The 110331-nt window shown below is 44.7% G+C and carries 154 protein-coding genes, 1 tRNA gene, 1 rRNA gene and 1 riboswitch (1 of these 157 only partly in view); of the genes, 132 read left to right on the top strand and 24 right to left on the bottom strand.

The genetic code is table 11. From position 1 onward, the window contains the following. Nucleotides 1-660, top strand: partial view of a methyl-accepting chemotaxis protein gene (locus C6W18_RS20575; RefSeq protein ID WP_411266072.1) — the 3' portion only. Its footprint begins 294 nt before the window's first position; 660 of the gene's 954 nt are visible here — the last part of the coding sequence; its start codon lies off the left edge, out of view; its stop codon occupies nt 658-660. 90 nt (nt 661-750) lie between these two features. Next, entirely contained in the window at nt 751-1290 is a 540-nt protein-coding gene (locus C6W18_RS05850) for a type 1 glutamine amidotransferase domain-containing protein (protein ID WP_105926639.1), read from the top strand. A gap of 62 nt (nt 1291-1352) precedes the next feature. Here the strand turns inward: C6W18_RS05850 and C6W18_RS05845 are convergent, their stop codons facing one another. After that, on the bottom strand, nt 1353-2342 hold the full coding sequence (locus C6W18_RS05845; RefSeq protein ID WP_105926637.1) for a Gfo/Idh/MocA family protein: 990 nt from the start codon (nt 2340-2342) through the stop codon (nt 1353-1355). A 201-nt stretch (nt 2343-2543) separates the two neighbouring features. Between C6W18_RS05845 and C6W18_RS05835 the strand changes: the two genes are divergently transcribed. The 4 genes from C6W18_RS05835 (at nt 2544) to C6W18_RS05820 (ending at nt 5748) form a co-directional block, all read left to right on the top strand. Next, nucleotides 2544-2933, top strand: a complete 390-nt coding sequence (locus C6W18_RS05835) for a DoxX family protein (RefSeq protein WP_034317285.1) — start codon at nt 2544-2546, stop codon at nt 2931-2933. A gap of 67 nt (nt 2934-3000) precedes the next feature. Then, nucleotides 3001-4143: an AI-2E family transporter gene (locus C6W18_RS05830; protein WP_034317287.1), complete on the top strand. Its 1143-nt coding sequence runs from the start codon at nt 3001-3003 to the stop codon at nt 4141-4143. 126 nt (nt 4144-4269) lie between these two features. Further along, nucleotides 4270-5103 (top strand): undecaprenyl-diphosphate phosphatase, encoded by an 834-nt coding sequence (locus C6W18_RS05825; RefSeq protein WP_034317471.1) that lies wholly within the window; start codon nt 4270-4272, stop codon nt 5101-5103. Nucleotides 5104-5274: 171 nt separating this feature from the next. Next, on the top strand, nt 5275-5748 hold the full coding sequence (locus tag C6W18_RS05820) for a stress protein (RefSeq protein WP_105926635.1): 474 nt from the start codon (nt 5275-5277) through the stop codon (nt 5746-5748). A gap of 41 nt (nt 5749-5789) precedes the next feature. Here C6W18_RS05820 and bioB read toward each other — a convergent pair whose 3' ends face one another. The 3 genes from bioB to C6W18_RS05805 all read right to left on the bottom strand — a co-directional run bounded on the left by bioB (nt 5790) and on the right by C6W18_RS05805 (nt 7918). Then, complete coding sequence (bioB, locus tag C6W18_RS05815) at nt 5790-6785, bottom strand: biotin synthase BioB (protein WP_105926633.1); 996 nt, start codon at nt 6783-6785, stop codon at nt 5790-5792. 162 nt (nt 6786-6947) lie between these two features. Beyond that, nucleotides 6948-7298, bottom strand: a complete 351-nt coding sequence (locus C6W18_RS05810; protein WP_105926632.1) for a hypothetical protein — start codon at nt 7296-7298, stop codon at nt 6948-6950. A gap of 242 nt (nt 7299-7540) precedes the next feature. Further along, nucleotides 7541-7918: a helix-turn-helix domain-containing protein gene (locus C6W18_RS05805; protein ID WP_034317299.1), complete on the bottom strand. Its 378-nt coding sequence runs from the start codon at nt 7916-7918 to the stop codon at nt 7541-7543. 159 nt (nt 7919-8077) lie between these two features. Between C6W18_RS05805 and C6W18_RS05800 the strand changes: the two genes are divergently transcribed. The 18 genes from C6W18_RS05800 to C6W18_RS05720 all read left to right on the top strand — a co-directional run bounded on the left by C6W18_RS05800 (nt 8078) and on the right by C6W18_RS05720 (nt 19343). Next, complete coding sequence (locus C6W18_RS05800; RefSeq protein WP_105926631.1) at nt 8078-8317, top strand: helix-turn-helix transcriptional regulator; 240 nt, start codon at nt 8078-8080, stop codon at nt 8315-8317. Between the two features lie 19 nt (nt 8318-8336). Continuing rightward, nucleotides 8337-8489 (top strand): hypothetical protein, encoded by a 153-nt coding sequence (locus C6W18_RS20005; RefSeq protein ID WP_180275504.1) that lies wholly within the window; start codon nt 8337-8339, stop codon nt 8487-8489. Then, nucleotides 8464-8649, top strand: coding sequence for a hypothetical protein (locus C6W18_RS05795; RefSeq protein ID WP_105926630.1), 186 nt, complete (start codon nt 8464-8466; stop codon nt 8647-8649). The genes C6W18_RS20005 and C6W18_RS05795 overlap by 26 nt, the downstream gene beginning before the upstream one ends. 93 nt (nt 8650-8742) lie before the next feature. Continuing rightward, on the top strand, nt 8743-9210 hold the full coding sequence (locus C6W18_RS05790; RefSeq protein ID WP_223251646.1) for a holliday junction resolvase: 468 nt from the start codon (nt 8743-8745) through the stop codon (nt 9208-9210). A gap of 1 nt (nt 9211) precedes the next feature. After that, a complete protein-coding gene (locus C6W18_RS05785) occupies nt 9212-9364 on the top strand; it encodes an XtrA/YqaO family protein (protein ID WP_373465696.1) in 153 nt (50 codons plus the stop codon). A gap of 129 nt (nt 9365-9493) precedes the next feature. Next, on the top strand, nt 9494-10012 hold the full coding sequence (locus tag C6W18_RS05780) for a sigma-70 family RNA polymerase sigma factor (RefSeq protein WP_105926629.1): 519 nt from the start codon (nt 9494-9496) through the stop codon (nt 10010-10012). A gap of 151 nt (nt 10013-10163) precedes the next feature. Further along, nucleotides 10164-10808: a phage terminase small subunit gene (gene terS / locus C6W18_RS05775; protein ID WP_105926627.1), complete on the top strand. Its 645-nt coding sequence runs from the start codon at nt 10164-10166 to the stop codon at nt 10806-10808. Then, nucleotides 10805-12118, top strand: a complete 1314-nt coding sequence (locus tag C6W18_RS05770; protein ID WP_105926625.1) for a PBSX family phage terminase large subunit — start codon at nt 10805-10807, stop codon at nt 12116-12118. Before terS ends, C6W18_RS05770 begins: the two co-directional genes overlap by 4 nt. Beyond that, on the top strand, nt 12115-13572 hold the full coding sequence (locus C6W18_RS05765) for a phage portal protein (RefSeq protein WP_105926623.1): 1458 nt from the start codon (nt 12115-12117) through the stop codon (nt 13570-13572). The genes C6W18_RS05770 and C6W18_RS05765 overlap by 4 nt, the downstream gene beginning before the upstream one ends. Before the next feature lie 38 nt (nt 13573-13610). Beyond that, nucleotides 13611-14699 carry an XkdF-like putative serine protease domain-containing protein gene (locus C6W18_RS05760; RefSeq protein ID WP_105926621.1) on the top strand — a complete coding sequence of 363 codons (1089 nt, stop codon included), beginning with the start codon at nt 13611-13613 and terminating at the stop codon, nt 14697-14699. A 22-nt stretch (nt 14700-14721) separates the two neighbouring features. Beyond that, nucleotides 14722-15645 (top strand): phage major capsid protein, encoded by a 924-nt coding sequence (locus C6W18_RS05755; protein ID WP_105926619.1) that lies wholly within the window; start codon nt 14722-14724, stop codon nt 15643-15645. A gap of 13 nt (nt 15646-15658) precedes the next feature. Further along, nucleotides 15659-16042, top strand: a complete 384-nt coding sequence (yqbG, locus tag C6W18_RS05750) for a protein YqbG (protein WP_034317322.1) — start codon at nt 15659-15661, stop codon at nt 16040-16042. Continuing rightward, nucleotides 16039-16395, top strand: a complete 357-nt coding sequence (locus C6W18_RS05745; RefSeq protein WP_105926617.1) for a YqbH/XkdH family protein — start codon at nt 16039-16041, stop codon at nt 16393-16395. Before yqbG ends, C6W18_RS05745 begins: the two co-directional genes overlap by 4 nt. Beyond that, entirely contained in the window at nt 16392-16889 is a 498-nt protein-coding gene (locus C6W18_RS05740) for an HK97 gp10 family phage protein (protein WP_105926615.1), read from the top strand. Before C6W18_RS05745 ends, C6W18_RS05740 begins: the two co-directional genes overlap by 4 nt. 4 nt (nt 16890-16893) lie before the next feature. After that, nucleotides 16894-17349: a phage tail terminator family protein gene (locus C6W18_RS05735; protein WP_034317330.1), complete on the top strand. Its 456-nt coding sequence runs from the start codon at nt 16894-16896 to the stop codon at nt 17347-17349. Beyond that, complete coding sequence (locus C6W18_RS05730; protein WP_034317333.1) at nt 17336-17548, top strand: YqzN/YkzM domain-containing protein; 213 nt, start codon at nt 17336-17338, stop codon at nt 17546-17548. The genes C6W18_RS05735 and C6W18_RS05730 overlap by 14 nt, the downstream gene beginning before the upstream one ends. A 3-nt stretch (nt 17549-17551) precedes the next feature. Next, nucleotides 17552-18898 carry a phage tail sheath family protein gene (locus C6W18_RS05725; RefSeq protein ID WP_105926613.1) on the top strand — a complete coding sequence of 449 codons (1347 nt, stop codon included), beginning with the start codon at nt 17552-17554 and terminating at the stop codon, nt 18896-18898. Between the two features lies 1 nt (nt 18899). Continuing rightward, nucleotides 18900-19343: a phage tail tube protein gene (locus C6W18_RS05720; RefSeq protein ID WP_034317337.1), complete on the top strand. Its 444-nt coding sequence runs from the start codon at nt 18900-18902 to the stop codon at nt 19341-19343. Between the two features lie 253 nt (nt 19344-19596). Here the strand turns inward: C6W18_RS05720 and C6W18_RS05715 are convergent, their stop codons facing one another. Continuing rightward, nucleotides 19597-19686: a putative holin-like toxin gene (locus C6W18_RS05715; protein WP_072368332.1), complete on the bottom strand. Its 90-nt coding sequence runs from the start codon at nt 19684-19686 to the stop codon at nt 19597-19599. A 152-nt stretch (nt 19687-19838) separates the two neighbouring features. Here C6W18_RS05715 and C6W18_RS05710 point away from each other — a divergent pair, with 152 nt between their 5' ends. The 35 genes from C6W18_RS05710 to C6W18_RS05535 all read left to right on the top strand — a co-directional run bounded on the left by C6W18_RS05710 (nt 19839) and on the right by C6W18_RS05535 (nt 45238). After that, a complete protein-coding gene (locus tag C6W18_RS05710) occupies nt 19839-20279 on the top strand; it encodes a phage tail assembly chaperone (RefSeq protein WP_008344099.1) in 441 nt (146 codons plus the stop codon). A gap of 41 nt (nt 20280-20320) precedes the next feature. Further along, a complete protein-coding gene (locus tag C6W18_RS05705; protein WP_008344097.1) occupies nt 20321-20458 on the top strand; it encodes a hypothetical protein in 138 nt (45 codons plus the stop codon). Next, a complete protein-coding gene (locus C6W18_RS05700) occupies nt 20459-24610 on the top strand; it encodes a transglycosylase SLT domain-containing protein (protein WP_223251645.1) in 4152 nt (1383 codons plus the stop codon). It begins immediately after the preceding gene. Further along, nucleotides 24603-25271, top strand: a complete 669-nt coding sequence (locus tag C6W18_RS05695) for a LysM peptidoglycan-binding domain-containing protein (protein ID WP_105926610.1) — start codon at nt 24603-24605, stop codon at nt 25269-25271. The genes C6W18_RS05700 and C6W18_RS05695 overlap by 8 nt, the downstream gene beginning before the upstream one ends. 11 nt (nt 25272-25282) lie before the next feature. Next, nucleotides 25283-26293: an XkdQ/YqbQ family protein gene (locus tag C6W18_RS05690; protein WP_105926608.1), complete on the top strand. Its 1011-nt coding sequence runs from the start codon at nt 25283-25285 to the stop codon at nt 26291-26293. Then, nucleotides 26290-26556, top strand: a complete 267-nt coding sequence (locus C6W18_RS05685; protein WP_008361642.1) for a DUF2577 family protein — start codon at nt 26290-26292, stop codon at nt 26554-26556. The genes C6W18_RS05690 and C6W18_RS05685 overlap by 4 nt, the downstream gene beginning before the upstream one ends. A 14-nt stretch (nt 26557-26570) precedes the next feature. After that, nucleotides 26571-26993, top strand: a complete 423-nt coding sequence (locus tag C6W18_RS05680; protein WP_105926606.1) for a DUF2634 domain-containing protein — start codon at nt 26571-26573, stop codon at nt 26991-26993. Continuing rightward, nucleotides 26986-28035 carry a baseplate J/gp47 family protein gene (locus C6W18_RS05675; protein ID WP_105926604.1) on the top strand — a complete coding sequence of 350 codons (1050 nt, stop codon included), beginning with the start codon at nt 26986-26988 and terminating at the stop codon, nt 28033-28035. Before C6W18_RS05680 ends, C6W18_RS05675 begins: the two co-directional genes overlap by 8 nt. Then, nucleotides 28019-28942: a YmfQ family protein gene (locus tag C6W18_RS05670; RefSeq protein WP_105926602.1), complete on the top strand. Its 924-nt coding sequence runs from the start codon at nt 28019-28021 to the stop codon at nt 28940-28942. Before C6W18_RS05675 ends, C6W18_RS05670 begins: the two co-directional genes overlap by 17 nt. Nucleotides 28943-28953: 11 nt before the next feature. Continuing rightward, complete coding sequence (locus tag C6W18_RS05665) at nt 28954-29337, top strand: phage tail-collar fiber domain-containing protein (protein ID WP_105926600.1); 384 nt, start codon at nt 28954-28956, stop codon at nt 29335-29337. A gap of 15 nt (nt 29338-29352) precedes the next feature. Beyond that, nucleotides 29353-30231 (top strand): hypothetical protein, encoded by an 879-nt coding sequence (locus tag C6W18_RS05660; RefSeq protein ID WP_105926599.1) that lies wholly within the window; start codon nt 29353-29355, stop codon nt 30229-30231. A gap of 10 nt (nt 30232-30241) precedes the next feature. Further along, nucleotides 30242-30571: an XkdW family protein gene (locus C6W18_RS05655; protein WP_105926597.1), complete on the top strand. Its 330-nt coding sequence runs from the start codon at nt 30242-30244 to the stop codon at nt 30569-30571. After that, nucleotides 30568-30741: an XkdX family protein gene (locus C6W18_RS05650; RefSeq protein WP_105926595.1), complete on the top strand. Its 174-nt coding sequence runs from the start codon at nt 30568-30570 to the stop codon at nt 30739-30741. The genes C6W18_RS05655 and C6W18_RS05650 overlap by 4 nt, the downstream gene beginning before the upstream one ends. An 8-nt stretch (nt 30742-30749) precedes the next feature. After that, nucleotides 30750-31961, top strand: a complete 1212-nt coding sequence (locus C6W18_RS05645) for a hypothetical protein (protein WP_105926593.1) — start codon at nt 30750-30752, stop codon at nt 31959-31961. Nucleotides 31962-31983: 22 nt separating this feature from the next. Then, entirely contained in the window at nt 31984-32112 is a 129-nt protein-coding gene (locus tag C6W18_RS05640; protein ID WP_373465691.1) for a BhlA/UviB family holin-like peptide, read from the top strand. 371 nt (nt 32113-32483) lie between these two features. Beyond that, nucleotides 32484-33800, top strand: coding sequence for a hypothetical protein (locus C6W18_RS05635; protein ID WP_223251644.1), 1317 nt, complete (start codon nt 32484-32486; stop codon nt 33798-33800). Between the two features lie 12 nt (nt 33801-33812). Further along, nucleotides 33813-34133: a hypothetical protein gene (locus C6W18_RS05630; protein ID WP_105926589.1), complete on the top strand. Its 321-nt coding sequence runs from the start codon at nt 33813-33815 to the stop codon at nt 34131-34133. After that, on the top strand, nt 34130-34273 hold the full coding sequence (locus tag C6W18_RS05625) for an XkdX family protein (RefSeq protein ID WP_189318056.1): 144 nt from the start codon (nt 34130-34132) through the stop codon (nt 34271-34273). Before C6W18_RS05630 ends, C6W18_RS05625 begins: the two co-directional genes overlap by 4 nt. A 36-nt stretch (nt 34274-34309) precedes the next feature. Then, nucleotides 34310-34522 (top strand): BhlA/UviB family holin-like peptide, encoded by a 213-nt coding sequence (locus tag C6W18_RS05620; RefSeq protein WP_105926587.1) that lies wholly within the window; start codon nt 34310-34312, stop codon nt 34520-34522. 11 nt (nt 34523-34533) lie between these two features. Continuing rightward, on the top strand, nt 34534-34797 hold the full coding sequence (locus C6W18_RS05615; protein WP_105926585.1) for a phage holin: 264 nt from the start codon (nt 34534-34536) through the stop codon (nt 34795-34797). 19 nt (nt 34798-34816) lie between these two features. Continuing rightward, nucleotides 34817-35638, top strand: a complete 822-nt coding sequence (locus C6W18_RS05610) for a peptidoglycan recognition protein family protein (RefSeq protein WP_105926583.1) — start codon at nt 34817-34819, stop codon at nt 35636-35638. Nucleotides 35639-35760: 122 nt separating this feature from the next. Continuing rightward, entirely contained in the window at nt 35761-36207 is a 447-nt protein-coding gene (locus C6W18_RS05605; RefSeq protein ID WP_105926581.1) for a biofilm-forming protein, read from the top strand. A gap of 421 nt (nt 36208-36628) precedes the next feature. Next, nucleotides 36629-37498, top strand: coding sequence for a hypothetical protein (locus C6W18_RS05600; RefSeq protein WP_105926579.1), 870 nt, complete (start codon nt 36629-36631; stop codon nt 37496-37498). Between the two features lie 12 nt (nt 37499-37510). After that, complete coding sequence (locus C6W18_RS05595) at nt 37511-37999, top strand: hypothetical protein (RefSeq protein WP_105926577.1); 489 nt, start codon at nt 37511-37513, stop codon at nt 37997-37999. An 802-nt stretch (nt 38000-38801) separates the two neighbouring features. Continuing rightward, the gene (locus tag C6W18_RS05585) at nt 38802-39137 is read left to right on the top strand and encodes a hypothetical protein (protein WP_105926573.1); all 336 of its coding nucleotides are present in this window, start codon (nt 38802-38804) and stop codon (nt 39135-39137) included. 23 nt (nt 39138-39160) lie between these two features. Then, the gene (locus C6W18_RS05580) at nt 39161-39388 is read left to right on the top strand and encodes a hypothetical protein (RefSeq protein WP_105926571.1); all 228 of its coding nucleotides are present in this window, start codon (nt 39161-39163) and stop codon (nt 39386-39388) included. Continuing rightward, entirely contained in the window at nt 39385-39783 is a 399-nt protein-coding gene (locus C6W18_RS05575; protein ID WP_105926569.1) for a hypothetical protein, read from the top strand. The genes C6W18_RS05580 and C6W18_RS05575 overlap by 4 nt, the downstream gene beginning before the upstream one ends. Next, nucleotides 39767-40135, top strand: coding sequence for a hypothetical protein (locus tag C6W18_RS05570; RefSeq protein ID WP_105926567.1), 369 nt, complete (start codon nt 39767-39769; stop codon nt 40133-40135). The genes C6W18_RS05575 and C6W18_RS05570 overlap by 17 nt, the downstream gene beginning before the upstream one ends. Nucleotide 40136: 1 nt before the next feature. Beyond that, nucleotides 40137-40934 carry a hypothetical protein gene (locus tag C6W18_RS05565; RefSeq protein WP_105926565.1) on the top strand — a complete coding sequence of 266 codons (798 nt, stop codon included), beginning with the start codon at nt 40137-40139 and terminating at the stop codon, nt 40932-40934. Then, nucleotides 40935-41117, top strand: a complete 183-nt coding sequence (locus C6W18_RS05560; RefSeq protein ID WP_105926563.1) for a hypothetical protein — start codon at nt 40935-40937, stop codon at nt 41115-41117. It begins immediately after the preceding gene. Continuing rightward, entirely contained in the window at nt 41107-41868 is a 762-nt protein-coding gene (locus C6W18_RS05555; protein WP_105926561.1) for an ATP-binding protein, read from the top strand. The genes C6W18_RS05560 and C6W18_RS05555 overlap by 11 nt, the downstream gene beginning before the upstream one ends. Continuing rightward, on the top strand, nt 41869-42513 hold the full coding sequence (locus C6W18_RS05550; protein WP_105926559.1) for a hypothetical protein: 645 nt from the start codon (nt 41869-41871) through the stop codon (nt 42511-42513). A 41-nt stretch (nt 42514-42554) separates the two neighbouring features. Beyond that, complete coding sequence (locus C6W18_RS05545; RefSeq protein WP_189318055.1) at nt 42555-42704, top strand: hypothetical protein; 150 nt, start codon at nt 42555-42557, stop codon at nt 42702-42704. A gap of 17 nt (nt 42705-42721) precedes the next feature. Beyond that, nucleotides 42722-44113, top strand: a complete 1392-nt coding sequence (locus tag C6W18_RS05540; RefSeq protein WP_105926554.1) for a DnaB-like helicase C-terminal domain-containing protein — start codon at nt 42722-42724, stop codon at nt 44111-44113. 123 nt (nt 44114-44236) lie between these two features. Then, nucleotides 44237-45238: a toprim domain-containing protein gene (locus C6W18_RS05535; protein ID WP_105926552.1), complete on the top strand. Its 1002-nt coding sequence runs from the start codon at nt 44237-44239 to the stop codon at nt 45236-45238. Here the strand turns inward: C6W18_RS05535 and C6W18_RS20570 are convergent. Both C6W18_RS20570 and C6W18_RS05525 read right to left on the bottom strand, forming a co-directional pair. Next, nucleotides 45235-45525 carry a helix-turn-helix domain-containing protein gene (locus C6W18_RS20570; protein ID WP_105926550.1) on the bottom strand — a complete coding sequence of 97 codons (291 nt, stop codon included), beginning with the start codon at nt 45523-45525 and terminating at the stop codon, nt 45235-45237. The genes C6W18_RS05535 and C6W18_RS20570 overlap by 4 nt on opposite strands. Nucleotides 45526-45544: 19 nt before the next feature. Beyond that, on the bottom strand, nt 45545-45763 hold the full coding sequence (locus C6W18_RS05525; protein WP_074041833.1) for a hypothetical protein: 219 nt from the start codon (nt 45761-45763) through the stop codon (nt 45545-45547). A gap of 129 nt (nt 45764-45892) precedes the next feature. Between C6W18_RS05525 and C6W18_RS05520 the strand changes: the two genes are divergently transcribed. The 32 genes from C6W18_RS05520 to C6W18_RS05380 all read left to right on the top strand — a co-directional run bounded on the left by C6W18_RS05520 (nt 45893) and on the right by C6W18_RS05380 (nt 66220). Continuing rightward, nucleotides 45893-47080, top strand: coding sequence for an AimR family lysis-lysogeny pheromone receptor (locus C6W18_RS05520; protein WP_105926548.1), 1188 nt, complete (start codon nt 45893-45895; stop codon nt 47078-47080). Between the two features lie 281 nt (nt 47081-47361). Continuing rightward, the gene (locus tag C6W18_RS05515; RefSeq protein ID WP_105926546.1) at nt 47362-47892 is read left to right on the top strand and encodes a hypothetical protein; all 531 of its coding nucleotides are present in this window, start codon (nt 47362-47364) and stop codon (nt 47890-47892) included. 134 nt (nt 47893-48026) lie between these two features. Beyond that, on the top strand, nt 48027-48170 hold the full coding sequence (locus C6W18_RS20000) for a hypothetical protein (protein WP_189318054.1): 144 nt from the start codon (nt 48027-48029) through the stop codon (nt 48168-48170). Then, entirely contained in the window at nt 48167-48691 is a 525-nt protein-coding gene (locus C6W18_RS05510; protein ID WP_105926544.1) for a hypothetical protein, read from the top strand. Before C6W18_RS20000 ends, C6W18_RS05510 begins: the two co-directional genes overlap by 4 nt. A 249-nt stretch (nt 48692-48940) precedes the next feature. Further along, entirely contained in the window at nt 48941-49693 is a 753-nt protein-coding gene (locus tag C6W18_RS05505) for a single-stranded DNA-binding protein (protein ID WP_105926542.1), read from the top strand. Between the two features lie 13 nt (nt 49694-49706). Then, nucleotides 49707-50141: a group I intron-associated PD-(D/E)XK endonuclease gene (locus C6W18_RS05500; protein WP_105926539.1), complete on the top strand. Its 435-nt coding sequence runs from the start codon at nt 49707-49709 to the stop codon at nt 50139-50141. Next, entirely contained in the window at nt 50142-50846 is a 705-nt protein-coding gene (locus C6W18_RS05495) for a hypothetical protein (protein WP_105926537.1), read from the top strand. A gap of 177 nt (nt 50847-51023) precedes the next feature. Beyond that, nucleotides 51024-53261 (top strand): DNA polymerase, encoded by a 2238-nt coding sequence (locus C6W18_RS05490; protein WP_105926534.1) that lies wholly within the window; start codon nt 51024-51026, stop codon nt 53259-53261. Next, nucleotides 53261-53983 (top strand): 3'-5' exonuclease, encoded by a 723-nt coding sequence (locus C6W18_RS05485; protein ID WP_105926532.1) that lies wholly within the window; start codon nt 53261-53263, stop codon nt 53981-53983. The genes C6W18_RS05490 and C6W18_RS05485 overlap by 1 nt, the downstream gene beginning before the upstream one ends. After that, on the top strand, nt 53984-55051 hold the full coding sequence (locus tag C6W18_RS05480; RefSeq protein WP_105926530.1) for a hypothetical protein: 1068 nt from the start codon (nt 53984-53986) through the stop codon (nt 55049-55051). It begins immediately after the preceding gene. Beyond that, nucleotides 55051-55248 carry a hypothetical protein gene (locus C6W18_RS05475; RefSeq protein WP_105926528.1) on the top strand — a complete coding sequence of 66 codons (198 nt, stop codon included), beginning with the start codon at nt 55051-55053 and terminating at the stop codon, nt 55246-55248. The genes C6W18_RS05480 and C6W18_RS05475 overlap by 1 nt, the downstream gene beginning before the upstream one ends. Then, the gene (locus tag C6W18_RS05470) at nt 55245-55805 is read left to right on the top strand and encodes a RuvC family protein (RefSeq protein ID WP_105926526.1); all 561 of its coding nucleotides are present in this window, start codon (nt 55245-55247) and stop codon (nt 55803-55805) included. The genes C6W18_RS05475 and C6W18_RS05470 overlap by 4 nt, the downstream gene beginning before the upstream one ends. Continuing rightward, nucleotides 55806-56105 (top strand): hypothetical protein, encoded by a 300-nt coding sequence (locus tag C6W18_RS05465; protein WP_105926524.1) that lies wholly within the window; start codon nt 55806-55808, stop codon nt 56103-56105. It abuts the gene before it with no gap. Nucleotides 56106-56117: 12 nt separating this feature from the next. Beyond that, nucleotides 56118-56372 (top strand): hypothetical protein, encoded by a 255-nt coding sequence (locus C6W18_RS05460; RefSeq protein WP_105926523.1) that lies wholly within the window; start codon nt 56118-56120, stop codon nt 56370-56372. Continuing rightward, nucleotides 56373-56567: a hypothetical protein gene (locus C6W18_RS05455; protein ID WP_105926521.1), complete on the top strand. Its 195-nt coding sequence runs from the start codon at nt 56373-56375 to the stop codon at nt 56565-56567. Beyond that, nucleotides 56567-56791, top strand: a complete 225-nt coding sequence (locus tag C6W18_RS05450) for a hypothetical protein (protein ID WP_105926519.1) — start codon at nt 56567-56569, stop codon at nt 56789-56791. Before C6W18_RS05455 ends, C6W18_RS05450 begins: the two co-directional genes overlap by 1 nt. Further along, nucleotides 56784-57149, top strand: a complete 366-nt coding sequence (locus C6W18_RS05445) for a hypothetical protein (RefSeq protein WP_105926517.1) — start codon at nt 56784-56786, stop codon at nt 57147-57149. Before C6W18_RS05450 ends, C6W18_RS05445 begins: the two co-directional genes overlap by 8 nt. 2 nt (nt 57150-57151) lie before the next feature. Then, nucleotides 57152-57592 (top strand): hypothetical protein, encoded by a 441-nt coding sequence (locus C6W18_RS05440; RefSeq protein WP_105926515.1) that lies wholly within the window; start codon nt 57152-57154, stop codon nt 57590-57592. Next, complete coding sequence (locus C6W18_RS19995; protein ID WP_189318053.1) at nt 57589-57762, top strand: hypothetical protein; 174 nt, start codon at nt 57589-57591, stop codon at nt 57760-57762. Before C6W18_RS05440 ends, C6W18_RS19995 begins: the two co-directional genes overlap by 4 nt. Then, nucleotides 57759-57923 carry a hypothetical protein gene (locus tag C6W18_RS19990; protein ID WP_189318052.1) on the top strand — a complete coding sequence of 55 codons (165 nt, stop codon included), beginning with the start codon at nt 57759-57761 and terminating at the stop codon, nt 57921-57923. Before C6W18_RS19995 ends, C6W18_RS19990 begins: the two co-directional genes overlap by 4 nt. After that, nucleotides 57920-58276 carry a class Ib ribonucleoside-diphosphate reductase assembly flavoprotein NrdI gene (gene nrdI, locus C6W18_RS05435; protein WP_105926513.1) on the top strand — a complete coding sequence of 119 codons (357 nt, stop codon included), beginning with the start codon at nt 57920-57922 and terminating at the stop codon, nt 58274-58276. Before C6W18_RS19990 ends, nrdI begins: the two co-directional genes overlap by 4 nt. Next, nucleotides 58249-60360 (top strand): class 1b ribonucleoside-diphosphate reductase subunit alpha, encoded by a 2112-nt coding sequence (gene nrdE / locus C6W18_RS05430; protein WP_411266071.1) that lies wholly within the window; start codon nt 58249-58251, stop codon nt 60358-60360. The genes nrdI and nrdE overlap by 28 nt, the downstream gene beginning before the upstream one ends. Then, the gene (locus C6W18_RS05425; RefSeq protein ID WP_105926509.1) at nt 60348-60590 is read left to right on the top strand and encodes a hypothetical protein; all 243 of its coding nucleotides are present in this window, start codon (nt 60348-60350) and stop codon (nt 60588-60590) included. The genes nrdE and C6W18_RS05425 overlap by 13 nt, the downstream gene beginning before the upstream one ends. Next, a complete protein-coding gene (gene nrdF, locus C6W18_RS05420) occupies nt 60591-61565 on the top strand; it encodes a class 1b ribonucleoside-diphosphate reductase subunit beta (protein ID WP_105926508.1) in 975 nt (324 codons plus the stop codon). It begins immediately after the preceding gene. Between the two features lie 235 nt (nt 61566-61800). After that, nucleotides 61801-61950 carry a hypothetical protein gene (locus tag C6W18_RS19985; RefSeq protein WP_180310248.1) on the top strand — a complete coding sequence of 50 codons (150 nt, stop codon included), beginning with the start codon at nt 61801-61803 and terminating at the stop codon, nt 61948-61950. 206 nt (nt 61951-62156) lie between these two features. Continuing rightward, nucleotides 62157-62672 (top strand): dUTP diphosphatase, encoded by a 516-nt coding sequence (locus C6W18_RS05410; protein ID WP_105926504.1) that lies wholly within the window; start codon nt 62157-62159, stop codon nt 62670-62672. Between the two features lie 166 nt (nt 62673-62838). Next, nucleotides 62839-63015: a hypothetical protein gene (locus C6W18_RS19980; protein ID WP_189318051.1), complete on the top strand. Its 177-nt coding sequence runs from the start codon at nt 62839-62841 to the stop codon at nt 63013-63015. 3 nt (nt 63016-63018) lie between these two features. Next, a complete protein-coding gene (locus tag C6W18_RS05405; protein ID WP_105926502.1) occupies nt 63019-63231 on the top strand; it encodes a hypothetical protein in 213 nt (70 codons plus the stop codon). A 207-nt stretch (nt 63232-63438) separates the two neighbouring features. After that, nucleotides 63439-64263 (top strand): FAD-dependent thymidylate synthase, encoded by an 825-nt coding sequence (gene thyX / locus C6W18_RS05395; RefSeq protein WP_223251643.1) that lies wholly within the window; start codon nt 63439-63441, stop codon nt 64261-64263. Continuing rightward, a complete protein-coding gene (locus tag C6W18_RS05390) occupies nt 64263-64772 on the top strand; it encodes a 3D domain-containing protein (protein ID WP_105926498.1) in 510 nt (169 codons plus the stop codon). The genes thyX and C6W18_RS05390 overlap by 1 nt, the downstream gene beginning before the upstream one ends. A 12-nt stretch (nt 64773-64784) precedes the next feature. Then, nucleotides 64785-65663 (top strand): BAR domain-containing protein, encoded by an 879-nt coding sequence (locus tag C6W18_RS05385; RefSeq protein WP_189318050.1) that lies wholly within the window; start codon nt 64785-64787, stop codon nt 65661-65663. Next, nucleotides 65660-66220, top strand: coding sequence for a nucleoside/nucleotide kinase family protein (locus C6W18_RS05380; protein ID WP_105926494.1), 561 nt, complete (start codon nt 65660-65662; stop codon nt 66218-66220). Before C6W18_RS05385 ends, C6W18_RS05380 begins: the two co-directional genes overlap by 4 nt. On the opposite strand, the gene C6W18_RS05375 is transcribed toward C6W18_RS05380, so the two are convergent. Further along, nucleotides 66199-66573: a hypothetical protein gene (locus C6W18_RS05375; RefSeq protein WP_105926492.1), complete on the bottom strand. Its 375-nt coding sequence runs from the start codon at nt 66571-66573 to the stop codon at nt 66199-66201. The two genes, C6W18_RS05380 and C6W18_RS05375, sit on opposite strands and share 22 nt — an antisense overlap. A gap of 77 nt (nt 66574-66650) precedes the next feature. Between C6W18_RS05375 and C6W18_RS05370 the strand changes: the two genes are divergently transcribed. The 5 genes from C6W18_RS05370 to C6W18_RS20270 all read left to right on the top strand — a co-directional run bounded on the left by C6W18_RS05370 (nt 66651) and on the right by C6W18_RS20270 (nt 69472). Next, the gene (locus tag C6W18_RS05370) at nt 66651-67400 is read left to right on the top strand and encodes an N-6 DNA methylase (protein WP_105926490.1); all 750 of its coding nucleotides are present in this window, start codon (nt 66651-66653) and stop codon (nt 67398-67400) included. Beyond that, complete coding sequence (locus C6W18_RS05365; protein ID WP_105926488.1) at nt 67400-67783, top strand: sigma factor-like helix-turn-helix DNA-binding protein; 384 nt, start codon at nt 67400-67402, stop codon at nt 67781-67783. Before C6W18_RS05370 ends, C6W18_RS05365 begins: the two co-directional genes overlap by 1 nt. Nucleotides 67784-67923: 140 nt before the next feature. Beyond that, entirely contained in the window at nt 67924-68430 is a 507-nt protein-coding gene (locus tag C6W18_RS05360) for a hypothetical protein (RefSeq protein WP_105926486.1), read from the top strand. A 15-nt stretch (nt 68431-68445) separates the two neighbouring features. Beyond that, nucleotides 68446-68592, top strand: coding sequence for a hypothetical protein (locus tag C6W18_RS19975; protein ID WP_189318049.1), 147 nt, complete (start codon nt 68446-68448; stop codon nt 68590-68592). A 355-nt stretch (nt 68593-68947) separates the two neighbouring features. After that, nucleotides 68948-69472: a hypothetical protein gene (locus C6W18_RS20270; protein ID WP_223251642.1), complete on the top strand. Its 525-nt coding sequence runs from the start codon at nt 68948-68950 to the stop codon at nt 69470-69472. Between the two features lie 133 nt (nt 69473-69605). Here C6W18_RS20270 and C6W18_RS20265 read toward each other — a convergent pair whose 3' ends face one another. The 5 genes from C6W18_RS20265 to C6W18_RS19965 all read right to left on the bottom strand — a co-directional run bounded on the left by C6W18_RS20265 (nt 69606) and on the right by C6W18_RS19965 (nt 71087). Further along, nucleotides 69606-69734, bottom strand: coding sequence for a DUF8096 family protein (locus C6W18_RS20265; RefSeq protein ID WP_223251665.1), 129 nt, complete (start codon nt 69732-69734; stop codon nt 69606-69608). A 236-nt stretch (nt 69735-69970) separates the two neighbouring features. After that, nucleotides 69971-70318 (bottom strand): hypothetical protein, encoded by a 348-nt coding sequence (locus C6W18_RS05350; protein ID WP_142392786.1) that lies wholly within the window; start codon nt 70316-70318, stop codon nt 69971-69973. A 35-nt stretch (nt 70319-70353) separates the two neighbouring features. Continuing rightward, nucleotides 70354-70542 (bottom strand): hypothetical protein, encoded by a 189-nt coding sequence (locus C6W18_RS05345; protein ID WP_105926480.1) that lies wholly within the window; start codon nt 70540-70542, stop codon nt 70354-70356. Between the two features lie 202 nt (nt 70543-70744). Further along, a complete protein-coding gene (locus tag C6W18_RS19970) occupies nt 70745-70903 on the bottom strand; it encodes a hypothetical protein (protein ID WP_189318048.1) in 159 nt (52 codons plus the stop codon). A gap of 43 nt (nt 70904-70946) precedes the next feature. Continuing rightward, a complete protein-coding gene (locus tag C6W18_RS19965) occupies nt 70947-71087 on the bottom strand; it encodes a hypothetical protein (protein WP_186320273.1) in 141 nt (46 codons plus the stop codon). A 118-nt stretch (nt 71088-71205) separates the two neighbouring features. Here C6W18_RS19965 and C6W18_RS05340 point away from each other — a divergent pair, with 118 nt between their 5' ends. The 4 genes from C6W18_RS05340 to C6W18_RS05320 all read left to right on the top strand — a co-directional run bounded on the left by C6W18_RS05340 (nt 71206) and on the right by C6W18_RS05320 (nt 73805). Beyond that, nucleotides 71206-71430 (top strand): helix-turn-helix domain-containing protein, encoded by a 225-nt coding sequence (locus C6W18_RS05340; protein WP_105926478.1) that lies wholly within the window; start codon nt 71206-71208, stop codon nt 71428-71430. Between the two features lie 1305 nt (nt 71431-72735). After that, entirely contained in the window at nt 72736-73050 is a 315-nt protein-coding gene (locus C6W18_RS05330) for a hypothetical protein (RefSeq protein WP_105926474.1), read from the top strand. Continuing rightward, a complete protein-coding gene (locus tag C6W18_RS05325) occupies nt 73034-73321 on the top strand; it encodes a hypothetical protein (RefSeq protein WP_105926473.1) in 288 nt (95 codons plus the stop codon). The genes C6W18_RS05330 and C6W18_RS05325 overlap by 17 nt, the downstream gene beginning before the upstream one ends. Before the next feature lie 196 nt (nt 73322-73517). Beyond that, the gene (locus tag C6W18_RS05320; RefSeq protein WP_105926471.1) at nt 73518-73805 is read left to right on the top strand and encodes a hypothetical protein; all 288 of its coding nucleotides are present in this window, start codon (nt 73518-73520) and stop codon (nt 73803-73805) included. Here C6W18_RS05320 and C6W18_RS05315 read toward each other — a convergent pair. Beyond that, entirely contained in the window at nt 73802-74347 is a 546-nt protein-coding gene (locus tag C6W18_RS05315; protein WP_105926469.1) for a tyrosine-type recombinase/integrase, read from the bottom strand. The two genes, C6W18_RS05320 and C6W18_RS05315, sit on opposite strands and share 4 nt — an antisense overlap. A 101-nt stretch (nt 74348-74448) precedes the next feature. Here C6W18_RS05315 and terL point away from each other — a divergent pair, with 101 nt between their 5' ends. The 25 genes from terL (at nt 74449) to C6W18_RS05190 (ending at nt 95700) form a co-directional block, all read left to right on the top strand. Beyond that, a complete protein-coding gene (gene terL / locus C6W18_RS05310) occupies nt 74449-76215 on the top strand; it encodes a phage terminase large subunit (protein WP_105926467.1) in 1767 nt (588 codons plus the stop codon). A gap of 17 nt (nt 76216-76232) precedes the next feature. Then, nucleotides 76233-76658: a phBC6A51 family helix-turn-helix protein gene (locus C6W18_RS05305; protein WP_105926465.1), complete on the top strand. Its 426-nt coding sequence runs from the start codon at nt 76233-76235 to the stop codon at nt 76656-76658. Between the two features lie 3 nt (nt 76659-76661). Further along, nucleotides 76662-78263, top strand: coding sequence for a phage portal protein (locus C6W18_RS05300; RefSeq protein WP_105926463.1), 1602 nt, complete (start codon nt 76662-76664; stop codon nt 78261-78263). After that, on the top strand, nt 78263-79093 hold the full coding sequence (locus C6W18_RS05295; RefSeq protein WP_105926461.1) for a phage minor capsid protein: 831 nt from the start codon (nt 78263-78265) through the stop codon (nt 79091-79093). Before C6W18_RS05300 ends, C6W18_RS05295 begins: the two co-directional genes overlap by 1 nt. Nucleotides 79094-79156: 63 nt before the next feature. Continuing rightward, the gene (locus C6W18_RS05290) at nt 79157-79840 is read left to right on the top strand and encodes a phage scaffolding protein (RefSeq protein ID WP_189318047.1); all 684 of its coding nucleotides are present in this window, start codon (nt 79157-79159) and stop codon (nt 79838-79840) included. Nucleotides 79841-79897: 57 nt separating this feature from the next. Beyond that, the gene (locus C6W18_RS05285) at nt 79898-80989 is read left to right on the top strand and encodes an SU10 major capsid protein (RefSeq protein ID WP_105926458.1); all 1092 of its coding nucleotides are present in this window, start codon (nt 79898-79900) and stop codon (nt 80987-80989) included. 56 nt (nt 80990-81045) lie between these two features. Continuing rightward, the gene (locus C6W18_RS05280; RefSeq protein ID WP_105926456.1) at nt 81046-81267 is read left to right on the top strand and encodes a hypothetical protein; all 222 of its coding nucleotides are present in this window, start codon (nt 81046-81048) and stop codon (nt 81265-81267) included. 15 nt (nt 81268-81282) lie between these two features. Then, nucleotides 81283-81669 carry a hypothetical protein gene (locus C6W18_RS05275; protein WP_105926454.1) on the top strand — a complete coding sequence of 129 codons (387 nt, stop codon included), beginning with the start codon at nt 81283-81285 and terminating at the stop codon, nt 81667-81669. After that, a complete protein-coding gene (locus C6W18_RS05270; protein ID WP_105926451.1) occupies nt 81670-82008 on the top strand; it encodes a hypothetical protein in 339 nt (112 codons plus the stop codon). After that, entirely contained in the window at nt 82005-82415 is a 411-nt protein-coding gene (locus tag C6W18_RS05265) for an HK97 gp10 family phage protein (protein WP_047204055.1), read from the top strand. The genes C6W18_RS05270 and C6W18_RS05265 overlap by 4 nt, the downstream gene beginning before the upstream one ends. Next, on the top strand, nt 82415-82789 hold the full coding sequence (locus C6W18_RS20260; protein WP_105926449.1) for a minor capsid protein: 375 nt from the start codon (nt 82415-82417) through the stop codon (nt 82787-82789). The genes C6W18_RS05265 and C6W18_RS20260 overlap by 1 nt, the downstream gene beginning before the upstream one ends. A 42-nt stretch (nt 82790-82831) precedes the next feature. Beyond that, complete coding sequence (locus tag C6W18_RS05255) at nt 82832-83374, top strand: hypothetical protein (RefSeq protein WP_105926448.1); 543 nt, start codon at nt 82832-82834, stop codon at nt 83372-83374. Between the two features lie 57 nt (nt 83375-83431). Continuing rightward, nucleotides 83432-83815: a hypothetical protein gene (locus tag C6W18_RS05250; protein ID WP_105926445.1), complete on the top strand. Its 384-nt coding sequence runs from the start codon at nt 83432-83434 to the stop codon at nt 83813-83815. Between the two features lie 98 nt (nt 83816-83913). Then, nucleotides 83914-84129: a hypothetical protein gene (locus tag C6W18_RS05245; RefSeq protein WP_105926443.1), complete on the top strand. Its 216-nt coding sequence runs from the start codon at nt 83914-83916 to the stop codon at nt 84127-84129. Nucleotides 84130-84150: 21 nt separating this feature from the next. Then, nucleotides 84151-86955, top strand: a complete 2805-nt coding sequence (locus C6W18_RS05240; protein WP_105926441.1) for a phage tail tape measure protein — start codon at nt 84151-84153, stop codon at nt 86953-86955. A gap of 15 nt (nt 86956-86970) precedes the next feature. Beyond that, a complete protein-coding gene (locus tag C6W18_RS05235; protein ID WP_105926439.1) occupies nt 86971-88398 on the top strand; it encodes a glucosaminidase domain-containing protein in 1428 nt (475 codons plus the stop codon). An 11-nt stretch (nt 88399-88409) separates the two neighbouring features. Next, complete coding sequence (locus tag C6W18_RS05230) at nt 88410-89801, top strand: phage tail protein (protein WP_105926437.1); 1392 nt, start codon at nt 88410-88412, stop codon at nt 89799-89801. Between the two features lie 12 nt (nt 89802-89813). Next, the gene (locus C6W18_RS05225) at nt 89814-91694 is read left to right on the top strand and encodes a right-handed parallel beta-helix repeat-containing protein (RefSeq protein WP_105926435.1); all 1881 of its coding nucleotides are present in this window, start codon (nt 89814-89816) and stop codon (nt 91692-91694) included. A gap of 14 nt (nt 91695-91708) precedes the next feature. Next, nucleotides 91709-93148: a BppU family phage baseplate upper protein gene (locus tag C6W18_RS05220; RefSeq protein ID WP_105926433.1), complete on the top strand. Its 1440-nt coding sequence runs from the start codon at nt 91709-91711 to the stop codon at nt 93146-93148. Between the two features lie 14 nt (nt 93149-93162). Beyond that, nucleotides 93163-93453: a hypothetical protein gene (locus C6W18_RS05215; protein ID WP_105926431.1), complete on the top strand. Its 291-nt coding sequence runs from the start codon at nt 93163-93165 to the stop codon at nt 93451-93453. Between the two features lies 1 nt (nt 93454). Further along, nucleotides 93455-93622 carry an XkdX family protein gene (locus C6W18_RS05210; RefSeq protein WP_105926430.1) on the top strand — a complete coding sequence of 56 codons (168 nt, stop codon included), beginning with the start codon at nt 93455-93457 and terminating at the stop codon, nt 93620-93622. A 32-nt stretch (nt 93623-93654) separates the two neighbouring features. Next, nucleotides 93655-93966: a hypothetical protein gene (locus C6W18_RS05205; protein ID WP_105926428.1), complete on the top strand. Its 312-nt coding sequence runs from the start codon at nt 93655-93657 to the stop codon at nt 93964-93966. Nucleotides 93967-93991: 25 nt separating this feature from the next. Further along, nucleotides 93992-94819: a peptidoglycan recognition protein family protein gene (locus C6W18_RS05200; RefSeq protein ID WP_105926426.1), complete on the top strand. Its 828-nt coding sequence runs from the start codon at nt 93992-93994 to the stop codon at nt 94817-94819. Next, nucleotides 94816-95055, top strand: coding sequence for a phage holin (locus tag C6W18_RS05195; protein WP_024426114.1), 240 nt, complete (start codon nt 94816-94818; stop codon nt 95053-95055). The genes C6W18_RS05200 and C6W18_RS05195 overlap by 4 nt, the downstream gene beginning before the upstream one ends. Before the next feature lie 66 nt (nt 95056-95121). Then, nucleotides 95122-95700, top strand: a complete 579-nt coding sequence (locus tag C6W18_RS05190) for a hypothetical protein (protein ID WP_105926424.1) — start codon at nt 95122-95124, stop codon at nt 95698-95700. Between the two features lie 16 nt (nt 95701-95716). Here the strand turns inward: C6W18_RS05190 and C6W18_RS05185 are convergent, their stop codons facing one another. Both C6W18_RS05185 and C6W18_RS05180 read right to left on the bottom strand, forming a co-directional pair. Beyond that, the gene (locus tag C6W18_RS05185) at nt 95717-96061 is read right to left on the bottom strand and encodes a YolD-like family protein (RefSeq protein WP_105926422.1); all 345 of its coding nucleotides are present in this window, start codon (nt 96059-96061) and stop codon (nt 95717-95719) included. Between the two features lie 45 nt (nt 96062-96106). Further along, the gene (locus C6W18_RS05180; RefSeq protein WP_105926420.1) at nt 96107-96310 is read right to left on the bottom strand and encodes a helix-turn-helix domain-containing protein; all 204 of its coding nucleotides are present in this window, start codon (nt 96308-96310) and stop codon (nt 96107-96109) included. A 130-nt stretch (nt 96311-96440) separates the two neighbouring features. Here C6W18_RS05180 and C6W18_RS05175 point away from each other — a divergent pair, with 130 nt between their 5' ends. Then, nucleotides 96441-97229, top strand: coding sequence for a helix-turn-helix domain-containing protein (locus C6W18_RS05175; RefSeq protein ID WP_105926418.1), 789 nt, complete (start codon nt 96441-96443; stop codon nt 97227-97229). Between the two features lie 50 nt (nt 97230-97279). On the opposite strand, the gene C6W18_RS05170 is transcribed toward C6W18_RS05175, so the two are convergent. The 3 genes from C6W18_RS05170 to gbsR all read right to left on the bottom strand — a co-directional run bounded on the left by C6W18_RS05170 (nt 97280) and on the right by gbsR (nt 99187). Further along, nucleotides 97280-98341: a tyrosine-type recombinase/integrase gene (locus tag C6W18_RS05170; protein ID WP_189318045.1), complete on the bottom strand. Its 1062-nt coding sequence runs from the start codon at nt 98339-98341 to the stop codon at nt 97280-97282. 143 nt (nt 98342-98484) lie between these two features. After that, nucleotides 98485-98557, bottom strand: a tRNA-Ala gene (locus C6W18_RS05165). 72 nt (nt 98558-98629) lie between these two features. Next, entirely contained in the window at nt 98630-99187 is a 558-nt protein-coding gene (gene gbsR, locus C6W18_RS05160) for a transcriptional regulator GbsR (protein WP_105926414.1), read from the bottom strand. Between the two features lie 206 nt (nt 99188-99393). Between gbsR and betB the strand changes: the two genes are divergently transcribed. Both betB and gbsB read left to right on the top strand, forming a co-directional pair. Further along, nucleotides 99394-100863, top strand: a complete 1470-nt coding sequence (gene betB / locus C6W18_RS05155; RefSeq protein WP_105926412.1) for a betaine-aldehyde dehydrogenase — start codon at nt 99394-99396, stop codon at nt 100861-100863. 27 nt (nt 100864-100890) lie between these two features. After that, a complete protein-coding gene (gene gbsB, locus C6W18_RS05150) occupies nt 100891-102099 on the top strand; it encodes a choline dehydrogenase (RefSeq protein WP_105926410.1) in 1209 nt (402 codons plus the stop codon). Between the two features lie 40 nt (nt 102100-102139). Here the strand turns inward: gbsB and C6W18_RS05145 are convergent, their stop codons facing one another. Next, the gene (locus C6W18_RS05145) at nt 102140-102619 is read right to left on the bottom strand and encodes a DinB family protein (RefSeq protein WP_034317384.1); all 480 of its coding nucleotides are present in this window, start codon (nt 102617-102619) and stop codon (nt 102140-102142) included. A 204-nt stretch (nt 102620-102823) separates the two neighbouring features. Between C6W18_RS05145 and C6W18_RS05140 the strand changes: the two genes are divergently transcribed. Both C6W18_RS05140 and floT read left to right on the top strand, forming a co-directional pair. Next, complete coding sequence (locus C6W18_RS05140; RefSeq protein WP_034317386.1) at nt 102824-103354, top strand: NfeD family membrane protein; 531 nt, start codon at nt 102824-102826, stop codon at nt 103352-103354. Between the two features lie 11 nt (nt 103355-103365). Beyond that, entirely contained in the window at nt 103366-104913 is a 1548-nt protein-coding gene (gene floT, locus C6W18_RS05135; RefSeq protein WP_034317389.1) for a flotillin lipid rafts scaffold protein FloT, read from the top strand. Between the two features lie 229 nt (nt 104914-105142). On the opposite strand, the gene ftsW is transcribed toward floT, so the two are convergent. The 3 genes from ftsW to C6W18_RS05120 are packed head-to-tail and all read right to left on the bottom strand — an operon-like array spanning nt 105143 to nt 108089. Next, the gene (ftsW, locus tag C6W18_RS05130) at nt 105143-106276 is read right to left on the bottom strand and encodes a putative lipid II flippase FtsW (protein WP_411266070.1); all 1134 of its coding nucleotides are present in this window, start codon (nt 106274-106276) and stop codon (nt 105143-105145) included. Nucleotides 106277-106281: 5 nt separating this feature from the next. Next, nucleotides 106282-107436: a rod shape-determining protein RodA gene (gene rodA, locus C6W18_RS05125; protein WP_105926408.1), complete on the bottom strand. Its 1155-nt coding sequence runs from the start codon at nt 107434-107436 to the stop codon at nt 106282-106284. Nucleotides 107437-107450: 14 nt separating this feature from the next. Next, nucleotides 107451-108089, bottom strand: coding sequence for a DUF1232 domain-containing protein (locus tag C6W18_RS05120; RefSeq protein WP_105926406.1), 639 nt, complete (start codon nt 108087-108089; stop codon nt 107451-107453). 171 nt (nt 108090-108260) lie between these two features. Between C6W18_RS05120 and C6W18_RS05115 the strand changes: the two genes are divergently transcribed. After that, nucleotides 108261-108815, top strand: coding sequence for a GNAT family N-acetyltransferase (locus C6W18_RS05115; protein WP_105926404.1), 555 nt, complete (start codon nt 108261-108263; stop codon nt 108813-108815). 240 nt (nt 108816-109055) lie between these two features. On the opposite strand, the gene thiT is transcribed toward C6W18_RS05115, so the two are convergent. Next, nucleotides 109056-109631 (bottom strand): energy-coupled thiamine transporter ThiT, encoded by a 576-nt coding sequence (thiT, locus tag C6W18_RS05105; RefSeq protein WP_105926400.1) that lies wholly within the window; start codon nt 109629-109631, stop codon nt 109056-109058. 97 nt (nt 109632-109728) lie between these two features. Next, nucleotides 109729-109831: riboswitch (TPP riboswitch) on the bottom strand. Between the two features lie 391 nt (nt 109832-110222). On the opposite strand from thiT, the gene C6W18_RS05100 reads away from it, so the two are divergent. After that, nucleotides 110223-110331: ribosomal RNA gene (locus C6W18_RS05100) — 16S ribosomal RNA — on the top strand; the annotation flags it as partial.

The following is a 110331-nucleotide window of genomic DNA, read 5'->3' as shown; positions in this document are numbered from 1 at the left end:
CTAGTTGAGCAAACAGTTGGTCAAATGAAAACAATCGATCATTCAGTGAAAGAGGCTGAAGGTGTGATCAACGGCCTAGAGCATAAATCAAAAGATATCACAAATATCCTAGGTGTGATTAACGGCATTGCAGATCAAACGAATTTACTCGCACTTAATGCAGCTATTGAAGCAGCACGTGCAGGCGAGTCAGGCAGAGGCTTCTCCGTTGTCGCAGAAGAAGTACGTAAACTAGCGGTTCAATCATCAGATTCAGCAAAAGAGATTGAAAATCTCGTGAAAGAAATTGTATCTGAAATTGAAACATCTCAAAATATGTTCAAATCGGTGAATGAAGAAGTGAAAAATGGTCTTTCTATTACAGATCAAACAAAAGAAAGCTTCTCACAAATTAACCAGCAAACAGCGGAAATCGCAACAAGAATGAATGAAATGAATACAACGGTACGCGAACTTTCAAAAGGATCTGAGCAAATTTCTCGAGCAGTCAATGACATTGCAGATGTATCGAGAGAGAGTTCAGCAAGCATCCAAGATATCGCAGCATCTGCTGAAGAGCAGCTTGCTTCTATGGAAGAGATTAGTTCTTCTTCTACGACTCTTTCCCAAATGGCGGAAGAACTGCGTGATTTAATTAAAAAATTCAAGATCAATGAATAATTGAAAGTGGTTCTCCTCAAGGGGAACCGCTTTTCTTTTTAAGAGATGATCTCGTACAATAGAGGAAGTCGAAAGAAAAGGAGAGATGTTATGCGTTTATCAGATAAGAAGGTCATTGCGTTTGTCAGTGATGATTTTGAAGATTTAGAGCTATGGTATCCGGTTCTACGTTTAAGAGAGGAGGGCGCAACTGTCCATCTCGTAGGAGAAAAAGCAGATCATGAGTACATCGGCAAGTATGGTGTGCCTGCCGTATCCGATGCAGATTTTTATTCCATTCAAGCTGACGATTATGATGCTGTGCTCGTCCCAGGTGGATGGGCGCCTGATAAACTGCGCCGATATCCAGAAGTATTAGACATCGTCCGTATGTTTGATGCAAAAGGTAAACCAATCGGACAAATTTGTCATGCCGGCTGGGTGCTCATCTCAGCAGGCATCCTGCAAGGCAAAAAAGTAACGAGCACACCTGGTATTAAAGATGATATGACGAATGCTGGAGCGGATTGGTTTGATGAAGCAGTTGTCACAGATGGTCATCTCGTTTCAAGCAGACGTCCACCGGACCTTCCGCCATATGTGAAAACATTTGCGGATGTATTAGCAGCAAAATCATTTGATTCACACTGAAAAGAAGACAAAGGGCGAAAATGATTTTCATTTTCGCCCTTTGTTCATCATCTCATGCCCCATTAAGTGTGCCTGTCGGCAGGATACGTAATGCCCATTTGCCTTCTCGCCTCGTCCATGACGGACATGGTTTGAACAGATAAGGCAAATGTATTGACTGGAGACTGTCCCTTTTCTTGCTGAATACACTCAATAAAATGATTGATTTCATAATACATGGCTGGCTGATCATCTTTGAGAGAGATGTCGGTTTGATGTCCTTGACGATCATGGATCGTGATACGAGAAGGACGGTGGAATTGATCAATGACCATCGTGGCATCTTCTCCTTGAATTTCAGCAGATAAATGGGACGTTGAGATTTTAGAATGAAAAAGAAGTGCTTGATGCCCGTCATACTGTAAAAGTAATGAGCCGCTCCCATCCACGCCAGAAGAAAGCTTATAACCTCTCGCTGTGATTTGATTGGGCAGGCCAAATAAATAAATGGCTGGAAAGACGAGATACACACCGATATCCATTAAAGAGCCATTAGATAATTCCGGCTTAAAGGCGTTTGGAATCTCACCGTCTCGGTAGGCGTCGTATCTTGAGGAATATTTGCAGTAATGGGCGATCACTTGCCGAATAGGACCTAGTTGATTAAGGTGTTGTTTGATTTGAAGAAAGTTTGGTAGAAATGTTGTTTTCATTGCTTCCATTAAACAAACTTGATGTTTTTTCGCTGTGGCAATCATCTGTTCAGCTTCTTTTCGATGGGAGGCTAATGGCTTTTCGCATAAAACATGCTTTTGATGCTCCATCATCAACATGGCTTGCTCTTTGTGAAGGGCGTTTGGGCTTGCAATATATACAGCATCAAATGTATCACTTGCCGCCATTTGCTGTAAGTTGGTAAAGACCGTATCAATACCGTATTTTTCGGCAAATGCCTGTCCTTTTTCAGCGGACCGTGAATAGACGGCCGTGCATGTAAAATCCGCAATTCCTTCACCGGCCTGTAAGAACCGATCTGTAATCCAGTTCGTTCCGATGACAGCAAATCGAATCATGTCATTCCCTCCTCCTGCTTTTCTCTGATTATACATGCTTTGAAAGCGTTTGTATGAAAGAATATTCTTTTTATTGAAAAGCGGATGAAACCTTTATCTAGGCTAATGCGTCTTACATAAAGGATATAAATGTACGAAAAGTGGGTAGTTTCTTCCTTCATTCGGGTAATACTCAGAAAGAAGGGAGAGGAGGAAACGAACATGAAGCGCATCCTGCATATAGGAAGTACATACGTCTTTGCGCTTTTATTCATAGCAGCTGGTGTTTTTCATGTGATAGAGCCGGGCGGCTTTGCTCGCATGATGACTGGCTGGCCATTTCCTTATGTGATGGTCTATGCTACTGCATGCTTGGAATGGCTGCTGGCAGTTCTACTGCTTCTGCCAAGTGTCAGGATCGCAGCAGCAAAAGGGATCGCTGTCTATCTGGTGCTTATTTTCCCAGCAAACCTCTTTGCGGCGCGAGAGGGGATTCCATTTCCAGGTCAAGAGAGCACAGAACGAGCCGTGCTATGGATGAGGCTCATTGGACAACCGATTCTGATTTTATGGGCAATGTCCATTGCGAAATTGGAAAAAAAGCTAAAATAATGATGACCATATCATGATCAAGTAGTGTACAATTTACTAATAAATAGCCCGTGTTTGGAGGAACAATATGAATTCTATGCAAATGTGGAGCAGTCGATTTAGAAAATTTTTTCTTGATAACAAGTTTGTTCTCTTTTTACTCATCCTGCTATTAATAGGATTAAATATCCTTGTTTTCATGAAAACATCTTTTATTTTCACACCGCTCATTGTACTCGTCAAAACCATTGCCTTACCGATTATTTTAACGGGGGTTGTGTATTATTTATTAAATCCGGTTGTCAACTTGTTAGAAAGGTTTAAAGTCAAGCGGATCTATTCGATTTTGCTTTTATATCTTGTCATTATTGGCGTGATTACAGTGACCATTGTGTCCATTATTCCTTTTTTACAAGCACAAACCATGAGTCTGTTTCATAACCTTCCGAAATACGTCGATACGGTAGAAGATCAAATTAGACAATTAACAGGCAGTAACTTCATTAATCAAGTGCAAAAGACGATGAACTTTAATGTGTCTGAATTAGCCAGTAAAGCGTCAAGCCAAGCGACAAGTCTTTTGGAAAGCACCTTCACTGGTGTAGGGACATTTTTAGGTGCGCTGACTGAAATCATCATCTCGATTGTCACAGTCCCATTCATTCTATTTTACCTATTAAAAGACGGCAAAAAATTGCCTGATTATTTCCTTAAATTTATTCCGAATAATCTAAGAGAGCATACACATATCGTGCTGCATGAAATGAATCATCGCCTTAGCTCATATATTCTCGGACAGATCATTGTCAGCTTCTGTATCGGTATTCTTCTCTTAATTGGATACATGATCATCGGGTTAGACTATGCCTTACTGCTGGCCCTCATTGCCTCATGTACAAGTGTCGTTCCTTATTTGGGCCCAACGATTGCCATTACACCAGCGATTGTGATTGCCCTTGTCACGTCACCAATTATGCTGTTGAAATTGATCATTGTTTGGACGGTTGTCCAGCTGATTGAAGGGAAATTCATTTCTCCGCAGGTTATGGGGAAAAACCTTCATATCCATCCGGTTACCATCATTTTTGTTCTTTTAACAGCCGGTAAACTGTTCAGCGTGATCGGCATCATTGTCGCTATTCCGACGTACGCCGTTCTGAAAGTTATCACGACCCACTTATTTGATTGGTTCAAAATGCGATCCAATCTGTATAAAGAAGAAAAGGTTTGATGTCATAATCTTTTTTGAAAAAAATATAGTATCATAAAGACGAGCTTTCGAAATAGAAAGCTTGTCTTTATGTGGACATAGATGTTTGGCCTGTTCAAAAGATCAGAATTGAAAGGAAAGAAAATCATGAATGTATGGGATTTATTCGTGGCACTGGTTTTAGGAATTGTCGAAGGATTAACAGAGTATGCACCTGTCTCTTCGACAGGACACATGATCATTGTCGATGATCTTTGGTTAAAGTCAAAGGACATCATTACGCCAGAGGCGGCAAACACATTTAAAGTCGTGATTCAGTTAGGCTCTATTTTAGCTGTCATGATCGTGTTCAAAGATCGTATTTTGAACTTGTTAGGCTTAAAGAAAAATATCACAGAAGAACAAAAGCGCAGCGGACATAAGCTGACCATTGCTCAAATTGCTGTTGGACTCGTCCCAGCCGTCATTTTAGGATTCTTATTTGAAGATTATATTGATAAATATTTGTTTGACGTCAGAACGGTCGCTGTCGGTTTGATTTTAGGGGCAGTGCTGATGCTTGTCGCTGACTGGATCAATAAACGTAAAACAGAAACAAGCTCTGTCGATAACATGACGTACAGACAGGCACTTTATATCGGGCTGTTTCAATGTTTGGCATTATGGCCAGGCTTCTCGCGCTCAGGTTCGACGATCGCAGGCGGGGTTATTCTTGGTTTGAATCACCGTGCTGCGGCAGACTTTACATTTATTATGGCGATGCCGATTATGGCGGGAGCAAGCTTGTTAACCCTTGTGAAAAATGCCGAATATTTAACAACAGACATGCTGCCATTCTTTATCGTCGGCTTTGTGAGTGCGTTTATTGTGGCTCTCTTTGTTGTTCGATTCTTCTTAAAACTGATCAATAAAATCAAACTTGTGCCTTTTGCGATATACCGAATTATCCTAGGTCTGATTTTATTTATCCTGTTTATGTAATGATGTAAACTACTCTTTTAAAAGAGTAGTTTTTTTGTTATTCCACCCCTTTTAAACAGTAAATACCCCCTCTTAATTGGTAGAAAATGAAGTTTTTTCTTAAATTAGTGTTTAAGAGACAAATGAAGGGGTAGTACATAAACATACCAATTAAAGGAGGAGTTAGAAATAATGAAAAAAACAAGCAAATTTTTTGTCAGTTCTGTGATTGCCACTTCAATGGTTGCTGTCCCTCTATCTCTTACGACTTTTGGTCAAAAAGCTGAAGCAGCTACGACAACAGGTGTTGATGGAAGTGTCTCTATTGATCCAGTAGCCATTGCTGATAAAATTGAACAAGCAGTAAAATCATCGCAAAATCGTGATGGGTTTGTAAAAAATGCAGCTTACAGTGCATTCTATGAAGCAGGTCAAAACTATAATGTGGTTGTTCAAAACTTAAGCCAAGACCATGACTTTAGCGGACTGAACAATGTTGTCTACTATGATAGTGTTGAATATGACGGTATTACGTTTGGTATTTGGGTATTTGAAGATGGCACGTTCGTCAACAATGGTGACGGCGGCTATATTAACTGGACCTTTGTTGGCAGCTTTGACCGTGAAGAAGGAAGCGGTACTGTCAATTTCCATAAAAGATTCTAATCTCATCGTCAAAAGTCTGCCGATCCATCGGCAGACTTTTTTTATAATGCACATTCTTCTATCTCAAAACCTAAATCCTCAATGATGTGATGATCGGTTTGGACTTGCTGGCCTTTTGTTGTTAAATAATCGCCTACAAAAATGGAATTCGCCGCATAAAGTGCGAGTGGCTGGAGCGTCCGTAAATTAAACTCCCTGCCTCCAGATACTCGAATTTCCTTTGTTGGATTGATGAATCTCATCAGTGCCAAAACCTTCAACGCTTTGATCGGGTGTGTCCGTTCTTGATGTTCAAGTGGCGTTCCCTCGATGGCATGAAGAAAGTTGACGGGGATTGAATCTGCATCAAGTGCTCTGAGCGCAAAAGCCATTTCAACAATTTGCTGATTGGTTTCGCCCATTCCAATAATGACACCTGAACAAGGTGACATACCTGACTGTTTGACCTGCTCAATGGTCGACACGCGGTCATCATATGTATGAGTCGTCGTAATTCGAGTGTGATGATCATGATGTGTATTTATATTGTGATTATACCGATGAACACCCGCTTCCTTCAGCCGCTTCGCTTTGTCTTCATTTAATAACCCAAGACAGGCACACACCTTCAAAGGCATGGTCTCAGTGATCTCCTTTACTGCTGCAGTCACCTCATCTAATTCCCGGTGAGAAGGTGCTCTTCCGCTTGCCACAATACAATAAGTCCCCGCTTTTCTCTTGAGCGCCTCACGCGCGCCAGCCACAATCGTTTTTTGATCAAGCATTGTATATCTTTCAACCGGTGCTGTTGAAATGATCGACTGTGAACAATAACCACAGTTTTCAGGACAATATCCGCTTTTTGCATTTAAAATCATATTCAACTTCACCTTTTTTTGAAAAAAATGAAATCGCACTTGATAGGCTGCATGCATAATAGATAACAATTCTCCATCATCTGCTTCAAGTATGTTTAGACCCTCTTGCATGGTGATCGGTTCATTTTTCATCGCCTGCTCCGCTATTGCTTCCCAAGACAAAGACGTTTGTTTTCCCATCATAAGCCCCTCTCAATATGTAAACTTATTTTTATTAAAAGTTAACATATTGAATGGGCATTGGCAAGCTGTGGATAAATGACATAAGAGAATCTACATTCAAAAACACCAAAAGGCGATGTACAGGAAGTCATCGCCTTTTGGTATGTAAAGATAAATTGCTTATCGAACAGTAATATAGTTAATCACAAGCTCACCTTGGGAATTATAGTAGGAAACTGTCACAGAACCGCGTTGTACGGCACGAATCCAAGTGAAATTCGGAGCAGTTTGATCTAATTGAATCGCATACGTTGCGCCTGACACAGAAATTTGGCTTGCTGGAAGAGAGACAGCAATCGAAGAACCTACAGTAAGCGTACGGTTCACAGTAATCACTTTATTCATAATAGGAGCTTTTGCTATGACTGGTTCTTTAGGTTGTGCAGCTGCATGAGCACCTTCAGTTTGGAAGAACGTAAGAGCACCTAAAGCAGCTAAAGACAATGTACAAGCTTTCATTAATTTTTTCATCGGTAACACTCCTTTTTTTGGTATATACATATATTAATAATAATAGAATTATATGTCAATAAAAATATGTGAAAAAAAGAGTATTTATGGTGAAAATTGTCACATATTATGTGAAGAAAGACGAGAAAGCAAAAAAATGCATGATGTTTTATTCATATGTCATTTTCTTTTTTAGGGGAAAAAGAGGCATAAAAAAAGCTGGGCGCATACCCAGCAACGTAAAGCTTTATGAAAAGAGATCATCAATCGTCGTCTCGCTGTTTTGGCTGACGGCCTTTTAGCTTCTCTTTTTCTCTAATGTAGTTAATAAAATCGATGGTTTGTCTTCGTGCTTCTTCGGAAAAATCGGAGGCAGCTTTAAACGCAATTTGCAAATCAGGATCGTCTGCAAGGTCGTCATCAGTTCCGCTTTTGTCTTTACCTGTGAGGAGATAATCCGTTGAGACTCCGTATAGCTCGGCGATTTTCACAATCATTTCACCGTCGGGTTTTCTCAATCCATATTCCCAGTTTGCATAGGTAGACATCGCCTTCAATCCGAGCTTTTTAGCAACGGTTGACTTACTCCATCCATGCTTCTCTCTTAATTCAGTTAAAATCTTTCCAGTCAAATTATCCATTGGAAACACCTTTTTTCATATTATGTGTAAATTTTATCATGAATTACACGGAAAAGATAAAAAAATACACAAAAAGAATAAAAATATGATTGACTTACTCGTTTCGTGTATATTATCATAATGAATATAACTTACACATAATGAGTAAGAGGTGGAAATATGAAACTTGAAAAATTACGAGAAGAACGAATATTGCAAGGAAAAACACAAACTTATATGGCGAAGAAACTTGGATATAAGTACACGAGTGGCTATGCGAATATAGAAATGGGCCGAACGAAGCCTAGCTTAGAAATGGCAAAGCATATTGCAGATCTGTTAAATATCGGTGTCCAAGAGCTTTTTTTTGCTCAAAAGTTACACAAAAAGAGTAACTCTCTAGAGAGAGAGCGTGTTTAGAAAAGGGGAGACGAACAGAATGAATATTGAGCATCCGATGGTGACTCAGATGAATGACTTTGGATACCCAAAAAGTTACTGGTCATATGAGATGAAACGATGTGGCTATCAAGCAGAGGCAGAAGAAAGTCAGGAGGGACATGACGATGATCAGACATCAGTTGACGTTTGATGCCCGCAAAGAAGCGCAGCTTTGTTTAGTACAAGCTGGCGGCTGGATCACCTTTCATCATAAGGAACCAATCTTTGTTTTCTCCACGGCAGAAGAGAAGCAGACATACATGACCCTTATGGCAGACAAAGCCACTGATGCAAATAAGGAGGGGGTCTGAGCGACATGAATCGATTGAAGCAAATCATGACATTCATGAAATGCTTGCTCAAAGCGAGTAAAAACGAACAAGACATCCGCCAGTGGGCAAAGGATGACGGAAGAGCGTAACATGGTCATTCATTTTATCATTGAGACAGAGCACTTGTTAACAAAAGAGACGTTCATGAAAAGAATCCGAGCTGCGGCAAAAGCACAATGCCCGCAAAAAATAAAAGGCGCACTTTCACTTGAGATACGTTTATTTCACCACATGCCGCTTGACATAGCTGATTGCCAAACCAATCGTTCATACGCAGAAAAAGGTTTAATACGCCCGGTGCACGTCAGCATCTTTCAGCCAAGTCTACAACATATTCAAGAAGCACTTCGCTCCATTGCCGACGAAGTCCCTCTACAGATTGTGGATTTAAGAGTTTCTCAGTTTTATAGTATGCGCCCAAGAGTTGAAATCATTTTAAATACTGTAGATGACGGCATGAGGTCATCACTAAAAAGGAGACAAGCATATGAACGAACCAAAACAACTATTGATTCAAGAAAATCAGACATTTGTTGGTGAAATGGAGAAAGGAAAGATTCAAGTCATTGTGTTAGATGGAAATGTAGGAACGGCCTATATGATGGATGTACCTGAGCATGGAAAAACCATTATTCAAACGGCAAAAGGGCATTTTGCAAGAGTAGATCACGAAATTGGTTTTAAAATCAGCTAGCTTATTAAACAAATCAAAAAACACAATACGTCCAAGACGGAAAGCCTGCGGACACTGATCACGACCCTGCTAAAAGGGGACTGATTGGTGTCCGTTTTTTATTTTCATAAAAAAAGGGAGAGAGCAAATATGCAAGATTTACTTATCGAATACAAACGAGCGTTAAAGGATGCTAGAAAAAGATATGAACCATATAGAGAAAAAGAAGACAAACAGCTGTCAGTTCAAGACAAGCATGATAAAAAAATGATTGCCAGTATGGTCAGCGATCTAGAATACGTGGTGGAATGGCTTCAAATCGGAAGAGAGCCAGGCGCGCGCAGAGGATTAGACAGACGTTCTGTTTATCAGCGCACCATTCTTGCCAATCCAGAAGTACTAGAGGCTTTATCACATGAATATACCCTCATTCAAGAAAAAGAAAGAGAAGTCAGTGAGAGGGATAAGAAACGAATTGATGAAGCTTTAGCCGTTTTAACAGATCGAGAGAAGGACGTCTTCTTTATGCACACCACACAAGGATTATCATTTAGCGAGATTGCGATTATGCTGGATGTGAAAAAAGGAACTGTCCAAAAACATATGGAGAGAGCTCGGACCAAAATGTCCAAAAAAGTGCAAGAACGCCTATTCAAAGCTGCTGAATAGGTGTTTTTTCTTTAGAAAATAAATCAATTAGAGCTTGTCTTACAGTTGCCACCTATAGTTAGAAAGACCAAACGGATGTTTGCTAGCCCTACACAAATGATTCCTTCACAGGAAATCGTTCGAATTAAAAGGAGGCGGCAGGTGAATGTAAATGAAAGATAAACGAATACAAGCAAAGCAGGATTATATGAAAGGGATGACGTACCAGCAGATAGCTGATCATTACAATGTCTCCATCCATACCGTCAAATCATGGAAAAGACGATACGGCTGGCAAAGACAACAAACATCGCCAAAGCAGGCGCACTCGATCTTCAATCAATTTCTTTCGGATGAAACGATTGAAATCATGGAGAAAATGGGTGGGCGCACATCACTTGATATCATCTGGGACCAAATTCAAATTCAATACGCAGCCATTATTCGCGCGCAGCGAATCATGTATGTTGAAGATCAAGCTGACATGATCAAAGAGCTGAAAAAGGCGGCATACATGCCTTCTTCATTAGAAGAAACAGTAGAAGGCATTCAGCCAGAACAAGAAATCAGCACAGAAGAATTCTCATTTCAATTTTCATGGGATCGACAGGCCACATTTTTAAATGCCCAATCTCGTGCAATGGGTGAACTCAGACGTCTCATTAAACAGTTCGAAGAGCTCGCTCACGCGAAGGATGAACGAAGATTAAGGCTAAAGCAAATTGAACTGACGATCGAAAAAACAAAAAAAGCCGTGCGTGAAGAAAAAGAGGAAGATCTTCACATCATGATCAAGCGAAAAGAGGAAGACTCATGACGCCGTTGATTGAAAAAGAGGTCAATCCTCACTTTGAACACTTTCTATTTGATTGGAATCAAAAGTTTCAATTTTTAGTAGGCGGCTATGGCTCCTCCAAAAGCTACCACATAGCTTTAAAACTGATCTTAAAGCTACTTGAGGAAAAGCGGACAGCCCTTGTCATCCGAGAGGTGTATGATACGCACAGGGAGTCGACATTTTCTCTATTACAAGAGATCGTCAGCGACCTTAGCATTGATCATGTGGTGAAGTGCCGCAGTTCGCCACTTGCACTGACATTTCGAAACGGCAGCAGCATCTTATTTAAAGGGCTCGACAAGCCTGAGAAATTGAAGTCGATCAACAATATCTCGATCATTTGGATTGAGGAGTGTTCAGAGGTCTCTTATGAAGGCTTCAAAGAGCTGCTTGGAAGGCTGAGGCATCCAGTATTACCTCTTTATATGATGTTATCGACCAATCCTGTTGGTCAGGATAATTGGACGTACAGACATTTCTTTCGAGATGAACAGCTGAAGCGATTTGTTCTTGATGACGAGACATTATACAAAAAGCGAACCGTCGTCATCAAGGATACGTACTATCACCACTCGACGGCAGAAGATAACCTATTTTTGCCTAAAAGCTATGTGAAGCAGCTGGATGAGCTGAAAGAATACGACCCGGACCTTTATCGAATTGCGAGGAAGGGGTTTTTTGGGATCAATGGTACAAAGGTTTTTCCTCAATTTGAGGTCAGAAGCCATTCTGACGTAGTAGAAGCGATTCAGCAGATTGAAAGACCGCTGAAACGAGCAGGCATGGATTTTGGTTTTGTTGAATCGTACAATGCGCTCATTCGATTAGCCGTCGATCATGAAAAAAAGTACTTATATATTTATTGGGAATATTACGACCGCGGAAAAACAGATGATGAAACAGCCGTTGATCTGAGAGAGTTTGTAGAATCAAAGGAACTCATTAAAGCAGACGCAGCAGAGCCTAAAACCATTCACTATTTTCGGCAGCGTGGATTTCAAATGGTGGCTGCACATAAGTTTCAAGGCTCACGCTTGCAATATACAAAAAAGATCAAACGGTTTAAGAAAATCATTTGTTCCGATGCTTGTCCGTATACAATCTATGAACTTCAATCACTGACCTACAAGGCAGATAAGGACGGACGCCTAGAAGAAGATGAATTTCAAATCGACCCGCACACATTATCAGCCATCTGGTATGCGCTGGATGATTATGAAGTGACGGATTTGAAACAGACCGCTTTGGAGCGTGTCCGTCCAAACAGAGAGAGGAGGTCCATACAATGAAACAATTGAAAGCCACGATTATGAAGGCAAACATGTCTGATCACACAAAACAAATGTATGCAGATGAATTTTCCTACGAAAAAGATGACATTGTACCCCCGCCCTATAATATCAATGAATTAAAAAGCATGGCAGAATACTCGACCATTCTTCAGCAATGTATTGATGCTTATAAAACAAACATTTTAGGCTTTGGTTTTGGGGTGGAATATGCCTTTGACTTTAATGCAGAAGGTGTGAAACCGGCAAAAAAGAAGACCGCAGAGAAGGAATGGACAAGACTTGAAGAGTTTACGAAATACTTGAACTATGATGAGTCGGCCGATGTGATTCTTGGCTATGTCCTCGAAGACCGAGAGAAAACGGGCAATGGTTTTTTAGAGGTGCTTCGAGATGGACAAGGGAAGCCGGCAGGAATCGAGTATTTAGATACACTCCATATCCGCATTTGCAAGCTGAGTGAGCCAGTCGATGTCGAATTCCGATACACAGAAAACGGCGAATTGAAGACGATGAATCGAAAGAAACGATTTCGTAAATATGTACAGGTGATCAATGAAAAGAAAGTCTTTTTCAAGGAGTATGGTGATCCGCGCATATTAAATTATGAAACAGGCAAATACGATGCCAGCACGCCAGAGCCGCTTCAAGCAACAGAAGTGATCCATTTTAAAATCGGCAGTGGAACGTATGGGATTCCCCGATGGATTGGCAACATCGTGAATATGTACGGAGCGCGCAAAGCAGAAGAACTGAACTATCTTTATTTTAAGCAAGGACGGCATGTACCTGGTGCCATTATTGTTGAAAATGGAATGCTGTCAGAGTCGTCCTATCAGCAGCTTCAAGATTATATGGACGATATTGAAGGATCTGATCATGCGCATAAATTTTTATTGCTTGAAGTAGAAGGTCTTCCAACGGAAAAAGGGTTAACAGGTGAAGAAGATGTATCAAATGTCAAAGTGAACTTTAAATCCCTGGCAGAGATCTTGCAAGAAGATGCGCTCTTTTTAGAATACGATGAAAAAACTAGGAATAAAATCCGCTCCGCTTTTCGCCTGCCGCCTATTTACACAGGTGAGTCTCAAGACTATAACAAAGCCACAGCAGATACTGCGCGTAAAACAACAGAGGAGCAGGTATTTCAGCCTGAGCGGCATCTCATTACAGGGAAACTCAATACCCTTTTCCTGCCGGACCTTGATATATGGCATGTCCGCTTTCTATTAAATGGACCTGATTTTAGAGATCCATTAGAGATCGCCAAGGTTCTGACGCCATTTATTCAGGCTGGGGCAGTGTCACCAAATGATTTGCGAGATCTGGCGGGACGCATTCTTGGGAAAACGTTAGAGGAATGGCCAGAGGAGCTCTATCACCGGCCCTTAGAAAGCCGCATAAAAACAACTGAAGAACAGCCTCAATCAGAGCCGAACCAGCTGGAAAAATAAACAGAAGGACGTGAGCTTTTTTGAAAGGGGGTGAACATATGCCAAGAGAATTAAAAAACGCAAAAATTACGCATGTTTCCTATGTGGACAGGGCAGCAAACCAAAAGAAATTCTTTTTAATGAAAGCAAAGAAGAGGCAGCCTGACTTTCAAAAGGAAGTCAGTGTCCTCACAAAGGCAGAAGATGCTCATCGCCTAGTGTATGGGGTCGTGTATGAACCGAATACACCAGATGCACACCAAGACTTTATGTCAGCAAAGGAAATTGAACGAGCGGCTCATGGATTTATGAAGGATGCCCGTCACATTGACAAACAGCATGATTTTCAAGATGGTGTTGGCGAAGTCGTTGAATCATACATTGCCCCGGCGGATTTTGAAGTAGGCGGGGAATTGATTCGGAAAGGGTCTTGGGTGCTTGTGACAAAAGCTTCACAAGATATTTGGGATCAAATTCAGCAAGGCCACATTACAGGCTACTCAATGGCTGGGACGGCGGACATCGTGGCAATAGAAGAACAAGATCAGCTCCTGTCCCAGGGCACGAATGAGAGGGGGCTTTTTTCTTTGCTGAAAAATTTCTTTTTGAAAGAGGAAGGTGCAAACATGTCACAACAATTTTGGAGCGCTTTAGACCATCTGCTGGAAACCTTACAGTCGAGTGATGGTGATGAGTCTAGCGTAAGAGCTGCGCTTGAACAATTGATTCCAATTGTGCAGGACGTTTTGAAGACAGATGATGTGCTTCAAACGGTTGGCGAAAGACCAGCATCCGTTCAAAAGCAAGATGCCGCTTTGACGACGGACCAAGTACGAGAGCTCGAAAAAGCAAAAATGGCAATTGAGAACGTCTTACAGCAGGCTGAACATCAGGATACAGATCAAGCAGGGGAAGAACCTGTCCAAAAAGTGCTCGAGCAAGTGGTTGCACCGATTCGTCATCAGCTTTCTTCATTAGAGAAATCAGCCAGCAGAGAAAAGTTAGCGATGCAGCAAGTGCTTCAGCAGCAGCTTTTGCCTATTTCAGAGCGGATTCACATGCTTGAAAAAGCGCGGGGCATGTCAAAACAAACAATCCACGATACACAAAACGACAGTACAAAGCCCATTTGGGATGGCTTACTATAAGCCAAAATAAGGAGGAAACAGTGTGAGAAATCAAGAGTTGATTCGCAAGGCCGAAATGACACTTGCCAGCTTAAAAACCGGCGGTCTCATGAACGCAACCCAATCCAATACATTCATTAGAATGATGCAAAACACACCAACCGTTTTAAATGATGCACGCATCATTCCGATGGAAAGTGATTCACAAAAAATCGAAAAAATCGGCTTTGGCCAGCGTATTTTGCGTCCAGCAGAAGAAGGAAAAGCGCTTGATGCAAAAGACCGTGTTGTCCCAGCGACAAGCACTGTCCAGCTCAATGCAAAAGAGGTCATTGCAGAGATTCACATGACCTACGACAGCATTGAAAACAATATTGAAAAAGACGGGATTCAGCAGACGATTATGCAAATGCTGGCGGAACGAGCGGCGGTAGATATTGAAGAGCTTATCGTCAATGGTGATACAACATCATCAGATCCGTTTTTAGCTCAAATGGATGGCGTAAGAAAACAGGCAGTATCTCATATTGTGGATGCAAATGGAGCAGAAATTAGCCGTCAAATGTTCAAACAAGCCTATAAAGCGATGCCATCAAAATATTTACGTGTTCCTCAGGATTTCCGTTTCTATACATCTCCAAGTTTAGAGGTCGAGTGGAAGGATCAAGTAGCAAACCGTCAGACAGGCTTGGGAGATGCAGCAATTCAAGGCGGACTTTCCTCCGCATTTGGTGTTCCTGTCAAAGGTCTTGCCAATATGCAGCCATATGACGAAGAGGGAACAGACGTATCAGATATTTTACTGACACACCCTAAAAACATTATCGTAGGTTTTTCTCGCAATATTCGTATTGAAGTAGAAAAAGATATTCGCAGCCGTAAGTTTATTATTGTCCTGACAGCGAAGCTAGACAGTAAATTTGAGGAAGAGGATGCTGTAGCAAAAGTGATGAAAGTGAAAGAGTAGGTGACGGCAGGCCATGATTATTTCTGCTGAAGAAGTACAAGCCTATTCTGTATTTGATCGTGTGAAAAATCGTTCTGTAGAGAGACTGACAGCAGATATCATCGAAGCAGAAGCTGCAGTATTTCAGATCGTAGGTCACGATTTCACAAGTGAAAAATATCAGCCCCTCCCTGAAAAAGCAAGAATCGCATTATTAAAAATGGCCCAGTATTTTGCCATGCTGAATGATGATGAATCTATGGTGAAAGGCTTTACGTCAGAAAAAATGGGCGATTATTCATATGCGAAGGCAGCTGATCAAGTCAAAGGCAGACCTCATGTATATGCCTTGCTTGTCGATTACATTGAACCATCGCTCACTGGCGGCAGTGCCAAATTAAAGGTGAGATCATTATGAGTTATCAATCTCTATTAACGGATCGCTGTGATCTTTATCACCTTGAACGTGAGGAGGCGGCCCAGGGTAAATTTGGGATTCCAGCTGGGGATTTGCAAATAACACTTTCCTATTCTGATACTCCGAGTTTGAGAGATGTCTCTTGCTATGTCATAGAAAAAAGTCAGTCACTCGTGCAAGAAGAACCGAAGACAGTGATTTATCAATCCTATCTTGTCCATTTTCCTTTAGCAAGTGATATTCGCTTGCATGACAAGATGGTGTGGAATGGGGTCTCGCTTAAATTACAGCAGCCCAAAATAGTGAAAAATCATCACATTGAAGTGATGGCAGTCAGGAAGGAAAATCTATGAAAATTGATGGACTTGATCGGCTGCTTTCACAGCTACAGACGGCATGTGATGGCGGCTTAAAGGCAGAATATCAAGATTGGTTGCAGGAGATGGGCTTGCAGCTTTTAGACATCATTCAGGATGAATTAATCAAGGAGAATGCGGTCGATACAGGCCGGCTTCTAAGCTCCTTTAGGCAAGGTGATAAGGAGAATCATTTTCTCATCTCACGGGGCCGTCTCACGCTTGAAGTGGGGACGCAGCTTGATTATGCTTCATACGTCAATGACGGACATGCCACTTCTTCAAATGGAGAGCGAAGATGGGTACCTGGCAGATGGGCTGGTGGCCGCTTTGAATATGATCCGAATGCAAGTACAGGGATGATGCTTGCATCTCAATGGATTGACGGAAATGGCTACTGGGACCATGCTGTCATGCTCTATGAGCAAATGTTTGAACATTCGCTAGATCGGAAGCTTCAAAGCTGGATCGATCGACATTTTGGGAGGTGATTGAATGAATCAAGAAGTCGGGGCAATCATGCATTATATCTACACACACTTTCCTGTCACAATGTATGATCGCCTTCTGCCAGAGCGCTTTCAAGTTCCGTCTGTGTACGTGCCGCCAGTGACAGTCATCAGCGGTCCAGATACGGTCTCTACCTTTATGAAATCTTATTCGCTGCAAGTGAAAGTGTTTCATATCGATACAGAAAAAGCGCATGATGCGGCAGAAACAGTCGTCGATGCATTGCTTGCTGATCGTCAAATCATTCAGATGATGAGCGAAGATGGAGAGGTGCTTGATGATTATGTCCGCATAAAAAGAGTGGAAACAAGAATCATAGATCAAGGCGTAGCAGCGATTGTCCTGACGTGGGATAGCAGCTATTGGTACAACCGAGACAAACAGCCAAGCCTTGAAAATATCAACTTTTCAGATGGGGTGATCAAACGTGAGCAAGACTAAAAAAGCACAGCTCGATCAAACAGCTGGCGAAGAAAAAGAATTTGGCTTTTCATTTGAAGCCTTAAAAGAGCACAGTAAGGATCTTTTTGGGGTAAAACCAGAAATCCTTGAAGGTGCTCTTTTTTATATCAAACATCAGCCAATTACAAAAACAGAAGCAAAGAAGCATATTGATGCTTTTTTGTCCAAGGAGGTTTAAAGGATGAACGGAGGCACTTTTACACCAGGTACAGAGAAAAAGCGTCCTGGTATTTACTTTAATTTTAAAACAACAGCAGAGCAGCGAATTACTTTAGGCGATCGAGGTACGGTGGCACTTCCTCTTGTGATGAGCTGGGGAGAACCAAAAACCTTTATTTCCATTTCCAATATGGAAGATTTAAATAAAAAGATCGGACTTAACATTGATGATAAGTCACTCCTTCTTTTCCGTGAAGCAAAGAAAAAAGCACAAACGGTCTTGCTTTACCGCTTAAATGAAGGAGAACCAGCCAAAGCCGAAATCGCAGAAAACTTTGTCGTCACAGCGAACTATGGTGGCCAAAAAGGAAACGAGATCACTGTACAAGTCGCAGAAAATGTACTTGATAGCACAAAGCGCGACGTTATCACCTATCTTGGAACAGATATTGTCGATAAGCAGATTGTCACTGATGTCAAAGATCTTGTGAAAAACAAATATGTTCAATTTTCTGGTGAAGGTGAAGCGGTCATCACAGCTGGTGTGGCACTAAGCGGCGGGAAAAATGGTGTGGCAAGTGTCGCAGATTACACAGCTTTCCTAGAAGCAGCCGAAACAGAATACTTTGATGTCATTGCTCTTCCTGTTGATAATAGCGAGCAATTAAAAGCAACCTTTGCCTCATTTATAGAGCGTTTACGTGATAAGCAAGGACGTAAAGTGCAAGGGGTTGTCGCCAATTATGCAGCTGACCAAGAGGGGATCATCAATGTCACAAGCGGTGTTGTTCTAGAAGACGGAACAGAACTGACGCCTGCTCAAACAACAGCATGGGTCGCAGGTGCAAGTGCAGGAGCGAACTTCAATCAGTCATTGACCTTTGTTGAATACGAAGGAGCAGTCGATACATTAGAACGTCTTGACAATGATCAAGTCGAATACCGATTATCACAAGGGGAGTTCCTTTTCACCTTTGATGCGAGAGATCGTACTGTGAGTGTTGAAAAAGATATTAACTCTTTGACAAGTTTTACAGTTGAAAAGAACCAGCAAATGGCGAAAAACAAAATCATTCGTGTGCTTGATGCGATCAACAATGATTTAACGTTTGAATTGAAAAATTTGATTAAATTACGTAAAGCCAATGGCAACGACATCCCAGCATCAGATGATGGTGTGCAGCTTGTGAAAACACTCATTACGCAGTATCTCACACAGCTTCAAGATGGCAGCGGCATTACAGGCTTTAACTCAGAAACAGATATCGTGATTGGTCTCAATGAAGATCGTGATGGATTTATGATTGATTTAGCGGTTCAACCAGTAGATGCAGCAGAAAAATTCTATTTCAATGTGGAGGTGAAGTAAGATGGCTTTTAAAGCGCAAAATACAATTTCAGGTAAAGAAGGTCGTCTTTTCTTAGAAGGTGAAGAGCTAGCATTTATCAAAACCTTCGAAGCAAACGTGGAGAAAAACAAATCAGAAGTCAACGTCATGGGCCGCCGAATGACTGGTCATAAAACAACCGGTGCAAACGGAACAGGAACTGCGACGTTCTATAAAGTCACTTCACGTTTCGTTCAACTAATGCTCAACTATGTGAAAAAAGGGGAAGATCCTTATTTCACTCTTCAAGCTGTGCTTGAAGATAAATCATCTGGCCGAGGCACAGAGCGTGTGACATTATTTGATGTCAACTTTGACTCAGCTAAAATTGCTGGACTGGATGTCGATTCAGAGGCACTTGAAGAAGAAGTTCCTTTCACATTCGAGGACTTTGACCTGCCTGAAAAGCTAAAGAATTCTTTCTAATAGGTTATGTGAATTCGCTAAGTAACATTGGCAGATTGAAAAAGGAATGTGTTATAATGCAGTTAGAATGCTCAAAGCATTCCAAAAACAGAAGATGATGTTTACATGCAGAGTGATTTGCATATAATAAAAAGAAGCCAGGATGTTGGCGCATCCCGGCAATGTACAATGAGGCCCTTCAAGGGGCTGGCTAATCGAATAGGATGTTCAGGATAGACTTTCCCTTTTACCTACCAAAGCTCAAGGGGGGAGTCTATTTTTTGTCTATATACGTCAACAGGGCAATGATAAATGACCCGAATGCAAGCATTAACATCAGTGCTTGAAATGTTGACATGAGCATCACCCCCTTCCTATCGGGGATGAGCCAGACGCCCTTGAGCAAGCCGTTCAATTGTACAATTTAGATTATACATGAAAAGATTGGAAAGCACATTCAAAAAATGGATGTGCTTTTTTGCATTCAAAAAAACAAACCAAAGGGAGTTTTTAAACATGAGCGAAAAACAAACATTTGATCTTTCATTTTTTATGCCAGGACAAACAGTAGAAGCAGAAGAAGTCAAAGTACCGATTTCCAAGCGTTTTGTTGATAAAAAAGGGAATGTCATTCCTTTTGTCTTTAAAGCCATTACAACTGAACGGATTGATGAACTTGAAAAAGAAAACACAACCTTCAAAAATGTCAAAGGCAGAGGACGTGTGAAGGACTTAGACAGTCAGCGCTTCTACGCACGTATTGCGATTGAATCGACGATTTACCCAGATTTCCGCTCAAAGGAATTAAGAGAAGCCTACAGCACACAAGATCCAGTTGAAGTCGCAAAACGTGTTTTATCTGTCGGCGGTGAATACGCAAACTGGTTAAACAAAGCCATTGAAATCAACGGGTTTGAAGACGAAATTGAAGATTTAGAAGACGCAGCAAAAAACTAATAAAAGATGGGGATAAAGAAGCCGTATTTTTATATTACGCCATGCACGAGCTTCACTATTCCCCATCTGAACTTCTTGATTTATACGAAGCACCAAGACAATTCAAAGCGTTCCTATTCGGACTCATCAGCTACAAGCTAGACATGCTAGAAAAAGAAGCAAAGAAAGGAGGTAAATAATTGGCGAAACTCACAGCACGGTTTGAATTAGAAGACAAAGTATCGAAGAAACTTATGCGCATTCAAAAACGATTTCAAACGTTTGAGAAGCAGCTCAAACCATTTAGAAAACCTGTGAAAATAAACCTGGATATAGATGACAAGAAATTAAGAAACTTCAGTTTATCGCTTCGGAAAATTTCAGTGATTTCCATGAGACTGGATCAAGGAATCTATCGTGATCTAAAAGCATTAAACAATCAGTTAAATATGCTCCCAAATCATCTGGTCATATCCATTCAAGCGAAGGGGCTGGATGTCATTAAATCCAGCATAGATCGTTTGAAACAAGTGGGGACAAGTCCCATGATGCTGACGTTTAAACTAAACGATCAATTGTCAGGGAAAATGTCATCAATCAAAAAAACAATCCTTCAGCTCATGAACAGAACCTACTATATGAGATTAAACATGGTTGACCAAGCCACCGCTGCAATTCAACGAATCAAAAAGACACTCAAAAGCTTGACGATGTCTAAACACGAAATCAGAGTATCTGTTCAAGACAATGCAAAGAGTAAGTTGAAAAAACGAGATCAAGCAGAGTCGGTTGTGAAAGAACAAAACATAAAAAAAGAGCCTGAGGCTGTTAGTCCGTCAGTGAAAACGGAAGATCCTAAACAGAGCTGGATCCAGAACCTTGCCAATAAGGGATTAAGTGAAATTCAAAAATATGCAGGTGACGTTGCAGATAAAGTGAAGGAAAAATTGAGTCCTAGAAAGTTTTGGGATGAAAAAGCACTTCCTTGGGTTGAAAATAAAATAGAAGAGTACAAGCAAGATGTGATCGGAAGAATTAAAGAGAAAATTAAATTTAATCCTGAAAAAAAACTAGATCAATTGGTGACTAATGTATTAGATCGATTCTTAGGTGCAAGTGATCAATCAAGTGAAAGTACCACTCAGGCACCAACAACAGCACCAACAACAGCACCAACAACAGCACCAACAACAGCACCAACAACAGCACCAACAACAGCACCAACAACAGCACCAACATCTACACCATCAAATCCAGCTCCCAAAACGAAACCTCAGTCACGAGGTGGAAAAGGCTTGTTTCGCAATAGTTGTTGCCCCTGTTGTGCAAGAGGTTTAAGCAGGGGAGGTTCTACTAAAACTAAAAATCGAAATGGTCGCTCACCAAGACAGACAAGAAATCCAAATGCTACATCAAGGGCCGAAATGAATAGAAGACCTCCAAGTAGATTTGGGAAACTGAAAACTAATGCCGGCAAATTATTTGGTAAAATCCCTAATGGACTAAAGAAAGGTGCGGGTATCGCAGCTTCAGCTGCTGGACTTACGGGTTTAGTGAAAGGTAGCAAGGGGTTAAGTGGATTAGGGAAAGCGATGAAAAGTATAGGTAAAGGGAGCGGCAAGTTATTAAAGAAAGTACCTATTCTAGGAAGTGTACTTAGTGCAACAAATCTAATCGGTATGAACAAAGAGAATGCTGGTGAAAAGATTGGTACGACTGGAGGCGGCATCGCCGGCGGAATGGCAGGTGCAGCTATTGGAAGCGTAGTCCCAGGGATAGGTACAGCCATCGGCGGTCTAGTAGGCGGCATCGCTGGAAGTATGGGCGGAGAATCTATCGGTGAAACAATTGGAAAATGGTTTGATGGAGGCGGATTTGAAAAGATTGGCCAAAAAGCCATTGAAATCAAAAATCAAATTGTCGAAGCTTGGTCAACAGTCGCGGCTTGGTTCACAGAAAATGTATGGACACCATTAAGCAGTACGGTTGTCACAGTAGCGTCATCCATTTGGTCAAGTTTAGTCAATGCCTGGACATGGATACAAGAAACGTTCAGTGCAGTAGCAGGCTGGTTTATTGAAAATGTATGGACACCGCTCAGCGACACAGTTGTTACGGTAGCAACGACCATTTGGACAAATCTAGTCAATGCCTGGACATGGATACAAGAAACATTTAGTGCAGTTGCAAGCTGGTTTATCGAAAACGTTTGGACACCGCTCAGCGACACAGTCGTTACGGTAGCAACAACCATCTGGTCAAGTCTAGTCAATGCCTGGACATGGATACAAGAAACGTTCAGTGCAGTAGCGGGCTGGTTTATTGAAAACGTTTGGACACCACTGAGCAGTACAGTTGTTACAGTCGCTACAGGGATTTGGACAGCATTATCAAATGCATGGAAAAAGATACAATCAATCTTTGGGGCTGTATCGACATGGTTTACGGAAAATGTGTGGAATCCACTTGTAGATACCGTAGGAACCATTAAAGACAGTTTCGGGAAAAAGTTCGAAGAAGCGTATAAAGTGGTGACAGATATATGGGATGGATTATCCAAATGGTTTGAGGACAACATTCAAAAGCCGATTGTAAAAGTAGCTGAAGCTATTGGTGATGGGTTTTCTAAAGCGTTTGGCTGGGTCAAAGATTTGTTTAATAAGGCTGGCGGTGGGGTTGATTTTGTATTGAAACATGTCTTTGGAGGTGCTGATAACAATGCCACAGGCGGCTATATCACCCAGCCAACCTTATCATGGGTCGGTGAAGCTGGTAACGAATTTGTCATTCCAACTCAAAATAACCGAGGACGAGGAAAGATGCTGCTTGCACAGGCTGCTTCTCAACTTGGAATGTCTGTTGTGCCAAGCGGAGTGGCAGGAAATCAAGTGTCAAGCTCTCCAGCTCCTACAGCTGTAGCTTCATCATCTTCTGTCGGTTCAATAGGCGGATCGGTCTCAATGGATGGGAACATTCAAGCTTCCGGCATAGGTGAGCAATTTAATAACGATTTTGAACAAGGGTTAAATCATAAAGTGATCTCTCTTGATCAATGGAAGCAAAAAAATATTCAGCAGCCATTTAATCAATTGACATCAGATTCAGGAAAGTACGGACAACAAACGGTTTCTGCATTTGCGACTGGCCAGCAAATGACACCAACAGGAACAGACAGCTTTTTGCAAAGTCGTGTAACAGCACCATACCAACAAGTGATGACAACATCACCAACTTGGGGTACTGGAACGGTTAGTGGTTTTGCAACAGGTCAAAATGCTACATCAACTGGCACAAACCAATACGTAGATCAACACGTTAAACAACCATTCCTGCAAGCAAAACAAGAATCACCAGGCTGGGGTTCAGGAATGATCGACGCCTTTAACAGCGGCATGCGTTCAAAAGCAAGTGAAGTCACACAAGCCGCCAAAGAAATGGCGAAGAAAGTAGAGCAGGCGTTTAGAGAGGAATTAGACATTCATTCTCCTTCACGCGTCATGATGAGCTTGGGGAAATTTGCATCGATCGGTGTCGTCAAAGGACTCGACTCAGTTGATGTGAAAAAATTTGCTGAAAATCAGGCTGGTTCATTAATCGGAGCCTTCAGCGGTATGGGGGCTTCAGGTCTTAGTGTTCAGCAATGGCTCATGGCAGCTTTAATGGCAACGGGCACATCTATGAACTGGCTTCCAGGTCTTATGACCATCGCACAGCATGAATCGAATGGAAATCCGAGAGCAATCAACTTATGGGATTCCAACGCTAAAAAGGGAACGCCTTCTAAAGGCTTAATGCAAACCATTGGACCGACGTTTAACTCCAATAAAGGCAAGGGCATGAATGATATTTGGAACCCGATTCATAATGCCGTAGCCGCCATTAACTACATTAAGGGCAGATATGGAACAGTCTTCAACACGCCGGGATTACGGAGTATGAGAAGAGGCGGTCCTTATAAAGGCTACGCAAATGGCGGACTGATTACTCAGGAGCAGGTGGCTAGAGTTGGTGAAGGAAACAAACGCGAATGGATTATTCCTGAAGAAAGAGGCATTCGCGGTAGGTATTTATTGACGCAGGCAGCCAAGGCACTTGGGATGCAAGTATATGATCCATCAAATGCATCTGCTCCTTTACCAGAATCACAGATGCAGCAAGTGACCTCAGTTCAGTCAGCTGGTAATACAACATCGTCAGGTACTAAACAAATCATGATTCAATTCAATGGAGATCAGCATTTCCATAATGGACAAGACCAACAATCGCTTGTCGAAAAAATGAGACAAATGCTTGTAGATGAACTGGAAGTAGAGCTTCATACAGGAACGAAGGGGGTCGTGATCGATGGGTAAATCAGTATATCAGTTGTGGATTTCCCAAGGAAAGGACAAGTTGCGATTCCCTGTCCTTCCATCCGAACTCGAAATCACAAATAACGTACAAAATGAAACAGTGAAGGTCGCCTCTTTTGGAGAACTGACCTTTATTGACGTACCATCGGCGAAGCAAGTGTCATTCACATCATTATTTCCTAAGAAATATTCGCCGATTGCTGAATATAAAAGTATTCCATCACCAGAGAATGCGATAGCGAAAATTGAACGAATGATGCGTTCAAAGAAGTCCGTGCGGTTGATTGTAACTGGAACAAAGATCAATATGACATGCAGCATTGAAAGCTTCACCCACAAGGAAGGGTCATATGATATTGGAGATCGTGAATTTACGATCGAGTTAAAGGAATATAAAACTGCGTCGCCTAGGAAAATCAAACGAAAGAAAAAAGCAAAACAAACCAAAAAGAAAAGGCCATCAAAAACACCACCAAAATTGTACACCGTCAAAAAAGGTGATACTTTGTGGGCCATTTCAGGCCGATTTTATGGTGACAGTACGAAATGGCGGCGTATTTGGAATGCCAATAAAGCAGCGATGATTAAACGAAGTAAACGTAATATTAAGCAGCCGGGGTATTGGATTTTCCCTGGGCAAAAATTAAAAATACCACAATAGGGGGGCTGGCATTGATTGAGCTTTTTGCCATCAGAAGCGGCACCATGTATGAGCTTGTCACAGAGAGTGTGACACTTCAGGGGCAAAGGTATCAAGCCCCTCGCTCTATTCAGGCAAATATTATCACTAAGCAAGGCAGTCAAACGTATTACCGTGTCTCAGAAGGAGACACGGTTCTTTTTAAATGGAAAGGAAGAGAGCTGTTCAGAGGCATCGTTTTTTCCCGGACGCCGGTTGAAGGGAAGTTGACCTTTACCGCATACGATATGCTTCAATATTTGGTGAAAAACCAAGATGTTTATGTTTTTTCTAATCAAAGAGCAGATCAAATCTTGAGGCGGATTGGGACTGACTTTCAAATTCCAATGACCTCCATCGCAAATACAGGACATGTCGTGAAGTCTCTTGTTTTTAAAAATGATACGAGTTTGTATGACATCATTCTGAAAGCATTAAAAGAAACAAAGCGGCAAACCGGCAGAAACTATCAAATTTATTCTGCTAAAGGCAAGATGGGGCTGAGAGCTTGGCCAGATCCAGAGGACGTATGGGTCATTGAATCAGGCGTCAATCTCATCGGTTATCAGTACAGCACCTCCATTGAAGAGACAGCAACACGTGTGAAGATGCGCACGTCTGTAGATGAACAGGGGAAGAATAAGAAAAAAGGCAGCAAATCAGATCTTGTGGTGATCGAACAGGATAAAGCAGGTCAGAGTAAATACGGCATTTTACAGCATGTTGAGACGGTAACAGGTCAAATCAACCAGCCGCAGCTTCAAAAAAGAGCCAAAGTACGGCTAGCAGAGAAAAAAGGTGTCAAACAAGAAGTGAAAAGCATACAAGCGCTAGGAATTCCCGAACTGCAAAGCGGTCTCCCAATCTATTTGAAAATCCCTGAAATCAATGTAAAAAAAACCTACTGGATCGATCAAGACAAACATGAATTCAATGGAGTGAAACACACCATGACCATTGACGTCGTCGAGAAAAATTCCATGCCAAAGGGTGATCAAGCGTGAGATTAAGTGAAGCGATTAAACGATTGGCTGTTAATGCAGTAGACGCAGCCTCTCCAATTGATCTTGTCATTGGAGAAGTCACGGCGGTTTCCCCACTCAATATCCGATTAAATGAAAATAGTAAGCTGATCATTCCCGAAGAACTACTTATTTGGCCGAAACGCTTAAATAAGGGTGAGGATGATGAACTAAAAGCGGGAGACAGTATTATGGTGCTCGCAATGGCAGGGGGACAGTCCTTCTATATCATCGACAAATTATAAGGGGGGTGATGAACGTGGCACTTTCACCAGAGGAAGAAATCGAGGAAACAGAAGAAGACGAAGAGGTGGAACCCTCAACGACGTATCGCATAGATTTTGAACATGGCAGGCTGACAAACGAAACCATTTCAGGCATAGAGGCGATCCGGCAATTCATTTATATGACATTGCGGACAGAGCGTTATGCACATCCTATCTACAGTCACGACATTGGCACTGAAATCCAGGAGCTTTTAACGGACACAGAAGCAACGGATGAATACAAAGAAATGGAGATTCCAAGGTTGCTAGAAGAAGCACTGATCGTTGATGAGCGAATTGATCATATTGAAGAGATAGAGGTCACGAAGCAAAATGACTCGTTTCAAGTCAATCTAGCCATTGTCACAGATGAAGGCACATTAGAAATAGAGGAGGTGATGGAGGGTGATGTTTGAGGAGCAAACGTATGAAGCATTGATGGAAAGAATGCTGGACAGGCTGCCAGATGACATAGATAAAAGAGAAAACAGCGTCATTTGGAATGCCTTGGCACCTGCTGCGGCTGAACTGGCACAGTCCTATATTTGGCTTGATCAAGTATTCGAGCTTGTTTTTGCAGATACAGCACAGGGGGAATTTTTAGATCGACGGGCTGCTGAAGTCGGTATTGAAAGAAAGCCAGCCACCAGAGCGGTTTGGTCAGCATCCATTCAGCCGGAGAACATCAACATCCCAGCTGGCTCACGTTTTTTTATTGAAGACGTTTATTTCCAATATTCAAACGATGGCACGCTGGAATGTGAGACACCTGGTACAGCCGGAAATGGCCAATTAACAGGTCAGCCGCTGCTATCCCTTGATACGATCCCAGGACTTGAATCGATGATCATGAAAGAACTGGTGATACCAGGGCAAGAGGAAGAAGATGACGCTTCTTTATATGAGCGATACTTAATACGCGCAAGACGAGAGGCTGTCAGTGCCAACAGAGCGCATTATAAAAAGTGGGCTGAGGAAGTGACCGGTGTTGGCAGAGCGAAAGTGTTCCCGCTTTGGAACGGAGAAGGAACGGTCAAAATTGTCATCACAGACGGCAATCTAGATGTAGCATCAGACCTTCTTGTCAAAAGGGTACAGGAATATATCGATCCTGTGCCAGGCGAAGGGGAAGGACAGGCGCCTATAGGTTCCAAAGCAACCGTTGAAAGCGCTAAGTGGCTGGATATTGACATAGAAGTGGCTGTTGAACTTCAAATGGACTGGACTCTTGAAGGAGCGCAAAAAGAAATAGAAGAAAAGGTCAAAGCGCTATTAAAATCAATCGCATTTGAAAAGAGTACGATTCGAATGTCTGCATTAAACGATATTTTGTATCATTCAGAAAGCGTGTCAGATTATGCAAACGTCTTACTGAACGGTGAGTCGAAAAACTTAGTATTACAGGACATTGAGATTCCGCGTCTTAGGCAGGTGAAGGTTATTGAGCAAACAGGATGAAATGAAAAATTACTTGCCGCCATATTTTACAGACATTTATGAAGTGGATCATTTACTCAAGACAGAAGCACCTGAATTTGAGCAATTGGACGAATCCATTTTCGACTTAACAGATCAGTTCTTTCCTTTAACAGCGACATGGGGATTGAATAGATGGGAAAGAATGCTGAAGGTGCAGCGGGAATCAGATGATTCAATTGAACTGCGCAGGGCACGCTTACTCAATATGATGTCAAATATTCCGCCGATCACGTATCTTTCATTAGAGAAATCAGTGAATCGATTTCTCAAGAACCCAAGTGCCATCATCCGTCTCACAGCCAATCGTTATCATTTCGCCTTACGTGTGAACCTAGATGACCTGCAAAACACGAGATATATTGTAGAAATTCTTGAAACGTTAAAGCCTGCTCACTTGGCTTATACGTTCACGGCTTTTCATCATACTGATGTACATGAAAAAAATGATCATTACCAGCGGCTCACACTGCGAAGCAGAGTGGGTTTTTTCGATCATATTCCGATTTTACTCAATGGTGAATTTGTATTAAATGGTACGTTTTATCTCAGCGGAACACGAGGTGCAACGGATGTGCCTGCTCGTTTTCGGCATTCGTTGCAGATGAGATTGCCGCTTCAACATAAGTCAGAAACAACATATCGTTTGAATTATGTCATGACTGGAGCAGCACATGAAACGAAGCAAGCAGCGGCACTAATTTTACGCACAAAGAACCAGCTGCCGCATCACTCCAAAAAGAAAATGACGTTCCGCCTGCCAGTTCATGTTCAAAATGAACAAGGCGGCAGTTTACTGATCAAGGAGCATTACTGGATTCTCGATGGATCCGTTCCGCTTGATGGATCAAAAATGCTAGCAGCAACTTCTAAAAAAATAGAGCTATAAGGAGGATCACAATGGCTGATCAATTAACCGTAACAACATTGTACGCACGTCAACAAATGGCAAAGGCAAGAGCAGAAGGAACAAAACTCACAAAAGTCGTTAAAATGGCATTTGGAAATGGGGGAACTAAGGATGGAAATCCAATCTCTCTTGACGGCACTGAACAAAAACTCAAAAAAGAACTAGTCCAAAAAAATATTGATTCATTTACCTTCATGGAACCAGCAAAAATCCGCTACACTTGCACGATCGCCGAAGGAGAACTTGCAGGAGAAGTCATCAATGAATTAGCTCTTGTCGACGAAGCCGGCAAATTCACCGCCATCCGCACCATGACAGACAAACAAAAAGATGGCGACATCGAATTCGTTTTTGAGATTGATGATATTTATTAATGGAGGGGAAAAGAAGTGGACATCAAAGCACCTTCACCATTTGTCATATCTGATAAAGCTCATGCTAATTTGTTTAATCGGATGGTCGACACACTTGTTGAGAATGACAATGCACTCAGTAGACAAATAGCAGAAATCACAAATGAAAGCTTATTCAAATTAACAGGAGATCAAGCCATTCAAGATGCATCAGTCAGCGGCGAGGAATATCCAATAGGCATTACGTTTATGGATATTGGCCAAGCCAATGATACGGGATATCCGACGAGATATGGGTTTGTGAAAAATGAAAAATATAGTAACTTTCGATTTGTTCAATACTACTATGGGACTGGAAACGAAGCAGGCAGTTATTTTGATAGCACAGGCACTTGGTGCAGGCATTGGTGGACTGGGTCTGGCTGGACCGAATGGCAAAAAATCTCTGGCTTTCTTCATACGAACATTGGTACAACTGGTAAGCAGTTGCTTAATAATGCTGAGCGACAAAAAATCCTTTTTAATCGAAAAATAAAAGATAGTCACAATAATTTTGATATAAAAAATAGTCGTTTTATTTGTCCGGAAAACGGAATGTACCTAGTAAACGCTGGAGTCTATATTGAGACGGTTCAAATGTATGCAAATTTTGAGCTGTCTATCTTTTTAAATGGTAAAAATTATAAAAATATATCTCATTATAGACATCTCCCTGCCACACCCTCTGAAACTGCAAAACTTGATATAGGTTTATATGGGGCTGCGAATGTGCCAGCGAATAAAGGAGATTACGTTGAAATTTACATGTATATAGGCTATGCGGGAAATTCCGATCGTTATATATCTGATAATTCAGGCTGGTACAACTATTTCGATATTACGGAATTAGGCGGCCGAAATTTTCCGAGAGTGTAGGAGGATTCTAATGATTTTATATGAAGCCATTAAATATAAATACCCCGATGCGGACCCGCAAAAGGATTTTGAATTAAGAAATGACGGTGCTGGTTCGTATATAGACGAGTGGCATCTAGATGTGCCAAAGCCAACGGCAGAAGAATTGAAACAATGGTGGAAAGAATCTCAAATCAACCCAAGGTATCAACCACCCCTTCCACTAAATTATCTAGCACAAGAAGTAGCCAAAGAAAAGCTGATGAGAAAACAGCTTGAACAGCAATGTGACCTTTTAACAAACGAACTAGAGGCGCTAAAAAATGAGATCCTTTTATTTAAAGGAGAGAGTGAAACATGAATTATTGGGTCATGGCATTATATTTTCAATGGGTGACACCTGGATTGGTCAAACAAGCAGTTGAACTAGGTGATTGTTCAATGGAAGATCTAAATGAAGGGTATGAGCAAAGGATGCTCACTTTAGAGCAGCTGCAAGAAATTGAACCAAGCATCAAAGCAAGGGAGTGAAAACAATAATGGAAATAAAAGAACCAATACCTTTTGAGGTGAATGATAAAGCGCATGCCGATTTGTTCAATGACATGGTCAAAGTTCTACTTGAAAATGATACTGGATTATTAGAACAGCTCTTAAAACATACAAATGATGCGAGAGCACATGCATCTGAAACAGAAAAGAAGAAATGGAATGATTCCCAGAGTTATAAGATCACAGCTGATAGTGGAAGCCAGCTCATCAATGTGCCAGCCGGCGGAAGAATATTTGATGCGATAAAAGATAAAGGAACGTGTACATTTTATGCAGCTTCTGAAGTCGAAGATTCCCCAACCCCAGCAAATATTTCATTGAGAGGATTACAGACAGTAGGTCAAGATAACATTGGTACTGGTTTTGCTGTAGATATTGCAGGTAATGCTTATAGTTTTTACTATAATGCTGCACATACCGCTATTAACTGGACAAAGCTCCCATCGAATACTGAAAGAAACAAATGGAATGATGGACAACTATCTAAGATCACCTCAGATAATGGAGGGGTGATGATATCTATTTTTGATGGTGAAGATTTACTTGAAAAGGTTGTTTCTTTAGGTCCAAGGCATGGTACATTTTATGTCACAGGTAAAGCATTAAACACCCCAACAACAAGATCGTGTAGGGGTATGTATCATTTTACTTCTCAAGATAGCAATGGAAAAGGGACATTTGGATGGATCATGGCAATAGATTATAACAATTACATGTATACAAACTATCTTGACTTAAATTTGGGATGGCAAGGCTGGAAACGTGTTTTAACAAAGGAGGATATGGATAATACTTCTTTTGTTGACACGTATGATCTTGATAATTCCTCCGTTTCAGCTGCTGAAAATGTTCCAACAAAGCTGAATTTCGGTGAAACAAGGTCAGATGATTTAGGAGAATATAATCGTTCACGGTCTGAAATCACGTTGAAAAATAATGGTCTGTATTTGATTAGACTTTATCTTAATAGCAATAACATTACTGTTGGATCAGATAGTATTTTGTCATGCTATGTGAATGGGGCAGAATTTCAACGTTTAGGAAATTGGAATCCTGTCATCTCATCAAGTATATGTGTATTGTATCTTCAACAAAAGTTTAAAGAGGGAGATAAGTTAACATTTTATATTACACCCAAAAACACTGGCAGAACAATTACGGTAAATAGAGCTTATGTCACCTTGTCGCAGCTAAGATAGGGACATTTGAAAAAGAAAGTGTGTGAGCAAATCGGAGGAAGATGTCGTTCAAAACTTAATGACACAAGGCTCATTTGCCGTTCTCTTTTGTATTCTGTTTTATGTGCTCAATACAACAAAGAAACGAGAACATAAGTTCAATGCACAATAGATGTTGTTGAAATAATTGGTTTAATTGCGGGGGAAAGATTGGGTTTAAATCTGTTGTTTTTACATTGTAGAAAGGGTACAGGTTCATAAAAATCGACTCACTTTATTGGAGTGGGTCAAGAGCAATACACCACAAATTTATAGAACCGCAATCGGGACAGATGGGAAAGTTTGTGTTCAAGATTGTTCTAATGATCTTAATCCTAATGAATTTATCACGTTTGGTTTCCGATTTAGAACGAAGTGAAATAGCTGATTTTATCATAACATCGCCTAAATAATAATGTTTTTTGAAAGGAGAAATAAATCATAAAAACACCTCAACCTTTTCAGACGAGCGATAAAGCTCATGCAGATCTCTTTAACGATCTAGTGAAGATTTTGATTGAAAATGACCAGGAACTATTAGAACAATTCAACCTACATACGGGAGATGCAATTCCTCACGTATCTGGTTCAGAAAAGAAGAAGTGGAATGAATCCCAGCTATATAAACTGACAAATGATAACGGCTCGCATTTGGTCAGTATTCCTCCAGGCGGCAGTATTTATGAGGAAATTAAAGGGCTAGGTGCCTGCTCATTCTATGCCCCAGGTGGTGTTGGAGTAGTCGATTCTCCTGCTATTGGTAACGCTGCATTAAGGGGCTTCCAGCTTGTAGGACAAAACAATATTGGTGTAGGAATCGCAATTGACACATTAGGAAATACATTTTGTTTTTCTTATTATGTAAAAGATATTGCAATCAATTGGGTGCAAATGCCAACTCAAAATGAAAAAAACAAATGGGATGCAGGACAATTGTCTAAAATCACGGCTGACGATGGAAAAGCATATGAAAGAATTAATGCAGATGATCCTAGCATTTTAGATAAGCTGATAAAATTGCCGGGAGTTCACTCCTGGTACATTCATGAAGCACATCCAGATCTTCCAACAAGAAGTTCCATGAGGGCTTTGTCTGTCTTTAGTGAAAATACCTATGGCTGGGTCATCGGTGCAAACAATACAGGAGATGTCTATATTAACCGTTCAACAACTGATGTAACAGGTACACAACAAGAGTGGAGCGGTTGGAAACGCCTTAATGACCATAATCTATTAAATTCAAAGGGTTTAAGACTTTCAATGTCAATAGGTACTGATATTTTAACGTTGCCATCAGGATTTTACTTTGCTGTAGGATCTAATGTTTTAAATATGCCTGTTGATAATGATTCTTCTTGGTTTAATATCGATATCTTAGAAACTGTAAATGGTAGAAAGAGCATTCATGTCATTAGAAGTTATGACAACACTCATTGGTTTGGTACAGTTCATACTGACGGTGTCTTTAAAGGGTGGAAAAAAATAGTAACTGATGCTGATTTTGAAAATGTTAAGTGGCTAAATGTTACCTTAGGCAGCGGTTCTTCTATTGGAGATAGACCAGTTGAATATACTAGATGGGGAAATTTATTATTATTGAGAGGTCACCTAAAAGCAAATCGAGAAGTTATATGTGGAAGTATTCCAAGTACTGGCTTACCAGATAAAGGCCTAGTAGTATCAGTTCCAGTATCAGGGACAACGGGTCATAGTAAATTACTTATATATAAGACAGGAGAGCTAAAGCTAACTGGTTTACTGGCAGCGAATGAAAGTGCCGTAACTGGCTACTATTTAGACACGGTCGTCCCATTAAATTAAGGAAGTGATAGTATGATACAAGCCTATGAATACAATCATCAATATGAATTGGTCAGACCTATAGAAGTGTTTGAGAGGGATGATGAAGGAAATTATATCATTCCAGAGCAATGTACAACAATTGCTCCACCCAATAACCCTTCTTTTTATAAAGCAGCATTTAATGTGGAAAAACAGCAATGGTATGAATCAGCGACACAGGAGTATATAGATAGCCTAAAACCATCTCCTCTCCCGCCAAGTGATATAGAACTATTAAAGAAACAAAATGCTTTATTGTCGAAACAATTAACGCATCTACTGGCTATGTTCAAAGGAGCTGAATCAGAATGATGTTTCCAACTGTAGCAGATATCAAACAATTCTGGGACTGGCAGTGTTACGGCCCAGAGGACATTGCATTTTATGTAAGCATTGGCTGGATCTCGGCAGATGACTATCAAGAAATAACAGGAAACAAATACGAAGCCTAATGGCTTTATTTTTTTGCCGGAAAGAAGGTGATTCCAATGGAAGTAGATGTCGTCCAAAACTTAATGACACAAGGCCCATTTGCCGTTCTCTTTTGCTGGATTCTGTTTTATGTTCTCAACACAACAAGAGAAAGAGAAAATAAACTCAATGAGCAAATCGAGGCGCAAAATGAAGTGTTAGCGAAGTTTAGTGAGAAATATGACGTCGTCATCGACAAACTCGATAAAATTGAACGGAATTTAAAATAGGAGGAAAAATCATGAAAACATTCGACAAAGGCACTGTGATTCGCACAGTGCTTCTTTTTATTGCACTCATCAACCAAACACTTGTGATGTTTGGGCAAACAGTTTTGCCGATTAGTGAGGAGCAAGTGCAAACCGCAGGAGAGGCACTTTATATTGCAGGTTCCACGATTTTCACCATGGTCACAGCGATGATTGCTTGGTTTAAAAACAATTATGTGACCTACAAAGGACAGCTGCAAAAAGATGCCTTGAAACAAAGAGGGTTAACAAAATAATACTTGAAGGAGAAACAATATGGTAAAAATCATTCAAGCCTACATCCCAAAACACAATCGCAACAGGCCAGGAAACGTTATGAAGCCGCTCTATATTACGGTGCATAATACCTCTAACACTGCAAAAGGTGCGAATGCGGCGAGTCATGCAGCGTTTGTTGCACGTTCAAGTACCGGCGTCAGTTGGCATTACACTGTCGACGATCAGGTCATTTATCAGCATTTACCGTTAAACGAAAATGGCTGGCACGCAGGAGATGGCAGAGGAACCGGCAATATGAAATCAATTGGAATTGAAATTTGTGAAAATGCAGACGGCAACTTTGAACAAGCAGTTGAAAACGCCCAATGGCTCATTCGAAAGCTGATGGGTGATTTAAGGATTCCTTTATCAAATGTGGTGCCCCATAAGCATTGGAGCGGGAAGGAGTGTCCCCGTAAGCTGTTGAATCGATGGGATGACTTCAAAGCTGGTCTTGCATCTGCACATACAAGTCAAATGACAATGTCCAAACCTGTTAAAGAAACATCTAGCAAAAACATGTCAACGACACCAAGCTCTAAAACTAACAAGATCAAAAAAATATACAGTTTGCCTTCAGGTATTTTAAAAGTGACGAAGCCTCTAACAAAAGGGTCAGCCGTAGAAGCATTACAACAAGCCTTAGCATCGATTTATTTCTATCCCGATAAGGGAGCGAAAAACAATGGAATCGATGGATACTACGGCCCCAAGACTGCAAATGCAGTGTCTCGATTTCAAATGATGCATGGGTTAGCTCCAGACGGCATATATGGTCCAAAGACAAAAGATAAGTTAAGTAAGGTCATAGAAGGTTAAAACAAATGAATCAATGACGAGCCCTTCCTTTTCGTAAATGTCCTCTTTTATTGAAAAGTAAAATAAAACCATTCATGCTTCTTATTTTGTTGTATAATAATGGGAAATAAAGGAGGGTTTGTATGAAACGAATATGTGTAATGATGTCTCTTTGTTTCATTGTCATGTTTCATTTTAATATTGAAAAGGTTGCAGCTAAGATCATTTATCGAGAAGTAGAAGTTGACTTCATAATGACGGAACAGGAAAAATATCTGTGGATATCTGGAGGTCAAAATAACCCTGACCAATATCCATCTACGTATGGATACCAATTTTCTATACTAAATGCAGAGGGTTGTACTTTAGAAGTGACACTCTACAGAACATCCGTATCAGGAACGGATTTTCCGTCATCAGTCAAAGAGTACGTAGGTAATCAATATGATCTAAGTGCAACGGACCGAATTTTATCAAGTGGGCAGTACATTTATAGACCTCATGGCATTAAAATGACCAAAAAAGAAGGCTGTGGGGATGTTGAGATAAAAGGAGTCTTTGGTTATCAAATTCAAGCACCAGACAGATGAAAAAGCCTATCCATCATTGGATAGGCTTTTTATAATGGAGCATAGCGGGATCGAACCGCTGACCTCTACGCTGCCAGCTTTCACGACGTTATTTCTACGTTGTTTTTCTCCGATAAGACATCCGTAAAGTCAACTATATCAACGTTAAGTCACCGATAAGTCAATCGTCTCTAAGCGCATTATACCGCATAGGAACGCTACACCGCAACTAAATACGGCGCTACTCTGAACCCTCGTCTTAATAGGCGGGGGTTTTTGCGTTTTAGGGGCGTTTCAAAAAATTTTAAAACGAATGTCCCGATTTTGATCGATCACATGCGACTGTACTTATGAAAGCGAAAATAATTCGGAAATTTTGCGCGGTATTCAAATACAGTTCGTATGATTAAGTAGAAGTGGGGTATGGAGTTGGAGGGCTACTATGGAAAATAAAATTGATAAGTTTAGGTATGAGCAATTAGATGCTAAGTCGATTGGTTTCCTTCGAGAAAAAGAGATGAACATGCGAAGTATTGTTGGAAGAGCTTACACAGAACTAGGACGCGAACTTAAGGAAGCGCAGGAGCATCTTTCGATGAATGGATATGGGTGCTTCCAAGAATGGTGCTCCTATATAGGGATTGATCGCATGAAAGTATTAAGGTTAATCCAACGTTATGATTTGATTAGCACAAATTGTGATGAACAAGCTAACCTACTCGAGGATCTTCCGGTCTCGCTAACGTATGAAATCGCCCGTCCATCCGCAGAGTCAACCGAACCAAAACGGCAGGCGAAACAGGCGGTTCTTGACGGTGAGGTTAAGACGCTGAAAGAATATCGGCAGCTACTAGCGGAGAAAGAAGCGGCGGAGGCACGTGTAAGTGAAGCGGAATCGCATCGTGAACGGGCCGAGAAAGAAGCCGATCTATTGCGCGCCAAACTCGAACGCGCAGAAGAAGCTGAGACGGAGACAGTGACGGAATATATCGAAGTCGAAACGACTGATCCGAAGATAGTAGCCGAGAATGAACGCTATAAAGAACTGTTCGGAGAAATCTCGATGTATGAGGGACGAACAACTCGCGTGACTAACGGGGATGCAATCACTTATACGGTTTACGAGTTCTCCGAGGATGTTCGTAAATTCGTTGAGAAGTACGGGCATCTAACGCATTTTGTCCAAGAATTCAACGGAATGATTAGCGAAGGTAAGCAGGAATACAAAAAGGCTATACACGCAATGCAAACGTTAATGCGTTCGATTGACCGATCAATAGATGAAGAAGATTCAATTATTATAAACGGATAAGGGGCGATTAATATGATTAGTATTAAAAACGTAAAAGATGGCGGAGTAGCTTATGTTTTCGGTGAGGAGTATGCAGATGTTGCGAAAGTAATGTTTCCTCGTTTCGCAGAAAAATTGCTAGGCGGAGAAGGTGTGTCGTTACCCGAACCGAAAAAACAACGAACATTAGTTGACATCAAGAATTCTATAAATAAACCGCAATCGGATGCAAGGTTGTGTCGTTCGTCAAAATTGACAGGGAAAGCTCTCCACCATGAGATTTCGCAAGTGATGCTTCGCGCTGAGAACTTGTTCGGGGTCAGTAGAAGAAAGATTTGGGGTGAGTTGTACGAGAAACTTCGTCAAGAAACGGGTGTTGATCCTAGAAATGTAAAAAGAAGTACAACTAAAGGTATGGATAGAGGGTCTTCTAAGATAAGTACTTATGTAAAAGACGGTTATGGTCAGAGAATAGTTGAAATCGCATATGAAATCTATGATAAATATGAGGCGAAGTCTTGAACGAACATCAGCGGCTCGTCTCCGTAGAAACTCAGTCGGAATATAACTTAACGTCCGGCAAGTCTGAGACGCGTATCTTCGTTAAGATGTACGTCGATGCCGTCAAGAAAGGCTTGATCGCGGATATCGGACCCGAACGTTGGCAGACGCTCTGCGTACTATCATCGTTTATGAACGCAGACGGCGAATGCTACCCGACACAGGATCAAATCGGGGACGCACTAAATTTAAGCCGAGTTGCGGCAAATAAACGGATACAGTCGCTATGTGAATACCGATGGCAGGGACGCCCTCTCGTCGTTAAGAAACAAGGACGCGAAGGAAAGACTCAGCGGTGGGAGAACGCTCGCTATACGATACTTCCAATCAGTCAGCTTGCTATATTTGACGGAGATACGGAGGAATTATAAACGCCGTGTATCGTCTAGCCATATACGGCCCATCCGTACACGGCTCGGCTTTACACTAACTAGAACCATCTTTTAACTAGAGCCATTAATAACTAGATAAATAATAGCGCTCAATCAAAAACTTTCGCGCAAATAATTACTCAAAAGATATATCTATCGCGATAAGGTTATATGCAAAGAGTGAGCGTAAGCGAACGAATTGCTACGGTTTTAAACAACAAACGAAAAGAGGTGCGTTATGTTTACGAAACATGAACTCGTTACTATATACGAAGCACTTACCGAACTACACCCGAGCTCTCAGGCGCAATTTAAAGACGGCGTAAAATTAAAGGTAGCTGATTTAAGCGACAAAGTATTGCGACTAATAAACGAAAAGGAGTCCGATAATCATGCCGATTAACATTACGCTATCTCCCGACTACCGCCTTACATCTGACGTCCACAACATCATCGTAAATGAGCGCTATTTCACCGATCCGACTAAAGCGCCGGGCTGGCCGAAGCGACTAGCCGAGAACCCTGACGCCAACCCGACGCCGGTCGAACGCTGGCGAGAAGTTTCGTATCATCCGACCGTTGATCGCGCTGTCTTGGACGTCATGAACCGACGGATTAAATCTTCGGATGCGGCTTCACTCGCCGAGATTGCGCAAATGGTGCGTGAGTTTCGCACGGAATTAGCGGCGGCACTGACGATCGAGGGCACTAATACTACCGACAACTAAAACGGCTGGGAGGCGGTTAAATCGTGGCTAAAACGAAGGATCAAGAAATCGCAGAATTACGACAGGCAATGGCGGCGCTTATTGCGGAGAATGAAACGTATGTACAGCATCTCGGATCCATTCGCGAAATGATGCCGGAAGAATTCGACGATCGAAATGCGACCGAACATCTACTCGCGATCAGTGCGCCGGAACACGTTAAGGATTACGTTAAATTCGTATTAAACCGAATGAAGGAGGCGTTAAAATGAAGCCAGAAATCACGAAAGAGCAAGCGGAAGCTATCGAGTTTCTTCGTAAGAGCTACGAGGAGGGCGACATTTTACACCTATATACTACGAATCACATCGGGCGTACAGATAAGACCCTCGGAAATGACTGCGGTTCTTTATGCGATCTTATGCTAATAGAACTCGCAGCTGCGTTAATCAACGGATATGAAATCGTAATGACACCGGAACAAAAGGTACGGGAGTACTACGAAAAATTGGCCGCTAAAAGACGGTATGTTCCCGGCTGTATTGACGAAATTAAAATTTATACGGAAATGGATGCGATCAGACGTACGCTTGATATGCTCGGAATCGAGATAGATTTTGTAAACGTCAGACGTGAGGAGGCGGAGGCGAATGGCTTCGGATACTAAGCCTATCGAAAAATGGACGGCACGCGACTTCATCGTCTATCTGCACGACCGCCACCTCGAAGTCTACGACATTAAATACGTCGCCAATAATCGCGGCATGGAAGCGCGGAACCTAAAGACGATGGTTGACGAATATGGGGCGGCTATCGTACGAGACTTTATTGACGCATGCTTTGCGGCTAAGAAACCGACGGCTCAGTGGCCAGGATGCAACTTCGGCTTTATGTTTTCGTATATGCGAGATCGGCACCTGCCGCCATTACTCGTAAAGCAGAAGACGGCTCAACAGACGGAAGAAGACGATCAAAGGGCGGCTGCACAATCGCAAATAAACTACGGGGAGTTGTTTTGATATGACGAAGTATAAGACGGAGAAACGTAAGGCGGAAGTAGGCGAACGCATTTTGATTACGAATAAACACGTGAGGGAAGGTCGTTATAAAAATGGAGATGTACTGAAGGTAGATAGTTCTTCCGTTATCGGAGTTCTTAGCGAGGAGGATTATGGTATTTATCACTTTGAATACGAAGTCATCGTCGGAGAACAAGCGCCAGCACCGAACCTAGACGAAATGGACTATGGCGAGATAATCGCGCTAGTAGAGGACGCAATGAAGGCGTTAAGAACCCGTCAATTGCAAGGACGTTTTGATGCGCAAATGGAAGCAGTTGATAAACTTACGACGAATAAATCCGATCAACAGAGACGGGATGTGATCGTTGCGAGAGCGAAGGTTGATATAGAGGCTCTGTACGCAACAGACCTCGGATATAGACACGACTTTATCGTAAATGCCGAAAAAAGAACCGTTGTCGCTTTACGCAAATCGTTTGCAGAAGGCTATATTCGCGATAGAGGGATCGCCAAATGCGCTCCTACCGACTGCTTCAACGCCCATATCGGAAAGGCTATTGCGTTAAGACGTGCGTTAGGTCTCGAAGTGCCCGCGGAGTATCTAAACGTTCCGCAGCCGACGGCAATACGTGTAGGTGACGTGGTTGAACATCACAAAGAGTCGGGGAAATTCTTCGTCTGTGACGATGCTAAATTCCCGCCGATCGGCAAACGGTTCGTAAGTTTAAATACATTGAGAGTACTTGGCGATGTTTATAAGATAGTTGACGATTCGAGGACGGAAGGAGGCGCTTAATTGACTCTTCATCGCTGGCTTAAAACGCAGACTTTTAAGGACTTTAGCGGATACGATTTCACTCGAGACGGAATGTTCCCGAAGCCTCGAGTTAAAGGCGAAGATAAAAAGATGCGCTCCAAACACGAACGAACATTACGTAAACGAATTGACCGAAAGGAGGTGGCTATGAATGACGAATGAATCACGATGCCTACTCGCAAGCAAATGCGCCCAAGCCGGCGGCGTTAATTGTACGAAACACTGCGAGCTATACCTCGGCTTGCACGGCTTAGATGGCGGAGGTGGACGGTCAGGGGCGGCTGGTTTGGCGGAGGACTATCGCCTAGTGACGCTTAAAAACTCACCCGCACGCGCCGATCAAGCCGGAGCTTATAAGGCGGCCGATGTATATGCGGAGACGTTCGACCGCCAATTTGACGCAGAAGCCGACCGCATTAAATCGCTATATTTATATAGCGCGAAATCAGGAACCGGCAAAACTACTACGGCGGCGGCTCTGTTGAACGAATACTTAACGGTCCATTACATCGGCGCTTTGAAGCGCGGCGTCCAACCCGACCAGCGACCGGCTTATTTTCTCGATGTTAATGCGTGGCAAAACGAATACAACGAGTTTAATAGACCGCGAGTACCCGACACAATCGCAGAGCCGGCAGCAAAACGTTATTATGCCGCGTTAGAAGCAGCAAAACGGGCGCCTTTCGCAGTGCTGGACGAAATAGGCATGAGAGACGTAACGGACGGATTTCGCGGCGATTTACACACCGTAATCAACTACCGCGTGACGAACCGTATGCCGACCGTTTATACGTCGAACATTAAATTGGAAGACTTACCGGAAGTATTCGGAGAGGCGCGGCTGGCAGACCGGATCGGCGACCAATGCCGAGAAATCGTCTTTGCGGGCGGATCAAAAAGGAGGCCACTGTAAATGAGCGGACTATCATTAACGGAAATTCAATACTTACGTGACCTACTCGTTGCGGATTCGTTGGCTAACGGAGAGAGTCCGGCTAAATACGCCATCCTCGACAAACTCGATGCGCTTGAATTTGCGGACCACGAACCGGCCTATAAAACTGGCGATCTAGTTTCCGTCGAAGGCTATAAAGGACGCGTCTTCTACATTGATTGCGCCCGATACATCGAGGAAACGTCGAAAGAGGCCGTCTTTAACTTTATTGAGTACGACCTGTATGACGCGATCAATGGCGAATGGCTCGAAGCGTTCGAGGCGGACATGATGTTATTAGCTAACGCGCTTGTTGCGGAAGATTTCTTGGCGGACTTCAACCTCGAAGACTATCCGCCAGCAAGAAGTACCGTTTATCTAATAAACTACGAAACGGAGGCGGAGGAAATGGCGGCAAAAGAACAGCCGAAGACACCGAGGCAGTTAAGCGCGATTGAAGCGGAAAAGCGTAAGCAAGAACGTAAAGAGGCGGCGGAAAGAGTCGACATTCTACTCGATACTTACAATAGTTACAAGGCGAGCTTTGAAATGACGGGTGATGAGTCGCTCAAGGCGAAAATGGACGAAGTGATGGCGAAACTGAAAGGCGTTGAACAGTCGTGAAAATTGGACATCTAACGTTCGGCACACCGGAATATGTTCGTGTGACTAAGATGGCTGAGCGTGAAGCATTCGAGAAAGATGCGACAGAGGCGTGGGATAAGTGGGACGCAATGGTAGAAGATAGCCCGACGATCAGCGAGAAGGAAGCGTTGTACAAAGTTCTTGAAGACGTCGAGAGATTAAATTATTAGAAAGGAGCTGAACGCCGATGAGTTTCGGAACTAGCCTTTTATCGAAAGTAATCGAAGCGAACGACCCGTCGGCTTTATTGCGGTACGGACTAACGCGCAAGGATTTCCAAACGGATGGCGAACGGTCAGCCTTCGAATACATCCGTTCATACGCGGAAAAGAACGGAAACCAAGCGCCGACCGCCGAGATGGTTGCGACCGAGGTGCCGACCTTCCAGCCGGAATTCAGTATCGATGCCACGTTTGAATACCTAGCGCAGAAGGCGAAGGAAACGGCAGCGATGAACGATTTCGCTTCGAAATTTAATGATAAATACGGAGCTAACGGCGTCAAGACGGCAGACTCCGAGTTCGTTCAAAGGTTCAATCGCGTCCAAGAAGGCGGGAACCCGCAGGAATTTTTTGAATGGTTGACCGAGGTCGCTGAACAGAGTAAAATAAGAACAAGAGTTCGTAAAACAGTAGGGACAAACGTCGTGAGAGACGTGGATAAATTCCGAGATGAATACGAAAAGCGAAAGGCTGGCGAGTCATTCCGTATTTGGGACAGTAAATTTCCGGCACTTAACAAGGCGATCGGAGGCTACGTCAGCTCGAACATGTACGTTGTCTACGGCAAGTCGGGGCGCGGCAAGTCGGCGATCACACTCGAAGAAGTCATTAATTGCGCAATTCAAGGCGCAAATACGCTCATATGGTCGATGGAGATGGGGTGGTTCGAAGTTCTCGTTCGCATCTACGTTTCACTTTCCGGGGATCAGGGCGTCGCTTTAACCGAAATTGACGGTCAGCAAATGGAAGCCGGCTTTGATTCGAGGTCAGTTCGCCAGGGCAAATTATCGGAAGAATTCGAGGCTGCCTTTATGGACTTTATCGCGACGTTAAATACGATAATAGCCGGGTCTATTACGGTGCGTGCCGTTGACGACAAAGACTTCGATACACGTTCGCTAAAAGACCTTAAAGCGGACATTGAACAAACGAACGCCGACGTCGTGATGGTCGACCCGTTCTATTACTTAGATTACGAGTCCAACTCGAATAAGACGACGGGCGGAGCGGCAGCCGATACGTCAAAAAAGATGCGCCGATTAGCCGGTACAATGGACGTGGTTATTTTCGCAATAACACAAGCCGGAGAAGATGACGCGACCGAAGACGAAGCCGGTAATCGCGAAATTAAGTTGCCGAAGCGTAAGGACGTAAAGAAAACGTCGGCTTTACTGGAAGATGCGGCGGTGCTGATACCGGTTGATACGAATGCAAAGGAAGGACGCGGTTTGATCGGCGTAAATAAAGGACGTGACGGAGGAGAGGATGAAGTCGTCGAGATCGTTTATTTACCACAAGTCGGACTAATCAAGCAGGTAGCAGCCGGAGAGATTGAGTTAAAAGCCTACGGTTTCTAGAGGTGTGGTTTTAAATGGAATATGTACCAACAATTACACTAAATAATTCTGAATATTTTCGACAAATTACGACTACAATGTCGAGTGGTTTAGTGTAATATAACGAAAGGAGCTCGTATATACATGTCGATAATTATGATCAATGGCGTTGCTGTAGACGTCGACATACGCGAAGAATTAGAACTTTTTGAATGGGATCGTCCAACGTGGCACGCTGACCGTTTAACGGCGGCAAGCCCTTTTCGCGATGATCGTACTCCTAGCTTTTACGTTTATTACGAGGACACAGCGACCGCCAAGGCCGGATATTTCGGAGACAGCGGCACGGGCGAACGTGGCGGATTCATTAAACTGCTTGCATTCTTGCGTGAAGAAACCGAGGAAGAGACGGCTTCTTACCTCGTCGAGACCTACGGTACTGGCGAAGGTGATACACGCCTGAAACTCCGCATTCCACGTTTGAAAATCGTTGAGCCTAGTCGGCCACTAGCCGAGTCTTTATTGGCGGACGTTAAAATCGGCCCCAGCGCTTACTTAACCAATCGCGGCATAAGCGAAGACGTACAGCGTGAAGCAGGCGTAGGCTTAGTCGGACAAACGGCCATGATACCTTGGCGGCTGCCTAACAAGCGCCTGGCGAACGTAAAATATAGATCAACGCGTAATAAAGCGTTTTGGTACGCTAAAGGCGGCTGGCCTATCCGCGGATTAATCTACGGAATAGAAACCGTATATGCTGATTGCGCCAAAGTAGCGGTGCTTTCCGAGGCTGAAATCGATGCGCTTTCGTGGCGTACGGCGGGCTTTTGTGGCATTGCGACAGGCGGCAGTAAATTTTCCGACCAAAAGGCGGACATAATTGCGCAGTCGCCGATCGAATATTTAATGGTAATAACGGACAACGACGAAGCCGGTGAGAAATTACGGAAGGAGGTCGAGCTAAAGATGCGCGGCAAAGTCAGGCTTGCGCACGGTTATATAACGGAAGGATACAAAGATGCGAATGAATTATTAATAGCGGAAGGTGAGGACGCTCTAAAGCGTGTTGTTGATCGTGCGGAGGCGGTAAGTATTAATGTAAGGTTCGGGAATATCCGAACTTTCGGTCGGCGGAGGTTGTCTTAACCCTCCGTGTTGCTACCGGATAAAGGACGCCAATCATATAAGGCTTCGACCGCGCAGTCGAGGCAGCGCGCTATGGAATACGCCATTTCAACGTTAGGGACGTTCCTAAGCGCTATATAATCGGAAAGCTGCGTTTTTGAGATTCCGACCATTTCTGCGAGTTGAGTAAGTGAATAACCGCGATTATAGCACAGCTCCTTTATCCGGCAATCGACGACCGAATACTGCGAGATAAACACCTCCGCAAAGCGAATGCTACGTGCTTTACGAAGGAAATTATACCACATAACCGCGCCGATTAAATGGTCATTCGGGCGGATTTGGAAGAATACGGACAACCTTTTCGATGGGCACGTCCAATTCGAGGCAAATCCGTTCAATTACACGGAACTCTAGGTTAGCGCCGTTCATCGCAGGCTCTTTCGTTATCTTCGCCTGAGTGGATGAAGACATAAAATTGCGCAAATAACTTTTTGATTTACCCTGTTCTTTCAGGGTGTCAAAAAGAGGAGAGAAATCGACCAATTTGAACACCTCCATAAATTATTGGAAAAATATTAAAAAATATGTTTACGTACGCGAACATATATTGTATACTTCAATTATACTCAACCCATATAAAAAGACAAGAATAAACGAAGGGGGTCAGAGCTTTTGGAATCGATTAGAAGAGAATTATGTAGTTTGATTGAGGACAATGATTTGAAGTATAACGAAATCGCAAAAATCATTCGCGCAGATAAATCAACCATGACGCACTTCCGGAATAATGGAACTATTAGTTTTAGAGCACTTGTAATCCTCGCACATTTCCTTTTTCCGAACAACTCAAACAAAAAAATTTCCGAATGGTGTTTGTCGATTCAAAAGACTGATAACAATGATTACTTAAAACAAATGATGGAGTACGCAGCAGTTACGAGAAATACAAATTTATTAAACTCATTAATCGATGTCCACAAAAAGACAATTGGTTTAGAGGACCATGTTCAAATTTATAAAACTATCTTGAATTACATTAATGCAGAAATTAGTATTGATGATATGATCGAAACAATGAGCCTTTTTTCAAAGAGTAAGCACAAAGAATTACGAATATTATCTTCAATCTATATGTGTTATGGTTATTATGGAAAGGGAAAGATTCACTCGATCCTAGAGATGGCGCCTTCAATCGGAGACAGCATCAAGTCATTAGGCCATAAAAAGAAGCTATTCATAAAAGAGTGCTACGTTCATCGATTCGCTGAGCTGATGTCGCCTGTATACTTACGGTTAAATAATCTTGGCGCAGCCAAACACTACGCAACCATAATAAAGAATGGAAACATCTCAAATAAATCCGTTTCCGATGCGAACTACATCTTAGGTATGATCGCGATGTCAAAAGGCAAAAAAGACGCGATGTCTATATTTGAAGAGAGTTATATGTACGCCTATAAAACGGGTGTTGATTTCGTTATTACAAACGCAAAAAACAACTACCTACTCGCAGAAGCGTATGTTAATAGAAAAGACCCCGATAAACTGTCAGCATTATTAGATCAATTAAAGGAGGTGATATACGAAGAGAGAACGGACGACTTTTACATATACCTCGAAAAATATAAAAAAGGTAGTGTCGAAGGGCTATTCGAATGCCATCGTCAATTTCTTTTCAATTCAGACTTTTTCTTTTCAGCGTTGGTAATGAGAGATTTTAAAGACGCTGGGGTGCCTAAGTACCTAATTGATACATTTTCAAACTACAACTACACGAAAAAGGGGATGCTTTATTTTGAAGAAGATTTTATTGAGTGTTTTATTAATTTCAGCAATCGCGGTATCAACTGTACAGCTTAACAAGGGAACGGACGGAGCTCTAGAAGCGGAGCAACCGTACAAAACAGCAGACATTCGTCCAGGAGGATAACGAGGCCATTAGGCTTCTTTTTTTTGTCTAAAAATAGAATCTAGTTTAAAATCAAAATCTTTTTTAAGTTTTTCAACTTTCAAATATTACATAGTTGTTTTTGGTACTATATGGACATGGAAGAAAAATTATAAAAAATTTTAAATCAAATGTCCCGATTCTAACAGACCGCATGCGACTGTATAAGTGTAAGGGACGGGAGGAGAAAAACTTGGATAAACAAAAATTTAATAGACTTCAGATGGCCGCAGATTATGGCGCGATTCCGTATGTTCAAAGAGAATCGCAACGAATCGCACACTTAGTCCCCGACCAAACGTCGTTCGAGCAGCGGACCTTACTAGCGATAGGTTACTGGCTTCAGCGCTACGAAGGGAATGGTCGCGATAAGAAAGCGTTGATCCAGCGCATTATCGTAAGGGAACGAAATAAGTATCTGAAGGCTTCACGAAAAGAAGCGGCTTTATCTATAGAAGGAATGCGAGATGACGGTAATGTCTCGTGGGAGCCTCAAGACGTTTTGACGGACGTCGAAGGCGAAGTTTTACTAAAAGAAAAGACCGCCCTGTTGACGCAAGGCGATCTTCGCAAAGAATTAATACTTAGATGTTGGAGCGAAGGATGTACGAATATGACCGAAATCTCCACGTTGTTGACGCAACGTTTAGGAGGAAATTTCGAAGCACATCGCAAGTTCATCCGACGTTTCCGTTTACACTGCCAGCGCGAACTAACAGCATAATCACGTATCTAGGCACGAGGGCTTCGCTACGTATTTTAATGATAATCGATTGAGAATCGAATTTCAAGCGAACACCATGCGAACAACCCTCCGTCTAGTACGTTTTACCTAAAAATTAAGGAGGCTAACGTACTATGAAACAACCTACAAACGATTTCCCACCTGTAGTAAACATCCAAAAATTAACGGAATTACAATACGAAGGCGCGTTATATCACGAGGATGATCCAGCTGACTTTTATCGTCCGACTACGATCAAGGCGGTGCGCGTCGGATGAAACCTTCCGAAATAACCATAACCCACCACGCAAAGCAGCGACTTAAAACCCGATTCGGCATCGATAATCAATACGTTGCGTGTAATTGGATCGCGCAGAAAATGGAACACGCTCGTTATCTTGGAGTAACCGTAGATAAATCCGGTCGAGAAGCTCGTACGTATGCGAGTAATGGCGTAATTATTCACTTTGAGCTAGATTCCAACGCAGTCATCACCGTTTATAAGGGTACTGCTGGACACGATTCGGCCACCAAGCGTCTGATTTTTGAAGCCTACGAAATTATAAAAGAGGACGCAGATAAATCGCTAAGAAGAACGGAATCCTTAGCGGAGGAATTAGACGAAGAACTGCGTTGGTTAGCCTACGAACTCAAACGTACTCGTTCGAAAGCTAAAAGAATGGCGCTACAAGCTCGAATTAATGCCGTTCAAATGCGTGTTGATGAATTACCGACCGAATCGCTCGAAATTAAGCGCAAGGTAACGCGCTATGCGAGAGGAGTGGCTTCGTATGTTTGACGATTTCCTAATGTATTTCGCATTCGTCGGCACAATCTCGACCTTTATTATCGGAGGCATGTACTGGTCGCTTGTTCGTGAAGAGAGACGGAATAAAGGCGGCAACTGACCGCCGACGCTCGGAGAATACCGGGGCGTTCGTTAAGTAAAACTGTCGCGTCGCTATGCCGTGCGCTGGCGGCGTCTCGGGCGCAGATACCGGTGTTTTGCGAGGGTCAAACCCTAAAACAAATTAACGGAGGTAATCGGATGAGCATTAGAGACATTCTTAAACAACGATCAGAGGCACGCGACAAAGCAGCGAGTGGAGAAAGCGAGTTTCCGGAAGGTGTCACGCGTTATGTAAAACTCGGCAGACACGGCGAGATCAATAAAGACGGACGCACTCTCGTATTGTTAGGGTCTCCGGACGATTGGTTTATCTATTTTGTACACGAAGACAAGACGTATAATGGACGCAGCTACGACCACAATTTCCGCAAGCATACGTGCTCTCACTCGCCAAAAGGAGTCGTGCAGGCTTCCGAATTAGCGAATTATCTGCGAGCAGGCAAAGACGAGTGCTTATCGTGCAAAGCCGGCGCGAAACGTAAGATGTTCTTCATGATTCCGGTTTATGATCCGCAATATAAAACGTACCGTGTCATTGACATCGCGGAGTTCCACGCGGATAGCCTGATCGCTGACTACGACAAGATCGAGAAGACGATGCAGAAAGCGACGAAGAATCCGGAATACTCCATCGTAGGGGAAGCGGCGTTCTTTAAGCAAGTCGATAAGACGTATTCGCTCGAATCAGGCGACGTAGAAGACGATGTAATCGAAGCTGCAAAGGCGTTCATCGGGGCAGACTTCGGCTTTGAAGAACTCGCTAATTTCCGCGAAAAGGACGATATTGTCACGTTGTTAAGCGAGGCGGCAGGCGGCATTGACAAAAGCGTGCTACCGAAACAAGAGCCGGCAGAAGACGAACTACCAACCGAAGAAAACTTCGACTTTTAAGGAGGACGAATAGATGGCGCACAAAGAAGAAACGATCGGCAAATTCGCCGAACTGATCGCTCGAGCTGCCTTAATGGCGGCCGGCTGGTCAGGCGTTAGTAAGCCGGAAACCGAGGAACCGTACGATATTCTCGCTGCCGAGCCGGTTACGGGCGCAATCAAACGTATCCAGGTTAAGACGATTCGTGACCGCAGGGAAAAACGCGGCTGTTTGACAGTTAGCGGACGCAAGAATACCGGTCAGGCTTACACGAAAGCTGATACGGATTATTTTATCGGTGTACTACTCGAAGACAACGAGACCAAAGCGTATATGTTCGAATGTCGCAATATTACGGATTATTGGATGCCGCGTAAGAACGAAGGCGTCCGAGCATGGCACGAACTCAAACTTAACTTAGACCGCGCATACCTGGCGGCACTAGAAAACGAAGCGGAGGCGGTATAAATGGCGGCATTAAAAGGCGTAAAAACGCTCGATATGGTGGACGGAGAAATCACGAAAGTTTCGTATGAAGGTGCGGAGTTTGAACGAGTTGAGGGAGGCGCAAAGGTCGGCGATTTATTAATGTCTAAGGCAGGATGCTGCGATATAACAGCCGGAGCGTTTTATATAATCAACGAGATTGATCGCGATGGAGACACTTATTTTTATGACGATGGTGGCGATCTAAACGCACTTTACCGAGTAGATTACGTTCCATTCCGCAAGAAGCACGTACGCCTAAAAGTCGGTGATTATGCGAAGGTGGCCGGTGCAGAAGATTTAGACGGGATTGACGAGGGAGATATCGTTTGGGTTGCTGACGATGCCGAAGACGATGAGCCTTATCTGATTAGCCCAATTGCCAAAAGAAGAAAAGCGCTGTGGGTACGTGAGGAAACGTTAGTCCCCGCAACAGATGCCGAAATTACAGCCGCTAAAGAAGCTAAAGCACAGCGTACTACAAAATGGGCGAGTATCGGACGCAAAGTTGACGAGTATAAAGTCGGCGATATTGTTGCGTATGTAAAGGACGGAGAGATTTGCGAGGTGGGCTTGGTTGACGATGATAAAGTCGGATGTTTAACGAAACAGTACGGAATTTGCCGAGAATGGCCTAATAAAATCACGTTAATCACTCCGGTCGAGGCACGTTTTGACCGCAGCTAAATGCGCCGCCTGCCAAGCGCCCATTAACGAAGGCCAGTCCGCCATCTACGACTCACTGTACGAGGTTTACTGTTGCGACGGCGATTGCTGGTCGGAGTTTTATGCGGAAAATGAGACGGCTCATAGACGGAAGTGGACGGAAACCATCGACTTTTAACGAAGAAAGGAGGACGCGACGTGGAAATCAAGCCGTTAAAACTAAACGTAAATGCGGGTAAGGCCTCAGCGCAAGCGACCGAAGTTGCTAAACGTAAGCAAGCGGCCAACGCCGTCGAGCCAATCGAGGATGCATGGCGTCGCATCTACGCAAGCAAGCTTAGCGATTCGGACCGGCAGAAATTAAACGAAGTCAAGGCGGCTATGGAGGACGGCCAATTGGCGCGCGATCCTTCTGACTGCGTTAATAAAGCCGGCAAGCCGAAGAAGTTCAGTAAGGCGGAAGCGCTGCGTCTTTGGAAAACGGTGCAAGCGCAGGCCCGCGAAGAAAAGCTACGCAAGATGGTCGAGGAAACGCCGGATAATTATTGGCTGATTACGGATGAAAAGCGGCTGTCCGAGTTTGTTGCGTTGCTCAAAAACGAAGAGGAAATCGTATTTGACGTAGAGACGACCGGCGTAGACGTGTGGAACGATTATATTGTCGGCCATGTCATCACGGCAATCAAAGCGGACGTACACGCTTATATTCCTACGCGACATAAAACGGATAGACCGCAATTAAGCCGAGGTCTAGTAAACGAAGCTCTACGAACTTTCTACGAAGATCCAGCCGTTGGCAAGCTCGCCCATAACGCTAAGTTCGATATTCATATGCTTGATCGCGAAGGCATTAAGTTACGCGGCCTTACGTGGGATACACAGGAAGCTATGCGCCTACTAAACGAAAACGAGCCGTCATTTGCGTTAAAAAACCTCGTCACGAAGTACCTGCGCATTGAGTCGAGTACTTACGGTGACTTATTCGGAAAGATCGGCTTTGACGAAGTAGACGATTTAGAGATCGCGCTTGCTTATGCGGCAAAAGACGGTGATGTGACCCTTAAACTACGAAACTTCCAACGAGCACACCTCGCAAAGATGCCGGAAGTATTGCGCTATTACGAGACAGTAGAGGTTCCGTTGATTTCCGTAGTTCAGCAGATGGAGACGACAGGCTTCGATATTGATTTAGAGTACGCCGAGGAATATGGGCGCGAATTAAAGGACGGCTTAGACCGTTTATACGATGAATTAATCGCAGAATTAGGCGACGTCAACATAAACTCTCCGGCGCAGCTAAAGCCGGCCCTTGAACGGGTGACAGGCGAATCACTAGCGTCGACCGATGCGAAGAAGGTACTTAAACCACTCGCGAAAAAGTATCCGGTAGTTAAGAAGCTACTCGAATATAAAGACAGCTTTAAGCTTTATTCAACGTATATCAACGCATTGCCGGAACTAATCGATCAAAAGACCGGCAAGCTATACACGAACTTCAATCCGAATGGAGCGAAGACGGGTCGGTTCAGTTCCGGCGGAACAGGCGTTAACCTACAGAACCAGCCGAAGAAGGCACGTAAACTATTTGTCGCACCTGAAGGCTACGCAATACTAGGCGGTGACTGGAGCCAACAAGAATACCGATGCCTGGCGTACTTTACGCAAGACCCGAAGCTAGTCGATAACTATTTCCGCGGCGACGATTTATACGCATCTATCGCGGCAGAAGTGTTCGGTAAGCCGATCGAAGAATGCGGAGATGGGTCGATATATCGTAAACAGGCGAAGGTTATCATGCTTGCGGTTGCTTACGGAGGCGGTGCGAACATGTTGAAAGACGCGATCGGCGTAGAAAAGTATGAGGCGCAAAAGTTCCTCGACAGCTTCTTCGAGAGATTTCCGGTCGTAAAGGAATGGGTCGAATCGAATCAGGCGTTCGTGAAAAAACACGGATTCGTTTGGATGGATCATCTACAGCGGAAGCGACGACTGCCTGACGCAAAAGATCGGAGCGCAAAAGGACACTATTCGGCAGTCTTTACGCAGTCAACGAATGCACGCGTTCAAGGATCGGCCGCGATACAAACAAAGGCGACCATGATTGCGCTACAAGAACTATGCGATAGAAAGACGGCTGAAGGACGTGGAGAATGGCGCTTATGGTGCGTGGTTCACGACGAGGCGCTTTTATTAGTGCCGGATACACTTACGCAGCAAGACGTAAAAGAATTCGAGGACGTCATGGTCAATACGTACGTGTTCGGAAACATACCGAATAAGACGGACATCGAGATAAGCCGAAGATGGGGCGAGGGTTTGAAGATAAGCGAATTCTTCAGCGGTGAAGTGAGCCGTGATGACTACCCTAACGAGGATGATTACGAAAAACAAAAACGGATTGTCGGCGAAGGCTGGCAAGGAAAAGGGGCGGTTTAATGCTTCCACAAACATACGTAGTGCTCGATTTAGAAACGACGGGACTCGATCATAAAAAGGATCAGATTATCGAAATTGGCGCAATTAAAATTAGGTTTAACGGTTGGGATCGTGAATTCGTTGAGGTAGCCCGATTTCACACGATGGTCGCACTAGATGAAGGTCGTGAGCTACCCGAGTTCATCACGGATCTAACCGGAATCACGGAAGAAGACCTTGAAGACGCACCGGAAGAGTGGGACGCGTTAGACGACTTAAAAACCTTCATCGGAGACGCTGTCGTTGTTGCGCAGAATGCACCGTTTGATCTTTCGTTCATTAGTCGCGGCGGCATCGAGCCGGAACGTTTCTATTGTACGAGAGCCATGGCGCGATTCGTAGAGCCGGAGTTATCTGCGTCGTTAAAGGACGTGGCTAAACGAAACGGCATTTCACTAGACGGACATCACCGCGCGCTGAATGACGTGGAAGCGACAATCGAAGTTTTCCGTAACTACTTACCGCAAGTAGTCGGCGAATACAACGCCTTTAGAAACATTGTTATGGATTCGCCGGACAGACCGTTGAAATTCGTTCCTAAACACGCCTTAATCCGAGAAGTTCAGATGGTTGCGCTATCTAAAGCGGATCTGCTGCGCATTTATCAAGCGTTGAGAGATAACGAAGCGATGTCGCTAAAGATCGGCTCTATCATCGAGCGCAATATGAAGGGACGTGATTAATTGACGACAGACAAACGAAAATTAGCGGCTCAATTACTTAGTAACGGCGGAAATATACCATCACCGTTTTCTCAAACGATTGCGGACGATTTTAACGATATGTTATACGAATTTCACAAGCACCCGCAGCCGTATGACGATTTAATGGACGCAGAACTCCATGAACAATATGCGCGTGTACTACGAGAGCAATCGAAGTACGGATATTTTAATTGGAAAACCGCACCTGACGGAACACCTCGGCCTGTTTTTTCGCCAAGCAGCGCAAGTAAAACGGAAAGAGAACTATACGAAAAAGCGCGCAAGTCAGTGCGTGATCCACAGACACCAACGCCTAATCAGCGAGATTGGACCGGGCTCGGTTCGCAGGTCGGCGACTATATTCAACGTGAAGTTCTGCTAATAGAACGTCATTTTGAGAGACTTACGGGCACTAAGCCGAAATTTAGATTTGAACGGACGGAGCGAAACGAGCCAGCGTTTGAGCATTTCAAAAAGACAATGCACGAAGTGACTTCCGGCGAAGAAAAGTTCGCAATTCACGGACTTCCCGACGGCATTCTGATCTATACCGCAGATGATGGTCAGGAGTATCGCGTAGGTTTAGAAGTTAAGTCGTTTCAAAAAAGCTACGTGGATTTTAAGAAAATCGTAGAGCCGAAGAAGGAGCACGTTGAGCAGTCGATTTGTTACTCGGAAATGTACGGACTCGATTACTACATCGTCATTTACCACTTAACATACGGCGTGAAATGGGATAAGGAGATTAACCGTAATAAAGTGTTTGGGATTGAGATTCGCGATGAAGACCGTACTAGGATATTTGAGAAATTCGAGCGCGTAACTAGAGCCGTCAGGTTGAGCGAAGCACCATCGTTAGATTTATTCGAATGGGCGTTCTATGAATACAAACGATCTACAGCTAAGAATTTAACGGACGGAGAACTGGCGGACCTATACGATCTTAAAAGTCGGATGATGCGTACTAGACTTCCGGATTGGAAGAAGCAAAGAATCATAGATGCGCTCGCATTTATCGAAAGAGTACGAGAAGGGGAGGCGGTTTGATGACGTTCGATGACGTTCGGAAACGCGTCGATGATATTCGGCACGAAGCCGTAGATGACGAGACGGCGCACGGCATGGAGGACGACTTGTACATCGATGTTTTAGAGGCAATCGCAAATGGCGCAGATAACCCGGAAAAACTTGCGGCAGAGGCGTTAAAGACGCAGGAAATCGAATTCTATCGGTGGTATTCGTGACCGCCGCCAAGCCTATCCGATGCCTTGCGTTCGACACATCGATGACCTGTCCGGGCGTCGCGATCATAGAGGTACGTAAGGGCAAGCCGACTATTAAAGCGCTAAGCCACGTCAAGCCGAATACGAGCCGATCACATGCGCATCGTGCCGAGGTCATCCAAGGATGGGCGATGATGTTTCTCGACAAGCACGTCGGAACCGTCGGATTTGATTACGTGGTGCGCGAAGACTTTGCCGGCAAGACATCACGGTCGAACTATCCGGTGCTCAGCGCATGGAACGCGTGCGAAAGAGCGACGTCGCGTTTCGGGCTGACGTTCGATAAATATAAAAAGCCGGGCAAGAAGACAGAAGACCTCGGCATATCAGCGACGCGAGTCAAGTCGTTAGTCACCGGATCGGGCAACGCAGAAAAGGACGAAGTAGAGGCGGGCGTAAGACGGCTAACAGGCTACGACGGAACCTTCGCTAACTTTGATGAATCGGATGCGGCTGCGATTGGACTTGCGTGGCTGATCGATGAAGGCGTAATTGAGAAACCGAAAGGGGCGGGCTAGATGCGCGTAGAGATTAACGTCGCTAACGGAAGCGGTCGTAAGTGGATTGACGAACAGCACTACGTTGATATGTCGAGCTACGCAACGAAATGGACCACTACGCTCAACTTCTCCGCGTGGAAGAAAGGCGAACCGGCTTCGATTGGCTTCTATGACCGCACATACTTTTCGTGGCAGCGTATCTTTCCGCACAAGATCGCCTGGAACATTGCGAAGATGCAATTACGGAGTCATGTACGGAATTTGAATCGTGAGTTAAAGAAACGCGGCCATGACCTTACGTTAGAAATGAAAATATAGGAGGCGTTACGGATGGATAAACACGAAGAATACGTAATCAAAATTACAGGCGCATTAGGGGAAATTTTTAACGAAGAATCCGAGCATTTTATTGCGGAACTAAAGAACGTCGACTTAACGGCATTCTTTACGGCTGCAAACGCAGCTCTCGGAGTCATGTATAACCACTATACAGGCGACCATAAGAACGCGATTGAATTTACGCACCTACTTAACGGATTGGCGGTTCAGAAAGCGATCGAGAACGTAGAAAAGGAGGCGAAATAGATGGAAAACGGCTATTTTCTTATCGCAGGTAAAGCGGAAGGCTTCGATTACAATGACGCAAAGGTGCAACGGTTCGGTAACGAAATTAGTATTGAGACCTCAATCGATGCGTTAAGAGGCGAGGGCTATACGATCTTCTACGTAACGGAAATCACTGAGCGCATTGACGACAATCTGACGAAGGAGGATGCCTAATGATTACGAAACTAGCAATTTGGTGGTTAAGAAAACGGAAGCTAACTGTTTTGATCGGTCACGATATTACTGGCGGAGAGATTAAGGCGCGATATAACAAAATTTATTTATACGACAGTAATCTAAAAGACGCGGTGTTCAAAGACCCTAATGGCATTCCGTTTAATGTACCGGAAGGCAAGTTCGCCTATAAACGTGCGAAGGGGGCAGGCACAAATGGATAAAGCGATGGCTTACATCGACAAACTAGCCGCAAAGCTCGGAGTAGCGGCGGAACATGTTTATGGGGTGCTCGTTAAGCAGGCGGTGGTTAATGGAGTTCTTTCTACGCTTATGATGATAGCCGGCATAATTGTCGCGGTGTTACTAACGAAATCATTCGCGAAGAAGAGTCGTGAACACCAAAAACATATTGGAGAATACGACCTTAATCCGTACCTGATAATTCAATGCTGCACGGGACTTGCTTTAGCGGTACTCTGTATAGCTGGGTTAGTTAACGGTTCTGATATGGTTGGCAAGATCATCAATCCGGAATACTACGCAATCAAAGAAATCCTCGACACGATCGGAGGTAAATGACGATGGAAGGTACGCCTAACGTTACGATATCGCAGGAATCTTACGATAATCTGATAAACGCGTCGGTCGCACTGGTCAATCAGTTACGGCAAAAAGAGGCAGATAAAACGGCGATCATCACGCAGGAAGAAGCCGAGTTTGCTAACGCGTTCTTCTCCTATTCAAAAGAGACGATCGAAGCCGTTAAGGGACGATATGGAGACGATATCAAAGCGGCTGAGAAACATAAAGTTAGTGCGGTCGAGTATGCGGAAATGTATAGCGTTCCACTCGCAAATTTGGCCGACATGAAGCGCCGATTGGAAGTCGATCTGATCGATCATGAATACCGTCTAAGTCGCCTCGATTCTAAGCGGATTGAAACGGAAATCGAACGTGACCGGACGGCGGCTAGGATTGCGGAATTAGACACGGAAATTGAACGGAGAGGTGGGCGCGGATGAGAAAATACGAAGATATTGAAGCGGAACTTTTCGAATTATACGACTTAGTTGAGGTTACCGAAAATAAAATCGACGATTTAGAAAGCGAACTCAACTATCTGAATGAAAAAGTCGATGACCTCGAAGAAGAATTGGTCGCAATGGACATCGAGGCGGGTGAAGACGAATGAGTACGTACATTGCGTTATTCAGTCTCGCGATTCTCATTATATTTGTGGGCGGAATGAAGGCGAAAACATATGAAGAAATCACAACGAAAATCGCCGGCCTCGTCCTGTTGATCATTCCTACTGCGGTGTTGTTAGCGTACGCGACCGGGGTTCAACCGTGAACGTATATTTCTACTCGCTGACGGGAAACGTACGGCGGTTCATCGCTAAGACCGGACTAGGCGGCCAGGCGCGCGAAGTCAAGACGGGCGAGGTCGTTGAGGAGCCGTTCGTGCTGGTAACGCCGACTTACGACTTCAGTCAGCCGCCCGCAACGGTAAGCGAATGGCTTAAGGATAACGGCGATTTGATGGTCGGGGTAGTGGCGTCGGGAAATCGTGCCTGGGGAGACGGTTTTGGCGCGGCTGCTGACGTTATTGCGGCGCTTTATAACGTGCCGGTGGTCGCCAAGTTCGAATTAGCAGGGACGGAAGAGGACGTAAAACAATTTACGGAAAGGGTGAAGGCGCTTTGAAGCGACACATCGAGTTAAATAACGAAATTATGATTCAAAAAGACGGGCGGTTTCAATTCGAGAAAGACGAAGAGGCCGTCCGTGCTTATTTTATAGACTACGTAAATCAAAACACCGTATTTTTCCACGATTTAAAAGAAAAGCTCGACTATCTACGCGACAACAATTACTACGAAACCGAGTTCCTAGACGCTTACACTTTCGAGGAAATCAAGGCGGTCTATAAAACGGCCTATGCCGCAAAGTTCCGATTCCCTTCGTTCATGAGCGCATTCAAGTTTTACAATGACTACGCTCTGAAGACGAACGATCGCAAGAAGATTCTCGAACGTTACGAAGACCGCATAGCATGTTGTGCGTTGTACTTCGGAAAAGGAGACGGGGCCAAGGCGATTGAGTTTGCGAAACTAATGATTCGCCAAGAATACCAGCCGGCGACGCCTACGTTCTTAAACGCCGGACGCAAACGTAGAGGCGAGATGGTGTCGTGTTTCCTACTCGAGGTAGGCGATTCACTAAACGATATCAACATGATGAATTCGACGGTACGCCAATTATCGAAAATCGGCGGAGGCATCTCCGTAAACCTTTCAAAGACTCGCGCAAAAGGTGAGTCGCTTATGGATTACGAAGGCGTGACTAGCGGCGTGGTACCGATTATGAGAAACCTCGATCAATCACTACGCCACATCAACCAAGCCGGACAAAGAAGCGGAGCAGGTGCAGCGTATCTAAACGTATTCCACGCGGATATAAACGATTTCCTAGATACGAAGAAAATCTCGGCAGATGAAGACGTCCGAGTCAAAACGTTATCGATCGGCGTCGTTGTGCCCGATAAATTCATTGAATTAGCGCGAGAAGATCGTCCAGCCTACATTTTCTATCCGCACACGGTTTATAAGGCGTATGGCACGCATCTAGACGAAATGGATATCGGCGCAATGTACGATGAACTCGTAAATAATCCGGCAGTGCGAAAAGAACGGATTAACCCGCGCCAGTTGCTCGAAAAGATGGCCGTGCTGCGTTCCGAGTCGGGCTATCCGTATATGATGTTTCAAGACAATGTTAACCGTGAACATGCGCTTAATCATATATCGAAGGTTAAATTTTCCAACCTGTGTTCAGAAATTTGTCAAGCGTCGACCGTCTCGGAATATACCGATTACGGCGAACCGGACGATATCGGCTTAGATATTTCGTGCAATCTAGGCTCTCTTAATATTGCGAATGTAATGGCGGGCGGCTCTATCGAAAACGCTGTTAAGCTGGCCGTTGATGCGCTTACGGTAGTTTCGGAGTCTACGAATATCAAAAACGCGCCAGCCGTCGCGAAGGCTAACCGAGAGATGCGGTCTATCGGACTTGGCGCGATGAATCTGCACGGCTATTTAGCGCAGAATGGAATCGCATACGAATCGGAAGAAGCGCGCGACTTTGCTAACGTGTTTTTCGCGACGGTTAACTATTGGACGCTAGTGCGCTCGAATGAATTGGCGCAGGAAACGGGGACTACGTTTGAAGGTTACGAGGGATCTACGTATGCAAGCGGAGAGTATTTCGAGAAGTATTTCGAAGGGGATTACCGACCTAAGACGGATAAAGTCCGGGCGCTATTTAAAGACATCGTAATTCCGACACCTCTCGAATGGGAAGTCTTACGCGATAACGTAAGTCTGCACGGACTCTACCACGCCTATAGACTTGCGATTGCGCCTAACGGATCTATTTCGTATGTGCAGTCGGCTACGGCTTCGGTCATGCCGATTATGGAGCGTATTGAGGAGCGCACTTACGGAAACTCGAAGACGTACTATCCGATGCCGGGCTTATCTCCGCAAAACTGGTTCTTCTATAAAGAAGCGTACGACATGGATATGTTTAAGGTCGTCGATATGATCGCAACGATTCAGCAGCACATCGACCAAGGTATCTCATTTACGCTGTTCTTAAAAGATACGATGACGACGCGTGATCTGAATCGGATTGACCTGTACGCGCACCACAAGGGAATCAAGACGCTTTATTATGCACGGACGAAGGATACGACGCAGGAAGGGTGCTTGTCATGCGCGGTTTAAGTGAGGAGCGACAGAAGCAGATTCAACGCGGAGACTTAATTATTTATTACTTCGGAGGTACCTTAATTAATGCGAAAGTTATTCAAGCGTATGAGGGTGGATATCTCGAAGTACGCCATAAAGACTTCCCGATACTGAATGGTTTACTCGGATATAGGGACGAGGTGCGGACATCGGAAGTGTTGGGTGTAGTTAAACGTAAACGCAAAAGCGGCAAGGAGGACGAATAATTGACGACATTCACAGCGGCCAACTGGTCGCAATCAGACGATAATTTCACGCAAATGTTCTACGATCAGAACGTTAAGCAGTTTTGGCTTCCGGAGGAGATTTCGCTTAATGGCGACCTACTCGCGTGGAAAGACCTAACGCCGGCCGAACGCGATACGTATATGAAAGTGCTCGCCGGCCTGACGCTGCTAGATACGGAACAAGGCAATACCGGCATGCCTGCGATTATGGCGCACGTAGACGGCCATCAACGCAAAGCCGTCCTTAACTTCATGGCGATGATGGAGAACGCGGTGCATGCGAAGTCCTATTCGAACATCTTCTTAACGCTGGCGCCGTCGGAAACTATAACGGCCGTCTTCGAGTGGGTTAAAGAGAACCGGTACTTGCAACGCAAAGCGAAGCTGATCACGGACCTTTATCGCGATATCAAGGCAGGCGATGACATTTCGTTGTACAAAGCGATGGTGGCGTCGGTGTACCTCGAAAGTTTCCTATTCTATAGCGGATTTTATTATCCGTTGTATTTCTACGGACAGGGGCGCATGATGCAGAGCGGCGAGATTATCAACCTTATTATTCGCGATGAAGCGATCCATGGCGTCTACGTCGGTTTACTCGCGCAGGAAATTTACAACCGTCAAACGGACGACGTTAAGGCGGAGCTGCACGAATGGGCGGTCGGGTTATTAGTGGACTTGTACGAGAACGAAGTCGCATACACAGACGATGTTTACGGAGCGGTCGGATTGGCGCACGACGTTAAGGCGTTTGTTCGATACAACGCGAATAAGGCGCTTATGAACCTCGGCTTTGATGCGCACTTTCCGGATGAGCCGGTCAATCCGATTGTGATTAACGGACTGAGTACGAAGACGAAATCGCAAGACTTCTTCTCGATGAAGGGCACGGGTTATAAAAAAGCGACGGCCGAGGCGCTTAAAGACGAAGATTTTTATTTTTCCGCAGAATAATGTCCCGATTTCCGCCGCCCACATGCGACTGTATAAGTGAAAGCGAAAATGAGGAGCTGATCGAATGCGACAGACGATTAACCGAGGCGCTTTAATTGCGGCGTCAATCGTGCCGGCCTTTTGGTACGCACATGCAGCGGGCTTTTGGTGGTTCGTGGCGGCGGGTGCGCCGTTCTTGCTATACGTAATGACGCTACCGTTTGAGGACGGTAAGAAGGCGAAGGAGGGCGAGTAGATGAAATTACCGTATGCAGTAGTATTCGTAGCCTTATTTATGACGTGGTTAAACGTATCTAATCCGTCGATCATCGAAAATATCCTCGTTCTCCTTACGTTGTTTGCCGGTATGTTAGCCGGCGGTAGTTTCGAAAAGGAGGACGAGTAAATGAACGCGTTAAATATCGAAACTAAGAACGGCATTAAATATTGGGCTCACGCAACTGATTCCGATTTAGACGAGTTCAATGACGACATGAAATTCTACGATCATGATTACGTAGAAGTTAATTGCGCCGAAACAAATAGAACCGTCGTTTTTAAACGAAGTGAAATATCTTCGTATTCTTACGGAAAAGTCGAGGAGGGACCGCAATGAACGTAAATATTAAACGGCTATCAGCCGACGCAACTACGCCAACATACGCACATTCGACGGACGCCTGCTTCGATCTATACGCGGCGGAAGACGTCATTATCGAGCCGGGCGAGATGGAGATAGTTCATACAGGATTGGCATTCGAGATTCCGGCAGGACACGAAATGCAGATCCGACCGCGTTCGGGCATTACGCTAAAAACGCCCCTACAAGTTCAGTTAGGGACGATAGACAGCGGGTATCGAGGGGAGGTTAGCGTGCTTATTTATAATTCGGAGGAAGAGAGAGACGAATACTGTCGACACATACACGATATTAGAGGCGAGCGTACGCCGACTCGTAGTCAATATTATGCACAGAAAGGTATTCGGGTTGGTACGTACATCGTCCGAAAAGGCGATCGCATAGCTCAAGCGTTAATCCAACCGGTAGAACAAGTGTCTTTTACGGAAGTTGAAGAGCTGGCTAGTAGCGATCGAGGTGCAGGAGCCTTCGGGAGTAGCGGCGTATGATGTGTCATGAATGTGGAGAAGAGATGGTTACGAGCGTAATCGATTGCCGAGAGTGCTTCGGTCGGGGATGGGGATGCTTACTGTGCGATTCAAGCGGTATAGAATATGAATTTGGCTGTCTATCAGAATTATGCTCAACCTCTCTATATGGTGATGAGGTGAATAAATGACGCAAATCTACGCTTGTATCTTAAACGGAAAACTTTACGGAACAGGCGACCTTGATTATATGAACGCTTTATTCCGTGATTGGGTCGTTGATTGCGAAATGTACGGAAAAGATGACGTAACTTTCCGTGTGACGACGGTTGAAAAGATGCGCGAAATTGTAAAGGAGGCGTAATTTATGGGATTCGAATACGGGTCGTTATTTGTATACGATAGAAAGCTGTGGTTTTTCGAAGGCTATTCGACGGATGAAGAAAGGTACCAAACGCTCAAATTACGAGGCGTAGGCGGTGTCGAGTTAGAAGCGTTAGCGTCCGAATGCTATTTCTTGGGCGCGCCGAGCGAATTTGACTACGAAGAAATCGAACAGAACGCAAGGAGGGGCGGCTAAATGCGGTTTTGGATTATATACGGAGCATGTGTTTTCTTTTTCGCATATTTGATCACACAGCTTATTACGTTTGAATCGGATAACTATACCGGCTTGACAGTATTTTTTATTCCCCTTATATTGTCGGCGATTATAACAACCTTAATTGTTTCAATCGGAATATTCGGAAGTAGTTGCCACAGCGGATACGGAGGAGGAGTAGAATAAATGGCGGAAACCAAAATGAACGTACAGCTACTCGCACATACGCAATTAAGCGATAAATTCTATCGATCCCTCGATCACGGAAAATACGATGCTATTCTCGAACGTTGTGACGGTAACCATTTCGATGATCACGGAGCAACCGATGGTCAAGCGATCGCCTTATCCGCAATCAGAACGTGCTACAGCGCAAACAAGCCGTCTGAAATCGTAGCCAAAGAAGGCGCCAAGTATTTCGGCTCTAAGGCGTCAGATGGCGGCGAGGGTACGGATGCCGACCGACTATTCCGGCAAATCGTCGCATCGAAGCATACGTCGACCTTGGAGCACCTAACGTTCACCTTTGCGATCGAAGGCGTAAGCCGCGCCCTATTAGCGCAATTAACACGCCACCGAGTCGGCTTTAGCTTCAGCGTCCAATCACAGCGTTATGTAAAGATGGGAAGCGGAAATAAATCGGGTGGATTCGATTACGTAGTCCCGGAAAAGGTAACTACCGTTAAAAAATCGGTTGACTTTGGTGATTACGAACTGACTGCGGATTATTTATTCGAAGACGCAATGCAAAAAGCGCAGGAAGCATACGATGATCTACGCAGAGCAGGCGTACCAGCCGAAGATGCCCGCGCTGTCCTACCGCAAGCCGCGACTACTAATCTCGTAATGACCGTTAATCTGCGTGCTCTACTAGACTTCTACGCTAAGAGACGGAAGGGTAACGGAGCACAGGCGGAAATCGCCGACCTAGCCGAAGCCTTGCGTCGTGCGGTAACCGAAGTCGAACCGTGGACTGCGCAATTCTTCGAGGGGGTGTCTGCATCGGTATAATGACGACCGTGACGCTTGCGTGCGGGTTACTTTGTACGCAGCAACCGGCGACCGACGAAAAGCCAGCGCCCATTTTAACGGCTGATCAAGCAGCCTTACAGCGGGCTAAGCAACGCATCAAGACGTTAGAGGACGAAGTGGAGGCGCTCAAAAAGCCGAAGGCTAAGAAACCTGCGGTCAAGAAGGCGCAAGCCAAGCTAAAACAACCGACGCAAACATACGAAGTGACTGCGTATACGAATGGCGTCGAGTCTACGGGCAAAAAACCCGGCCATTCCGACTACGGCGTCACGGCAAGCGGCGCGCGCACTAAAACGGGGCATACGATCGCCTGTCCGCCGTCAATGGCGTTTGGCACACGGCTGAACATCGAAGGCATCGGCGTCAGGACTTGCGAGGACCGAGGAGGCGCAATCACGGAAGGACATATCGATCTGTACGTTGCGGGCGTTTCTGAGGCGAAAGCATTCGGTCGTCAGCGGATAAAGGCGGAAATCATAACGAAATAGGGAGGCGGAATGATGAACATACACGTATTAAGGGACGAAAAGCTCGGCGTCGATCGCGAATATGTTGCGGTGAATAGGAACGCGGAGGTCGGCGAGAAGATCGTTGTAACTGAAGCTGAATACTGCGAAGGAGAAATTTACGAAATAGGTCATTACGGAAAAGTCTACGATGCTCATAGAGAAGGCGGAGTCAGCGTCGATTTCAACGGGTTTAATAACAGTTTCGTCTATGATGGCGGGAACTGGTTTGTCGGGGAGGAGGAAGTAAGCGCCTATCACGTGCTCGAACCGACCGACATCGTCCATATTGACGGCGATCGCTATCGTTTAGAAGATCGTAAGGCGGAAGTAGGCGAAAAGATTATCGTAACTAAAAGCGATGATTTTCCGATAGGTTTCGTCAGTTCCGTAAAAAATTTCGATGACAACTTTGACGACGGAACTTGTTTTTTGGAGGATGACCTTGGCGATACGGATTATTTTGACGGATCATGCGAATACTACAACGTCCTCACTCCGGTTCAAGACGCCCCTGAACCGAAAGAATCCGACGTTATCACCGTACTTGCCAATCTAGGCGCAGAGGTGGCGGAATTAAAGCGGAAAAACGAACAATTCGAAAAAGCTCTCGGATGGAACGAAATGGGGCCGGGGCACATCCCGAATCTACGCAACGGATTAAGCGAATTAAAGTCGGTTGTCTCGGTATTAGAAGAAAAGTATGAAACGGAGCTTGAACGTATGCAAGCGGAGGTCGACGCTCTCCATGAGGATAAAGCCCGTCTCGGCGAACAGCTCGCAACTCTAACGGCTGACATCGGCGGTAAAACGGAGCTTTCCGGTACCTTTATCGCGGACGTCATCATCGGCTTAAAGAGGGCCGGCCTATGAAACTCGCAATCACGGGTAAGCTAGGCGCGGGCAAAGACGTAGCCGTCGAATATCTCGTAGCTATGTACGAATTCTTTCCGTTCACGTTTTCCGCGAAAGGTAAGGCGCTATTCTACGAACTGTTTCCGGAACTACGCGGCGACGCCAAACAGCGCCAGCCTATGCGTGATTTCATTAACGGAATCACCGAATTAGACGTACCTGGCGCAAAAGACGTATGGGTCGATTATCTGTTCCGCCGCATAAAAGCACACGAGAAACTGCGATGCTGCCAAGATAGCCGCTTATTGATCACGGACATTCGGAAGCCGGCGGAATACGAACGCGCAAAGGCGGAGGGGTTTAAAATTCTACGTATTACTGCACCGTATGAAACACGTTTTGATCGCGCAAAAAGACGTGGCGACAAATTCAAAGCGGCTGATATGGGCCATCCGACAGAAACGGCGCTTGACGGATTCGAAGTCGATTATGAGATCGTAAATGACGGCTCATTAGACGACCTTTATGCGCGGCTGGACGAAATTATGGCCGGTCAGCTCAAAGAGAACGCGTAGGTACCTTTCGGATAAGCTAGGTGCGGCTGCTTAGCCGCTGCGCCATCACCGATCAAAAAGAAACGTAACGGCAGCTCACGATCTTCAAGACCGGCACCTTCTAAAACATGTCGAGCACGCTTGCTGTATGCGTCTTTATTGAACTCAAATGGTTGAACATCCGTCTTTACCATTTCAGGCTTAGCAACGACTAGGTAAGATACTTCTGCGTCGTAGCCGATCGTTAACTGGAATCGAGTGTTCGGCGGTATTCCAAGTAAAGCCCTAGCCGCTGCGTTAACGTATATTCTCTTCTGACTATCTAACGTTATGTAGGCGGTATTATTAACCGCGGAAATCCATTCTAATGCCATACGGGCGCACCTCGCTTATTTTATAAGACGATTATAGACGATTTACAGGCGGAAAGCAAACGAAGGAGGCGGTATTATTGGGCGAGTCAGTAACGGAGAAAATTAATCGTATATTTGGGATAGACGATTCATATAAAGCGCCATCAAAAATAATGGAAATTCTGTTCGATCGGGAGCGTCGTGAGAACGTATTTAAACAATTCGTAGCTGATCCGGCGCTTAACTGTACTGAGAAGGATGTGTTTCACGAATACTTCCAGGATGAGCACGCGGACAGGAAAACTAAGAAACAAGATTTTACTCCGCGTAGTGTCGCCGATCTTTTAGCGAGCGTTACCGGCGGCGGACTTGAATCTACTACCAGCTACGATGGGTGTGCGGGTACGGGAGGCCTTACGATTGCAAAATGGCAGTCTGATCGTATTAAGCACTCACCGTTTGATTACAAGCCTTCGTGGTATTTCTATCACTGCGAAGAGATGAGCGATCGCGCAATACCATTCCTGTTGTTCAATCTATTATTCCGGGGAATGAATGCCGTTGTCGTGCATTGTGATGTCTTAACAAGAAAAAGTAAAGGTGCGTTTTTTATCCAAAACGATCATGACGACTTTATGCATTTCTCATCACTTAACGTACTCCCATATACGGACTTCACCGCAGATGAGTTAGATGTGACTTGGGACGATGACTTAATTCCTTACGATGATCTAATCGAATCGGAAGAGATTCCCGAACATGTAATAAACCCAACAGAGTACGGCGCAGTTAGTGCCGAAACTAAATTCCTGCATTTACTATGCGGAATAGACGGAGAGGTGTCGTAATGGGCGCCTCGTCGAACAAGCCCGACCTGCATTTACGATATGAAACGCAGTATAAACTCGACGGACCCGACGGTGTCAAGGCGCTTCTAGCCGATTACACAACGCTCAGACAGCGACGCTTCTTAGGGGATACGGCTGCTTGCGATATTCTAATCGACCTAGAACGCGCTATTGAATTGGCGGCGTTGACCGGAAAGCAATACGAAGCACTGCGCTTGGTCTATTTCGATGACTTAACGCAAACACAGGCAGGCGTGGTGATGGGTATCGCTCAGCAGAACGTTAATAACTACTTAGATTACGCCTTAAGTAAAATCGCGGACATTTATTACTATTGGGCGTCACACGGAGAAGGTTACGGTAGTACGAAAGGGGCGGTTTGATGGCGGACGAATTAACGAAGGAAGAGATTGAGCAGTTACGTGATTATCTGCGTTGGTGTTACGACACTATGAACCACCCGAGAATCTCACCGAGAGTATTATCGATTTTACTGAACGCATATACGGAGGAGGGCGCCTAATTGACGAAGGAAGAACTACACGAAGCCATTACGGCTCTATACGAACGCACAAAAGCCGGCGCCTTAGAGCGCGAAACACGCATCGAAGAGATAAACGCTTTACTCGCGAAATACGACGGCACGCCGCCCGAAAACGCGTTAGAACGTCTGTCTGACTTAATCTTATACGAAGAACTATCGGATACGCGTCGCAATAAGATGTCGGCCGAAGAATACCCGATCATGTCCGAAAATCAAGAAAACAGACGCAAGGACGGCCGGCATGTACGTAAAAGACCCGAAGGAGCTGGTCGAGAGGTTTCGTTGCGTGAAGCTAGTTCTGTCGATATTGGCGGACGTAATTACAGACGTCCTGTTCGGAAAATATGGAGCAACAAAGATGTTAAATCACGAAACAGAAAACTACGTAAACGATACAACGCTTTTGTAAGCGGAAAGTCTAGCGGCCAGTTCACCGTAAATATAGCAACCGGCATCAAAACGGCAAGGACAGACGCAGCATATTAAAGGGAGGTCGTTTAAATGGATAATAAATCTGTAGAGAAAAATCTTGATCCGCCATATTCACCGGAAGACTACGCAGACGCAAAACGCAAAGGCTATGACTTAGATGATTGGGACGAGTATTGTAAATACTACGGAGTGGGAGAAGAAGAAACTTACGATTAGTAAATAGATGCTTTCTAGGCGCTCAATAGGCGTCTTTTGTTTTGCGATAAATACGAAAAGGGGCGTATGTATGACTCAAAGTAAACCACGTATTATTGACGTTAACACAGGCGAAGACCTATCCGGTATCTATTCGCTAAGACATCGCAATCAGGACGAGGCTTTCCGTCAGCAACTAAATAAAACGGAGGATCGGCGCGAATTTACTAACGCAGAAATGCCGAATATTAACGAAGTATATGACGTTCTCACAACAGCTCAATGCGGCTATTTGATGCTCCTACAATGCTACGTTGATTATGGCGGCCTTTTAATTAAGTCCAGCCACGATAAAACTCCGATGGATACCTCGGACATGATGGACGTACTTCAGCTTACGAAAAAGCGTCAGACTTTCTACGATTTCATTGCGGCGGCTGTTCAGCACGATATTATACGGAAGAATGACGCTGGCTACTCGGTAAATGAACGCTATCACTTTAAGGGGAATTTCCGCAGTCCTCACGTTGTTAAAATCTACAGCGCAAAGATTAAACGGGTGTACAGCGAAGTCAAAGCGACTGACATCGGTCTTATTTATCGAATGCTTCCGTATATTCACTTCGATACAAACGCATTATGCGAGAATCCTAACGAATCTAACCCGCGTGCTATCCGTTGGTTCAGTCGAGCCGGTCTAGCTGCCGCGATAGGTGTCGTACCGGATACGCTTGGTCGTCGTTTGAAGGCGATGAAGTTCGGAAGCGAATACGTTATTGCACGCGTTAAAGTCGGGAGTGAGCCGGAACGATACACGTTTTATCCTAACGTATTCTATCGTCAATCTAAAGCGCCGGATAAAACGTTGATTGCGTTATTTAACGTTGAGAAGGCGGGCTAATATGGTATGATTTTACTGCGGGAAGGTGTGACGTATGATCAAAGCGATCACTAAAACGGATGAACGCAAGCCGGGCGGTTCGCCGTCTAAATAAACGAAAAAGGACGCCTCTGAGGGCGTCTTTATTTTTGTGCTATATTCGTTTAGTCATTCCGCACTTCGAACATTTACGGAGGAAAACTCCGCCTTTAATCGAACTGTTAAACTTCGACGTATCGCAATTGTCGCACCGTCCGCTCTTAACGTCGGGTATATCGCGCATATCATAAACGACAGATACGTCATAATCGCCTGGCTGCGGTCTATTCACGTCTTTCACCTCACAACCTTCGTATTATAACGTATCTTTGCGCTTATTTAAACAACCTTCCGAAAGCCCTTCCGACGCTGCGTCGCATGATGCGTCCTCCTACGTCGTTTTTCTTCACTGCGTTTACGTCGCCCAAAAATCTAGCCCATCCGTACAAGAATCTGCGGAATTTCATATCGTCGTCCTCCTTATCGCGTCACTGCGAAACTTTTCGAATAGTATGTGCCGGTATGCTTCGTTTTGCCTGCGTTGCTGTACGCCTTTAGTTTAATGCGATATTGCCCCGTAATCATTGTCGAAATGTAAAATCGTTTGGTGGGCGTGCTTTTAACGAACTCGCCGCTTTGCGTTTGCTTCGTTTTCCACCCGTCAGTATAGAGCTGCTGCAAATACATCGTGTAATATACGCGTTTTCCGCTGCTTTTCGATGCCACTACGTCGACCGTCTTTGCGCCGGGCATATAGTATGGTGCGTCAACTTTGACCGTAATGGAATTCGAGGCCGCGCTTGCTGGCGTTGTCGTACCGAGAATCACTAAGACCACCGCGATTGTTATCGTAATAAAACGTTTCATTTTACGTCATCTCCTTCGAGGGTTATTAGGGTTATATCGTATCCGAACGCGATTAGAGCGAGTCTAAAGCCGAAGTCGAAGCCGGCAGGTGCGTCGTCGCGTTCTCTTTTAAATAGTTCGGCGGCTCGTTCGAGTGATTTCGTTGAGGCCACCGAGCCGTCTAAAGCCGTTAATTTCACGTCCACTAAGCGATCTCCTCCTCGATGTTTAGAAGGCCGCCGCAGTTCGGACATTTAGCGGCGGGTTCGATTTCTACGTCTAGCCGGGCGAATGAACAGCCCGGGCAATTATACTCGATCATATTCAACGATTCCTCCACGATTTTAGTACGTCAGAGCCGTCTAATTAGCGTCGTAATAGTCTAGGCTGTACCGGCTGCTCGACGTCTTATTTTATTAGCGATTTTACTGCGACCGCAAAGCCGAAAATAATTAACGTAACGACGGCTGCGAAGTCAATCGGCTGCATAGAACCGTAATCCGTGAACGCGATCCAAACGACCAAAACGATAATGAGCAACGTATCAACCGTATTAATTTTGCGCATGTGTGGTATAATTGATTGAACCGGGGCTTAGCGCCCCGTCCGTTTACTTGCGACGTTTCTTCTTGGAGGGAGACCGTCGCTTTTTCTTTGCCTTCTTGCGTAATGACGTGATTTCCATTGCGGTTTTGATGATCGCCAACCACGACGCAAGTAAGACGGATATTTTAGTAGCCAGTTCAATCAATTCGTGCACCTCCTTTCTGTACCTTTATTATACGATATCGTATAACGTATGTCAACGGATATTGCGAAAAAATATTCGATATCGTATAATTACTTATATAAATACGGAGGTGATGCGGATGGGCAAGCGCATAAACGTAAGGCCGCGTCTGAAAGAACTAATGAAGGCGGATGGCTGGACGCAAACAAGGCTGTCTGAAGCGTCGGGCGTTCCGCAGGGTTCTATCTCGCGGTTCGATTCGAATGGGCGGCACGAAGATTGGCAGGTCGTTGCGATCATGAAGGCGGGCGGGTGGAAGTACGAAGATCTATTCGAAATAGAGGACGAAGGAGACGAAAAGTAGGGACGTTCAAGGCGAGCGTTTCTTTTTCGTGTTCTGTTTTCGCCACACTGAACGTATTGATATACGTATAAATGAATAAAAATGCGTATGTGTTTCGTAGACAATACGTGTTGGTATACGCTCATTCTCAATTACGCACTTATAACTGATAATCAATACGACTTCATTCGTACAAAATCGCCAAAAGTACGACTTCATTCGTACAAGCGAAAACGTGGTTGGCGCCTAGAGCCGCGTGGGATACAGCGTTTTGAGGACGGAAATTACTTCTTATCTTCTAAATCTAAAACCTAGTGATCCTCCGCTACGCTACGTCTCACATATACGCAATATGTATAATGAATGTATATTTGCGGGCGAGGCGGAGCCGAGGGCGCTGTACTTAAATACATACGGAAATGAGTACGTTAAGAGGACGGCTAATAGACGAAAATAACTCCGTATATTAGTGTAATACCTACGAATATGTGTCCTATATAATGAGGACGTAAATGAACGTAACATACTAACGGTAGGGTGACGTATAAGAAGACGATAGGCAGCAGTTTAACCAACGGATAGGGTACCGACATACAGGCGCTATGTAACGGCAGGCACAGGCGGTGTATATAATATAGTACGAAGGCGGTCGGTAGGGTGACGGTGGTATACCGGTTAGCAATGCCGATCACCAAGCAAGCGCCGCCAGCGGACGAGGCCTCCGAAAACTCGAGGGGTCAGAAGCCGAAGTCAATCCGTTTATGCACGATCCTATACATACCGGCCGGCATAGGTAGCCCGCACGAATGGCGGCGTGGCGGGGCTGGTGCGGTGCATAAAACAAATACGATTCATTGCGCTGATCAAACGGCATCCGACCGCGATGCATAAACGTTCGTCATCAATGCGAATGTAACAGAAAGTCTTTTTGTTACTTTCGTTATGCAACGTTATGAATGCGTTATTCAATAATAAATGCGGAAAATAGACGAAGCCGCCCGCCCCCAAGCGCCCCGGCCAAAAACGCGGAATCTAGTAAACAAAACTTGCGCACAATTTTTTAAACTCGGGGTGTTAATCGTCTGGCCCTACGTAGACGTACGTTAATCATCCGAAGTTTATCGGAAGGGCTAGAGGGTTAATACGCTAATTAAACGGAGGGTCTGACGTGAAAAGAATCGAGCCGGTACGGCTGAATTTCGGAACTGACGCAGAAGTAGAAGCTTTTTCATCTTGGCTATGTAAAGATCGTCCGATGACGGAGTCGGAAAAAAGCGTGCGTACTTTAATTGCGAATCATAAAAGAGCGAAAGGGAGGACGTTAGGATGATCGATGAAATTGACCGATGTATTCAAATCGCCGAAAACGTTTATGTGAGCGACGACAGCAGTGATTCATTTCGAGAATCGTTCGGAGAAAACGCCTCGGAAGTGTTGGCGAGTTTATACACGAAATATGTGCCGGATCGGGTACCGACGGAACAACTCTCCGGTTCCTTATTATGCGTATATCTTTATAGCGTAGATTCAGACGACCTTAAAATGTGGGTGCAGAAAGCTCCGTTATTTGTAGGCGATTTCGGACAGGTGTGTCTTATCGTTTGGGAAACGGAGGCGATCGCCCATGATCACGCTACCTAATTTCGTCACCTGCGACGCATGCAAACAACGAACTGCCGTCGTATTAAAAGAACGGGACGTACGAAAAGGCATCGTCGAAACGTACTTTGACTGCATCGTTTGCGGCACGCATTATCCGACCGCGATCACGAATAGTGCGCTACGGACGAAAATAGAGACGCTGAAGCAATTACGGCTGAAGGACGGCTCAGAACCGGCGGCAATCGACGCGTTAAAAGCGGAAATAACCGCCGATATGAAAGTATTGCGGGAACGGTACGGACTAGCATAACGATTTTAACACGTAAAATGCACGAAATTAGACGTTTTAGTAGCCGACTAGGGTATTCGTAAGGGTGGGCGGTTAAAAGCGTTGATTTCGTGTGATTTTTAACGCAATCAGAACGAGGCTTCCGGTAAGCGCCGGAGGTCTTTTTGTGCTTGCGTTTAAAGGCGCAGCAATAAAACGGACAAAGGGGATGACGTGAATGGCGGAAAACAAACGCGAATCAGTCGGCAATTTAAACGTAAAGGTAGACGTAGATGTTTCGGAGGCTATCAAAGGACTCAAAGCGGTCCAGCGTGCAGCAAAAGACGCTACGAAGGCATTGGCGGAATTAGAAGCGGCGATGAAAGGATACGAGAAGGCGCAGAAAAACGACCGACTAATCGGCGTAGACATAGGGGCTGTCGGCTATGATAGATCGGTGGTACACGCAGGGCCTAACAAATTAATCGGATACGGTACTTTACCGACAAAAAGCACCACGACCTAAATCGCGATGCTCTCGTATGCGTCAGAAATCTCGTCGGCCGTGATACCGATATATTTCAACGTATCTTTTTCGGACGAATGCCCGAGAATCGCCATGATCCGGTCGACCGCGATATCCATTTCATACAAACGGTAGCCAAACGTCTTTCTAAGCGTGTGAGTACCGATGTTGCCGATATTTTTAGCGATCTCGGCGCGTTCGGCTGCTTCGTTTAGAATGCGGTAGGCTTGGACGCGGCTGATTGGCTTTGCGCCCTTGCGACTTGCAAATACGAAGTCAACGTCGGCGCCTTCGAGGTCATTGACGATCTTTTTAACAGCGTCCGAGAACGTAATGACACGCGTTTTTCCTCGCTTGGCTTCGGTTATTTTAAGAGACGTTTGGCCGCGAAGATCGCCGACCTTAAGCGAAAGTAAATCGGAGATTCTCAGCCCAAAAGCAGTCCCTAACTGCAACAATAGACGGTTGCGCCCCGGTTTGAGGGCGTTTTTTAATTTATTGAAATCGCGTTTACTTTTGATCGGGTTCACTTCGTTAGCCATACGTTTCACTCCAATGTACTTTAATTATTTTTAAGTTACATTCATTATACGATAACGAATACGACAAGTCAACGGAAAATAGACGGGAAGGAGGCGGTAACTTGGCGTATATAAACGGAAAGTTTTTAGAACGTGAAGAAAGACAAGCTCGAATTGAAGCGGTCACGGAGCGGTTGAAGAAACTACGCGACATAATCAAAGCCGGAAAACACTCGGACTATCACGTCGATCTTATGCGGAAGGATCGTGACGAACTCATTAAATTGAAACGTGTTCATCGCGCCGAAGTCGATATGCTCTATTTCTTCTACGAGTATTTTTCGGAAGCAAGAAACCCGGGAAATCCGGACAATCTTGTGCCGACGACCGCAGTAGACATGGACGATGCGCCGAATTTCCACGCCAAGTTATCGTCGATCCTTGACTCGGTATCTAACCGTAATAAAACGGCCCGTATCGCTTGGGCGGCTTCGAGGGGACACGCAAAGTCAGCGTATCTATCGAATGCCTATCCGGTGCGTGAAATCGTCTATAAAAAACGGCGCATGATTTTGATTATCTCGGAAACGAACGCCGGATCGATCAAGTTCATTAAATGGGTCGCGGGACAGCTTAAGTACAATCAAAAGCTACGCGAAGACTTTGGCGAGGTCCTTTACGAACAAAAAACGCGTAACGAAAAGGATTCCGAGACGGCCTTTATTACTACGACCGGAATCAAAATGGAAGCGACGTCCCTCGGAACTCAGATTCGGGGATTCCGTAATGGTTCGCAGCGACCGGATTTAATCTTACTAGACGATTTGGAGTCGCTGGATTCTACCAATACGCCTGAGTTGCGGCAAAAGGCGAAGGACTGGTTAAATCAAGACCTTATGCCAGCGGGTGATCCTACGAAAACAGCGTTTATTTTCATGGGAACACTTGTACATTTCGATAGTTTGCTGAACTACGTATTGAACGAACGTCGTGATTTCATCAAGAATAGCTTCCCCGCAATCATTAAGCCGCCAAAGCGAGCCGATTTGTGGGCGGAATTCGAGCGCATTTATGAGAATTACGTACCTAGCGATGAAGAAATCGAAGAGCTGATGCAGGCAGAATCGGAAGACTCGATGTCTACACCGAATGCAAGGGCGGCACTTCGTTTTTATGAAGAAAATAAGGAGGCAATGGACGAAGGCGCAGAGGTTTTGTGGCCCGATCGTTTCCCTTTGCCAGCTCTATTAATAGAAAAGGCTAATATTAAAACAAAAGCATTTAACACGGAGTTTATGAATAACCCAATCGATGAGGAATCGCAGTTATTTAAGCCGGATTCTTTTTCGTATTGGTCTGACTTCACAATGGATCACAAAGAATATGCGGTTTATATGGGCGTAGATTTTGCGATGGGTAAAGAACGCGGCGACTTCTCGGCGATTGTGACGATAGCGAAGCATAAAAAGACCGGAAAGATATATGTCATTGACGCATACGGAGAACGTATTCATCCCGATAAGTTTTTACGAAAAATTGTCGAGAAGGTCGTGGAATATCAACCGGATCGTATTGCTGCTGAATCGCAAATGGCTCAGGAGTTTTTCGTTGATACGCTTAAACGCGAGTTAGTCATACAAGGTTATCCGGCGGGATCGCGAGTCACAAAAATAAATCAACGATCGCGAAAAGAACTTCGAATAGAAGCCCTCATGCCGCAGATCGAAAAAGGCGAGATCGAATTTCATCGCAGTCAAAAGCTTTTACTCGAGCAGTTTGAGCGCTACGGTTCAAATTGGCACGATGACCTACCGGATGCGTTAGAGATGGCGGTGAGTGTCAGTAAACGAGCGAAAACGGTGCTTCAGGCGAAGCCGAAGTATATGTAACGAAAGGAGGACGTTAAATGTCGAGAGTTAAGCAGCTAGAGGCGCAATTATCGTTTGAGAAACGGAAAGCGGCCCAGGCATGCGCTTTGAATGAAATTATGCCGGAAGGCGGCGAGAAGAAAACGCAGGAGCAACTCGCAGAAGAACTAGGGATGTCGCGAATGGGGTTGTATCGATGGCGAACGCAAGATCCAACGTTCATTGAATACATGAATTTGTTAGCAGACGATATGCTTTCGAGTCACAGATCGGAAGTATACGGTCAATTAATGAAGCTGATCAAGGGCCCGCAACCATCCGTTAAAGCGATTGACTTATTTATGAAACGATACGGACTGCTTACCGAAAAGCAAATTATTACCGACAACACAACAACCGACGAGTCAGTCGATGATATTCAAAATGAAGCGGATAAGTTAGACGCACTTCTGAAGGAGGAATAAGCGATGGGTTTTACGGACTTTTTTAAGCACCGCAACCATGAACCCGACGACGGATCGCATACTAAGACGTACAGTATCATCCGACCCGGCGCGCAGTTTCCTCCGGCTGATTCAATTGAACGACTAGCGAAATATCGGCGCATGAAAAAGTTGTTTGAGGGGCGTCAGCGAGACGTCTATGAGCGTGCGACCGACGTTCTTAAGGATTCGCCGCAAGCCGAGCAACTAAAGAAGCTATATATCGCGGTAAATCTTGCCGACATTCTCGTCACGAAGCCGGCGGATCTTCTCGTAGGCGAACCGGTTCAGTTCGAAAGCGGGCTACCCGACGACAGCGAAGAACAAAAAGCGCTCAATCGCTACGTAGAAGAAAACGATATTAACCAGCTTCTTCACGAAAGCGCAACGGCTAATGGTTTCCGCGGCGATTCATGGTTTAAGGTTCGATATGGCTACCGTCAAGATTTTACGGAAGTTGAGAAGCTCGGACTACCGATGCCGGCAGACGCCGAAATGGAAGCGATTATTGAACACGTTAGCGCTGGCGCAGTTTTTCCGGAGTTTAGCGTCGGGAACGTCAAGAAGCTAAAAGCGGTCAATATTGCGCAAGTTGAATGGGTTGAGACGGAGAAGACGGAGATTCCGTTTTTAAATGTCGAACGTCATGTGCCGGGATATATCCTATACTCGCGATATCGGTTGTACGAAAACGGAGTTGATACCTCAACTGGCATGTCTTTATCCGTATATACCATCGGCGAACAACTACCGACGGGTCGCGAAGAAGATATTGAGGAAACGCATTTGCCCCATATTCCGGTCTTTCATGTACCGTACAAGTCGATCGACGACGAGTTCTTCGGAATTGGCGGATTAGAGAAGTTAGAAACGACCTTTGCTGCGATTAATGATCGCCTAGTGCAGATCGACTATATCTTATGGAAACATAGCGATCCTACAGCGTATGGTCCGGAGATTCAAGACGATGGAGACACCGTTCGATTCGGTGGAGCTTATATTTCGGTGACAAAAGAAGACCATACGCCGGGGTATATGGTATGGCAAGCGCAACTCGACGCGGCTTTTAAGGAACTCGATGTTCTTTTAAGTACCGTCTTTATGATGTCGGAAACGCCGCAGTGGCTTTTCGGAACTACGATGTCGGGCGATAATTCAGGCGGAACAGGAACGTCTCATACAGATGGCGCCGCAATTAAAGCACGTTTTATGCCGATTCTTTCGAAAGTAAAACGCATAAGAGCTCACTATGATAAAGCGGTCCGAGATGCGCTTTGGACGTGCATGCTCTTAGAAAAGGCGGTCAAGCGAATCAAGATTGACGAAGCTGTTTATCCCCGCGCAATTTGGAACGACGGTATTCCGCGGAATGAAAAAGAGCTTGCGGAAATCATGGAAATCAGAACGGCAGGCAAGCCGACTATTGACGTTCGGGACGCAATCAAGGCGATGGATGACGTTGATGATGAAAAGGCGGACGAAATCATGAGACGTATTGAAGAAGACGAAACTTCCGCAAATGGTTTTGTAGACGCGTCGATCTTTAACGAACCTGAAGCGCCGCCGGAACCCGAGGACGATGAGTAATGGCGAAAGTACCGGCACCTAACTACGATTATCAAACGAAGCAGCTTGCCGGCTATTATCGTTCCGCCATAAAAGACATTCTCGCCGAGCTCGATCGCGTTGATATTTCGGATTTCCGCCGAGCCAATGCACTTGCTACGCTTCAGTCAATCAGCGGTATTTTAGCCGACCTCGATACAAAGTCGGCGCGGTGGGTTAGTGAAAACGTGCCTATCGCCGCAAACGAAGGCGTAATCAATACGCTTGTAGCGCTTAAGGTCGCTGAGACAGTTGAACAAGCGGCCCTTATCGTAAAATTCAACGAACTAAACGAAGCGATGGTCGCGGCTGCTATTGCGGATACGCAAGCGGACCTTTTAGCCGTCACGCAGAACGTAGATCGGAAGACAAAAGCCGCGGTACGCCGTGCCGTTTCCGATTCCATTAAGTACAACATGGCGTCGGGTACAAACGGACGACGGACGATCCGAGACGACATAAAGAAACGCCTCAAAGAATCGGTCGTGACCGGAATAGTCGACGCAAAAGGTCGGCGCTGGAAGCCGGAAGTATACGCCGACATGGTGACCAGAACGAAAATGATGCAGACATACCGCGAAGCAACGACTAACGAAGCCGTCGATCGCGGCGTTTTGTATGCGCAAATATCGGCACATAGCGCCAAAGACGCCTGCCGCGGTCATGAAGGCGAGATCATAAAGTTGACGCCGGAAGCGCCTGGCAATTTTAAAACCTACGAAGAACTACAGGCGACGGGCGAGATATTTCATCCGCGTTGTAAGCATGTATATTCACCGATTAGAGATGTCGGTTTATTGTCCGAACGTTAAGACGTTAAACTAAACGGCTGTTTTATCTAATAGGCGACGGCCTTAAAACGGTTGGAGGACGATATGTTTGTAAAACGATTTATGCCGTTATTTGACGCAGATGATCAAGCGGGAGGTGGGCAGGCGGAAGAACAAACGCCGACTCAACCAAGCGAGGATCAGCCGAAGAAGATCGAACTCACGCAAGAAGAACTCGACGCGATGATTACCAAACGCATTAGCCGTACGGAATCTAAATATGCAGATTACGGGGAGCTAAAAGAAAAATTATCCGCGTATGAGAAAGCGGAGCAAGAAAAGGCAGACGCAGAATTAACGGAACTAGACCGCATTAAAAAGGAACTCGAAGCGAAGTCGGAGGTTGAACTAACGCTCACGCAGCAAATTGAGGAGCTTAAAAAGGCGGGCGAACAAGAAAAGATTACGAACGCGTTCATTAAGTCGGCTACGTCGGCTAATATCGCGTACCTAGACGATGCATTGCGCTTGGCTGATTTAAGTGGCGTTTCGGTAGAAGACGGGAAGGTTGTCGGAGTCGAGGCCGTAGTTAAGGCGTTGGTTGAAGAAAAGCCATTCCTTATTGCGCAGAAGCCGAAACCGATCGGACAAAGTACGAATTCAGGGACGGATAAGATCGACAAAACGCCGGATCAGCTTATTAAAGAAGCCGAAGAAAAAGCACGTAAAAGCGGTCGTACAGAAGATCTCGCAGCGGTGGCCCAATTAAAAAGACAGTTAAGAAAATGAGACTCCTTTAATTAGGGGTCTTTTTTAATACAAACAAACAAAGGGGGACATATTTTTATGTCACAGATTTTCTCTAAAGATTTAATCGGTAAAACAGAATCGGTACAAGACGAATTACTTCTTTTAAATCCGCACCAAACTCCATTGCTTGCGATGCTTGGTTTTTCTAATCCAGTAACGCAAACTGAGCACCAATGGTTCGAGGACGAAATGTTTGCATATGAAGGCAACGTTACTGACGCTGCTGCCGCCGACGCAACCGTTCTAAAAGTGTCATCCGCGGAACCATTCCGTAGTGGACACGTCATTAAACTAGGCGAAGAACTAGCGCTTGTTACTGCGGTTAATAAGACATCGAAAGAGTTAACGGTTGTCCGTGGCTACGCTAACACTACTGCGGCTGCGGTTACTGCGAATGAGAAAGTCGAAGTTCAGTTTGTGGAAGGTTCAGAAGGGGCTGACGCTAGACAAGGTCGCTACAAACCACGTAAGCGAGTGTCTAACATTACGCAAATCTTCGACGAAACTGTTGAAATCTCCGGTACTGCGGCTGCGGTTGCTAACCACGGTATCGCGGATATGTACGAATATGAAAAGCAAAAGAAGCAACTCGAACTAGCGCTTCAAATGGAAAAAGCGTTCATCGGCGGCATTCGCTATGAGAACGGCTTAGTACGTCAAATGAACGGTATCCGTAGCTTCATCAAAACTAACGTCACTGATCTTGCGGGCCAAGAGCTTTCACTAGAAGCGATCAACGACGCTGTTCAGGCGATCTACTCTAAAGGCGGCTTCAAGTCCGGTGGTCAGTACGAAATCATCGTACCTGCGAAGCAAAAGCGTATCGTCTCTAAATTCGATAAGACGTTAGTTAGACTTAACCAGGGCGAAGCAAGCCGAGGAACGGTCGTTAACTTCTTGACAACTGACTTCGGCGAGTTCCCTGTATCTATCAACGACAACTTGGCGGCTGACGAAGTTCTTATCGTAGATAAAAACCGCATCAAAATCCGTCCTTTACAGACGCGTGACATGAGCCACGAGTACCTCGGCAAGAAAGGTGACTACTTCCAGGGCATGCTTGTCGGTGAATACACGTTAGAGTTCCAACAAGAACCGGCTCACGCACGCATCAAAGGCGCTAAGTAATAACGGCCCGCACTCGCGGGCTTTACTTTTTTTGATAGAACGGAGGTAATGCGGACTTGGCAACGTTTGAATCACGCTATAAAGAATTAACGTTTTATGTAGGCGGAGCGCCTCGTAAGTTCTCGGACGGCATCTACGCGACTACAGATCCGGAAGAGATCGAGGTATTAACCGCACTCGTTGACGCTGTTTGCACGGCTAAAGACGAACCAAAAACGGAGGATAAACCGAAGCCGGCGCCAGCTAAAAAGCCCGCCCGTAAGTCCTCCGCAAAATAACAGGAGGTGAGGCGATTGGCGGCTACGGTCGAAGGTGCAAACGACTACATTAACACGTTTTTGGTAGATACCGAGGATTGGATCGACGCAGATGAAGCGAAGAAGAACCGGCTAATAAACCGAGCTTCTTCGACTTTGACGCGTGTCTTCCCTAAATACGTCATACCCGACAAAGCAGTTTACGAGTTTGTTAACGTACTAGCCATCGCATACAACGATACGAACCGGCTGAACAAGCACGGAATTTCCTCGTACTCAATCACAGGCGTCGCTGCGTTTAACTACAAAGATACGCTACGTAGTGAAGACGAGGATCTTATTCCACGCGAATCAATCAGCGCTATCGAAGACGAAAACGGCGTCCAAATCGGAGGCAAGCGCATCAGAAGGACGGTGTTGTAGATGGCGATTCTTCCTATGCGCCAAACTGTCACGGTGAAGCGCCTATCTGACGAGCGAGATGTTTGGGGAAATCCGGCCACAGAAGCCGAAGAGTTAACGCTAAAATGCCGAATCGACGAAGGCTCTACCGCGGTCAAGTCGCGCAACAACGGCGTCACTAAGTCCGAGGAAACAGTCGCATCGGCTCGTATTCTATTAGATCGCCTAGCTGACGTACGTTATACCGACCTTATCTCTTTCACGAATGAACTCGGAGAAACGATGGAAAAGAGACCGAAGGAAATCAACGTTAAGAGACATATCGGTGGCAAAGCGATTCTGACGGAGGTGCTTCTATGAGTTTTACGTTTGATGCGAGTAACTTTATTAGCGGAATCAGCGCCGCCAGTCGAGGCGCCCTCGAAGGCGCAGCACAAGCGCTTGGTGATTCGGGTGACGACCTCGCTAGGGTTGCGCAGAACATCGCGCCGATAGACAAAGGAACGTTGAGAAGTAGCGTTAAGAAAAAGTTTAAATTGACGGCGGGGAAAGCGTCGGTTGACGTCTCATTCAGAGCGGTCGAGGACGGCTTTAACTACGCAATTTGGACGCACGAAATGGATTACAAACTCGGACCTACGTCGGCAGGCGCTGGCGGAATTGACGGCTATGAGGTCGGAAACAAATACCTCGAAAGGCCCTTACGAGGAAACGCGGATAAGTACGTTCGTTGGATTGCGGATGGTGCACGTGGAGGGCTGACCTAATGCGTATAGTCGAATTAATTAACTTCATCAAGGCGAGAGTCGACGGTAACTATTACGCAAATAAGTTTTCAATAGACGGTGAGGGAGCGGAAATATCGGTCAAGTTAACGGGAGGCTTCCCGACGTCTAAGTACACCGGACTTAAGCGGCCGTCTTTCCAAATACTCGTTCGTGGCGAATCAAGGGACGGTGCGGGGGCGGAAGACAAAGCGTTCGAACTATACGATGCGCTTACGAATTTGTCCGAAGTTCAGGTCGGCGAAAGCTCAATCGTACAGATACGCTGCAATAACTCGGCGCCCTTGTATTTAGGAGACGACGAATCCGATCGTCCAATATATTCATTAAATTTCGATTGCGTAGAGCGTCCTTAGGGGCGCTTTTTATTTTGCGCAAATATAAAAGGAGGAAAATAGATGGCGGCAGGAATTAGAGGAATTAACGTTCCTATCGGTCCGGCAATCGTCGAGTATGGCGAAGGTTCCGATAAAGTTACGTTTGACATCACAAAAGGCGGAATCGTCTTTAAGGCGGAGACGTCAATTCAAGATACGACAGTCGACCAATACGGAGACACGCCAGTTAAGTCGACGATGAAAGGTCGAAACGCAGAAGTAACGGTGCCATTTGCGCTACATGATTTAGAAAGATTAGCCGCAGCGATGCCGAATAGTAAGCTCACTAAAGACAGTACCGATCCTACGAAAATGAAGTTAGAGGTTTCAGGGAAAGCCGGTTTTGATATGCTGGCCGCAGCGAAGCCCCTCGTCATTAAACCGACGGCACCAGGCACAACGCCAAACGATTATATTACGGTGCCACTTGCGGGCGCGATGTCAGACCCGGAATATACTTACAACTCAGACGATGAGCGTATCGCTAATCTGACGTTTAAAGCATACCCGGATACAGACAACGACGGTCTTTTATATGTTATGGGCGACGAATCAGCGGAATAACAACGAAAGGCATCGCTTAGCGGCGGTGTCTTTTTAATTTAGAAAGGAGGTTACGCAATGAGCTTATTTGGTATCGGAGGCACGAAAAAGGTATCAAGCGAACTTACACTCGGCGACAAAACGGTTCAAGTACCGAAGCTAACGCCGGTCAAATGGAAGGAACTATTCGAGGTGGTCGATCGTTTGCCGCATTTATTCTTTACGGTTCTAAGTACGAGCGGTCAGGACGATTTTGCAGCGACGCTAGTTGCGGCGGTTAAGTTGGCGATGGATGAAGTCGCTAAGATTGTCGCAGTTCTTTCCGGATTAGATGAAGATTACGTACTAGAAAACGTAGGTACTGACGAGATAGTCGACTTTTTAATCGCGGTCGTTGAAAAGAACCGTCTGCAATCCGTAGCAAAAAACCTACGAAGCCTTCTTCCGAAAGTAGCGGAGTAAAACAAACGGATGAAGGCGAGTACACAATCGATGACTATTTAATAGATGCGGCGGTTCTTCTCGGCGTCACACAACGGCAAATAGAAGATGACTACTACATGGTCGATATTCCGAAAATCTTACGCGCCAAAACGAAGGCTAATGCAATCGATCGTCTCTCGATGATTTCGCTACTTGTCGGGTCTGAAGGGCGCGCCATGGACGATCGCGAGTATCAACGTCTTGTGAAGGACTTACGTAAACAGGCCGGCTATGTGAATCGCGAAGAATTTGACCGTGAAAAGTTCGAGCAATTGCGGAACTTCTTTAAATAACGGAGGAAAGGAGGAAAACGAATGGCAGGTGTATCAGTAGGCGAAATCACCGCGACGCTGACACTACAATCGAACCAATTCACGGCCGGCGTAGCGCAGGCTCAAGCGCAAATGCAGCAGATGGGTAATTCGGCTAAGTCGTTAAGCTCGCAAATGGGCCTCGTTCAGAAAGCAGCCTTGGCGGTCGGCGGCGCAGTCGTGGTCGGCATCGGGGCGTCTGCAAAAGCGGCGGCGACCTTCGAGCAACAAATGAGCGCCGTCAAGGCGGTATCGGGCGCAACAGCCAGCGAGATGAAAACGTTGACCGACCTCGCAATCAAGCTAGGTGAATCGACGTCATTCAGTGCGACCGAAACGGCGCAGGCAACCGAGGAACTAGTAAAAGCCGGTGTAACGACTAAGGATATCATAAACGGCGGCCTAGCGGGCGCACTCGATCTAGCAGCGGCGGGCAACTTAAACCTCGCAGACGCAGCCGAGATTGCTAGTACGGCACTTAACGCATTCAAGGCAGACAGCTTATCGGTATCTGAAGCGGCTGACATTCTCGCAGGCGCAGCAAACGCATCGGCGACGGACGTAGGCGAAATGAAGTTCGGCTTGGCTCAGGTATCGGCGGTCGCGTCCGGAATCGGGATGTCGTTTAAAGACACGGCGACGGCGCTTGCGGTATTTGCGCAGAACGGAATCAAAGGCTCGGATGCCGGTACGTCTCTTAAAACGATGCTATCGCGGCTAGAACCACAGACGAAGCAGCAACGCGAAGAAATGATGGAACTCGGTATCATAACGTCAGACGGAACGAATAAGTTCTTCGACCAAGCCGGCTCTCTAAAAGACTTGGCGACCATATCCGGCATTCTACAGAACGCATTTAAAGGGCTAACGGATCAGCAGCGGCAGTCTTCGCTACAAACGCTATTCGGTTCGGATGCGGTGCGTGCTGGAACGGTCTTCTATAAAGAAGGCGCAAAAGGCGTTGAGGATATGGCGGCGGCCATGTCGAAAGTAACTGCGGCTGAAGTATCTAAAGTAAAGCTCGACAACTTCCTCGGATCAGTCGAAGAACTTAGCGGCGCAGTCGAGACGCTCGGTATTAAGCTCGGAAACGAGTTCTTACCGCACCTACGGAAGATAGTCGACATTGGAGCCGATTTAGTGCGGGCATTCAGTTCGATAAATCCTAGTGTAGTAGCGACTGGCTTCGCAATGGCGGGCACATCAGCGGCGATCGCTTTGACGGCATCTTCCGCGATAAAACTCGGCTTTGCATTGCGGGGCTTATTCGCAGCGATGGGGCCGGCGGGCTGGATCATAACGGGCCTTTCGGTGCTTGGCGGCTTATTAGTCGGGGTTAGTGCGGGTTATAAAGCGATGAATACGGTCAGTCTTGACGCGGCAAACGCAAAGCAGAAAGAAGTCGACGGAATCAACAAGACGATTAAAGAGTACGACGGCTTGCAGGCGAAGATGAAACTTACGAACGACGAACTATTGCGCTATTTAGACAACAAAGACGCGCTTGCTAACGAAAAAGATTCGGCGGCGATTAAAAAGCTAAACGCAGAACAAGACGGCTTACGTAAAAGTTCGGGGCTTACGAATGAGGAGTTCGACCGGTTCTTACAGTTGAACGATCAGATCATCAAGAAGTCACCGGAAACGGAAGCGGCTTTCTCGGCGCAAGGTAATGCGATCGCGAAGAATACTGAGGCGATGAAACGATTGAGTAAGGAGAAATACGAAGAGCTGCGATTGGAACTCGAAAAACAGCAGACGACCGCGGAACGAAATATGGAAGGCCAGCTTAAAAAGAAAACGCAATTACAGAAAGAGATCAACGGTATTACAGAACAACGGATTTCTAAAGAAAAAGCTGTAGCGGATCAGCTTAAGGTTGTCGAAGGCATTGAAAAAAGTATTGCTGAAGCAAAAGAAAAAGGCGATAAAGCAACGGCAAGTACGCTCGAAGTAACTCTCGCACAGGAGAAGCGCATTTTAGAAGCAAAGCAAACTGAGTTGATTAAGAGCACCGAGTCTTTACAGAAAAAACGAGCTAGCCTCGCGGAAACTCAAAAGGAACTCGGAAAATTAGATCAAGTAAAACAAAAACTGATTGAAATGGAGCTTAGGCAAGTTGGGCTCAACGCGAAGAAAGGCCAAGGTGTCGCGGTAATCGATCGTGAAATTATGAAGTTGAGAGATGCTCGTGCAAACCTAATCAACAATACGACTGAAGCGGATAAGAAGACGGCTGAGTATCGAGAATCATTGGCCGCAATTGAAAGTGAGCTATCGCAGTTAGAGCAGACGAAGAACAAAGTAATCGATATTACCGGACAAGCGAAGATAATGAACAACGAACTCGGCAAAGACCTAAGTAAATATATCACGGTATTTACTAACGACGTCACCCGTAAAACGGAACGAGCCGTTAGTCGTGGGCGAGGCAACGAAGGGACGTACCATGTCGGAGGCATCGTCGGAAAACCAGCCGGCAAGCTTCACTCGGGCGGAATGGCGTCAAAGTTTATTGATCGTCCGATGAGTCACGAAGTTGATATTCGCGCGCTACGAAATGAAATGGTCTTGACGGAAGCGCAGCAGTCGAATTTATTTCGAGTGTTAGACGCTGGTCATACGGCGCGCATTGCGTCAGCAGGTGGCCACAGTCCGCAAATGCAGGCGAATCTTTCAAACCTCGCATCTGCTATCGAGTCTCTTAAAGGACTATCGGTTGTCATGGAGGGCGAAGTTGTCGGACGTATCGTCGAGCCGCACGTAAGTAGACGGCAGATGGACGAAATAGATCGAAGTAGTTACTAGGGAGGAGGTGAGCGGTTGAGCAACGCTAGTTTTATTAAGGCGATAGCGCCGGACGCGCAGAAAATATACCGGAATTACAACATACTCGCGTCGCTAGTCATTGCGCAGGGCTGTCTAGAATCCGGCTATGGTAATTCGGGATTGGCTACGAAAGGGAAAAACCTATTCGGCGTTAAAGGGTCGTACAAAGGCGCATCTATTCGCATGTTGACGTGGGAAGTATATAACGGACGCAACGTTCAGGTCTACGCTGACTTCCGTAAGTACCCGTCATGGTACGAATCGATGCAGGATCTCGCGAAGTTATACATTAACGGAACGAGTTGGGACCCGAATCACTACAAAGCAGTCGTCGGTCAGACGAACTATCGGAAAGCAACGAAGGCGCTTGTAAGTGCCGGATATGCAACGGACCCAGCGTACGCGACGAAACTGAACAACATCATCGCGACGCATAACTTAACGAAGTATGACACGAAGAAGACAACGGATACGAGCACCGACGTTGATAAGCCAGCGAAGCCAAAGCCGGAACCGACCGTAGTTGATATAGACGAAAACTTTAATGAAGATGCATTCTCGCCGGATATTGTTTTCGGGCGATCTTCAGCGATTCCCCGTTCGGATGCAAACTTCCGTATTCAGTATCGCAATGGAACTATCATCGATATGGCGAGGGACTTATCGATTTTAGTACGAAGCCTAGTCGTTTCTGCGCCTTCTCCGAATATCACCTACGAGAATATACCGGGGAAAAACGGTTCATATCGCACAGGCAAAGATTTCGGAAATCGCCGGATTACAGCCGAATGTACGATGTACGCTGAAGACGCAGCCGACTTCTACTTGCTACGCGACGAAATATATAACGCTCTCTACCAAGAATCCGAGTTTTATCTAGTCGCAGAAGGCAATCCGAAGAAACGATGGCGCGTGGAACTAAGCGACAGTTTTGATCCGGAAAGAAGCGGAAGCGTAGCCGACTTTACTCTGACGTTCGAAAGCGCATCTCCTTACTGTGAATCGGTCGGAACGACGCAAGATCCGTTTACTTTTGACGCTAGTCTATGGCAGTTCGGCGAAAACCTAGAGGATACTATTCCGGTTTATAAACATCGATCAAAGAGCTTCCGTATTTACAATGCGGGGGCTATTCGTATTGATCCGTTAGAATTACCGTTCGTCATTTCGTATAAGGGCGCCTCATCTAAGTTAAAGATCACGAACAAAACGACAGGCGACGCGTGGCAGTATACCGGAGATTCGACGGCTAAAGAGACGATCGTATTGGACGGGGTTAAGGCACGTAAAGAAGGTGTAAGTATTTTCGGAGACACAAACCGAAAGACGATTCGTCTCGAGCCAGGCTGGAACGAATTTGTGTTGTCGGGAACGAGCGGTGCTTTCGAAATCAAATTCGATTTCCGATTCTATTATTTCTAGGAGGTGGCGCGATGGAGCTACTTATAAAAACGGTAAGAGGCGAAGTCGAGGCGCTTACCGACTACGATTGTACGGTACGGGAGACGGCCGAGAATGAAAAGTCGCTTGATGTGTCGGTTTGGAGTACGAGAAACAACGATCACTCATTCGGGTTGATCGAGAACGAAAATATACTAGTTTGTGACGGTGAAGAGTACGTCATCAAGAAGACGCGTCCAGTAACGGCTAACGATACGATAAAGATCGAGGCATCCGGTGTCTATAAGCCGTTAATCGACCTCGCCGACAATTACGTTTATAGCAAATCCGGCAAGAAAAAGAAGATGACTATTGACGACATGATTGCGATCGCCCTCGAAGGGTCCGGCTATTCATACGACATATCACCGGAAGGCCTTGACGCTACGTTTGAGCTCGAAGATTTCGGCGATGGTTTCTCTAACGATTTATTGCGAGATATCCTCGATAAGTACAAAGCGGAATATACCATCGAGGGGAAAAAGGTAGTCATTGCGAAAGAATTGGCGCGAGACACAGACTATCAGATTCGATATAAATTCAATTCACGCGATGAATCGGTTGAGATCGATACGAGTTCGTTAAAGACGTACATCCGCGGCTATGGAAAACAGAACGACAAGACGAAGGCGTACGCGGTCGAACTTGAGTACACGAGCCCGTTAGCGGAAATCTACGGAATCAAGCACGCCGCACCTATACGCGATGACTCATATACCGACAAGAATGCCGACGAATTAGAGCTTCGACTGCAAGAAGAACTAACGGATACGATCGAGCTATCTTTGACGCTGACATATACGGAGCTACGACATTTCGGCGTCCAAGACATCCGCAAAGGCGACTACGTATGGTGCATGATCGATCCGTTCGGAATCAACAAGCGGATTAAAGTTGTCGGAGTTGAACGCTATTCAGATCCGAATAAGTCCCCAGTTTACACATTCGGAAAGCTGAAACGCGATATTAAAACGGACATGAAAAACTTTCGGAAGACTGAGAAGCGCGTATCCAAGTTGATTGATGCGTCCGGAAAAGTAAAAGGGACATCGGTAGGTTCCGGAATACGTATCGGAAGCGATGCGAACTTTGACGACGGTTATGACCCGACAACTATTCCGAAATACGGACCGGCGACGGCGGTTTCCAATGGATTGATGACGTCGAGCGATTTTCAGAAGCTACAAAGCATCGTAGTTGGTCCGGATGGTAAGCCGCAAGTAGACATGGCGAGCCCATCAAAGGCCGGTTTAATGTCATCGGCAGATTTTATAAAACTATCGAAGATCATCGTTAGTTCTTCCGGAGCCAACGTTGATCTAAATAAATTAGTAACGGACCTGACGGCGCTGACTGCGAGAGTAGCCGCGCTAGAATCAAAATAAAGGAGGCACTAAATGGCTAACGTATTTTTAAAGCGAATCGCATCGGCGTGGGATCGCATTGCTCGTAATAACTTGAACGATAACTTCGATAGTATCGAGCAAGGCTTTACGAAAGCGGCCGCCGAGCTAAACGCCCATAAAAACGCATCGCCCGCACACAAGTCCGAGCAAATTCAGCACGGGCTTTTTACGGCTGCTAATCGCCTAGATAACTTAAACGCTCGCTTTGCGAATCTAGTCGTTAACCACGACGGTGAAGACGTCAAAGAAGTCGTCGATCTGCGGGTAGCACTCGATGCATCAACGCATCCTACGGCGAAAGATAGATTCGACTATGACTTCGCGAAGCTGATGAAAAAGATCGAAGACATGGCGGTATTTGTTTCGTTGCGTCCGTACTTAGAGAAATACGGAAACTTCGATGACGCGATGCAAGCGGCACTGGACCTTTCGAAGTCAACGCCCATTACGCTTGTGGTTCCGCCTGGGAACTATACGCAAACACGTACGCTTCGTATCTTCAGAAACACGCGACTTATCGTTCAAGGTGGCGCAGTCATTAAACGGAACTTCGTCGGGTCAATGTTGGTCAACGGACTTGAAACGGATAATTTCAGCGGCTATAACGGGCACGGAAACATCGTGATTGAAGGTGGAGGAACCTTCGATAGTAACGGCGCGGTAATCAAGCAGCAGTGCTCCGTATTCGGATTTGCGCACGCTGACGGAATTATCATTCGAGATATTACCGTACTGGACGTCGTGGGTGGTCACGCATTTGACTGCGCCGGCAACCAAAACGTACTGATTGAGAACGTGAAATTCAAGGGCTACGCAGACTACGTAGGAGATCGTTGGTTCTCGGCTGCGATTCAGATCGATCTGATGCGATCTTCAGCAAACTTCGGCGCATTCGGTTCGTATGACCAAACCGTCACAAGAAACGTTATTATACGCGGAAACTACTTCGGGCGATCGAGCAAGCTCGGAGGATGGGCACGGGCGGTCGACTCACATACGAGTACGGACGGCGTTTGGTATTCGGTCATCCGTATTTTAGATAACGTCATCGAGGACACGACAGAATACGCAATCAGCGGAAACAAGTGGTACGACACGCGGATCAGTGGTAATAAAATAAACAACTGCGCTTCGGGAATCCGGATTCTGCTGCCGTCCGTAACGTCTCAATATACGCAGGATGCAAACGGAAATCCGACTGGACGCGTGAACAAAACGAAGCACCACATTATCACCGAAAATACATTCACGAACATCACGAAGAATCACGCGATTCAAGTATACGGGCGGAAAGGCTATCAGACGATCGACGATATTGTTATCGCCAACAACGTCATTGATAACGTAGTAGAACGGCACGGTATCCACGTATCTGATGTCTATAACTATGCGATCACAAGCAACGTTCTTGACGGAACGGGGCATCATGGGATTTTAATTACGCGGAGCATGTACGGATCCGTAACCGAAAATGTCTTGCGAGGTATTAAAGGTAACGGCGTTAGGATTGAAGAGGGCGGATGCCATAACGTCACCGTCGCAAATAACATTTTGAAAGAAGTCGGCTTTTCCGGAATCTCAGTATCAGGAGACTCGAGAAGGGTGCGCGTCTTTTTTAATACGCTCGTAGATGTTGGCTCACGAACGACTGAAAGCGACGGTTATGACGGTATCATTTTCTTGACCGGCGTTGAACGATCTATGTGCGCATTTAATGACGTAACTGGTACGGCCATGCGCCACGGAATCTATTTAACGAATACTTGCTCGCAGATATCCTCGTACGGAAACTACGTAAAGGGTGCCGGATCTGACGACAGTTATAACGATAACAGTATCGACCCAATTACTTCGACTGCGAACGTTATTTAAAGGGAGGAAAACGGATGTTAGCAAAAGATGGCGCTTTGTCTTTCGACGTCAATGCGCAAACAAAGCGGCCTATCAATGCCGCCATACAATTTAGCACGCAAGATATTAACACGGCGCGCCTGTCCTTTAAACTCACGAAAGATGGCGTGCCGCTACCGTTGTCTGCGGTCGTAGGTAAGTTAGTTCTGTCGATGGCAGATGGGAGCCGTTTTATCCGCGCGATCACACTAGTGGATAAGCCGGAGGGCCTTGCAGAATACGTTTTAGCTGCGGACGAGATCCGACATTATGGCGTAGTGAAAGCCGAGCTACTTCTTTACTACACGAACGGCCAGGCGCTTTCGATTCATAAGTTCGGCTTCAACATCGAGCAATCGCTCATCGATCAAAACATCGTACCGGTTGCGGAATATTACATCGACGACTTCGAAACTCTACGTGAACAAATTAATGATCTTTATGACGATGTAGTTGCGACCGTTGCGGAAATCGAAGCTAAATTCGAAGACCTGGACAACGTAGAAACGAAAGAGGGCGCACAGGAAAAAGTAGACGCCCATGCGAGTAATGCAGACGTCCATGTGACGTCACAAAAGAAGGCGGAATGGGACGCCAAAGAGACGCCGACCGGGGCGCAAGCTAAAGTAACCACCCACGCAAACGACACAGTAAAACACGTAACTAACGAAGAGCGGTCGACATGGAACTCGAAGGAAACTACGTCAGGGGCGCAGGAGAAAGTAAATGCACACGAAGCGAAGACGTCAATTCACGTTACAGAAGTCGAAAAAAATAAATGGAACTCGGCGCAGCTAGCGAAGCTCACGTCAGATAACGGGCGGGTTCTTTATAGAGGTAGCGCAGAAGTTACCGATTACAACACAATAACTCAAACAGGCATGTATTTGATATACAATGCGGGCGTTAATGGTCCGCCGTCTTTTAATCTCGTATTTATGCTCGTTATGAGCTACGGAAATACCTTAACACAAGTGGCTTACGAATCATCTAAGGGCAAACAGGCGTATTTCAGATTCCGAAAAAATGATGCCGAAACTTGGACGGCTTGGGAACGAATGCTGACGTCCTCCGACCTCGATGTAGTATGGAACCTACCGACACTACAGCCTGGCTGGAAGCAATACGCGCCAGCAGACGGCAGTATTCATACAGTTAGATTTAGTAAAGATGCTGCGGGAGTTGTCGAGATAAAAGGCGCTGTTTACGGTGGTACACTAGGTCTCGATACGCCAGTCTTTACTTTGCCTGCGGGATATCGTCCAATGCAGTCAGAGAATTTCATCGGAGTTGCGTCAAGCGTCGGAACGCCTGGTGTGCCGCAGATACACAGAACCCTTATCGGTACAGATGGTCGTGTATGTATACAGTCCAGTTCAAACACATCAAACCCTGTGGAATTTTTATCGTTTGGTTTCTGTTTTAGAACTAGGTAAGGAGGTAGTTAAAAATGATATGGGTTTATAAATATAACGATGAATTTATTTGGCAGCCGGGCGAAGAAATTGAGATTGATGTTGAAAGTGGCGAGCAAGTACCCGAAAGCTACACACAAACGCAACCCGAGGACGGCCTGTATATCGCGAAATATGACCCGGATAAAGACGAGTGGTTCGAATCAGCTTCGCAAGAATATATCGACAATTTTCAACCGCATCCAATCACACAGCCATCAAAAACGGAAGTCATCGAGCAACAAATCGCCGATCTTTATTATCTAATTGCGTTAGGGGGTATGTAGAATGGCTATCGATTGGTTTTCGATAATTAAAGGCTTTTACGATAACGGTCTTTGGTCAAAGAAACGTGTCCATGACGTAGTTGGTGCCGGAAGAATCACGCCGGAACAATACGAAGAGATCGCGGGAGATAAATACGAAGCTGATAAGCCGCCGGCCGAAGAGTCGTAGGCTTTTTATTTTGCACTTAAGGAGGATTTGCGGTGACTCAACCGACTACGCACGAACTTAATGAAAAGATCGCGAAGATACAGGTCGACATCGCCACCATCATCGCAACCCAACAACATCAGACGCGCATCTTCGAAGAGTTCCGAGAAATGGCGGCAATGGCGCTATCTAGAGCCGATACGGCAGACGACAAGGCAAGCGAAGCACTTCGTATTGCTAAATCCGCACGTGACGATCTACGTGATTACCGCGACCAGGTCAAAGGTGATCGGCGTTGGCTTATCGGGATTGCAGTTCCGGTAATGCTGGCGTTGGTGCCGGTCCTGTTCCGTTATTACTTCTAAATAAAACGAAAAGGGAGACGATTATATGACGATTAAAGTTACGCAGGACCTTGTATCTCCGAGTAAGTACGGAATTAAATGTCCGAATGCGATGGATGCGAAATATATCACGTTCCATAACACAGCTAACGATGCGTCAGCTAAAAATGAAATCTCGTATATGAACGGAAATACGAATCAAGTATCTTACCACTTCGCCGTAGATGACGTAGAGGTTCGTCAGGGGATTCCGGTAAATAGAAACGCTTGGCATTGCGGGGACGGTTCCGGACCAAACAGCGGAAACAGAACATCAATCGGCGTCGAGGTATGTTATTCAAAATCCGGGGGCGAGCGCTATAAAAAGGCGGAAGCATTGGCGATTAAATTCATTGCGCAGCTTCTAAAAGAGCGCGGATGGGGCGTCGATCGCGTGAAGAAACACGAAGATTGGAGCGGAAAGCACTGTCCGCATCGCGTGTTAGACGAAGGACGTTGGGGCGCAGTGAAAGCGGCTATTGCGAAAGAGCTCGCAGCACTAAACGGAAGCAAAACGGGCGCAGCGACTAAGCCAGTTAAATCGACTAAGCCGAAAGCGCCGGCCAAAAAACTTACGGTACCGACTGGCGTGATTCGTCCGGGTGCTCGCGGTACGGCAGTTACGCAACTTCAGAATGCATTGGCCGCCGTATATTTCTACCCGAACAAAGGCGCCAAGAATAACGGAATTGACGGCATTTACGGTCCGAAAACGGCTAACGCAGTCAAGCGATTCCAGTCGACGCAGGCCGGCATCGCAAACGACGGTATTTACGGACCGGCAACACGCGCCAAACTGGTGACGGCTCTAAAGAAAGCGGGGTATAGCGTATGAAGACGAATATTAGCGCAGGAACGGTGACTCGGTTCATTTTGCTTGCGTTGGCTCTCGTAAATAGCGGACTGACGATGTTTGGCGTTCAGACGATTCCGGTAGACGAGGCGGCGGTGTCCGATTTTATTGCGCTGCTTTTTCTCGGGGCAACTTCGCTTTTGGCGTACTGGAAAGATAACGACGTATCCAAGAAGGCGCGCGAAAGAAAAGCGTTAGATGAAGTCGGAAAGAAATAAGCGGAACTTTTGGCGGTTGCCTGCGTAAAAACGTAGGTAGCCGTGTTACATAACAATAACGTATAATTGAACGGAGGGGAGGCGGAAGATATAAAGATAAAGAGGATTTCCGTATGCTTTTTAGTTTGCGCTAGTTTTCTACTACTTCTAACGGGGTGTGGAGGCGTAAAAGTATCTGAACTTAAAGAAGACATTGACTATGACTTCGAAAATAGCTCGGTAGGCATGTTCACTGACGATCTACCTAAAGATACGCACACTATTGACGTTGATTATACAGGTGAAATTCAAGGCGTTGAGGTAGGTATAGAAAAGATACATTTCGCAGAGGGACTAATTGGGGTGAGTCTATCATTTAATAATAAATCTAAAGATAAGGCATACTCAATCGCTGCGGCTACTCGTGCTCTACGCATAAACTCAAAAACTACGTTAGGCCCGAAAGAACTGGCTTACGTTGACTATGATAAAAGTTTCCGGAAATTAGAAAACAAAGGGGACAGCTTTACGAGCCTGACTTATTGGTCCCTAGAAGATGTCGATTATAAAAATATTAAAGAAATTGAATTACAAGTGTTTATATTTGATGATTCAAGGTCATCGGATAAGTCTTTAATAAACTTTAAACGAAAAATATCCTTTTGAACGAAAAGCCCCGTCCCTAACCGGATGGGGCGTTTTTTACGTTTATCAGATCCGCAAACTTAACGAAATTAGTATCGCCTCGATTATCCTTCACACGAAATTCCTTCCGTAGATGGTCCACGTATACAACGCGGCCACTTACTTCGCGAACAAAGCCGTCATCGTACACTTCGAAGTCTAGCGGCAGGTCTTCGCTGACTGCCGAAGAAATAACGAACTCAAATTCGCCGACCTGCTCCTCACTTAATACCGGTCGATCTATTTTCTGCTTCGCGAGATGTAATTGACGCAAAGCCTCGTTATGTTCCGGCAATATGAACTTCATTTGCCAGCGATTTTGATCTTTCGCTTCATTCCACATTGGCGACACCTCCGGTTAAATTATAACCGAATGTGTGTTCGTTCATCAATCGGAAATATCAAACAATTCATTCGCGTCAGTTAGGCCGAACTCTTTTATTACCTTCTCGAGAACATCCTTCGGGTATCTCTTCATCTTGCCGGAACACATTTCGCTTACAGTACGTGTTGATAGGCCGGTTTTTGCAGCGAAATCCTTTTGCTGGGTGTATCCGTGCTTTTGTAGCAACTCGTTAATACGAAGCCTCAACGTAAGCCACCTCCGATATTCATTACGCTAAGTATAATCTTTTTTAGTTTATTACGCAATACGTAATTGACAATTCTGTTTTCCGTAACTATAATTACGTTAACAGTAAATTACGAAAGGCGGAATTGGTATGCATTACTTAGCGGAACACCAAACGTTCTCATCGACGCGGGCCCTAAACGCGGCCGTCTACGAACATATCAAACGAAACACATACGATCTATCAGATACGGCGCGGGTCGCACTTAAACAGATCGCACGTTATGCGGTCAAGTTCGCAGGCGCAGCGCATCTCAAAGCGGAGACCCTAGCCGACCTAATCGGTAAATCCGTCAAGACGGCACGCCGCGTTCTTAATCAATTGGCTGCGCTGAACATCGTCAAGAAGGTCGCAACGACTCGCAAAATCAACGGAGGTAAGGGCGCAAACATAATCGTCATCTTACCGTTAACCGCGAATGACCAGTCGACAATGACCACTCGGCAGGAGCCGGAAAACGCCGACACACCAACGGCTGAGACGGCGAAAATCGAAAATGAACCATCGGATTCTATTAATCACTTAAATCAAAAGCACGTTAAAGATACGGCTGCGGTTCCGGCTGAAGCGATGAAAAACTCGTTACCAACGGAAATCTACAACGCAATGAGTCGCTACTTTGACGCAGCAGAAATATATAAATATTACGGCTTGTTATTGCGTGCTAAGGCTTCCGTAGATCCTTCGCTAATGATCGAGCATGATCCGGAGCCATTCGTAGATGCGTGGCACAAGACGATACTGAAAGCGAAATTGAACGAAATTAGCCGTTTTGATGACTACGTGTATATTTCGTTCCAACGTGCAGCAAGCGAGGCAAAACGTAGGAGAATGCGTGGTAAATTAGCGGCTTTTGAGTCGTTTCTTAAAGCGGATTGATTAGCACAAAATGTGCTAAACGAAAAAAAAAAGACGGCAATTAAGCCGTCCTATCGTTTCCGGAGTGTCTTCCGTTCCTTATTTAATTTTTCCGTGATTTGAACAAGCGGAGAATGTTTCGAATGTTGTTCTTTCAGCGAACTCTTAGATAAGTGAGTGTACCGTTTAACCATACGCATATCTCTATGTCCCAGCATCGCTTGTAAGTGCCGGATGTCTCCGCCGTTTTCTAAGTACATTGTAGCGCCAGTATGTCGGAATAAGTGAGGGTGTACCTTTTTAGTAATACCGACTTGTTCTGCATATCTATTTAATTGTTTCCGAAAATGGTTCGTCTCTAATTGTTCTCCGTAGTTACTTAAGAATACGAAGGGACTTTCGAAATCTTCGTTTTCTATAAGAAGTTCTTTTATTAAGTTCATCGTTTTCTTTTCGAGAGGGACGAATCTTCCTTGACGTGTTTTAACGTCCCAGGCGCTGAAGTAAACGGTACTTGACGCATAATCTACGTTTTCTTTCGTTAATGATAAGATTTCGCCGATGCGGGCCATTGAATCGACTAGAAACGTCATGATTACATAGTCGCGGAAACCTACGAACGTCCGCTGATCCGGGGCACTTAAGAGGCTACGCAGTTCATCCGGAGACAGTATATTCACCATTTCTTCCGGATCGTTAACTAGCTTCGTATCATCAAACGGATTCAATAAAACCGACCCTTCGCGTTGAGCAAATCGGAAGAGCGTCCGGAGCGTCTTTATATAATCGTTTACGGACTTCGGCGACATGCCGGGCGTTTTGTGTTCGTCTTTTTTGAACTTATGGCCGTCGAATTTAACTCGTTCGTGCAACAAATACGCAACAAAGCCGCGAGCAAAGTCGACGTCTATATCACGTATATCATCGTCCAACCCGATCATGCGCGCGTATTCTAATAAGTAACGGCAGGCCCGCCGGTAGCGGTCGATGGTTTCCGGTGCTCTATTTTCCGCGCGCTTTGCTTCGCATATTTTCTCGCAGATAACCGAAATTGAATACGTTTTGCCGCGCGTGGTTTTAGTGATCGTCCTCTCCGCCTTAACGCGCTTACCTTTCCGTCGTTCTGAATGCATAAAAAAATCGCCTCCCATTCGTATAGAAGACGATCGATTTACCGGTGCGCTACACTGCGCAATATAGGAGCGGTACACTTCGTTAAGTCAACGCTTAAGTCACCGTTAAGCAAACGTTGATATACCGCCGTTAAACCGGAGTATGGAGCATAGCGGGATCGAACCGCTGACCTCTACGCTGCCAGCGTAGCGCTCTCCCAGCTGAGCTAATGCCCCGAAGTATGACGACATAACTTATTATAATCAATCCTCCTGTGAAATTCAAGCTGTAAAACGAAAACACGTCGTCTATTTTTCTTTCTGATCAATCGGTATATAGTCAAAGATTTCCCCGGAATGAACAGAGTGAGCTAATCGTCTGAGCCAGTCATAATAGGCTTTTGAGCTTTCAAGCTGTTCAAGGAGCTGCTGCGCCTCATCTCTCACATGTTCATCCACTTGATCATCACGAGCCACATCTTGAAGACGCTCTTGCGCTTCTTCAATCGCCGCTAAATTGACCTCAACCTCTCGTTCCCATTTTTGTGGGAAAAAGTTCATGAAAAACTTTAAAAAATCTTTCTCAGCAACAAAGCTGTGTTTTCTTCGGCCGCGGTGAAAGGTCTTTTTAACAATATTCATGTCTTGAAGTTTTTTCACACCCGTACTCATACTCGGCTTGCTCATTTGCAGCTCTTCACGCATTTCATCAAGCGTCATTTCCTCATTTAAATACATGGTCCCATATAGGATACCCGCACTTCTTGTAATGCCATAGAGATCCATTGTTTCAGCGATGGAATCAATGACTAAATCTTTAGCAGCTAAAATGCGCTCTTCTGCTTGTGGCTGTTCCTGCTTTTTCATCTTTTCCCTGCTTTCTATTAAGAGAATTCAATACGTTCAAAAAAATCTTTATGGACTATATGTTAACGAAAGAATGCAAAATGTCAAAATAAATAGAGCCTATCTCCCTTTGACAGAAAAATTTGAACATGTTAAGTTAATTATGTTCAAAACGTTAAATTTTTATTTAACAAACTTACCAAAGAGAATCAGAGGAGGTTCCTTCTATGAGTCAAACACTATTTATAGATGGACAATGGGTTGGCGCTAAGAGTGGCGACACAAGAGATATCATCAATCCATTTAATCAAGAAGTGATCGCGACAGTCAGTGAAGGATCAAGAAATGACACGCAGCTAGCCATCAAAGCAGCGAGAAAAGCCTTCGATCAAGGGGATTGGGCAAACCTGCCTGGACTTGAAAGAGGAAATATTGTATTTAAGATTGCTGAATTAATTAGACGAGACCTTGATGAATTAGCCAAATTAGAATCACTTGATACTGGTAAAACATTAGAAGAAAGCAAGGCGGATATGGATGATATTGCGAATGTGTTCCAATATTACGCAGGACTGGCTGATAAAGATGGCGGGGAAATCATCGCATCGCCAATTCCGAACTCAAAAAGTGAACTAGTCAGAGAGCCTGTCGGTGTATGCGGACAAATCACGCCTTGGAACTATCCATTGCTTCAAGCAAGCTGGAAAATCGCTCCTGCGCTTGCGGCGGGGAATACGATCGTCTTAAAGCCAAGTGAAATTACACCATTAACCACGATTAAAGTATTCAAGCTCATGGAAGAAGCTGGCGTACCAGCAGGCGTTGCAAACCTAGTGCTTGGCCCTGGTGCAACTGTTGGAGATGAACTTGCTGTCAATGATCAAGTCGATTTAATTTCGTTTACAGGCGGTATTGAAACAGGCAAGAAAATCATGCAGGGAGCCAGTGGGAATGTGAAGAAAATTGCCCTTGAGCTCGGCGGGAAAAATCCGAATATTGTGTTTCAAGATGCTGATTTAGACGTAGCGGTTGACCAGGCAATGAATGCTGTATTTTTCCATGCAGGGCAAGTGTGTTCCGCAGGTTCACGCTTGTTAGTGGAAGAGTCCATTCATGATGAATTTTTAGAAGAACTGGTGAAGCGTACGAAAAAAATCAAGCTAGGCAACGGCTTTGATGAAGGAACGCAGAGCGGTCCGCTTATCTCAGCTGAGCATCGAGAAAAAGTAGAAAAATACGTCAGCATCGGTCTAGAAGAAGGCGCAAAATTAGAAACAGGCGGAAAACGTCCTGAAGCAGAGGAGCTTCAACATGGGTTCTTCTACTTGCCAACGATTTTCTCTGGCTGTACATCTGATATGCGAATTGTGCAGGAGGAAGTCTTTGGACCAGTACTCACTGTCGAATCCTTCCGTTCAGAGGAAGAAGTCATCGAGCTGGCAAATGATACGATTTATGGTTTAGCAGGAGCGGTATGGTCTTCAGATATCGCAAAAGCTGAAAGAGTCGCTCGTCAGCTAAGATTAGGCACTGTTTGGATCAATGACTTCCATCCTTATTTTGCTCAAGCACCATGGGGCGGGTATAAGCAATCAGGCCTTGGGCGTGAGCTGGGACGTACGGGTATTGAAGAATACACCGAATTGAAACATTTATATAGAAATATAAAACCTGAAGCGGTTCATTGGTTTAAATAAACATTACTCAATTGGAGGAGATTTAATATGACATTAAATATGAAAATTGAAAGCATGCAAAAATTCCATACATTTGAAATCCCGACTGTCATCAAACATGGCATTGGTGCGGTGAAACATGTTGGGGAAGAAGTGAAAACATACGGCGTCTCGAAGGTATTGCTCGTAACAGACCCTGGTATTTATCAAGCGGGCGTTGTAGATCCAGTGATTGCTTCATTAAAAGAAGCGCAAATTGATGTTGTCCTCTTTAATAAAGTAGAGCCAAATCCGCCAGTGCGTCTAGTGAATGAAGGGTCAGCATTATATGAAAAAGAAGGCTGTAATGGATTAGTCGCAGTAGGCGGCGGAAGCTCAATGGATACAGCGAAGGCCATCGGAGTAGAGGCCACTCATGAAGGCTCAGTTCTTGATTACGAAGCGGCAGAGGGGAAAAAACCGCTCGAAAATAGAATCCCTCCGTTAACGACCATTCCGACAACGGCTGGTACAGGTTCAGAGGTCACGCAGTGGGCAGTTATTACAGATGAAAAAAGGGAGTTCAAATTCAACACAGGTGGACCACTTATTGCAGCTCACCTAACAGTGATTGACCCAGAGCTTCATGTATCTATGCCGCCTCATGTGACGGCAATGACAGGAATTGATGCACTTGCGCACGCCATCGAATGCTATACGATGAAATTTGCTCAGCCCATTACGGATGCGGTGGCGCTCATGGCAATTGAATATGCTGCTCATTATATTCGCCGTGCCTTTGCTGATGGCGAGGACTTAGAAGCAAGATATGGCATGGCACAGGCCGCGATGCTTGCAGGACTTTCTTATGGAAGCGAATCAGCCGGTGCAGCACATGCGATGAGTCAAACACTCGGAGGCATTATCCCTGTAGCCCATGGTCAGTGTGTAGCAGCGATGATGGGACCAGTGATGGAGTATAACTGGAAAGGATATCCGGAAAAATTCGCTCGAATTGCGCAAGCGTTCGGTATCGATACAAGCAGAATGTCAACAGAGGAAGCAGCAAAAGCAGCTGTGAACTGGATGTATGATTTAGTGGAAGATCTAGAAGTTCCTTCATTAGAAGAACAAGGTGTATCAAAAGATATGATTGACCGTTTATCTAAAGAAGCGATGAAAGATCCGCAAACAGTTGGAAATCCAAGAGATCTAAACGAAAAAGCATACAACTGGATTTATGCTCGTTGCTTTGATTTAACACCTAAAACGGTGTAACAACTAAAAAAGGCTCCCAAAAGGGAGTCTTTTTTATGTCTTATAATTGTTCTTTAATCTCGTTTATTTGATGAATATGGCGTTTTTCGTGAGCGCCGATAAAATCAAGATATTGCTTCAGTGATAACTCTTCAAACACAGGATGTGCAATCACACGTTTAAAATCATCCTCAGTAAACGTTGATAAAATTTGATTGAGCTGCTCACGTGCTGTATCAAGCTCATCTTTTAAATGTGTAGGCGTCACATGCTTACGCTCAGGTGCGACAATACTTGGCGCAGTGGCTTTTTTTGAACGATCCTCTGCCATTTCGACTGGTTTTGGCTCATATTCTTTGATCGGTGCTTTTTTTCCCTCGGCAGCTAGATGTTTTGCTGCAACTAAATCCATTTTCTTTAAATGATCTGCAACTTCTTGAATACTCCAAGTATCATCAGATAATTTTTTGTTTAATTGTTCTTCGTTCAACCCTTGCAGCTCCTGCCACAATTCTTGTCTTGCATCATGTAATAAACTCATTTTCATCACCTCAAGATCAAATTTTATCATACTAGTACATGACAATCATTCTTGAGCTATCGGAGAATTCCTTTGAAGAATTGTGATGAAATATGAAACCTTTACAAAAGTGGTTCGTATTACCTGTTAGAAGGAATACATTGGAGGTGAGTATGGTCTAAATGAAACAAAGGCTGTTCATTTCATGAAGAAAGGGTGAGGAAGATGGATGTGTTCGGGCTGCCTCTTCAGACGCTGTATTTATACATATTGATGATATCAGGAATCCTAACACTTGTGTTCGTCTTTTTCGGCGATGTATTTGAGGGATTGTTTGAAGCGATTCCTGTTCCATTTCTTCAACCGACATTGATCCTCGCATTTCTTACCTTTTTCTCGGCTGGAGGGTTTATCTCTGAAAAAACTGCAATCGTAGGAAGTGGGCTTGGAGCAGTATTATCTGCCATCCTCGCAGTGGTTCTTGTGACCTGTTTGAATGTATTTATCTTAGTCCCGCTTTCCTCTGCTGAAGAATCTCTCTCATATACGGAGGCCGATTTAAAAGGAAGAACTGGGGAGATCATTGTATCTGTTCCAAAAGACGGGTTTGGAGAAGTGCTGTTAATTAGTAATAGCGGGAAAATCTCAAAGCCAGCCGTCAGTTTCGACCAAGAGGAGATTCCATATGGAACCCGCGTGCTTGTTGTCGAAGTGAACAAAGGTGTTTTATCTGTCATACCAAATGAAGAAATCTAGGAGGGAATGCTATGCCAGGAACAACGATTTTGATTATCATTGGAATTGTCCTTGTGATACTTATTGCACTTATTGGCGTATTTGTTTCAAAATACCGGACAGCAGGTCCAGATGAAGCGTTAATTGTCACAGGAAGTTATCTAGGAAGTAAAAATGTCCACGTGGATGAAGGTGGAAACAAGATTAAGATTGTCAGAGGCGGAGGTACCTTCGTACTCCCTGTCTTTCAACAAGCAGAACCGCTCAGCTTACTATCTAGCAAGCTAGATGTCTCAACGCCTGAGGTTTATACCGAGCAAGGTGTACCTGTCATGGCGGATGGAACGGCTATCATTAAAATTGGCGGATCGATTGAAGAAATCGCCACTGCGGCAGAACAGTTTTTAGGTAAAACAAAAGAAGACCGCGAAAATGAAGCAAGAGAAGTACTAGAAGGTCACCTTCGTTCGATCTTAGGATCAATGACAGTTGAAGAGATTTATAAAAACAGAGAGAAATTTTCTCAAGAAGTTCAACGTGTCGCTTCTCAAGATTTAGCGAAAATGGGTCTAGTCATTGTATCGTTTACGATCAAAGATGTACGTGATAAAAATGGCTATTTAGAATCTCTAGGAAAGCCAAGAATTGCTCAAGTGAAACGTGATGCAGATATTGCAACAGCTGAAGCGGATAAAGAAACACGTATCAAACGTGCCGAGGCAGATAAAGATGCGAAGAAATCCGAGCTTGAGCGTGCCACCGAAATCGCTGAAGCAGAAAAAATCAATGAGCTGAAAAGAGCAGAATTTAGACGCGAACAGGATACAGCGAAAGCAAGCGCTGACCAAGCGTATGATCTAGAGACAGCTCGCAACCGTCAGCACGTGACTGAACAAGAAATGCAAGTCAAAATCATCGAACGCCAGAAACAAATTGAATTAGAAGAAAAAGAGATTCAGCGTCGTGAACGTCAATACGATTCTGAAGTGAAAAAGAAAGCAGATGCGGACCGTTATGCTGTTGAGCAATCGGCTGCGGCGGAAAAAGCGAAGCGTCTCGCTGAAGCAGATGCGAAGAAATACAGCATCGAAGCAATGGCGAAAGCAGAAGCTGAGAAAGTCCGAATTGACGGGCTGGCAAAAGCGGAAGCTGATCGTGCGAAAGGGGAAACAGAAGCAGAAGTCATTAGACTGAAAGGACTTGCTGAAGCCGAAGCGAAAGAAAAAATTGCTGAAGCATTCGAACAGTATGGTCAGGCAGCGATCCTTGATATGATCGTGAAAATGCTTCCTGAATATGCGAAGCAAGTATCTGCACCACTTTCAAACATTGATAAAATTACAGTTGTTGATACAGGCGGTAACGGGGAAGGCAGCGGTGCTAATAAAATCACAGGCTATGCCACAAACCTGATGTCCAGCCTTCAAGAAAGCCTGAAAGCATCCTCTGGAATTGATGTCAAAGAAATTATTGAGAACTTTTCGGGCAAAGGGAATGTGAAGCAAAGCATTCAAGAACTAACGAATGAAATCAAACAGCCTAGAAAAAAAGAAATAGCTGATCGTCAAATAGAAGAATAAAATCAATAGACACCTTCCAGCAGAAGGTGTCTCAGATTGTTGACAAAGGGCTAAAATGATCTATTTTAGCCCTTTGTCTTCTTTTCAGCGTGATATGAAAACCCTTGAAGTCTAGGAAGGCCGAGTACTGGCGCGGAGCGAATTAAACATTCGTGAGCACCAGCACGCAGAACTGACACCGAATGCGAGGGTTTGTCTTCACGCTAAGACACCTTCCGGCAGAAGGTGTCTATTTGGCATGAAACTGATATTGATTTCTCTTTACATATGAAGACAGATGTACAAGGATGCCTGCTGATATCATCATGAACACTAAGGAGGACCCGCCGTAGCTAATGAAAGGAAGGGGAATGCCTGTAATCGGGAGAAGTCCAAAGACAGCCCCTAGATTAAAGACCGCTTGAATCATGATTTGAAAAGTGAGACCGATCGTTAACAGCTTTCCAAACGGATCCTGTAAAGCCCGAACGATTCGCACGGCGCGATACATGATGAGAAGATATGCACCAATCACAAACGATATCCCCAATAGTCCCAGTTCTTCGCTAATGACGGCCATGATAAAATCTGTATGGGCTTCAGGAAGAAAACCTAGCTTCTGAATGCTCCCGCCTAAGCCATTTCCAGTCAGTCCACCTGAATCTATCGCGAGGTATGAATGAATCAGCTGATAGCCATCTCCATCTTCATACTGAAAAGGATCACGAAATGAGGTCAGCCGCTTCAAACGATAAGGAGCTGTCACAGCAAAAAAAGTGATACCTGATGCGGCAGTCGACCCTAGCAAAATGAGATGACGCGTTTTAAGTCCAGCGCATAATAAGATGATGCCGCAGCTCAATAAGATAGAGACAGCCGTGCCTAAATCAGGCTGCTTTAAGATCAATAAAAAAGCAAGACCTAAAAGAACGAGCGGAGGTAGCACTCCTTTTTTAAAGGATGTGATGTAAGCTTGTTTTTTTGCATAGACATAGGCAAAATAGATGACCATCACTAGTTTCACAGCTTCAGAGGGTTGAATCATGAAAGAGCCAATATGAATCCACCTTTGTGAATTGTTTTTAACAGCACCGATCCCAGGAAGTAGGACTAGGATCAGTAATAAAAATGACAGCATGACAAGCCACCGAATCCATTTACGATAAGCCTGATAAGGAAAAAGAGCGGCAACGAAGAAAAAGATTAATCCAATGAAGAGCCATTTCCATTGTTTTATCAAGAAATAATGACCTTGCTCATACTTCATTTCTCCTAAAGGGTAACTCGCGCTGTAAACCATGAGTAAACCAAATAAAGAAAGGCACACAATCGTGCCAGTAAGAATGTGGTCGATTTTTTTGAGGTGGGAAATAATCAATGGCATCACCTTCAATTCCAGTTGCGCCCAAACATGTAGGATGAGGATCTAAGGTTGACACTAAACACAAGTCCAATGGCGATCATGTTGGTCAAAAGCGCACTTCCCCCATAGCTGATAAATGGAAGTGCAAGGCCAGTCACGGGCATTAAACCTACTGTCATCCCTACGTTTTGGAAGACCTGAAAGACGATCAGCCCAACAACTCCCGCACATATGTACAATCCATAAAGTGTATTGGCATGCATGGCCACATGAATAATTCGGTAGACCATCATTAAGTACAAACATATCAATAGAGAGGCGCCGATAAAACCAAACTCCTCACCAATGACTGCAAATATAAAATCTGTATGGGCTTCAGGGATATTTCCCCCTTGTACTTGACTCCCCTGTGTATAACCGCTTCCTGACAATTGACCTGACCCAATGCCAAGCATTGCTTGTTTCAGCTGATATCCATATGTTGAATCAAATTCATCAGGAGAGAGCCAGCCATAAATACGATCAAGCTGATGAGGCTTAATGATTTTTGTAAAGTGCTCAAAATGTTCATTGTGCAAGTAGGTTAAAAAGGCAAGAAGAGCGAGACAAGAAGCCAGTAATGCGGCGATCATCTTGCTTGAAATCCCCGACACAAGCATCAGTGTAAAGGCGATAGACAATATCACGAGCGAAGTCCCTAAATCTGGCTGAATTAAGATGAGGAAAAAAGGGACAACGGTCCAGCATATGACTTTACTTGTAGGAAGGATGCTTTCTTTAAACGTAAATCGCTGATGTTTGTATTGGTTCAAGATAGCCGCTAGCAGGAGAATCACAAAAATTTTCATGAACTCTGATGGCTGAACTTTGATTGAACCGAAGCTGATCCATCTTTGAGAGCCATTTTGATTCGTTCCAAAAAAATGCACGAGAATAATGAGGAAAATACCACCTGCAAATAACCGAAAGGATAAACGCTCAAGCAGCTCATAATCAAAGTAAGCAACTGCTGCCATGAGACCAAAACCGACGATATACCAGAAAATTTGTCTTTTGACGAAATAAAACATATCTTGCGTTTCATACTGTCCCGATCCGCTATATACAGCTAGCAGGCTGATCACAAATAAACAAATGATAGTGAGTAAAAGTGCGAAGTCAATGCTGTACTGTTTTCTCATAGCTTCGTGCCCTGCTATGACCTATTGATCAGCTGGTTTAATACGACTTGTACCGCTGTAGCGTCATCAATATAGCCAATCGGAAAAATATAATCTGGTATCAAATCAACAGGCACAATGAAATAAAGTAGTGCGCCCCCCATCAGCACCAACTCACGGGGAGTACCCCGGCCTGCTATGAATAAGTTGTACATGTTCTTCAAATGATGAAGAAATGGTCCGACGCCGCTTATCGTGTCCATCTTTTTATCAAACTTTGCCGAGATTGTTTCTTTTCCCTCGTCTGTTTGGCTGTAGGTCTCGTATTCACTTAACTTCTGTTTCAATTTCTCTTCATTAAATGTACCGTCATAGATGTCGTGAACTTTTAGTGTTTTTTCAATTTCTTCCACCGCTTGAATGAACGTATTACTGTGAACTCTTTCATTTTTGATTGGAAACCCAGCAGCGGATAATAGGTGATCTAAAGAGATGTTTAGATAATTTGAAAGTCGCTGTAAATGATTCAAAGTCGGTTTTCTTTTTCCGTTCATTATTCTAGACAGTGTCGCTTTATCAATTTCTATGTGGGTGCTGAGTTCTCTTAATGAGAGAGAACGTAGTTGTAGTTGTTCTTTTAAGAGCTGTCCAAGATCATTTGTCTTAAGATCCATCTTCTACCCCATCCTTTTCAATATGTATCAACTTTTCTATAGAAGAAGTCGTCCTCAATATAAAGGTGTGTTGACAAAATGTCAACGAATATCCTTTTCGATTGAATTTTAAGAAATAGAAATTTATCATAATGAAGATAGGGTGAGAAATCGCTAAAAGGGGTGGCACAGATGAAGGTAAGACATGCTGTACATAAAGATATTCCTAAAATCGCCGAGATTCATGTGAAGAGCTGGCAAACGACTTATCACGGCATTATCTCAAAAGAGTATCTGGAGGGTTTAAATGTAGAGGAGCGGGAACAGAGCTGGAGAACCAGATCGCTTGAAGGCACGTTTGTCGTAGAAGATGCTGATGGGGTATTTGGTTTTGCTTCCTTCGGAAAACAACGTGACGAGCGCTATTCAACATATGATGGTGAGCTTTATGCCATTTATTTATTACAGCAGAAGCAAAAGTCAGGAGCGGGTATCGCTTTGATTGCAAAAGGAGTGGACTATTTAATAGAGAAGGGTTATAAGAATATGATGCTATGGGTATTTGAACAGAATTCGGCGAAGCAATTTTATCAAAAGCTTCAGCCTAGTTTTGTCGTCACCAGCCAGTTCGAGCTGGCTGGTGAGAACCATGATGAAATAGGATATGGATGGGAGCTGCCTGTATTAAATGAACATGTACAACGAATTAAATTGTCAGCTTCCAATAATAATGAGAGAAAAAGGTGAAGAGTGTCGCAAGCAAAATATAAGAAATAAAAGGAGTAGCTTCTACTTTCCCTTTCACGCCTGCTATTTTTAATGCTTCATAGAAACCTGCCAAAAAGTAAGTAAGACTGAGAATATAGCAGCACAGCATAATGGAGTAAGGATTCATTAACGTACCTCCAGCCTGAAATCTTCTACTATTAATAGATTCCATAGAGCAGCAAATTATGCATAAAAAAATAACCAGCTGAAATCAGCAGGTTATTTTTGATGAGGAAAAACCAAACGAGATGCACTCGGTATTAATAAACAAAGAACGATACTACAAATAATAAAAGATGGAACCATATACGTGCTGTTATAAATTAAAGAGTAGACCCATCCTGGTGTTCCTTTCGGTGCATATTGCGAAAAGAATACAACGCCAGAAATAAAGAACGTTAGCAGTCTAAAGAAACTGGCGATAAATACGGATAGGATAATATAGAAGAATTGTTTCTTTCTTTTTTTATCTTGAATTGCTTTTTTGATCAATCCTGAAAATAGCCCGCTTAGACAAATGACAACAGATGCCACGAAATAATCGAGAAACCCTTGTACAGGTGTAGCGATAATAGGGTTATTCATCAGCTGCAGGCCGGCAATTAACACACCGATAATAAACCCGGTAGACATCCCCCATCTAATAGACATGAGAATGACGGGAATCATGATCAGCGCGATAGACCCGCCGTTCGGCATCCTTAAAAAGAGACCTGATAAGTAATCTAATACAAGAGCAAGCGAAGTCATAATCGCGATTTCCATAAGGCGTACTAATTGATTTGATTGTTGCATAAAAAAATCTCCTTTTTCATGAATTGAGCAAGGAGAGACCGTGTAAGGATGAGTATGTTATTCATAGAAAAACATATCGGTTTGAATACACCACAGTAATCAAGTGATTCCACATTCCTACTTCAGTATTAACTGACAGGTTCAAAGGGTCAGAACAACGAATCGTTCACTCTCAGCACAAAGCTCCCCCTGCGGTTATTTAGTTTCAATCTATTATAAATATACTAGAGACCTTCAGGATCAACAATAGAGAATTACTGCGACAAGCACTTTTTGTAGCAATATATAGGAAGAGATAAGGAAAAATAAATTATTTAGGAAAAATACTTGTTTCTTCTTTCAAAAGGTGTTATATTTGTATTCGCCGCTGAAAACAGCGCGGTTGATAAATAACATGAAGAAAAAAGTTGTTGACTTTATCTTGATAGAATGTTATATTAATAAAGTCGCTTCTGAGCGATAACGAACATGATCTTTGAAAACTAAACAAGACAAAACGTACCTGTTAATTCGAGTTTTTATAAAAAAATCCTATGAAACATCATAGGTAGTCAGTCAAACTGGCGAAAAACAAAACTTCGGTTTTGTTCTTTTTCGGAGAGTTTGATCCTGGCTCAGGACGAACGCTGGCGGCGTGCCTAATACATGCAAGTCGAGCGGACAGAAGGGAGCTTGCTCCCGGATGTTAGCGGCGGACGGG

The organism is Bacillus sp. LLTC93 (assembly GCF_002993125.1).
Lineage (GTDB): Bacteria > Bacillota > Bacilli > Bacillales > Bacillaceae > Bacillus > Bacillus zhangzhouensis.
This window is presented reverse-complemented; position numbering and strand designations above follow the sequence as displayed.

Bases quoted from the DNA above. Each gene is read 5' to 3' on its own strand.
- C6W18_RS05425 (WP_105926509.1), top strand. From the start codon at position 60,348: ATGCGCGGTTTAAGTGAGGAGCGACAGAAGCAGATTCAACGCGGAGAC.
- C6W18_RS05650 (WP_105926595.1), top strand. From the start codon at position 30,568: ATGAATTATTGGGTCATGGCATTATATTTTCAATGGGTGACACCTGGA.
- C6W18_RS05320 (WP_105926471.1), top strand. From the start codon at position 73,518: ATGGCGGAAAACAAACGCGAATCAGTCGGCAATTTAAACGTAAAGGTA.
- thiT (WP_105926400.1), bottom strand. From the start codon at position 109,631: ATGCAACAATCAAATCAATTAGTACGCCTTATGGAAATCGCGATTATG.
- C6W18_RS05255 (WP_105926448.1), top strand. From the start codon at position 82,832: ATGGCGGCAGGAATTAGAGGAATTAACGTTCCTATCGGTCCGGCAATC.
- C6W18_RS05630 (WP_105926589.1), top strand. From the start codon at position 33,813: ATGATACAAGCCTATGAATACAATCATCAATATGAATTGGTCAGACCT.
- C6W18_RS05595 (WP_105926577.1), top strand. From the start codon at position 37,511: ATGATTAGTATTAAAAACGTAAAAGATGGCGGAGTAGCTTATGTTTTC.
- C6W18_RS05770 (WP_105926625.1), top strand. From the start codon at position 10,805: ATGACGCCGTTGATTGAAAAAGAGGTCAATCCTCACTTTGAACACTTT.
- C6W18_RS05720 (WP_034317337.1), top strand. From the start codon at position 18,900: ATGGCTTTTAAAGCGCAAAATACAATTTCAGGTAAAGAAGGTCGTCTT.
- C6W18_RS05830 (WP_034317287.1), top strand. From the start codon at position 3,001: ATGAATTCTATGCAAATGTGGAGCAGTCGATTTAGAAAATTTTTTCTT.
- C6W18_RS05620 (WP_105926587.1), top strand. From the start codon at position 34,310: ATGGAAGTAGATGTCGTCCAAAACTTAATGACACAAGGCCCATTTGCC.
- C6W18_RS05625 (WP_189318056.1), top strand. From the start codon at position 34,130: ATGATGTTTCCAACTGTAGCAGATATCAAACAATTCTGGGACTGGCAG.
- C6W18_RS05170 (WP_189318045.1), bottom strand. From the start codon at position 98,341: ATGCATTCAGAACGACGGAAAGGTAAGCGCGTTAAGGCGGAGAGGACG.
- floT (WP_034317389.1), top strand. From the start codon at position 103,366: ATGCCAGGAACAACGATTTTGATTATCATTGGAATTGTCCTTGTGATA.
- C6W18_RS05745 (WP_105926617.1), top strand. From the start codon at position 16,039: ATGAGTTATCAATCTCTATTAACGGATCGCTGTGATCTTTATCACCTT.
- C6W18_RS05790 (WP_223251646.1), top strand. From the start codon at position 8,743: ATGACGGAAGAGCGTAACATGGTCATTCATTTTATCATTGAGACAGAG.
- C6W18_RS05465 (WP_105926524.1), top strand. From the start codon at position 55,806: ATGCGCGTAGAGATTAACGTCGCTAACGGAAGCGGTCGTAAGTGGATT.
- C6W18_RS05600 (WP_105926579.1), top strand. From the start codon at position 36,629: ATGGAAAATAAAATTGATAAGTTTAGGTATGAGCAATTAGATGCTAAG.
- C6W18_RS05120 (WP_105926406.1), bottom strand. From the start codon at position 108,089: ATGGATCTTAAGACAAATGATCTTGGACAGCTCTTAAAAGAACAACTA.
- C6W18_RS05115 (WP_105926404.1), top strand. From the start codon at position 108,261: ATGAAGGTAAGACATGCTGTACATAAAGATATTCCTAAAATCGCCGAG.
- C6W18_RS05535 (WP_105926552.1), top strand. From the start codon at position 44,237: ATGTCGATAATTATGATCAATGGCGTTGCTGTAGACGTCGACATACGC.
- C6W18_RS05185 (WP_105926422.1), bottom strand. From the start codon at position 96,061: ATGTGGAATGAAGCGAAAGATCAAAATCGCTGGCAAATGAAGTTCATA.
- C6W18_RS05505 (WP_105926542.1), top strand. From the start codon at position 48,941: ATGAGCATTAGAGACATTCTTAAACAACGATCAGAGGCACGCGACAAA.
- C6W18_RS05605 (WP_105926581.1), top strand. From the start codon at position 35,761: ATGAAACGAATATGTGTAATGATGTCTCTTTGTTTCATTGTCATGTTT.
- C6W18_RS20000 (WP_189318054.1), top strand. From the start codon at position 48,027: ATGAAACAACCTACAAACGATTTCCCACCTGTAGTAAACATCCAAAAA.
- C6W18_RS05385 (WP_189318050.1), top strand. From the start codon at position 64,785: ATGAACATACACGTATTAAGGGACGAAAAGCTCGGCGTCGATCGCGAA.
- C6W18_RS05705 (WP_008344097.1), top strand. From the start codon at position 20,321: ATGCACGAGCTTCACTATTCCCCATCTGAACTTCTTGATTTATACGAA.
- C6W18_RS20265 (WP_223251665.1), bottom strand. From the start codon at position 69,734: ATGCGCGATATACCCGACGTTAAGAGCGGACGGTGCGACAATTGCGAT.
- C6W18_RS05675 (WP_105926604.1), top strand. From the start codon at position 26,986: ATGTTTGAGGAGCAAACGTATGAAGCATTGATGGAAAGAATGCTGGAC.
- C6W18_RS05140 (WP_034317386.1), top strand. From the start codon at position 102,824: ATGGATGTGTTCGGGCTGCCTCTTCAGACGCTGTATTTATACATATTG.
- C6W18_RS05805 (WP_034317299.1), bottom strand. From the start codon at position 7,918: ATGGATAATTTGACTGGAAAGATTTTAACTGAATTAAGAGAGAAGCAT.
- C6W18_RS05485 (WP_105926532.1), top strand. From the start codon at position 53,261: ATGCTTCCACAAACATACGTAGTGCTCGATTTAGAAACGACGGGACTC.
- C6W18_RS05300 (WP_105926463.1), top strand. From the start codon at position 76,662: ATGGGTTTTACGGACTTTTTTAAGCACCGCAACCATGAACCCGACGAC.
- C6W18_RS05325 (WP_105926473.1), top strand. From the start codon at position 73,034: ATGATCACGCTACCTAATTTCGTCACCTGCGACGCATGCAAACAACGA.
- C6W18_RS05460 (WP_105926523.1), top strand. From the start codon at position 56,118: ATGGATAAACACGAAGAATACGTAATCAAAATTACAGGCGCATTAGGG.
- C6W18_RS05340 (WP_105926478.1), top strand. From the start codon at position 71,206: ATGGGCAAGCGCATAAACGTAAGGCCGCGTCTGAAAGAACTAATGAAG.
- C6W18_RS05270 (WP_105926451.1), top strand. From the start codon at position 81,670: ATGGCGATTCTTCCTATGCGCCAAACTGTCACGGTGAAGCGCCTATCT.
- C6W18_RS05655 (WP_105926597.1), top strand. From the start codon at position 30,242: ATGATTTTATATGAAGCCATTAAATATAAATACCCCGATGCGGACCCG.
- C6W18_RS05245 (WP_105926443.1), top strand. From the start codon at position 83,914: ATGGTCGATATTCCGAAAATCTTACGCGCCAAAACGAAGGCTAATGCA.
- thyX (WP_223251643.1), top strand. From the start codon at position 63,439: ATGGCGGAAACCAAAATGAACGTACAGCTACTCGCACATACGCAATTA.
- C6W18_RS19970 (WP_189318048.1), bottom strand. From the start codon at position 70,903: ATGCGCAAAATTAATACGGTTGATACGTTGCTCATTATCGTTTTGGTC.
- C6W18_RS05250 (WP_105926445.1), top strand. From the start codon at position 83,432: ATGAGCTTATTTGGTATCGGAGGCACGAAAAAGGTATCAAGCGAACTT.
- C6W18_RS05285 (WP_105926458.1), top strand. From the start codon at position 79,898: ATGTCACAGATTTTCTCTAAAGATTTAATCGGTAAAACAGAATCGGTA.
- C6W18_RS05785 (WP_373465696.1), top strand. From the start codon at position 9,212: ATGGAGAAAGGAAAGATTCAAGTCATTGTGTTAGATGGAAATGTAGGA.
- C6W18_RS05780 (WP_105926629.1), top strand. From the start codon at position 9,494: ATGCAAGATTTACTTATCGAATACAAACGAGCGTTAAAGGATGCTAGA.
- C6W18_RS05615 (WP_105926585.1), top strand. From the start codon at position 34,534: ATGAAAACATTCGACAAAGGCACTGTGATTCGCACAGTGCTTCTTTTT.
- C6W18_RS05820 (WP_105926635.1), top strand. From the start codon at position 5,275: ATGAAAAAAACAAGCAAATTTTTTGTCAGTTCTGTGATTGCCACTTCA.
- C6W18_RS05760 (WP_105926621.1), top strand. From the start codon at position 13,611: ATGCCAAGAGAATTAAAAAACGCAAAAATTACGCATGTTTCCTATGTG.
- C6W18_RS05215 (WP_105926431.1), top strand. From the start codon at position 93,163: ATGATATGGGTTTATAAATATAACGATGAATTTATTTGGCAGCCGGGC.
- C6W18_RS05330 (WP_105926474.1), top strand. From the start codon at position 72,736: ATGATCGATGAAATTGACCGATGTATTCAAATCGCCGAAAACGTTTAT.
- ftsW (WP_411266070.1), bottom strand. From the start codon at position 106,276: ATGCCATTGATTATTTCCCACCTCAAAAAAATCGACCACATTCTTACT.
- terS (WP_105926627.1), top strand. From the start codon at position 10,164: ATGAAAGATAAACGAATACAAGCAAAGCAGGATTATATGAAAGGGATG.
- C6W18_RS05695 (WP_105926610.1), top strand. From the start codon at position 24,603: ATGGGTAAATCAGTATATCAGTTGTGGATTTCCCAAGGAAAGGACAAG.
- C6W18_RS05230 (WP_105926437.1), top strand. From the start codon at position 88,410: ATGGAGCTACTTATAAAAACGGTAAGAGGCGAAGTCGAGGCGCTTACC.
- C6W18_RS05365 (WP_105926488.1), top strand. From the start codon at position 67,400: ATGGGCGCCTCGTCGAACAAGCCCGACCTGCATTTACGATATGAAACG.
- C6W18_RS05795 (WP_105926630.1), top strand. From the start codon at position 8,464: ATGATCAGACATCAGTTGACGTTTGATGCCCGCAAAGAAGCGCAGCTT.
- C6W18_RS05495 (WP_105926537.1), top strand. From the start codon at position 50,142: ATGGCGGCATTAAAAGGCGTAAAAACGCTCGATATGGTGGACGGAGAA.
- C6W18_RS05715 (WP_072368332.1), bottom strand. From the start codon at position 19,686: ATGCTCATGTCAACATTTCAAGCACTGATGTTAATGCTTGCATTCGGG.
- C6W18_RS19975 (WP_189318049.1), top strand. From the start codon at position 68,446: ATGGATAATAAATCTGTAGAGAAAAATCTTGATCCGCCATATTCACCG.
- C6W18_RS05240 (WP_105926441.1), top strand. From the start codon at position 84,151: ATGGCAGGTGTATCAGTAGGCGAAATCACCGCGACGCTGACACTACAA.
- C6W18_RS05845 (WP_105926637.1), bottom strand. From the start codon at position 2,342: ATGATTCGATTTGCTGTCATCGGAACGAACTGGATTACAGATCGGTTC.
- C6W18_RS05450 (WP_105926519.1), top strand. From the start codon at position 56,567: ATGATTACGAAACTAGCAATTTGGTGGTTAAGAAAACGGAAGCTAACT.
- C6W18_RS19995 (WP_189318053.1), top strand. From the start codon at position 57,589: ATGAGAAAATACGAAGATATTGAAGCGGAACTTTTCGAATTATACGAC.
- C6W18_RS05565 (WP_105926565.1), top strand. From the start codon at position 40,137: ATGACGAAGTATAAGACGGAGAAACGTAAGGCGGAAGTAGGCGAACGC.
- C6W18_RS19980 (WP_189318051.1), top strand. From the start codon at position 62,839: ATGACGCAAATCTACGCTTGTATCTTAAACGGAAAACTTTACGGAACA.
- C6W18_RS05305 (WP_105926465.1), top strand. From the start codon at position 76,233: ATGTCGAGAGTTAAGCAGCTAGAGGCGCAATTATCGTTTGAGAAACGG.
- C6W18_RS05570 (WP_105926567.1), top strand. From the start codon at position 39,767: ATGGCTTCGGATACTAAGCCTATCGAAAAATGGACGGCACGCGACTTC.
- C6W18_RS19990 (WP_189318052.1), top strand. From the start codon at position 57,759: ATGAGTACGTACATTGCGTTATTCAGTCTCGCGATTCTCATTATATTT.
- C6W18_RS05375 (WP_105926492.1), bottom strand. From the start codon at position 66,573: ATGGCATTAGAATGGATTTCCGCGGTTAATAATACCGCCTACATAACG.
- C6W18_RS20260 (WP_105926449.1), top strand. From the start codon at position 82,415: ATGCGTATAGTCGAATTAATTAACTTCATCAAGGCGAGAGTCGACGGT.
- C6W18_RS05455 (WP_105926521.1), top strand. From the start codon at position 56,373: ATGGAAAACGGCTATTTTCTTATCGCAGGTAAAGCGGAAGGCTTCGAT.
- C6W18_RS05440 (WP_105926515.1), top strand. From the start codon at position 57,152: ATGGAAGGTACGCCTAACGTTACGATATCGCAGGAATCTTACGATAAT.
- C6W18_RS05175 (WP_105926418.1), top strand. From the start codon at position 96,441: ATGCATTACTTAGCGGAACACCAAACGTTCTCATCGACGCGGGCCCTA.
- bioB (WP_105926633.1), bottom strand. From the start codon at position 6,785: ATGGGAAAACAAACGTCTTTGTCTTGGGAAGCAATAGCGGAGCAGGCG.
- C6W18_RS05510 (WP_105926544.1), top strand. From the start codon at position 48,167: ATGAAACCTTCCGAAATAACCATAACCCACCACGCAAAGCAGCGACTT.
- C6W18_RS05195 (WP_024426114.1), top strand. From the start codon at position 94,816: ATGAAGACGAATATTAGCGCAGGAACGGTGACTCGGTTCATTTTGCTT.
- C6W18_RS05445 (WP_105926517.1), top strand. From the start codon at position 56,784: ATGGATAAAGCGATGGCTTACATCGACAAACTAGCCGCAAAGCTCGGA.
- C6W18_RS05765 (WP_105926623.1), top strand. From the start codon at position 12,115: ATGAAACAATTGAAAGCCACGATTATGAAGGCAAACATGTCTGATCAC.
- C6W18_RS05835 (WP_034317285.1), top strand. From the start codon at position 2,544: ATGAAGCGCATCCTGCATATAGGAAGTACATACGTCTTTGCGCTTTTA.
- betB (WP_105926412.1), top strand. From the start codon at position 99,394: ATGAGTCAAACACTATTTATAGATGGACAATGGGTTGGCGCTAAGAGT.
- C6W18_RS20005 (WP_180275504.1), top strand. From the start codon at position 8,337: ATGAATATTGAGCATCCGATGGTGACTCAGATGAATGACTTTGGATAC.
- C6W18_RS05800 (WP_105926631.1), top strand. From the start codon at position 8,078: ATGAAACTTGAAAAATTACGAGAAGAACGAATATTGCAAGGAAAAACA.
- C6W18_RS05265 (WP_047204055.1), top strand. From the start codon at position 82,005: ATGAGTTTTACGTTTGATGCGAGTAACTTTATTAGCGGAATCAGCGCC.
- C6W18_RS05210 (WP_105926430.1), top strand. From the start codon at position 93,455: ATGGCTATCGATTGGTTTTCGATAATTAAAGGCTTTTACGATAACGGT.
- C6W18_RS05410 (WP_105926504.1), top strand. From the start codon at position 62,157: ATGAACGTAAATATTAAACGGCTATCAGCCGACGCAACTACGCCAACA.
- gbsB (WP_105926410.1), top strand. From the start codon at position 100,891: ATGACATTAAATATGAAAATTGAAAGCATGCAAAAATTCCATACATTT.
- C6W18_RS05665 (WP_105926600.1), top strand. From the start codon at position 28,954: ATGGCTGATCAATTAACCGTAACAACATTGTACGCACGTCAACAAATG.
- rodA (WP_105926408.1), bottom strand. From the start codon at position 107,436: ATGAGAAAACAGTACAGCATTGACTTCGCACTTTTACTCACTATCATT.
- C6W18_RS05825 (WP_034317471.1), top strand. From the start codon at position 4,270: ATGAATGTATGGGATTTATTCGTGGCACTGGTTTTAGGAATTGTCGAA.
- yqbG (WP_034317322.1), top strand. From the start codon at position 15,659: ATGATTATTTCTGCTGAAGAAGTACAAGCCTATTCTGTATTTGATCGT.
- C6W18_RS05555 (WP_105926561.1), top strand. From the start codon at position 41,107: ATGACGAATGAATCACGATGCCTACTCGCAAGCAAATGCGCCCAAGCC.
- C6W18_RS05810 (WP_105926632.1), bottom strand. From the start codon at position 7,298: ATGAAAAAATTAATGAAAGCTTGTACATTGTCTTTAGCTGCTTTAGGT.
- C6W18_RS05380 (WP_105926494.1), top strand. From the start codon at position 65,660: ATGAAACTCGCAATCACGGGTAAGCTAGGCGCGGGCAAAGACGTAGCC.
- C6W18_RS05290 (WP_189318047.1), top strand. From the start codon at position 79,157: ATGTTTGTAAAACGATTTATGCCGTTATTTGACGCAGATGATCAAGCG.
- C6W18_RS19985 (WP_180310248.1), top strand. From the start codon at position 61,801: ATGAAATTACCGTATGCAGTAGTATTCGTAGCCTTATTTATGACGTGG.
- C6W18_RS05390 (WP_105926498.1), top strand. From the start codon at position 64,263: ATGACGACCGTGACGCTTGCGTGCGGGTTACTTTGTACGCAGCAACCG.
- C6W18_RS05145 (WP_034317384.1), bottom strand. From the start codon at position 102,619: ATGAGTTTATTACATGATGCAAGACAAGAATTGTGGCAGGAGCTGCAA.
- C6W18_RS20570 (WP_105926550.1), bottom strand. From the start codon at position 45,525: ATGTGGTATAATTTCCTTCGTAAAGCACGTAGCATTCGCTTTGCGGAG.
- C6W18_RS05295 (WP_105926461.1), top strand. From the start codon at position 78,263: ATGGCGAAAGTACCGGCACCTAACTACGATTATCAAACGAAGCAGCTT.
- C6W18_RS20270 (WP_223251642.1), top strand. From the start codon at position 68,948: ATGATGGACGTACTTCAGCTTACGAAAAAGCGTCAGACTTTCTACGAT.
- C6W18_RS05850 (WP_105926639.1), top strand. From the start codon at position 751: ATGCGTTTATCAGATAAGAAGGTCATTGCGTTTGTCAGTGATGATTTT.
- C6W18_RS05725 (WP_105926613.1), top strand. From the start codon at position 17,552: ATGAACGGAGGCACTTTTACACCAGGTACAGAGAAAAAGCGTCCTGGT.
- C6W18_RS05550 (WP_105926559.1), top strand. From the start codon at position 41,869: ATGAGCGGACTATCATTAACGGAAATTCAATACTTACGTGACCTACTC.
- C6W18_RS05225 (WP_105926435.1), top strand. From the start codon at position 89,814: ATGGCTAACGTATTTTTAAAGCGAATCGCATCGGCGTGGGATCGCATT.
- C6W18_RS05740 (WP_105926615.1), top strand. From the start codon at position 16,392: ATGAAAATTGATGGACTTGATCGGCTGCTTTCACAGCTACAGACGGCA.
- C6W18_RS05315 (WP_105926469.1), bottom strand. From the start codon at position 74,347: ATGGCTAACGAAGTGAACCCGATCAAAAGTAAACGCGATTTCAATAAA.
- C6W18_RS05220 (WP_105926433.1), top strand. From the start codon at position 91,709: ATGTTAGCAAAAGATGGCGCTTTGTCTTTCGACGTCAATGCGCAAACA.
- C6W18_RS05475 (WP_105926528.1), top strand. From the start codon at position 55,051: ATGACGTTCGATGACGTTCGGAAACGCGTCGATGATATTCGGCACGAA.
- C6W18_RS05405 (WP_105926502.1), top strand. From the start codon at position 63,019: ATGGGATTCGAATACGGGTCGTTATTTGTATACGATAGAAAGCTGTGG.
- C6W18_RS05610 (WP_105926583.1), top strand. From the start codon at position 34,817: ATGGTAAAAATCATTCAAGCCTACATCCCAAAACACAATCGCAACAGG.
- C6W18_RS05575 (WP_105926569.1), top strand. From the start codon at position 39,385: ATGAAGCCAGAAATCACGAAAGAGCAAGCGGAAGCTATCGAGTTTCTT.
- gbsR (WP_105926414.1), bottom strand. From the start codon at position 99,187: ATGAAAAAGCAGGAACAGCCACAAGCAGAAGAGCGCATTTTAGCTGCT.
- C6W18_RS05585 (WP_105926573.1), top strand. From the start codon at position 38,802: ATGCCGATTAACATTACGCTATCTCCCGACTACCGCCTTACATCTGAC.
- C6W18_RS05710 (WP_008344099.1), top strand. From the start codon at position 19,839: ATGAGCGAAAAACAAACATTTGATCTTTCATTTTTTATGCCAGGACAA.
- C6W18_RS05645 (WP_105926593.1), top strand. From the start codon at position 30,750: ATGGAAATAAAAGAACCAATACCTTTTGAGGTGAATGATAAAGCGCAT.
- C6W18_RS05540 (WP_105926554.1), top strand. From the start codon at position 42,722: ATGAGTTTCGGAACTAGCCTTTTATCGAAAGTAATCGAAGCGAACGAC.
- C6W18_RS05735 (WP_034317330.1), top strand. From the start codon at position 16,894: ATGAATCAAGAAGTCGGGGCAATCATGCATTATATCTACACACACTTT.
- C6W18_RS05500 (WP_105926539.1), top strand. From the start codon at position 49,707: ATGGCGCACAAAGAAGAAACGATCGGCAAATTCGCCGAACTGATCGCT.
- C6W18_RS05200 (WP_105926426.1), top strand. From the start codon at position 93,992: ATGACGATTAAAGTTACGCAGGACCTTGTATCTCCGAGTAAGTACGGA.